Here is a 115,343-nt window from a genome sequence, read left to right on the forward strand (position 1 = left end):
CATCATTAAATGGGGCAAACCCTATAATTGCTTTTTTGTCAAGTACAATTTATACCAAATTAGATGAGCTTGCCCTGCGGCAGCAGGGGCGATGGGTTGTGCAAAACTAGGGGGTGCAGTCAACACCGATGAGAGCACCACTGCGATCGGCATCATGCTGAATTTGTTCATCTTATAGCCCTATAGTAATCACCCGAACCGAAATCCAACGGCGATCGCAACCTGAGTCCCTTTCCAGTTTTAAGGCATTTCGGCCAAAATCTACGGGTACAATCTAACGGGCGATCGCCCCTTAAATTAACCCCTTCAGCCCCAATTCTGGCACGGGTTGCGTCTCCCGAAAAAATCCATTATTTAATAATCAATTATTATAGCATGGCTAGTTTTTTTGTCAAGAGACATTAAAAAATTAATCCCCCCCTCAAACTCAACTGCACCCCGGAATCAGAACCCTACTGATGCCTGATACCGAATCCGCATTGGTCGATTCCCAAGCGGGTCCAAAAATGCCGTTAATTTTGAATATCAACCCACCTGAAAGGTAATCCCTAAAGCGGCCATTTGCTCCGTTTGAGAGATGCGAAAACGCGGGTCAAATGAAGCCGTAATATGGCGAGTTTGATTCAAGTCGAATTATAAATTTTCTACCGCAGAAACCGATTCCTTTTCCAACCCTAAAACTCCCTCCCGCGCCCCTCCCGCTGCTGCAATTTGTTATAACTGTTGTCCAAAAGTTTGCGAACATCAACCTAAAGCTCAATTGTGCCGGTTTAAGATTGGCATACCAGAGATCGACTCTGGATTATAAAAATCAGAAATTGAAAAAATACACAACTTTATTAATCCAGATATATCCTTAAAGGATTATTTATTCCAAATTGTTGCTTAAAACTTGAGAACCTGCTTTAAAATGCTATATTTTGATAGATACTCCCCAGACCATTATATTAAAAATAATAGACTTTTGCGGGTTAAAAGGTCTCGGCTTTATCAGTCATGCCTGACCCCAAAAAATTAGGGGTAAATCCGGATAACCGGATTTACCAAATTGAAGTTTGCTTATTGTTGGCGGAAATAGGCGGCTAATCAATCCTGCAGGGAATCTCGGCTAGGGGGATAGCTTTGAAATAAAAAAATAAAAATAAACCAACTTAAATCCCTGTTAAAATGGATGCTTCTTTAACAGGCATTGGGTTGATTATCAAGCCGAATTCATCATAATTTGAGGGGTATTTCTCGGGAGCATTTAGGTCAGACAAAGGCGGCGCAAGACTGAGACGGGAATTGCATAAAACGAGCGCTCACTGTAGGTATCTCCCTTAGGACCTTGCCGCTTTTGTTCTAAGATAAAACTGAGCAACCCGATGACTTCTCCCCATTGATTTAACAGGGGGGAACCACTAATTCCGCCCTGGAGGGGGATGCTCACTTCTAAGACGCGAGCGCTGCATACAGACTGGGGGCGAATCCGGTTGATTAATCCCACGTTACAGTACAGATTTTCTTCAAATTTCCCCTCGTAGACAGCGGGAAATCCTAGGGTTAAAACTCTTTCCCCTACTTCCACCAATTCAGAAAAACCCAATCGCAATGGGGTTAGGGAAACTGAAGTGGGTTTTAAGTGCAAAATGGCTACATCATCGGGTCCCCAATGGGGTAACTGAATCGAGGTAACTTGAAGCATTCCCTGTTGAGTCATCACCTGAATGGTGTGGGGTAAAACACATTCTCCGGTTGTTTCATTGACGACAACATGACGATTTGTTGCTATCCGACTGCCTCCGATGAAAAAGCCGCTGCCATTGCCGGTATGTCCCGGGGAATTTACCTGAATCCAGGCTACAGAAGCCGCATAAATCTGCACAGAATGGTTGAGATTGGTAAAGTCTGGGTTATGAATTCCTAGGGGTTGAGCTTGTGCTTGGAGTAAGGCATGGTAATCTTGCAGTTGTCGCGATCGCGCATAAATTTCTAGTCCCAATTCCACCTGATTAAGAGACAGGGGAGGCTCAATTTGTTTAAAATACCCCATCGCCTCAGAATAGCGGTGAAGACTGAGAAAATGTTGCGCCAATTCTTCCGCATTGCCATCGGGATTGACAGTTAAATTCTCGATCGCACTCAACCATTTGAGATAAGTTCCAACCACTTCCGTTAATTCCGTTACCGCCTCACGAGTTCGCTGAAGTAAATTCGACCCTTCTTGATACATCAGCTTAACGCGATCGCTAATTTGCGTCCCCTTCCAATCTAACGACTGATATCCCTGAATCCAACTTTCACCACTCCGTTTCAAGGTGTCCCAGCGGTCCTGTGCCAACCGCGTTTTCATCTCTAACTCAGGGCGATCGCGATATAGTTCTAACCACATCTGATTGTCTGTTTCCGTTAACCGATAGCGGTCCTGATGGCATTCATAAAATTGCAACCGTTCCTGCAAGCGCACCGTCAATGCCCCCATTTCCATCTTTTCAACGGTTCCAAATTGGGCTGTTAGATCTGCCGCAATTTTTTGGAGATGACCCAACTGTTCCTGATAGGTTTGAGACTCATAAAATTGCGTTTTGAGGGAGGCTTGTTGAGCCGGAGTCAACAAATGAGAATCAGCAATTGTAATGCCACATTGATTCCCCGTACCCAGATCCAACGCTGACACCTTCAGCAAGCAATTCGTATCAATATCAAAAGTCACGTCAATTTTTGGGACTCCCGCTTTTGCCGGGAAAATTCCTTCTAAGATAAATTCGCCGATTTTGAAATTCTCCTCGGGAATTGGCGATTCTCCTTGAAAAACCTGAATGTGAACCCGGCTTTGATTATCTTCAATGGTCGTATAATTATTACTTTTCTTCGTCGGAATCGTGGTATGTTTAGGAATCAGCACATCAAACTTAAACTCCGTGGGGGATACACAAGACTTAATCCCGAGACTGAAGGGAACCACATCCAGTAAAATTGTTTCCTGAAGCGCACCCAACAGAATTGCTGCTTGCAACACTGCACCCCGGGCTACAGCGGTTAACGGATCTAAATCCGCACTCGCTTCTTGTCCAAATACATCGCGAATACATTGCCGTACCGCAGGCATAACCGCCCCCCCACCAATCAGCAAAACCCGGTGGGGTTTATGGGTAATTTTTTGACAAGTTTGGCGAATTTTATTCAGCCAGGGGGCGGCAAGTTGTTCGAGTTCCTGGCGCGTTAGTTCTAAATCAATAGTTGTCCCCTTCATGAATTGGGGAAGCTGAATCGTCCAAGCCTTGCGGGTTGAAAGTTCAATTTTTAACTCTTCGCAAGCTTGACGAAGCCGGGTGGCTGCAAAGCGATCGCTGGCAATTTCATACCCCGTTTCTTGTTCAATTTTAGTCGCAAAATATTGGTACAAAATATCATCTAAATCCGCACTACCCAAAGAATTATCCCCTTGAATTTCTAAGACTTCAAAAACTTTATCCTCCACCTCAATGATAGAAAGGTCAAAAGTTCCCGCCCCTAAATCAGCAATTAAGAGAGTTTCATTTTTAGCAACCCGATGATTTTGCGCCAAACAAGCGGCAGTGGGTTCGTGAATTAGTCGCAAAACATTGATATCCGCCAGCATTCCCGCTATTTTAGTGGCTTGTTTTTGAGCATCATTAAAGTAAGCGGGAACCGTAATCACCACATTGCTTAAAGGAATCGCTAGGGGATAACGGTCCAGATAAGCCGTCACCCATTCTTCTGGTGGCACAGTTCCCATTGCCTGCGCCGCCAGTTTAGAAATCCGTTGGACAATCTTTTGCCGGAGGCGATCGCGGGCTAATTGCCGCGCACAATTAATAATTCGCGCCGAAATCTCTTCGGGACGGTACACCACTCCCCCCGCTTTAAATTTCGTCTCCGTTCCCATCTTCCGTTTTGCCTGGGTGACAATGGCGCGGGGTGATTTCCCCAGTAACTCAGGGATGGGAACCCCCACCAGTTCTCGCCCGATGGGGTCGATCGCAAATACTGAAGGAATTTGCCGTTTTCCCTGCCATTCCACCACTTCCACTTCGGCTGTGCGGTGGTTATACAAACACACAACACTGTTACTGGTGCCGAGATCTAACCCGATCGCATCAATATAGTCCCTTAACACCGCTTCCGTAGCGGCTTGCACCCATCGAGGCGCTTGTTGTTCAAACTTGCGCCGATCCAAAGCTTCAATCTGCGGCAGTTCCTTCGCTACCAAATTCAGCAGGCGATCGCTCACTAAGCCGCGATCGCCCAGTTCCTTGATCCGTCGGAATAACTGCGCTTTTTCTTCCGGCGATCGCTCGGGTTCATACGCTTTTGCCGCATACAGTTCCGCCAGTTCCTCTATCCGTCCCGCTTTTGTGAGTAATTCAATAAAGCGCTCATCAAAAACCACCTGGCGATCGCCCACCTGTTGCCGTCGCAGTTCAGCCGCCCGGTCAAATTCCTTCGCCTGTTCATACATCGCCATCGCGCGATCGGTTTCCCCTAACTGTTCATACAACAGTCCCGCCCTAAAGAAATCTCCCCCTTGTTCCAGCAGTTGTGCCTTTTTCTGGGGAACAAGCGCACTCGTCTCACGATCCGCCTCATCCAGGGCTGATACTGCTTGCCCGAACGCACCGGCTTTTTCAAATAACAAGGACGCGGTAAAATAATCTTGGGCTTGCTGCGCCTTCATTGCCGCTTCTTGATAATTTCCTGCCGCTTCTTCCAACCGACTCCAGGCTTTGTAAACTTCAGTCTCTCTCACTCCTTGTGCTTCGGTTAACTGCACCTCAAACCCAGCGCGAGCCGTTTTGAGGATTTCCCCCAGCAGATGCTGAGTGCGACTGGCTTCGGACTGGACTCGGGATGCTGGGGAATGGTTGCGCCATGCTGTTTCCAGGGCTTTCAGTAGTCGCACCGAGGGCAAAAAATCCTGGTGTTCCAAGTGCGATCGCACAGTGGTTTCCATCCTGTCGCGGATCTGAGCAATCCACTCCGGACGAATGCTAGGACGGAGTTGCACTGCCTCGGGTAAGTTCCCCAGTTGGTAATGACAATCACTCGCCCGTTCTAAGTCTCCCGCTTTTTGAAAATGCTCTAAAGCGGTTATATAATCCCCTTCGTCCCAGAAACAGGACCCCAATTTTTGATGGGCTTGGGCGATCGCCTCCGGAGATTGGATCCGCTCACACAAGCTCAAAAGCTGAAGTGCATTCTCTTTCCCTCCCAACCTCATTCGGTAGGCGATCGCACAACGATAATCTTTCAACTCTTCCGCTAAATTCGCCGCTTCTTCCCATCGCTCAATCAACCCATAAACCGGATGCACACGGGGCAGTTCCCGGGGAGTTAATTGCAAGAAAAAGGCTTTCCACGGTACATTTTCTTGAAAGGAATTAGAACCCAACAATTTGCTCAGAATCGCTTCTAGCTCTCCCGCATCCAAACGCCCTGCTTGCCGACGCTGCACCAACTTCCTCAGCAGTTCATTATCCTCACCTATGCGGGCGGTTTCCACACAAATAAACTGTTGAATTTCCTGGCGAAATGAGGGGTCTTGTACTCGCGCTGATAGTCGCCAAGCTGCATTTAATGCCTGTGCTGTTACTGGGTCTCGTTTCAACAGAATTCCCAGCGATCGCTTGGCCGAAAATGTCCCCGTTGCCGGTAATTCTCCTAGGCGCGGTTCAAATTCCTGAATCACTTGAATCAGGTGAGAGCCATTCCCGCTAGTATAGTGGCCCACTGCATCACATCTTGCTGCGCAGTCCAAAACTTGGGCATAGGTTTTCCAAATCTTTTCCCGGTCTGTATAACTGGGATTCTCCAAGGCTAATAATTGCTCTAAACTTTGGCAACTCCGTCGTAATTGTGGCAACGGATTGCCCACAGCTTTGAGTTTGTCCCACAAATGGGAAAAAAATCTGCGCAGCTTGTTGAAAAATGGCCCCAAGGGGTTGGGTAAATTTAATTTCATCTTAACTAAGCGCTGTACGTTGAGTTTAAGTCCAGATAAGCCGTCTTGAGGACGATAAAAAATCCCTTATTCTATAAGAATAAGGGATTGAGTCAGAAGATGGGGAATTAAGAACACACCCGGGTGAGAATAAATAGGCATCAGGATGGGAGGGTGAGTTAAACCGATGGTCGCCGGTTAGAAAATAACCCCAGTAATGGACCTAACACTGCCCCGATGATGAATCCGCCTGCGTGCGCCCAATAGGCAATCCCGCCACTTTCCATACCGATGTTAGTTTGTTGAGATAGGCCCGCTATACCGTACAATGCTTGCTGGACAAACCAAAAACCTAAAAAAAACACTGCTGGAATGCGGAAAGTAGTGAGGAAAAATCCCAAGGGGACTAAAGTGAGAATTTTGGCTTGAGGATAGCGGAGAATGTAAGCACCCATGACCCCGGCGATCGCCCCGGATGCACCCAATGAGGGAATGGCTGAATCCATCGAGAAAAACCACTGGGCTAATACCGCTATTGCTCCACAGGCTAAATAAAAGATGATGTATTTGATATGCCCTAAGCAGTCCTCGACGTTATTGCCAAAAATCCATAGAAATAACATATTCCCACCGAGGTGCAACCAGCCCCCATGTAGAAACTGAGAACTAAATAAGGTAATCCACTCCGGAACCGTACTAGGGGTAGGTTGTCCGGCAAAGGTGGCACTTAGTTGTTGGGGAACAACTGCCCAATTTTGCAGGAAACTATCTAACTGTCCCTGCTGTTGTAAAGAAAGTTCAGAGAAAAATACCAAAATATTAATGGCGATTAACCCATAAGTCACATAAGGGGTAATTTCCGTTGGCGTTTCATCATGTAAAGGAACCACAGATTTTATCTTGCTTTTTTCAAACGGTTTGGGACCAAGATAACAAATCCCAGGGCGATCGCCAAATAACCAACGGCAGAGATCGCCGCAAAAAACCCCTCTGGCAGGCAGAGGGGTTTGAGCTCAAAGGGCAGAAATTGCCGAAATCCGAAAGCCTAGGGTTTAAGGGACTTTCAGGGCGATCGCCTCATCCGGGAGGATGAGTCAAACAATCTACCAGCCTTTTCCAGCTTGTTCGAGAACGTAAGTAGCGACATCTTCAATTTGATCGTCACTCAGACGACCCCCAAAAGCGGGCATTGCATTCTTACCTTTCGAGACCTGAGTCTTGATCGCCTCTAAAGAATTCATGCCAAATTGATCGAGGGCATCTTGTTTCAGGGTTTTGTTGGCCATAATCACGTTATTGCCGCCCGCATGACAAGCAGCACAGTTGGCAGTAAAGATTTTGGCACCATTGGCGGCATCTCCAGCGAAGGCGGGAGGCACGAAGGCAACGGTCAGGACGGCGATCGCCAGCAAAACGATGGATAATAGTCGCTTCAAAGTAGTTCTCCTCTATTTAACTCAGAATTAGCAGTCAAAAAGTATTTTATCCCGGTTCGTTAACATCGAACGCGATATGCCGAAACGATTCCGTGATGTTTTTCGGAAATTCCCCAACCGAGGCGATCGCCGTACCCCCTAACCCTAGCCCCTCATTTCCTTTCCAAGCCGTATGAGCGCAGGAGAGTAAAAACCTTTACAGTAGAGGCAAAGTCGGCAATTTAGCTCCCCTCCGACATCCTCTTGGAGGGACTCCACCGGGAGGATCTCAACCCATCGGTATTGTGCACTCGTCCTTTACACTGAAGGGTTAGGGGGAGATTTAATAAAAAGATGTAGCTGTCATGTTTGTGTCTTCTCTTAGACAGGCGATCAACCCCCAACCCATCACCACCACGGCAGATACCACCGTAGAAGCCGTGATCGCCCTGATGAGTCGGGCCAGAACCAGTGGTGTCCTCGTCCTAGACTCTCCGCGAGGAAACGAGACTCAACGAGATCAGTTAATGGGGATTTTTACAGAACGAGATGTGGTCAGAATGATTGCCGCATCTCAACAATTTAAGGGCGTGGCCATCGGCGAGGTGATGACGAAAAATGTTCTCACCCTGACCGAATCCTTGACCGATGATCAAGATATCGTCACCGTCCTGACCCTCTTTCGCCAACATCGAATTCGCCATCTTCCCGTATTTGATGCCAACGGAACCCTCATGGGTATCCTCACTCAACAGAGTATCCGCACCGTCCTCAAACCCATCGATTTTATGCGTCTGCGGCGAGTCACCGAAGTGATGATCACTCGGGTGATTCATGCCCCAGTCTCTACCACGGTGCTCAATATTGCCAAACTCATGGCAATTTATAACGTCAGTTGTGTCGTAATCGCTCAATCTGATCACCAAGGTTTAACTCCCCTGGATTCAACTGGGGGAGTTTGGTCCGCAGATAGCTGTCAAATCAAACCCGTTCGGCCAGTGGGCATCATCACGGAACGGGATATGTTACAGTTCCGCAATCTTGAACTAGACCTAGAGCGCCTCCGAGCCGCGACGGTGATGAGTGCCCCCTTATTTCCGATCGCACCGGATGCCTCCTTGTGGGAAGCCCATCAGCAGATGCAGCGGCGGCGGGTTCATCGCTTAGTGGTCGTCGGGAATGAGGGGGAACTGGGGGGAATTATCACCCAGACCAGTTTGTTGCAAGCCTTAGACCCGATGGAAATGTATGCGGAGATTGAGGTTTTACAGGAATTATTGCAACAATCAGAATCGGAACGGGACGCCCTACTCAAGCAACTGATTGCCCGGAATAAATTACTCGAATCTCTGGCACTCACCGATGAATTGACCGGGTTACCCAACCGGCGGGCTATGGAACAGGCGCTGCCCCAAATGCTGCCCCATTCTGCGGCTCAGGAAAAGTCTGTCTATAGCGACTATATCTGCTTATTTGCCATTGATGTAGATTTTTTTAAACGGGTGAATGATACTTATGGTCATCCCACCGGAGATGGAGTGCTTAAAGAAATTGCGGCGCGGTTGCAAAGACAGGCCCGGGCGAATAGTTGGTTTTATCGCTATGGGGGGGAGGAATTTATTTGTTTAACGGTGGGGATTGGACCGGAAGCGGCCTGGGAATATGCCGAAGACTTGCGAGAGGCGATCGCTCAGGAACCGTTCACAAGTGGCGAGGGTGTAGAAATTCCCCTGACAATTAGCATTGGCGGGGCGATCGCCCCACTTTCAGGGATCACCCCCGAAGGGAACAAAATTGGACAAGACCCCCAGGCTTTACTGGAGTTTGCCGATCGCGCCTTATACGAAGCCAAACGAGAGGGCCGCAATCGGGTGCAGTTCTGTCCTTACTCGGAAATCCTCTGCAAATTCGACCCTAACCCTCTCGATGCCCGGTAATGACACTAGCCTTTAAACTCTTCCGTCCCCCATCCTGGCGCTTTCTGAGCCGCCCGCAGAATAAAGGCCGCCATGTTTTCCACCTGCTCCGTCGGCAGCCAAGTTTCCGGCACCTCTCGGCACCAGTAGATGTCCTCGGTGCCGTCGTAACTCATCGGGGAACGCATATAGGCGACCAACCCTTCGAGATTATCCCGGGGGGGTGTCGCGCCCCTGAGGTCCTCTAGGGACAAAGACACTGCCGGATAGGGCAAGGTCGCCCCGCCCACATGACAGTTCAGGCAATGTTGTTTAAATAACTCTTTGCCTTCATGCAAGCCCTCCGGGGAAAATAGGCGGGTTTCTTTTTGGTCATTTATCTCTATCGCAACGGGTTCGGTGACTTGCAAATAGCGGCGCAAATAGAGGTCAATCGAGTCGGCCTGTGCCGGTAATGTGAAATTCATAAAACCCAGGACGATGACGACGATCGCCACCACTGAGCGGATTAAAAATTTTTGCAACATTAGCACTTGAGTTGGGGTGCAGTTTGAGCGCGAATTATGGCTCTGGATTTCCACAGGTGATGAGTCGGGAATCCAGATGGGGGATAAGTACAACAGGGGTTAAAAACTCTCACTCCGCCCCACCAGCCACGGACAACGGTCTGTTTCAGGGTTGATGAGAGAGCGTTTTGGGGTTTGGAGAATCACGCTCTTGTCGATCGCCTCTCCTAGGGGAGAGGGAGTACCGATCGCTGATTTCCCAATCCCCAAAACGCCCGGTTGCACTTGAGTCAGTGTCCTTACAACATCCGTGAGGCCCGGTCGAGTCTGAATGCAGTCTGTAACCGATGGGGAGATTTAGCGGTAGACTTTATTGCCACCCCATTGTTTGCCTTGGATTTTAGGCTGAATGAGGATGTGTCCGGCGATCGCGAACAGATCGTCCTCGGTCAGATTTCTCATTTCGGCGAAAATATCCGCACTCTTAATGCTGGGGTGTAATTCGGAAATGTCCGTCTCCCCGTCATAGCTCGTCGGATTCTTCATGTAGTCAATTAACCCTTCAATCGTATCTCGTCGAGGAGTGGCCAAGGCCAAATCTTTTTGGCTCAAGCTCACGTTGAAGTCAGTTTTGGTCATCCCACCGGCATGGCATTTGGAGCAGGTATCGTTAAATACCCGTTTGCCTCGTTCAACTTGTTGCAAGCTCAACACGACGGTCTGGCCACTGTCGTTTAAGGGTACGGTGCGGATCCCGCGATCGAGTTCCACTGCCGTCGCATTCCCGACAAATATTTGAAAGGTGAAGAATACAGTGGCTACAGCCAGCCAGATGCATCTTTTCAGCATGGTTTTCCTCAAAAAAAAGCGGATATGGTATTGAACGCTAAACACAGCTCAGGCTGGGATTGGTTCGGTTGCTCACGGGTTCGGAACTCTTCCTTTGTCCATCGAATCCTTTTAAAATGCCCCGCCCGCGCTTCCGGTCACGACTTGACAAGTTAGCGCGTTTGTGCATGATTTAGGCTCAATGTCAAGGGTGTTTGTTCGCGATCGCCCGGTAAAATCCCGAACTCGCCTGGGGTCCCGTCATTTGCCGCTAATCTGGGTTCGAGATGCGATCGCACGGTTAAAGCTCGCTCAAGGACATTCCGATCCAGAATTCTCCTGGCGATCGTCGTTAATCTTACTCAAAATTGCCTTGGCATCCTCCAACGCCAGACGGGTTTGAGGACTTTTATAGGCAATCGCGAGCTCATCGCACCACCGCAGGACCTCCTCAATCGGGAGATTATAGTCTTGAGCAATTTCCGAAATCGACAAGTCAGCGAAACCCATAATTTTTGGCAGACAGGTCAAGATTAAGCCATTTTCAATATCATTATCATGCCAGTAAGTGGCACTTTCTAAAAATTGCATTTTTGCTTCAAGGATGGAGGATGCACTAATCTCTGGAACACCCACCACCACTCCGGGAATCCCTCGGGATTTTTTCACTTCTTCTATCCCTGAGTCTCCATACAATCTCTGATAAATTCCCTACAAATTAGGTATTTCTTACCTTTGACTTTTGCTAAATTTTATGCTTATCCCCTGAATAAGGCAACGGACTGGACTGCCAAAGTTTCACGAGAGTCTTAACCCTAGAACCCCGGGATAGTCTTGAAACAACCCTAAATGTAAGGTTGATTCGCCAATCAACCCTACAAGATTTAATAGACATCTTGCCCAATTTTAAAAAGCCCCCCTTAACAAGGGGGGTTGGGGGGAGCAATCCAGATTTTTGCAAGAGATTTAATGCGCCAACCGAGATCTATTCGATCGCCGTGGTACTCCAGTGCATCGCATCCGGTAACGGAATCCGATGAGACAACGGCGACTGGGGTTGATGCAGACAAATCAACTGGGCCAAAGTTTTCTTAATCTGAGTCCGGGGGACGATCGCATCCACAAACCCATGTAACAGCAGGTCCTCTGCCGACTGAAAATCCTCCGGCAGTTTCTCTCTGAGGGTTTGCTCAATCACCCGACGTCCGGCGAACCCAATAGTAGCTTTAGGTTCGGCAATAATAATATCCCCCAACATGGCAAACGATGCCGTCACGCCCCCGGTAGTGGGATGGGTCAAAATCGGAATATACAGCAACTTGTTCTCGCGATGCCGTTCTAAGGCGCCAGAAATTTTCGCCATTTGCATCAGCGACAGCATCCCTTCTTGCATCCGCGCCCCCCCAGAAGCACAGACAATAATTAGGGGTAATCGTTCTCGGGTGGCCCGTTCAATCAGGCGGGTGAGTTTTTCTCCCACCACGGACCCCATACTGCCCCCCATAAATTTGAATTCCATTACCCCCAGGGCCACGGGTAAGCCGTCCAGCTTGCCTAATCCGGTTTTCACCGCATCTAAACAGCCGGTTTTGTCTTGATATTCTCGAAGGCGATCGCTGTAGGATTTGCGATCGCGGAATTTCAGAGCATCCACCGCTTGCAGATTCTCATCTAAAGGCATCCAAGTCGTGCCATCAATGAGCTGGCTAATCCGTTCCAATCCATCGACCCTCAGATGATGCGCACATTCGAGACAAACCATCTGATTCCCTCTGAGGTCCTTGGTGTAGGTCAAAACCCCACATTCGGGACATTTCGTCCATAGCCCATCGGCTATCTCTCGCTCTTGCCGCTCTTGGCTCATGGGGCCTGACTTGCGGCGATTTGCAAACCAATCAAATAGAGACATGAAAACGCTTAATCCCTTCTGTTTGTTACCGATTCAACTTCACGGCCTTTGATCAAAGAAGCCCAAACCGAATGCGATCGCTTCCTCTGCTGACGTTTCTCCCCAAGCTCTGTTATTCAGAACTCGGACCCAGGCTCCTCTTCTTCTGGGGGACTGAGCAACAACAATGCCGTCCACCGATCTTCTGGACGCACTTGCAAGGCGGTTGGACTCCCGGTTCCCAAATATGAAAGAATTCCTAAATCAATAATCCGAGTGGGAATCTCATGGGCCTCTAGCACTTGTTGCATGAACTCAGCCTCCCAGCGATGGCTGGTGGTTTTCACTGTGATCCAGGTCACAATAAACTGATCTTAACTAAGATTGTTTCCAGTTTCATTCTGAGGTCAGGCCCCAGAACCCCAATTTTAACGCGATTTCGCTCTTCAATTTTCCTACAGATTGGTCGAACTGGCACTAAAAAATCCCCTCCCCTGCTTTCTGTGGATTAAATCAAGATCAACAAACTCAATTCTGACGCAGCGAAGGGAACCACAATGCCTACAATAGGATTGAAGAATCAGCCAATCGTCAAACTCTGTTAGCAATCTTAGACCGAAACCCCCATGCCCAGAACACAACGCAACGATAACTTCATCGATAAAACATTCACGGTGGTAGCGGACATCATTTTAAAGATCCTACCCACGAATCAACAAGCGAAGGAAGCCTTCGCCTACTACCGTGACGGAATGTCGGCTCAAGCCGATGGGGAATATGCTGAAGCTTTAGAAAACTATAACGAAGCCCTCACCCTGGAAGATGACCCCTACGATCGCAGTTATATTCTCTACAATATCGGCTTGATTCACACCAGCAATGGCGATCGGGACAAAGCTGTGGAATTTTACCATCAAGCTTTGGAACTCAATCCCCGGATGCCCCAAGCTCTCAATAATATCGCGGTGATTTTGCATTACCAAGGGGATCAAGCCAAGGAAGCGGGAGACACCGAGGGAGCCGAGGAGTTATACGATCGCGCGGCAGATTACTGGAAACAAGCCATCCGTCAGGCTCCCAATAACTACATTGAGGCCCAAAACTGGCTCAAAACCACTGGACGTTCCACAATGGATGTGTTTTTCTAGTCTCTGGGTTCTGTTAGCCTAAACTTTTTGCGGCGATCTCTCCGGTTTGATGCTGTTTTTCCCTCAAACAAAGGGCGATCGCCATCCACCCTCACCCTCTCCATTTACCCATGATTGACCGAGAACAAATTCGCAAAGTCGCCCATTTAGCTCGCCTCGAACTCACTGAAGCCGAAGAGGAACAATTTACCACCCAAGTGGGCAGCATTTTAGAGTATTTCGAGCAGTTGAGCGAACTGGATACGGAGAATATCAAACCCACCACCCGGGCGATCGATGTCAGTAACGTCACTCGTCCCGATGAACTCCAACCCTTTACTGACCTTCAATCCATTATGAACGCCGCCCCTGATGTAGAAGGGGACTTTTTTAAAGTGCCTAAGATTTTGTAGGGTAATTCATCCCATCTCCCTATGAAAACCCCTATTTTTAATAGCCTGCTCACGCGGGCTATTTTCTTGGAAACGATGCGCGGCACTCCTCTAAATATCTGGACTTCCTAAGACCCTCGAACCGCTATAATTCATATCTTCAACTCAGAACCTCCGCCCCATTTTAACCATGAGCACCTACCAATATTATGAATTCCAAGCCTTAGATCGTCCCTTGACTGAGAAAGAACAGGACTATATCCATACCCTATCCAGTCGCGTTCAACTCAACCGGACACAAGCCATATTTCTCTACAATTACGGTGACTTTCGCGGCCAACCGCAACAGCTTTTAGATAAATGTTTTGACATCATGCTTTATACGGCGAATTGGGGGAGTCGCCAACTGATGTTTCGCTTGCCGAAATCTTTGATTAATCCTGTTGACTTAGAACCCTATCAAGTCGCCGATAGTATTAAGATTTCCACAACTGAACAGTCAGTTATTATCGATATCAACGTTTTTGAGGAAGATTTGAATGGGTGGACTGACGGAGAAGGATTACTCCCCCGGATGTTATCCTTGCGCGATGATTTATTACAAGGGGATTACCGAATTTTGTACTTAGGGTGGTTAAAGGCTGCACACCTCTGTGAGGACTGTGACCCAGAAACTTGCATAGAACCACCAATCCCGGCTAATTTACACAACCTTTCAAACCCGTTAAAAGCATTTGTCGATTTTGTTGAACTCAATCAAGATTTAATTGAGGCAGCGGCTCAATTGAGTCCCCAATCTGAAACCCAATCGGACTCCATTCCCAAACTACAGCAAATAATTCCCCAGCTTTCTGAACAAGAACGCAACGACTTTTTAGCCCGCTTGCTACAAGGAGAACTGAATCTCAACCTGAAACTCACCCAGCGTTTGCGATCTTTCTCCAAAAAAACCACCCCTCAAACGGTGTCAGACTCACCACGTCGTTCTTTATCGGAACTGCTCACTATCGCTGTCGAATTAAACCAACTCCGGAAACAGAAAGAAAAACAGGCTGCCAAACAGGAAAAAGTTAAAAAGATTCAGGAACTAGCGCCTCGGGAATCTTACCTTTGGGAACAGGTTTTTCATGAAATTGGAACCAAGCACGTCAAAGGTTACGATCGCGCCATTGTTCATCTACTCAATTTACAGGACATCGCCGAATATCAAGACAAATTATCTGAGTTTCAAGCCCGAGTCCGCCAGATTCAGGAAGACTATAAAAACCTTCGCGGAGTGATGTCCCGATTGCAAGATGCGCATCTCTGGCAAGATTAAATCGAAACCCAGTTTGAGGGGAGTTTAGAGTTTTTAAATACCAACTTCGGCGCTTACTGTAACGGAAAAAACAGGTCCAAATAGGCGGATAAAATGGTCTCTCCCCACAAGGCGGCGATCGCTGCACCCAGTGCGAGAAAGGGTCCAAATGGCATGGGTTTACTGCGTTCCAGCCACCCCAAGGCGACTGCACCCCCGCCGATAAAGGCACCGGCAGCACAAGCAATAAAACCGCCTAAAAGCATCAATTTCCACCCTAGCCAAGCCCCCATCATTGCGGCGAGTTTGGCATCCCCGGCCCCCATTGCGGTTTTTCCAAAGGCGATCGAACCGAGAAAGGAAATGCTATCCAACAGCCAAATCCCGAGCACTGCACCGATTACCCCGACCATTAACTGATGAGGAATTCCTTGGACATCGGAGGCGATCGCCCACCCGGTGACTATCTGAAACCCTAATCCCGCCACCAATCCTGACTGGGTAAGCTTGTTCGGCAGGGTCATGGTATCCAAATCAATAATTGAAAGGGCCAATAACCAACTAAAAAAGACCCAATACCCCATCATTTGCAGCGGGTTTTCCCAGGTGAACAATGCCACCACCATGAAGATAAGGGCGGTTAAGGCTTCGATGATGGGATACCGGACGGAAATCGGACTTTTACAGTGAGCGCAGCGACCCCGCAAGCGCAACCAGCCGAAGACTGGCACGTTCTCAGTTTTACCCAGTTTATGCAGGCAATGGGGACAGCGTGAAGGGGGCCACAGCAAGGATAACCCCGCAGGAATCCGGTACGCTACCACGTTGATAAAGCTGCCGATGGAAGCACCCAGGGTTAAGGCGACTGCCACCGCTGCGATCGCAACAATCACATCTATATGGTTTGTCATTTGTCATTTGTCATTTGTCATTTGGGGTGTTTTTATTCAAGTTTTAGGGTTAGTTATTACTGATTAACAATAGGTAATCATCAGAATTTAATAAAAAGTCCGAACTTTATGGTGTCCGGTGATAATAATAGCTCATTCCTGCTAATAGAGTCCGGCTTCAAGCTGATCGAAGGGCACAAAACATTCGGTCAGCAATAAAGCAGGCTTTTTGGTAAAAATGAGCTGACCTCGATAAGTAAAGCGATCGATGGCTACCCCGAGAGGACGCTGAATCCCATCGGGATGAACGTCTTTGTACGCTCGATAAAGCAACCTTGCGGCTTTGAGCAAAGTCGGGTCAAGCAACTGCGGGGAGGCGATCGGGCTATCGTCTTGGAGTTGTGGTGCAGCGTACATGAGCGAGCAACCTTAATCGTAAAGTTTAAGTGGATACGGGAAAAACATTGGTGCTGGTCATGGTTTGATTGTAGTCTACCCACTCTTAAACTGTGGCGATCGGCCTCCCGAAAATATCTATCTAAAGAAGGAAAATCATCAACCCTTAATCCTTTGTCCCCCTTAATGGAGGGTTTCACCCCTCACTTAAACCCCCACCTTGCAGCAGAAAACTTGGCTAATCTGCTCATTTATTAATGGTGGCAGCAGAAAATAAACAACAAAGTGCCAACGTTTACCGGATTCATGGAGCGCCAGGATTTAAGGGATAATTTTTTTCAGGATTGCTGCAACCTGACCATATTTTTCTCCTACCAACCCATCTAATTCGTGGTGTTCTATGTCTTCGCCTGATCCGAGTTTACTGGTCCATTTCCCCGAATCTAATTGTCGGGCAGCATGAGTAGGTGTTCTATTTGAATCGGCATAGAGTGCTACTTTTTGAAAACCCACCTCTACGGAAGCCGTTTCACAAACCTCATATCCGAAAGATGCAAAAACCTGAATAAATGCTTCTAAACTTTCTTCTCGTTTCATAGGGGGCGGCCAATACTGTTGCCCCATTTCATCCGGCCACCACCATTTCGAGGTATCTTCTAACGCCCAAGCAATACAATTATAATCAATGGTATCCGAGCTGGTTAATCTATATCCACTCTCCAGTAAATTCGGGTAATCGGCTTCAATCCATCCCCTAACTTCTGCTCTCCAGGCTGAATTCCCAATCGGTTCATTCTCTACCATTTATAACCTTTTTGCTTCCCCCACTCCAGCCAATATCGGATCATCTCCTGAGTTTGACCTCGTTTTTCTGGGGGAACCGGATCTTCGCGACTAATTGCTTTTAATGCCCAGAACCATTGTCCGGACTTTCGTTCCAGTTCTCGGAGTAATAAAGGGATAACCGCTTTCCCCATGCCAATAATCTGCTGATAGGCAGGATGCATGGATGATTTATTGGTAGAAGAGATTCCCCGGGTTTCTCTACGCCATTGATAGGCCAATTCTAGGAAGGTCTTTTCTGATTCAGGAACAGTCGGATCTACATTTTGAACGGCGTAGTTGGCGCTATTTTCCCAAATGCCAGGTTTCTTGAACCCGTATCGCACAAATATTATCTCATTATCCAGGATTACATTAGCCGCTTTAGATAAGGGGTAAAGAAAAACCCCCGATTCCAACAATGTGGCTAATCGATGCTTAAATCTCTCTAATTGATTTAGATTAACATGAGTAAATTCCTCAGAATTTTGGAGAAATTCCCCCATAAAGTTAATGACTTCCTCCTGGGTAAACTCATATTTATTAGACAAATAATAGAGATAAATCAACAATTCTAGGATTTCGGAAATACGTTCTTGACTGATTGTGATAACTTGACTCGCTACCGTTTTCGTTAACTCTTCTAACTCCAAGGTAGGCTGTACAATTTTTAATGACTGCACCATATCTTCTATGGTTTTATTATCCAGTTCTATTAACTGGTTTAAAAATGGATAATATTGAAGCGGCATTTGGGGGATTTTCATGGTATTTGTATCTGGATAATGTTGTAAAACCTATTAATAAATTATGTTAAAATAACATAATTCAATCTCGGTGATAACTCATCCATAAAATAGCAGGCTGTAACCCAGTTTTACTGTTCTTTCTTTCTATAGCTCTTACAAACCGATCGCTTTCCATGTAGCCGCACTCCTTTCGGATTGGCAATGACCCGTTGCTCAATAGCAAAAATCTCCGGGAGTCTTGGACCCCGAGAAAAAAGGGTTTAAAAAAATTAATGGGCGATACTGGATTCGAACCAGTGACCCCTTCCGTGTGAAGGAAGTGCGCTACCACTGTGCTAATCGCCCGCACGATTTACTACAATAGCATGGCTTGCCCAAAATGCACAAGCCCTTTGCTAAAAAAAATTTTACCCGTCCCTAACCCTAATCCCCTTGGGGATATTCCTCCCATAATCCCGAGATTTGCCGCAAACTCTGGAAATCGCCATTCCCCAAAATCAGATGATCCAGGAGGGGAATTTGTAACAATTGTCCTGCTTGCAATAACTGGCGGGTGAGTTGAATATCTTCGGGACTGGGTTCTAAACTCCCCGAGGGGTGATTGTGGGAAATAATTGCCCGGGTGGCACCATGTCGCAAGACTTCTCGAAAAATCTCTCGCGGATGGGCGAGGGTCTCTGTTGCTGTACCAATGGTGAGCAGTTTGGTTCCAATCAGGCGATTTTTTACATCCAGCAGCAACAACGCAAATCGTTCTTGCGGTTGCCACATCAGTTCATGAGAGAGGGCCGCTGCTGCTGCCTCGGGACTATCGATTTCTTTGCGTTCGGGGGGCCTGGAATAAAAGGTGCGCTTGCCAAGTTCGATCGCCGCTAAAATTGTGGTGGCTTTTGCTGGTCCCACGCCGGGAATTTCCATTAGTTCCTGGGGGGACATCTCCCGCAAAACTTCCAGGGGGTCTCGCTGATTCTCTCCGAGTTTCTGTAAAATGTACTGCCCGAGTCCCACAGCGGACAATTTTCCGGGTCCTTGTCCCGTACCTAGAAGCATGGCAATCAGTTCGGCAGTTGCCAGACTTTTGGGACCATAAGCGATCAATCGCTCTCGGGGACGCTCATTGGTGGGGATATCTGCAATTCTGAGGCAATAGGTCATGGGCCAACCCAAAACTCATTCAGGAGCGAGTTTATCATAAGGCCGAGGTCTAAACCAAGCGATCGCCTCTAGGCTTGCATGAACTTCCATAACATCTAACAATGGGCGATACTGGATTCGAACCAGTGACATCCTGCTTGTAAGGCAGGCGCTCTACCACTGAGCTAAACGCCCTTTTTTCCCGACGGATCACATCATAACACAGTTTTTGGAAATTTCATGCCATCTGGTCGAACTCATGACGAAATTACTTTGTGGAGCTTACCGTTGGTGGCAGGAGGGACTTACGCGCAGACCCGCAGCAGCAGTCTGACGCTGATTGTTGCCGGTGGTTTTTTGTTTAGTGGACTGATGTTTGGCCCCGATTTGGATATCTATTCTCAGCAGTTTCAACGCTGGGGGTGGTTGCGGTGGATCTGGCTCCCTTATCAACAAAGTTTACATCATCGCTCGTTTTGGTCTCATGGGCCATTGGTGGGGACGGCGTTACGGATCCTGTATTTGGGGATTTGGATCGGGGCGATCGCCTTTGGAGTTGTCCTGGTGGGGGATTATCTGGGACTCTTGACTTGGAATGCGCCAATGGCATCAGCGGCGATCGCCCGTACCCTCAAACAGCACCCACTGGAAGCAGTCGCCCTCTTCATCGGATTAGAACTGGGGGCCATGAGTCATTCTCTCAGTGATTGGATTGGATCCGCTTACAAGCGATTCAAAAAATACGGATGGTCTGCTATTTTTAATCCGGGCACCAAACCCCGCACTCCAACCAAAAAACGCATCAAGCGTCACGCCTCCCGCAATACGCGCCCCCAAAAAGCCTCCACCAAGGGCAAATATTAAGTCTTATCCCGGTTTGAAATATAGTGGAGACGATGCCCACAAGAGATACTATCCATAACAGTGTTAAAAAAGCCCTCATCAAAGAAGGTTGGCAAATCACTGACGATCCTTATATCATTTCATACGGTGAGCGGTTTTTGTTTGTCGATCTAGCTGCTACGGAATCATCAATCAATGATGCGGTAGCCGGACAATTCATTGGTGCTGAACAGAAAAATAAGCGGATTGCTATTGAAATTAAAGCCTTCCGCAACCCCTCTGCGATCGCCGATTTAGAGCAAGCTATTGGTCAATATATTCTTTATCGGTTGTTACTCCAAGAGGTCGATCCAGACCGGCTGATTTATTTGGCGATTCCTGAGATAACTTACTTAGATATATTTAGGGAACCAATTGGTGATCTAGTGATCTCCAAACTTTCTATCAAATTAATTATTGTAGATATCCAAGAAGCAGAGGTAAAACAATGGATACCAGCCAGACCTATCGAGACATTGTAAAACAGGTGATTCTAGGTTACGCTCAATTAAAGCCCTCTCACGGAGACATCCGATTAGATCCAGTTTTTGATGAAACTAGAGACCGCTATGCGCTGATGCAAGTCGGGTGGGATAGAGGCCGTCGAGTAAGAGGTAATTTAATTTATGTGGTCTTACAAGATGGTTGTGTTTATATTGAATATGATGGAATGGAACGCAGTATTACCGAAGATTTAATGAATCAAGGTATTCCCCCAAATAAAATTGTTTTAGCTTTTTTGTCCGATACTGAAAAAGTGCTAGTTGTCTAAAATTTTTAATTTTTTGGTATAGAAGTCTACTGTAGTAACCCAGGTATCACCCTAAATGTCAAATCCTGAATTTGTCAACTCAATCCCTTCTCATTCTGCCGCCTTACCTGCCTTGGAAAAGTTAATCCAGGTGGTGGCACAGTTGCGATCGCCTGAAGGGGGATGTCCCTGGGATTTAGCCCAAACCCCCGAAAGTTTAATCCCCTACATTATTGAAGAAGCCTACGAAGTGGTCGATGCCATTAAAAGTGGGGATAAACAAGCCATTGCTGAAGAATTAGGCGATTTATTATTACAAGTCGTCTTGCAATCTCAAATTGCCAGTGAAGTCAACCAGTTTACTCTGACTGAAGTCGCCGATGGCATCGCGGAAAAGCTGATTCGCCGACATCCCCATGTCTTTGGAAATGTCGAGGTGAGTAGCATTGAGGAAGTCCGCACCAATTGGGAGCAAATCAAGGCAGAAGAGAAAGGGGAAACTGGAACGGAAGTTAAACCCCTGAGTGATAAACTTGGTCGATATGCTCGGACTTTGCCCCCTTTGATGGCGGGAATGAAGATTTCTGAAAAAGCCGCTGCTGTGGGATTTGAATGGGATAATATTGAGGGAGTCTGGGAGAAATTTGAGGAAGAATTAGGGGAATTCCGCTATGCGATCGCCCATGAAAATAAGGCGCGACAACAGGCGGAATTAGGGGATTTATTATTTGTTGTAATTAATCTTGCCCGATGGTATGATTTAGACCCCTCGGAGGGGTTATCAGAAACAAATCATCGATTTGTCCAGAGATTTTCTAAACTGGAAGCGGCTTGCGATCGACCTCTTTCTGAATATAGTATTGAAGAATTAGAAGAAGTTTGGCAACGCATTAAAGTGCTTTTGGCGAAACAAAAGCAGGGGTGAGGGAGATGGGGAGATAGGGGAGATGGGGGAGACCGCCATCGAGATGGGGGAGATAGGGGAGATGGGGGAGATAGGGGAGATGGGGGAGATAGGGGAGATAGGGGAGATAGGGGAGATAGGGGAGATAGGGGAGATAGGGGCAGCAGAATTTCCCCCATCCTCCCCATCCTCCCCATCCTCCCCATCCTCCCCATCCTCCCCAACTCCCCCATCCTCCCCATCCTCCCCATCTCCCCCAACTCCCCCAACTCCCATGCTAAAATCGGGCCTAGATATTTCAGGAAAAGTTGATGGTTAATATCACTGAGAATGCATCAGCAGAGATTGCAGCAGGTTTTCATGCCTTTTCTGACCCGTTGCGGATTTCCATTTTGGAGTTGCTGCGCGATCGCGAGTTGTGTGTCTGTGAACTGTGCGAAATTCTCAACGTGAGCCAGTCTAAGCTATCGTTTCACCTCAAAACCCTCAAGGAAGCGGCTTTAGTTCGTGCGCGCCAAGAAGGTCGCTGGATCTACTACAGTCTCAATATCCCTCAGTTTGCCTTCCTCGAACAGTACCTCGCTGAGTACCGCAGGTTTAGTCCCATTCTCCCGGCAAGGCCCTGTAATGGGGCATCCTGACTCTCTCCTTTACTAAAATTTAACCTATTTAATCAAATTTTATTGATATATTTATCCGAGTACCCCGTAATTGTTTTTAGGGGAAAGGGTTATGAACGCAACAGCACAGCGGGTTTTAAGCAGCGTGAAACGGTGGACAGCGATCACGGGATAGCCAGTTGTGAACCCTCCCCCTGACTTATATCAAGTTTTGTTGAAATAAATTGACTCATCAACTTTTATTGATGTAAGATTTAAAGCGATAGAGCTTGTAAGGAGGAGGGAAATTGTCGTGAATGAGGCAAACGAGCAGTTGAGACAACCTGTAAAAGCCGGTGGCAAACTGAGTGTTTTTGAGCGATACCTGACCCTGTGGGTCTTTCTGTGCATCATTGCAGGCATCGCCCTAGGCAAACTGTTTCCCGGAGTCGCCGTTGCTCTAGATGCTATGAGCATCTATCAGGTGTCCATTCCGATCGCCATCTGCCTGTTTTTCATGATGTATCCGATCATGGTGAAAATCGATTTCACCCAGGCAGCCAATGCAGTTAGAGCACCGAAACCTGTACTGTTGACCTTAGTTGTGAATTGGTTGATTAAACCCTTCACAATGGTTGTTTTTGCTCAATTTTTCTTGGGTTGGTTATTTCGGCCCTTAATTGTGGGTACGGAAATTATTAACAACGAAACAATTGATATCGCCAACTCTTACATTGCCGGAACCATTTTATTAGGAATTGCGCCTTGTACCGCAATGGTGCTGATGTGGGGATATCTTTCTTTTAGCAATCAAGGACATACCCTGGTGATGGTGGCAATCAACTCTCTAGCCATGTTATTTTTGTATGCGCCGCTCGGTAGATGGTTGCTGGCAGCCAATGATTTAACCGTTCCCTGGCAAACCATTGTTTTATCAGTGCTGATTTATGTGGGATTGCCTTTGGCGGCTGGGATGTACAGCCGATATTGGATTCTCAAAAATAAAGGTCGTCACTGGTTTGAACGGGAATTTTTGAAATATTTGACCCCAATTTCCATTACGGCATTGCTGATTACATTGGTGTTGCTATTTTCGTTTAAGGGAGACTTAATTGTTAACAATCCCCTCCATATTTTGTTGATTGCTGTTCCCCTGTTCATTCAGACAAATTTTATTTTCTTAATCAGTTACGTGGCGGGATTAAAACTGAATATGGCTTATGAAGATGCGGCTCCGGCGGCTTTAATCGGGGCGAGTAATCATTTTGAAGTAGCGATCGCCACGGCGGTGATGCTCTTTGGCTTAAATTCCGGTGCAGCACTGGCAACGGTAGTTGGGGTTTTAATCGAAGTGCCGGTGATGTTAATGCTAGTAGAGGTTTGTAAGAAGACGGCGAACTGGTTTCCCCGAGAACCCGAGAAGGCAACATTACGGGATCCCCGTTGTTTTCCGAGCTTCAAATAAACCCTATCGGGGAGAGTTTTACAGAAATTTGACCCCAAATTTTCCAAAGTTTAGGAGAAAAGAGTCAGGATGAAGAAAGTCATGTTTGTTTGTAAGCGCAATTCCTGCCGATCGCAAATGGCAGAAGGATTTGCCAGAACCCTGGGTGAGGGAAAAATTGAAGTCACCAGTTCCGGTTTAGAATCCAGTCGAGTCCATCCGACTGCGGTGGAGGTGATGGAAGAAATCGGGGTGGATATTAGTCATCAAACCTCGGATCCCTTAAGGGATTTTAAAGCAGAGGATTATAATGCGGTGATTTCCCTGTGTGGTTGTGGGGTGAATTTACCGGAAGCATGGGTATTGCGAGAAGTGTTTGAGGATTGGGAATTGGAAGACCCCGATGGGAAATCGTTGGAGACATTTCGGACTGTGCGGGATGAGATTAAAGCGCGGGTGAGCAAACTGATAGAAGCGATCGCTACTGAAGTTCCGGCATAAGGCGACGATCTGGGGAGAGTTGACTCAATGAATAGAGGCGATCGCCCAAGTGGAGAACAACAGAGCGATCGCTTTTCCTTACTCTAAAAACGACAAACGACAAATGACCAATGACAAATTTTGAGCCCCCTCCCCCGACAACGCCAGGGGACTGGCGGCGATTTTCTACGGAACCCGATTACGCTGGCCCCTCTGTTGCACTGATTTACCACATTTATTGTCAAATTCGCTACATTTTACCACTTCCAAACCCCCGTGGGCAGGGGAATGAGATAGAATTGCAAGGCATCCGGGCAAAACTTTAAGGCCGAGACTTTAACACCTATTAACCCAATCTTTACCCTAAAGCGGTATTCTGCAATCGTGATCCTCACCAAAATACCAAACCCTACCCATTCACATCATGCGTTTACCAAATCCCATTAAACCGGCTCAAATGGCCTTTTCCCTGTCAGTTATTGCACTAACCTTGGGGATCGGGGCTTGCCAGGGACCCACTGCCACCACCACTGCGCCGGAGGGCAATGCAGCCTCTCCCGAGGGCAATAATGCAGCCCCTGCAGGAACCGGCAAACTCGCCTTAACCCAAGCTGTCAACTTAACAGGTGCGGGAGCAACTTTTCCCGCGCCGATTTACCAGCGTTGGTTTCAGGAATTTAATCAGGCAAATTCTCAAGTTCGCACTAATTATCAATCCGTTGGCAGCGGTGCTGGCGTCCAGCAGTTTTCGTCAGGCACTGTAGATTTTGGGGCCAGCGACGTAGCCATGAAGGATGAAGAGATCCAAGCGATGAACCGAGAGGTTCTGATGCTACCGATGACCGCAGGTGGCATTGTCTTGGCTTATAATTTGCCTGGAGTGGAAACCGGGCTGAAGCTTCCTCGGGAGGTCTATGTGGATATTTTATTGGGGGAGATTACCCAATGGAATGACCCGCGCATCGCTCAAGCGAATCCGGGCGTGAACTTACCCGATCAAGCGATCGCCGTGGTTTATCGTTCCGATGGAAGTGGAACCACAGGAGTGTTTACCCAACATCTCTCGGCGATTAGTGAAAAGTGGAAAGAGCGCGTCGGTGAAGGGAAAACCGTAGAATGGCCGACGGGAATTGGCGGAAAAGGGAACGAAGGCGTTACCGCTTCGATTCAACAAACTGTAGGTGCGATCGGATATGTTGAGTATGGCTATGCCAAAAATAACAATATCACTATGGCCGCTTTAGAAAATAAATCCGGCAATTTTATTGCTCCAAGCAGCGAAGCCGCGAGTAAAACCCTAGCAGCAGTAGAACTCCCAGATAATCTGCGAGCCTTCATTTCCGACCCCGAGGGACCGGACTCTTATCCCATTGTTAGTTATACTTGGCTGCTGGCTTACAAAGAGTATTCTGATCCCCAAAAAGCTCAAGCCCTCGAAGCAGTGATTGAGTACGGATTGAATGAAGGACAACAGCTGGCCCCCGAGTTAGGGTACATTCCGCTCCCGGCGAATGTCAGACAGAAAGTGGCCCAGAAAGCGGATGTGATTAGCGCTGAGTATGACATTGAAGTAAGCGAATAGCCGTCCGGTTTTGGTATTCAAGGAGATAGCAAGCAGTCCACTCCGCTTGCTATCGTTCCAAACTTCTATTTTTCTATAATCGAAGGCGATAGAGTAAAGCGCTTAATTTATTTTAAGGAATGAGTAAACGAGCTGAAACTATGAATAGGGACGAGGAAAGAGCGATTCAACCTCGCCAACAACAAGAGCGCGTGATGGATAGTGGTTTTTTTTGGGTCACGCGCATTTTTGCATTTGCGATCGCGGGGATTTTGGTCTGGATAGCGATCCAAATGGCGAAGGACGCCCTGCCTGCGATGCAAGCCTTTGGCTTGAATTTTTTTACCTCCAGCTCCTGGAATCCCGTTCGGGATGAGTATGGAGTCTGGCCGATGATTTATGGGACCCTGGTCTCGTCAGCCCTGGGTTTACTGTTTGCAGTTCCCCTAGGAGTGGGGACTGCTATCTTTTTAAGTGAAAATTTTCTACCCAAATCAGTTCAGACAGTTCTGGTGTTTATGGTGGAGTTGTTAGCCGCCATTCCCAGCGTGGTGTATGGATTGTGGGGAATTTTTGTACTTATTCCCTTTCTGCGACCAATCGGGCTTTTTTTGCATAAGACCTTGGGCTTTTTACCCATTTTTTCCACCAGTCCAGTGGGCCCGGGGATGTTACCCGCCGGGATCATTTTAACGATTATGATTTTGCCGATTATTACGGCAATCTCTCGGGACTCGTTGGCGTCGCTGCCACCGGATTTGCGGCAGGCATCCCTAGGGTTAGGGGCGACCCGCTGGGAAACAATTATTCGAGTTTTAATTCCAGCGGCATTTTCGGGAATTGTGGGCGGGATTATGTTGGGATTGGGCCGTGCGATGGGAGAAACGATGGCCGTTACGATGATTATTGGGAATTCTAATGACCTAAAATTCTCTCTGCTGGCTCCTGGAAATACGATCGCCTCCCTGTTGGCAAATCAGTTTGCAGAAGCCTCGGGCTTGCAAATTTCTGCTTTGATGTATGCAGGTTTGGTTTTATTTCTGCTCACCTTAGTGGTGAATATTGGTGCCGAGTTAATTGTTCGGAAAGTCAAGAAGTTTTAGTCATTGGTCATTGGTCATTAGGATGGCTGAATAATCAAGACAAACCACAAAGGACAAATGACAAATGACAAATCACAGTTGTTTAGGGGTGCAATACCCAGTCTGATATGTCACAGCCTTTTTCGAGTCACAGCGACGATTTGTACAACGCTACCCCAGACGGGGAGCAGCTAATGCGGAACTATAAAAGTCCGCGATCGCTGTTTGTCTGGGTGATGACCCTGTTATCCGGTGCTTGTTTAGTGATCACCCTGATCCCGTTATTTGCGGTGATGGTTTATGTCACCATTAAAGGGTTTAACCGGCTAAATTTGGACTTGTTTACCCAACTTCCCCCTTCTGCGGGGATGGAAGGCGGCGGGATTGCCAATGCGATCGCCGGGACTCTGATTATGGTGGGGATCGCCGCTGCCATTAGCGTTCCCATCGGGGTGTTTGGGGCAGTTTACTTGTCGGAGTTTAGTTCCGTGGGTGTAGCCCGGTGGATTCGTTTTGCCACGAATGTCCTAAGTGGAGTTCCCTCGATTATTGTCGGAATTTTTGCCTACGGTATCATTGTATTAGCGACCAAACAGTTCTCGGCTTTTGCCGGGGGGGTGGCGCTCTCGGTGCTCATGCTACCGATTGTGGTGCGAACCACCGATGAAGCCCTGCAAATCGTTCCTCCTGATGTGCGATGGGCGTCGGTGGGGGTGGGAGCGTCCAACTATCAAACCGTCTTGAGGGTGGTGCTACCGGCAGCGTTACCTGCTATTATCACAGGACTAACGCTGGCGATCGCCCGGGCTGCTGGAGAAACGGCTCCCTTAATTTTCACGGCTCTATTTACCTTTTTCTGGCCCCAAGGTTTGTTTGAACCAGCCCCCTCTTTGGCGGTGTTGGTTTATAACTTTGCCTCCGTTCCTTATGCCAGTCAACAAGAACTGGCTTGGGCTGCCTCATTGATTTTAGTGTTGTTGGTTCTACTCACTAGCATTTTGGCTCGCTGGGCCACTCGGAAAAGCATTTATTAACGACAATGCTTTCTGTTCAAAATGCCACGGGGGAAATTTAAAGTTCTTAATGATCTAAAACCTCGGAAAACTGTATGATAAGATACAGCGCTCTGCTTGAGAGTAGGATTGTCGAAGTTTAAGTTTTTTCCAGTGTAGAACGATCAACCAAGCAGTTGTGACCGTTGCGATCGCACGGCCTTCTCAAAATTTTACTTCCGATCTGCTGCAACTCTGGTCAGAAGAGGTGAGCGGTTGGGGTTCGGTAGTTTGTCAACCCTAGGCTGTTGGCGCTCGATCGCATAAAAGTGGGAAACACAACTGCAGTGAAGTTGAAATATCTAGTAAAAGTCAAGGTGGATTTTTATGCCTTTCGATCGGCAAATAGCCAATCATCATTACCAAACTGAACCTCAAACAGAAGCAATTCTGCGGACGGAAAATCTTAACGTTTATTACGGAGAAACCCTCGCCCTCAAAGGGGTGAATCTGAATATCCCGAAAAAACAAATTACGGGATTTATTGGACCATCGGGATGTGGAAAAAGTACCTTACTCCGCTGCTTCAACCGTCTCAACGATTTGATTAGTGGATTCCGGATTCAGGGAAAATGTTCCTACTACAACCAAGACCTCTACGATAAAAGAATTGACCCGGTAGAGGTCCGTCGGCGCATTGGGATGGTATTCCAAAAGCCGAATCCTTTCCCAAAATCCATTTATGACAATATCGCTTATGGAGCGCGCGTCAATCGGTATAAAGGGAATCTCGATGAACTGGTTGAAACTTCATTGCGTCGCGCCGCTTTATGGGATGAAGTGAAAGATAAATTAAAGTCCAATGGTTTATCTTTATCCGGTGGTCAACAGCAACGGTTATGTATCGCCCGGGCGATCGCCATTAACCCAGAAATCGTCCTCATGGACGAACCCTGCGCCTCCCTCGACCCCATCTCAACCATGAAAGTCGAAGAGTTAATGCAGGAACTCAAAGAAAACTACACCATTGTGATTGTTACCCACAATATGCAGCAAGCCTCGCGGTCTTGCGATTATACCGCCTTTTTCAATGCCCAAGCCACCGAAGATGGGAAGCGCTTTGGCTATCTTGTTGAGTATGATAAAACGGAAAATATTTTCCAAAATCCCCGCCAAGAAGCGACTCTGGAGTATGTGAGCGGACGCTTCGGTTAACGGACCGAGTTCTTAATCGGTGAAGGGGGGTTTTAGACTGAATTCTTCAAGATTCCCCCACCCCAGGCGATCGCTGAGTTCAACCTCCTGGAAAGGCTCAAGTATCGAGGCTCGTACCGCTCCATCTCTCCTTGACCAATTCTTAAAGGGTCAGGAGTTTTTTATCGCTATTTTTCCCTGGCAAGGGAGGTGTGATAGAACCGGGTTTGATGTCTAACCCTGCATACAGACTCAGGATCGGTCCCAATGGGGGAAGAAAACCGACAAAGGGGCAGTCCGTGAACTGCCCCTACAAAATTACCGTTTATAGCGTTCCTGAACATGAATTTGAGGCGGTTCCGCTTTCCTCAAACACATATCTAAACATTCTACAACTTCCACCAAATTCATGTAAGCATCAGCCGCTTCAACTAAATTGTTGATATTCTCCTTGCTGGCATCGTCCATATCATCGCTCAAGGGCTTATGAATTAACCGGCGATCGAGGGGAAATTGTAAACGCGCATAGCGAGATTTATCTCCTATCACATAATCCGTGATATAGTGATAAACTTCACAAGGTGCATCGGTCATCACTTTAACCACGCGCCCGCCCCAAATCCATTGCAGAGTGCCCCAAGAGCGAGCTTGTTCCCAGGGAATTACCCGAGTTGCCGCACCTGTTCCAATGGAAATCACTTCCAAATCTTCTAAGCGATGACCGAGGCGGATGGCTTCAGCAACAGCGCAAGCGGTGGGATTATTCGCCGCTAAACCGCCATCAATGGCGGACATGACCTCACCATCGATGACTAATCGGTGTGCGGGAAAGAAGGTGGGAGCAGAAGCGGAACAGAGGCAAGCTTCCCAGACCGGAACGTTGGCAAATTTCTCTTTCCAGCTTTTAAAAATGATGGGCGATCGGCTGATGGTATCGTAGCTGGTAATTAACAGCTTGGCTGCCTTAATATCGCACAAGCGTTTATCGCCCAATAAATCTTTGAGCATTCGGGTCAGTCCCGCTTCGGAGAACTTGGGTGCTGAAGGGCCATGCTTTAAGAGTAAGGGCAGTCGCTTGAGGGTCCACCGGCTCTTGTAGGGAAAGACTTTTTTAGACTTTTTCCGGTACAGTTGGACAATATCCTTGCAGGGGATTCCCATCGCGATCGCTGCACCCACCATTGATCCCGTGGAAGTTCCTGCAATTAAATCAAAATGATCTCTTAAAGGCAACTGTAGTCGTTCTTCGATCCGTTGCAACATTCGCGCCGCTAATACACCACGAATTCCGCCACCATCGATGCTCAGTATCCGATAGGTCATCGTAACTACTCCTGATATTTGAATTGGGGATAAGGGGTAAAAGGGTTAAGAGATTTTACCCCGTCTCGGTGGGGTTTCCTATTCTCATTATCCTTGGCTGATTATTCTGTTCCTTGACCCTAATAGCTACTGTACTAACTCTGTAGAAGAAATCCGGAAGATTTCCGGATTCCGTGCTCTGAAGTTGGGGGCATTTTGGCAGTTCCCGACCCCTGCGCCCGATCGCCTCAAACTTGCGATCCCTAAGCTGGAACCCTTGCTATAGGGGCTTTTTTATGGTAAGACCAGACAGGGGTTATCCCCTTTGGGGGGCCATTTTTGGACCTATCCCTTCACAACATTATTTTTTAGTCATTTCTTGGGTCATTTTAGGAGTGTACTGTGGAATCCTTTCAACCTTGGTTATCGTATGTGGGAATTGGAGTCGGTGTAATCCTTGGGGGAATCGTCCTAATTTGGATTAGCGTTTCCCTAATTATTTTTGCCAAAACCAAAGGGTTACCCCAGGCGATCGGTGCCTTTTTTGCCCAAATTGCCCAAGGGGATATCAATGGGGCCTATCAGTCCACTAGCGATCGCTTTAAAAGCAAAACCTCTAAACAACAATTTGCTAAATTCATCAAAACCCACAAACTGAATCAGTATCAGCGCACTACGATGTCAATTCCCACGACGGAGGGGGATGTTCACTGTCTGGATGTCACCGTGATTTCTAAAACGGGTCGGGAAGTTCCTGTGCAAATGAAACTGGTTAAACGAGATAAAATTTGGACCGTTGATGATTTAACCTATCAATATAATAGCCCCAAAAAAGCTCCCGCTGCTGCCAAGAAATAATCGGATTCACTCCCGGGGATTGAGGGGATGAAACGGGGGAAACCCCATGAAAAATGGGAAAGCCGGTTTAGGGACTGTTCCCTCTAACCGGGCTTTCCCCTGATTAGACTAACGGGGCGATTTTCTCCCCCTCATTGAAATAAATTGCGATGGGTAAACGATTTAGCTTCGGGACCGGAATAGGTGGCCACGATTTGACCATTTCCGACTAATTGATATTTGTAAGTGACTAATCCTTCCAGTCCAACAGGACCTCGGGGGGGCATTTTTTGGGTACTAATTCCCACTTCGGCCCCGAATCCGTAGCGGAATCCATCCGCAAAGCGGGTGGAACAATTATGGAAGACTCCAGCCGAGGTAACTTGAGAGAGAAAGAGATCTGCAGCGGATTGTTCTTCGGTGACGATCGCATCAGTATGACCGGATCCATAGGTGTTGATATGTGCGATCGCCTCTTCTATGAAATGGACTACCTTAATCGACAGAATCAAGTCAGTATATTCGGTTTTCCAATCCTCCTCCGTTGCCGGTTCCCAATCCTGCAAATTCGTGGTATTTTTTAAGATATCTTGGCTTTTTTCATCCAACCGTAATTGCACCTGACGCCCTTGGAGTGCCGCAGCAACTTGGGGTAAAAATTCCGGGGCGACTGCCTCATGAACCAGCAATGTTTCGATCGCATTGCAAGCTGCCGGATACTGAGTTTTAGAATCAACGGCGATCGTTACTGCTTTTTCAATGTCCGCCAAGGCATCTACATACAAATGACAAATCCCCTCCGCATGACCCAGGACCGGAATGCGAGTATTGTCCTGGACAAACCGGACAAACTCATTCGATCCTCTCGGGACAATTAAATCTACAAAATCATCTAATTTTAATAACGCCAAGGTTTCCTCTCTCGTGGTTAACAACTGCACCACATCGGGGTCAACCTCCGTCTGGGCTAATCCTTTGCGAATTGCTTCAACAATAGCCGCGCAAGAATTATTTGCCTCTTTCCCTCCTTTCAAAATTACCCCATTGCCGGATTTAATCGCCAAGGCAGAAATTTGAATTGCCGCCTCAGGACGGGCTTCAAAAATTACGGCAACGACTCCTAATGGCGCAGAAACCCGCTTGAGAATTAAGCCCTCATCCAGTTCCCGATGAAGTTGAATTTCGCCAACTGGATCCGGAAGTTTACCCACATCGCGGACTCCAGCAATGGTTGCCTCTAGTTTGGTCCGGTCCATTTTTAGGCGGTTGTAAAGGGGTTTGGAAATGCCCTCGGCTTCGGCAAATTCACAATCTTCCGCATTTGCCCTGACAATGGACGAGGCAGCAGCTTGTAACGCTTGGGCAACTGCCTCGATCGCCTGATTTTTTGCCTCCGTGGAGAGTACCCCCAATTTCCGGGCAGCGATCGCCGTCGATTGAGCAATTGTAACTAGATTTTCCGAACCAATTTGCATGGATGTCATCGTGATTTTATCCCGTAGATTTTCTGGTTAAGACTCAAATTTTTCACGCCTACTCTAGACCAAAGAATCTTTCTAGGCGATCGGCACTTCCAAAAGAGGTGATGGATTAACCCCGGACACCTGACGCCTCCTCCCCTTGAATAGACCGGATTTAACTCAAGGGTGATGAAAGTTTGACTTTAACCAACGGCCTTAACTTTTTTCATGCTATAGCCAATTCTTTAACTTTTGTGGAGTTTTAGACCAAAACCCCGGACTTGTAGGTTATGACAGAAAGGATAGAAAACTGTCCCCAGGGGCTTGACTAAATCACCGGGTTTGGGGTATTTAGCGCCTTTTCATTGTGTACTCGTGACCTAGAGAGTAAATTATACGGCGGTTTTGTTGGGGATTTATTCCTCTATACTGCCCCGACGATTGGATTGTTTGCAGGGGCGATCGCCAGTGTGGCGTTCCCCCTACCGGGAGGAGAATTTAAGATGATTTCCTATACGTTAATAGGCTTGGGAATCGGCCTCTTGGTGAAAACCTTTGTCATGTTTCCTAACTTCGAGCAGGCCCCAGAAACTGATATTCTTACGTTAATGGGGGACCCCTACGCCAGTCCGTTGCGGGCTCAACCGGCTAAACTCAAAGGCGAACTAATTGGACGAGGAGATGCCGGATATGCCTTCGGGTCGGATTTGAAACTGCAAGACCCCAGTGGGTTGCTGTTTCTGCGTTATGCCTCCCGGTTTGGTCCGATTGGGAATGCGCTGTTTGGCATGAAGAAGGTGAACAGCCTAATCGGAATGCAGGTTCATTCCTTGGGGTGGTTCCGACGAGGAGTCGCCCCCTGGATGGATTTGATCCAGTTAGAAAGTCAGAATGAGACCAAGGTAAACAGTTATCATCGCTTCGGGTCCTTTGTCACGAGTGGCGTAATGATCATCGTCGGAATCGGTTTGCTGTTTATCGTTTAATCTGACTAGACTTGGGATTAGCAACGGTCTAAAGTTTGTAGAGACGCGACGTCGCGTCTCTATTTGTTTTAAGAGGTTTAGGATGTCATACGAACGGGAAAAACAAGTTGCCATTGATGCGGCGATCGCGGCTGCTAAACTCTGCCAAGAAGTGCGCCGGGAGATTCCGGTTGCGATGGAAAAAATTGATAAAAGCCCGGTAACGGTGGCAGATTATGGGTCTCAGGCGTTGATTTGTAAGGCATTAAATGCCGCATTTCCCGAAGATGCGATCGTGGGGGAAGAAGATGCGACGGATCTGCGCAGCAATGCCGAACAACTCCAGAAAGTGACCCATCATGTTCAGTCCCTGGTCCCGGATGCGACACCGGAACAGGTTGCGGATTGGATTGATTGTGGTAATGGGGACGTTGGGGGAAGATTTTGGACCCTAGACCCGATTGATGGGACTAAAGGATTTTTGAGACAGGATCAATATGCCGTGGCGATCGCCTTAATTGAAGACAACGAGGTGAAAGTCGGCGTCATGGCTTGTCCCGCCCTTAAGTTAGAATCGGGAGAAGAGGGGGCTTTGTTTGTCGCCGTCCGGGGAGAAGGGGCGACAATGCAGGCAATCTCGGGAGGAACTGTGCGATCGCTGCAAGTTGTTGCCGCTGATGATGTGGAAAATATGCGGTTTGTAGAAAGCGTAGAAGCCAGTCACGGCGACCAATCCAGGCAAAATGCCGTTGCCAAAGCCGTTGGGTTTACTGCTGAATCCCGGCGAATGGATTCCCAAGCAAAATATGGAATTGTCGCATCAGGACAAGCGGCATTATATATGCGCCTCCCCTCACCGAAAACGCCAGATTACCGCGAGAATATCTGGGACCATGCCGCCGGGGCGATCGTGGTTGAAGAAGCCGGAGGGCGTGTCACCGATATGCATGGCAATTCTTTACCCTTTGGCATGGGTAAAAAAATGGTCAACAACCAAGGCATTGTAGTCAGCAATGGGACCATTCACGACACAGTTCTAAAAGCCTTACAAGACTCATAAATTCTGTAAGTTTGTAGTAACGACTTCAGTTGTTACTACAAACTTTTCCCCAGAATATTCGCTTACACTGTCGCCCCTTGTTTCTGCGCCACAGCCCCGCGAATTCTTTCCAACACAAACGATTTATCTAAATACGAGAGTAAATTCCCCGCTTTCGGACCTCGGGATTTACCCATGAAGGTCAAATAAACCGCAGGAAAAGCATTCCCCGGGTTCATCTGCAAGCCTTTACTTGTCGAGAAAATAATCGTTTGTAAGGTTTCACCATCCCAACTGTCTGCCGCTTCTAAATTATTAGCTAACTCACCCAAATAAGTCACCTGTTCATCGGTCAAGTCTTGGACTTGTTCGGGAATTGCGTCAAAATAAAGCACCAGTTTTTCTTCTTCATCGGCGTAATCATTCAGCCATTTTTGGGCTGACTCAATCCGCTGATGGAGAACTTCCCAATCCGCATCTGTTAACGGTTGTTCGCAACGTTTTTGGATTTCTTCTTTAATATCCAAGTGAGGCACTTGCAGCAGGGAAATTAAGGTACTGAAATCAAAGGGTTGATAGGTTTTGACTTCATCGCCGAGTTGAGAATAAAACAGGGGTTGGAGTTCTTTGTCCTGTTTGGGGTCTTCGCCACTTTCCGGGTTAACCCCTTGATATTTCTCGATTAAGGTGTCGTAATCCCGGAATAATCGAGTGGTGGTTTCATAATTTGGGGCGAAATTAATCACCGATTTTGGTTGGGTTCGCAGCATCAAGAAACGCAGCAGTTCCGGTGGTAACAATTCGGCGATTTCTTTCGCTGCCGAACCCACTCCTTTGGAGGAACTCATTTTTGTGCCATTGACTAAAATAAACTCGTAGGGAGAATGGAATGGGGGTTGTTTCTGGAGGACTTTGCGACAAATTGCATTAGCAACATCCCGAGAACCGCCTTTTTGGGAATGGTCTTTTCCAGCGAGTTCGATGGTAACCCCAACGAGTTGCCATTTGGCAACCCATTCGACTTTCCAGGGTAGTTTCCCATTGCCATCAAAGGGGGAAATCCAGCCGGAATGTCCGCATCCGTTGACATAGTTGGTGGCGTTGGGTTCGCAGGTATAAAAGACTTCTTTGCTGTTGTAGTCGGTGACAACGGTGGTGGCAATTTTGCCGCAGTTTTCGCAGATAGTGTGGAAGGGATACCAGTTACTAGGGCGATCGGCTTTACTAACTTCTTTATAGGCTTCTCGAACCAGGTGGGAATTTTGTAAAAAGGTATCAATGTAGGGGTTGAGTTGTCCGGTTCGATACAAGTCTCGCAGGTAATAAATTTCCGGTTTAACCCCTAAGTAATCAAAGACTTCCAGGAATTCCCCCATGAAGTATTTAGCATAATCTGTCGCCTTGTCATCAGGAGAGGGGACGTTACACAGGGGGTATCCCAAATAGGGGGAAAATTTTTCGCGATCGAGATAGCTAGGAACGGTATCAAGGGCGTCATAATCATCAACGCCATACATAAATTTTACGGGCTTACCGGCGTGTTTCAAGGCGCGATAAATGACATCATGGATGATCACACCCCGCAAGGACCCCACATGAACTCGACCCGAAGGGGTTTTTGAATCATTAACGATTTGTTCGCCTTGTGCACTTTCCGCAATTTTGTCAGCCCAAAACATAGCTCAAATTACAATATGAAAACTTTCCTAGTTTAGCATGAATGTATCCGAGGAAAACAAAATTTTAGGGCTGGATGGTTGTATCCCTGTAACAGCAGGCGGTGATCCGGGATTTTTACTGGAGGGAAAGACGTTCGCTGACCCCTAGACTAAAAGCGGCGACTGACATATTCCTGAGTTGCCTGCTGTTTGGGATGGTGGAAAATCACTTCTGTTTTATCGTATTCGGATAAATAGCCTACTTTTTCTCCCGTTTCGGTGGTTTTAATATTAAAAAAAGCGGTCAAATCGGAAATTCTGGAGGCTTGCTGCATATTATGGGTGACCAAAATAATGGTATAATAATGCTTCAGTTCATACAGCAGTTCGTCAATGCGGGCAGTAGAAATTGGATCGAGGGCAGAACAGGGTTCATCCATCAAGATAATATCCGGTTTGAGGGCTAAGGTGCGGGCGATGCACAAGCGTTGTTGTTGCCCTCCAGATAAGTTTAATGCACTGCGATACAGGTTGTTTTTAACTTCATCCCATAGGAAGACTTGACGGAGGGAATACTCAACACATTCATCGATATCCCCTTGATACCCATTGACTCGCAAGCCGAGGGCGATGTTGTCATAGATTGATTTGGGAAAGGGATTGGGTTTTTGAAATACCATCCCCACTTGCCTGCGGATTTCTACGGAGTTTAGCTGAGAAATTTCGCGATCGCCCATATAGATTTGGCCGACTCTTTTAAACTGATTGCAGAGTTCGTTGAGGCGATTAAAGCATCGAATTAAGGTCGTTTTACCACAGCCAGAGGGTCCGATAATGGCGGTAATTTTATGAGGATAAATTTTTAAATTAATATTTTCCAGGATTTGGGCTTTATTAAAAAAAACTGACAAGTCAGAAGTTTGTAAAATCGCCCGTTGATGGAGAGGGGAATATTCTAAGTTCAAATTCATGGGGTTTAACTAAAATCAAGATAGATAAAAGATGGGCTTAATTTTTGCACTTTTCTCGAATAAAGACACCGCCAATATTGAGGATTAATAAAAGGCCAACTAAGACTAAAATAGCCGCAGCAGCATTGTTATGAAAGGCGGTTTGAGGCCGTAAAATCCAGTTAAAAATTTGAAAGGGTAGGGCGGTAAATCGGCTATAGATTCCCTCCCATGACAAGGGTGGTGCAAAGGAGACAAAGGATAATGCGCCCACAGCAATTAAAGGGGCAGTTTCACCGATCACCCGGGCTAAGGCTAAAAGTGCGCCGGTTAAGGTGGCGGGAAATGCTGCCGGTAACACAATATGCCACAACACCTGAGCACGAGTCATACCCATAGCATAACCTGCTTGGTGTAAACCGTCTGGAATACTCCGTAAAGCAGACCGGGTGGTGACAATAAACATGGGTAAAATAATCACCGTTAGGGTGAGGGCGGCAGAGAGTAAACTCGGCCCCCCGGTGACAGGGGCGAGGAGACGTACAAATAATTCTAGCCCTAATAACCCATAAAGAATTGAGGGGATGGCAGCGAGGTTAGCAATATTAATTTCTAAAAACCGATTAAGGGCAGTATTGGCACAATATTCTTCCAGGTAAATGGCTGTTCCGATTCCAATGGGCACTGCAAATAATCCGGTTAATCCTAATAGCCACAAGCTACCCATGAGGGCGGGGTAAATTCCTGCTTCTTGGGGGTTGCGCGAGGGAAAGCTGGTGATGAAGTGCCAGGTTAGATGAGGCAAACCCCGACGAGAGGCATCGAGGAGTAAAAGGGCGAGAATACCCAGGGCAATAGGGATGGCGATCGCACTCAAAAAACTAAAGCAACGGTCCAACGCCTGACGGCGAATCCAAGGTGTTTTAAACTCTGGATTTGACCGGGTTTGTCCTCCCCCAAATCTAAGGTTACTCCCCGGAAACTCTTCATCGTAGAGGGGGTAAAAACTAGATACTTCCTCGGAGGTTACGGTCGGAACGATCGCCTCAGTCATGGCAGTTTGATGCCGACGAACTAGCCAATAGCCAAAGCTATTCAATCCCAGGGTAATCAAAAATAACACCATCCCCACGGTAAAAATGGTTTGAAAGGCTAAGGAATTAAAGGCAACACTTCCCAAACTCACCTGAATAATAAAAGCCGTCATTGTGGCAACTGGAACCAAAGGATTGAGGGTGAGTTGAGGAGTTTGGCCCGCTGCGATCGCCGAAATCATGGTCTCTCCCAAGGCCCGAGAAGCGGCTAACATAAATGAGGCGATAATACCGGGAAAAGCCATTGGTAAAACAATTTGAGTCAGCACTTCTCCCTTGGTTAACCCTAGGGTATAACCGGCTTCTCTGAGGGAGTGGGGCACACTTTTAATCGCATCTTCACTCAGGGAAGAAATAATTGGAATAATCGCCACTCCAGTCACCAACCCTGCACTTAAAGCATTAAATCTTGCCAGTCCAGGAATCAACTGCTGCAAAATTGGAGTCACCACCAATAGGGCAAAATAGCCATAAACCACCGTGGGAATTCCCGATAAGGCTTCCAAAAGGGGTTTAACCGTTAACCGCAGGCGATCGCTGGCATATTCGGCTAAATAAATGGCAATTAATAACCCAATTGGGATGGCAAACAAACTCGCAATTCCCGTTACCATGAAGGTGGCACTGGCGAGAACGAAAATGCCAAAATTTTGACTGGGAAATAAAGGAGTCCACTGGGTATCGGTGAGAAAATTCCAGAGGGGAACCATTTGAAAAAATAGCAGCGTTTCATAGAAAAAACCCGCTGCGATCGCCACCGAAATCGAAATGGGAATCCCCGCTATTAGCACTAAAACGAGATGTAAACCCCGTTCTATCCAGGTGAGTCGGTGTAGATTTCGCTGCCATGACTCTCCCTCCGGGAGTCGCGGTTTTAAGGGATGAAACTCCATAAAATACCTGATACATTATCCGATTAAAATGCGATCGCCAGACTGCTGAGGACATCCCACAGGATTGACCCCCTATCGATTGGGGTTAATCCTAACTGAATTTTCTTTAATTTTCCACCTTCAGGGCATCATGCAGGTTGATTTCCACCGTTGAACCTGACTTAAAAACTGACCCTACTTTCCTCTGTTGATAGCGGTTCTTAACCACCTTAATCACCGATTCCGGCAAGGGAACATACCCCACTTCCGAGATTAAATATTGATGTGCTGGATTCAGATGAAATTCTACAAAGGCTTTCACATCCGGGCGATCGGCCTGGGATTTGTTAATATAGATAAATTCCGGACGGGAAAGGGGTTGATAGCTGTTATCAGCAATCGTGCTAGGAGTAGGGGCAATACAACCTTCACCAGAATCAATTTCCACTAATTTTAACTTATTTTTATTTTCCTGATAGTAAGAATAACCAAAAAAGCCCAGACCCTCAGCATCCGCAGCCACGCCTTGCACGATAATATTATCATCTTCACTAGCGGTATAATCCCCTCGACTTTGTTGTTCTTGCCCCACCAAAGCAGCGGTAAAATAGTCGTGAGTCCCGGAATCCGTCCCCGGACCAAACAACCGTAAGGGGCGATTGGGAAAGGTAGAGCGGATTTGGTTCCAGTTAACAATTTTTCCCTCAGCAGCGGGTTCCCAAATTCGCTTAAGTTCTTCTACACTCAGGCATTGAACAAAGTCATTGTTAGGATGAACAACCACAGAAATGCCATCGAGGGCAATCGGAATTTCTATGTATTCAATGCCATTTTCTTCGCACAATTCTCGTTCAGTTACATCAATGGCGCGAGAGGCATTAGAAATATCTATTTCTCCCTGACAAAATTTTTTAAACCCGCCCCCGGAACCTGAGATTCCAATGGTAACTTTAACCCCCGGATTGATTTTCATAAATTCTTCGGCCATTGCCTCGGAGATGGGGAAAACAGTGCTGGAACCATCCACACTCAAATTATTGATGTCACCTCGTCCCCCCCGGTTTTGGGCTGATGTTTCTGTCTCCCGACAAGCGGTTAGCCCAAGCAGAATCAGGAGGGTCAGCGCTGCCCATTTAGCCGGATATTTACCGGAGAATTGATGCCTCATAAGGTTCCGGTTTGAAGGATCTGTTTTGGGAGAAAAGCCTCGGTTTATGCTCATTTTTTTAAATTTTTCTCATCCCCTTCTATTCCCGGGCTGGATAGGCCCTAAAAAAAGGTTCGTTTAGTGACTTTTTTTTAATGAGTTTGATAGGTTTTAAAATTGTAATATAAATTAATTTCTTTGGTAATTTTTTAAGTTAAAATTGAGGAAACCTTGGGTAAAGAATAGGTAAAGAAGGTAGAATGAAGGGAAAAGAGTCATGACCCCAAGAAGGAGAGAGCAGCGGATTGTCCGGAGGGGAAAAAGGGGAGAAGTTTTGTTTTGAAAAACCTCAAGGTGGGCGATCGCACGTTGCCATCCTGCCTTCCCTGAGGTCGTTACAGGTGGCATTAAAAAAGTGCAACCCTTGAGTTGCACCGAAATTGGACGTCACCCCAGGGCGCAGTGAAGCGACGTCGGATTTAATCCCGCAGAACGTACCCGACCCCACGCACCGTCTGAATCAGTCGTTTTTCCCCCTGTGCTTCTAGCTTGAGACGGAGGTAACGAATGTAGACCTCAATAATGTTGGAATCTCCCATAAAATCATAACCCCAGACGTTTTCCAGAATTTGCTCACGCTTGACCACTTGTCGGGGATGGGAGATCAAATATTCCAGTAAGTCAAACTCTTTTGCCGTCAGTTCAATGGTGCGATCGCCTCGCCGCACTTCCCGGGTGCGCCGGTTCAAGCTTAAGTCCGCAAAAGGTAACAAATCCGGGTCTACTTCAATAGGACTTCGCAGATGCGCCTTCACGCGGGAAATCAAGTCCTCGGAACTAAAGGGTTTCACCAGATAATCATCTGCACCCGCATCCAATCCGGCGGCGCGATCGCTCACTTCATCCCGCGCCGTCAAGACAATCACCGGGACCATATTGCCACTGGTTCGCAAACGGCGGCAGACTTCCAAACCCGAGAGTCCCGGCAACATCCCATCCAGAAGGACCAGATCGGGACTCAACTCTTGGATAGCTCTCAATCCGGCGACCCCATCCCGAACCACAATCGCCTGATAGCCTTCATACTTGAGTTCTAGTTCAATAAATTGAGCGAGTTTGACTTCATCTTCAACCACAAGGATATTCGCCGTCATGGATTATCGCCTATTGGATTTTAGACTTTAAATTTTAGGGGGTTTTGAGGGGCTGTGTGTCCTCAAGGCGATCGCGGGTCGGATCGACCCCTTCCCTATTCCTCAATCCTGAGTGAACAATTGCGTATATTATAGACCCTAGTCTCATCTATTCAATTTGATTGATCAACAAGCCCGCAGGCGAAATCCGGGATGAGCTAAACTGCAATCACACCCACGCAGGGTAAGATAAAAATCAAGTCAATGTCACCAGACCATCGTCTCTAGGCCAGTCGTTTGATTAAAAAATCAAGTCTAGCCCGTGACACCTGTCAAATCAAGTAGGGGTTAATTAAGGATGAGTCCAGTGGTTAAAGTGGTCCAACCCGTTGGCCTTTTAGATCGGACTAAGGTGGGTCAATTTGAGCGAGAAATTAGCAATTATCTGGCGGAAGGAGCTGAAATTGTACTCATTGATTTTCAAGATGTCAGTTTCATGGACAGTTCCGGTTTAGGAGCAATTGTAGCAGCGATTAAAACCGTTCAAGCTGCCGGAGGAAAACTCTTTTTGTGTTCCATCAATACCCAAGTCAAAATGCTATTAGAATTGGCTGGATTGGATAAAATCATGAAAGTCTTTCCCAACCGAGAGGAATTTGAAAAACACGTCCTTTCTAAACCGGACTGAACCCAGAACCCCAAACCTCCGCGCAAGGCGATCGCCTCTCTCGTGGGTCCTAACCTTCAGGAGAGTCTTTCCCTCAAACCTAAGTGTTTTATAACCAGGCCAATTCAATCCAGAAAGAGCCATCTTGGGCCCCATCCAGGCATCAAAAAAGTATTGGACTATTTCTCCCTCACCACCCCTCTGTAAGCTCGTTCCTGGGCAGAGTGGGGTGGGGAGGGCCATTTACGGGGAAGGAAGAATTTGGGGAGAAGTCTCTTCCGGGATGTGCCAATTAGAGTCAGTCTCAAGGGGAGGGAACCGGACTTCGTTCCCTGAGCGATGGAGAATGCAAGCCCTAAGCGCCTACATATCAAACTTTACCTGCAACAAAGAGACATCATCATGAAAGGTATCTGCTTTAGAAACCTGACGCACTAACCCTAATACTTGCTCCAGATTAAACAAATTACTGTTGCGACATTGGGCTAGTAATTCGATAAAGTTATCCAGACTCCACATCGACCCATCGGGTTCGTTAATTTCATAAATCCCATCGCTAAAAATATAAAGCGAACTCCCCGCCTCAATCTCGCAGGAAGCATTTTCATATTTAATATTAGGAAACATTCCGATCGGGACCGAGGTTTCGGTTCTGAGCTTTTGCACTGTGGAGTCTTTGGAGAGCAAAATCGCCGGGGGATGTCCGGCACAGGAATAAACAAGCTGGCGCTGCACCTGATTATAGACGCCATACCAGATTGTAAAATACATATTCCGCTGACGCTCCATCTTAATCGCATGATTGAGGGCCGTCAGCACCTGATAGGGTTGATAAAAGTCAGTACCGGGAAGAAAACGAGCGCGCAATAAATTTAATACGGAAACCGAGAGCAGGGCCGCGCGAGACCCATGTCCCGAAACATCCAGCAGATAAATGGCTAAATTATCGTCATCAAGCCAATAATAATCAAAACAATCTCCCCCTAACTGTTGAGAGGGAATAAAGCGCGAATCGATGGGAACAGGTTCGCTCAAGGGTAGGGGGAGGAGCGATCGCACATATTCTGCCGCCTCCGCCAATTCTCCTTTCAGGGCCGCTTCTGCCCGTTTGCGTTCTGTAATATCAATGCCTACAAAAACCGCCGCTTGGTCCTCTAGCCACTTCTTGGCAATCACCAAATCGCTGCGGAATACCCCATTCACCTCAGAATCAATTTCAATCGAGGCTTCCCGGGATTGGGTGGCAAAGAAATCGCGCACAAATTGTCCGAAAACCGATTGCCGAAACCCAACTTCGCGCCCGATAAATTGAGCCAGGGGTAAGTTGTAAGTGGCGGCTAGATGGCGATTGACCCCTAAATAGTGAAAATCGGCGCTAATCAGAGAAACAGTACCGGGAACTGCATCCAAGACCGCTTGGAGTTGATCCCTCGCGAGTTGCACCGTGGCTTCGGCTTGCTTGTTGGGGGTGACATCTTGGACAAACCCTTCATAGCCAATGGTGCGACCTTTAATGTCGATTAAGGGTTGGATATTTTCAGAAACCCAGATGGTGGAACCATCACAGCGTTTGACTTCCACCTCATGAACGAGGTGACCCTGGGTTTCTAAAAGATGCAGGCATTCCTCCCATTCCTGGGGGTGGAGGTAGAGTTGGCGTGGATGTTCGATCCGAGAGAGGAATTGGGTGGGGGACTCATAGCCATACATTTTGGCGAGGGCGGAGTTGATTTGGCAGTAATGGCCCTCTAGAGTGAGCTGAAAGAGTCCCAGGGCGGTATTTTCAAAGAGTTGCTCGTATTTGAGGCGGGCTTGTTGTTCTCCGGTGACGTTGCGCAACAGCGCGATCGCATGGTCCGGTTGGTTGCGTTCCCAACCCGAGGAGAAGTTGGCTTCCACCCAGACGCGATCGCCAGTTTTGGTAAGTAAAATGAGGTTGATTCCGCTGAGGGATTCCCCCAGACGGAGTTTTTCTAGGATAGTTGAGGCGGGTTCAAATGAGCTGGCGTCGAGAATATCCCACCAATACATAGAAGGGATTTCTTCCAGAGAATAGCCCAGAGTTTTGAGCCAAACTGGGTTAACGTAAAGCAGCCGTTGGTCACTCAAGCGCAGGGTTTGGATGGCGTCATGAGTGTGGGTGAGAAAATCTAAGAGGTGGGGTTGATAGGGTGGAGGGGGTTGGATGAGGTGGCGTTCTAAGGTGGCGATCGCCTGAGTGGCTAAGGTTTGGAGGGTTTGCTTTTGGGTCGCGCTCAGGTGTTGCGGTACGCGATCCATAATGCATAAGGTGCCGATGGGGTAACCCTGGGAAGAGATCAGGGGAACACCGGCATAAAAGCAGAGGGGGCTTTGGGGAGCATCCGGGAGTAATTCGCCGGGTTTGTTTAGGGAGTTGAGAACCACCAGCCGTTTTTGTTGTAGGGGATAAACAGACCAGGCACAGGCGAGGTCCAGTTCATCCGGGGTGGCACCAATTTGGGATTTTATGGAACAGTTACCCGGGATGCCAAGGGCGATCGCCGCGATCGGCATTTGAAAAAGCTGGGGAATCAGGTCCGTGAGTTCCTGTAAAGCAGTTTGAGTTGCGGCATCAAGGGTTTGATACCGGCTTAGAGCTTCGAGGCTTTCAGGTTCATCATCGGGTCCGGGTACAATCATGGGGGTAATGCGATCGGCGGCTAAAGTTCGCAGGAAGTTCCGAACGCCTGTCTTGAGTGAAGAGAATAGCAGATGGGACGGGGAAATGAGTTTGCTCATCAACGGAAATTTTTTCGCATGATCAGACAGTTGCGATTGTCTCCGATTCGGGTGTATAGCAGCTCATTGGTTAATTGATGCATGAAGATTAAGCCTCGGCCTCCTTCATCCAATGGATTGCCATTCGGGTTTTCATAGCGGGACTTAAGCTTGGCTTCTAAATCGAAGGGGGGGCCGTAATCCCAGATTTTGATCTCCACATAGCTTGGAAAAACGGTGACTTCAATTTCGATCTCAGTTGTAGGCGGCAAGTCATGGTGAGCGTGACGCACTGCATTCGTGAAACCTTCGGCTAAGGCAGTTTGATACTGCCACCAGCGATCGCGCGGGAGTAGGGAGTAGATTTCATCTTCTAACCATTGCAACACTTGTGCTAAGGCATAGAGATCGCTTGTGACTTGCAGGCGTGATCGCTTCAGCGGTCGCTCCTCTTTGGCCTGTCGTTTTCCTAGCTGGGAAGCGAGTCCCTTCCACCAGCTGCCGAAATTTTGTAACACCATCTTCTATATGATGAAGAATGTTTACGTCTGGGCGGTGACTTCCATACCCAAGGGGTGAAAGTGGGATCAAAGGTTTATCAGTTCTGGCGGCGGCCAAAATGATTCGGTATGAAAGTAGAAGGCCCAGACGTCAAAAGATTCCTTCTTTCTTTATCCTACAGCTCCCTTTAACGACCTAGTAAGCACCACTATTTTTGTTAAACACGACCCCGATTGTTTTCAAAATCAGTTTTAGGTCATAAAGCAGGCTCCATTTTTTTTGGTATTCCAGATCTAAGCGAATTACATCCTCAAAGGTGCGAATAGACGATCGCCCATGCACTTGCCATTCTCCCGTCATCCCCGGTTTAACATCCAGACGTTGCCATTCCGGGACTTCATAGCGATCAACTTCATCCGGTAGGGGAGGCCGCGTTCCCACCAGACTCATCTCTCCTTTGAGGACGTTCCAAAACTGAGGCAACTCGTCTAAACTCGTTCGGCGCATAAACTGACCGATACGGGTCACCCGGAAGTCTTTTTCATTTTTAAAGAGCGGGCCTTCGACTTGATTTTCGATTTGGGATTTGATTGCTTCTGCATTTTCGCACATCGAGCGGAATTTCCAAATCCGAAATCTTTTTCCCATCCAACCACACCGGATTTGACTAAAGAAAATCGGTCCCGGACTATCTGTCTTGATGGCGATCGCCAGGGGAATAAAAGCGACTCCCGTAATTCCTAACCCCACCAATGCACCAACAATATCAATCAATCGCTTCACCGAGGAACGCATCGAGGGATGGGTGGTGGGCAGTTCTCCATTCTTGTCCCCTTTCCGGTTCACTTTTGAGGCGAGTTCCTCCTTGGTCCCCGTCATCGATCCCGAATTGCCCTCAAAGGTCAACGCTTGGTCTAAAGCCGTTAAGGACAGGACCGACATCACGGGGGATTGCACATTCCGCAAAATTAAATCAATGGAGGCCGTCTGCGTCGTCTTTAGCACTCGGACTAACGCACCGACTCCACTACTGTCTATAAACGTGGTCTTACTAAAATCCAGAATAATATGTTCCGGCGATGGGGTCCTTTCACAGAGTTCATGACAGGTTTGTTTAAAAAATACTGCCTCTATTACGCTTAAGCGGGGGGGTAGATGCACCACTGCTTGATCGTCACTCAATGAAACTTGAAAATCTGCTTCAGGAGTTTGGCTAACCATAGAAAATATAACCCTTCGTTGCAATCAGCTCAATTTTTTATTTTTTGACCAGATGTTTTGGTTTTGGGAATCCCTAGGTGTTCCAGTTAGGGGCTAGATGCCCGAATTGGGAGATTTAGTTCCCACCACTACTGGTTTTTTTTGCCCTAGGGATTTAATGGGATTCTCTACGATAGTCTGAATCGCAGCTTAATCTTTATTGTTAAAGTAGCAACATCTGGGGTGTGTTGGGTAGGCGATCGCCTCTAAATCAGTCTTTGGATATACCTCCACTGGTTTTTCCCTCTAGCTATAGAGGGGGAATTATCTTCATCCTCTCCCTCCGTCAACAACCAAATGGGACGATTTTCCCTGAACTTCCATCCCTTCCCCCTCCTTTCTTCTTTTAGACCGAAGGGGCTTCAGAAATCCGTTATCCTCGGAGTTTAATCCCGGATTTTATATTATCAATTTATAGCTGACTCCTTCCTGTGGATAGCTCCAGTTCATCCTAAGCCACTTTTGGTTACTTGAAAAATCTATTAATTTTACCATTTTCTTTGATAAACTCAAGGGCATTTTTCAGTAATTAATCCCCCCGGGAATCCTCTACAGTTCTTATTAATAAATTAACCCGACTGACTGGGGTCCTTAACTTTGGGCTGGCAGGGCCCCTTGATGCACCGGAAATTCAAGGGAATAACCCTGCGTTCTTTCTTTTCAAATTGGGTCCTTGAAATGGGTCTGTAGTTTTTACATAGCATAAATTCCCGGCGATATCAAGCCTAGGACGCCAGTACCGGATTCCATCCCAGGGACAAAAAACCGGGTTTTACAGGCCCGATTGGCGGCTGATGGCGATCGCTTGTCTCCAGGAACCCGGTTGCTGCACCCGCAGCCGTAGGGCCTCGGGTACAGTATGGGGAAGACAAAAATGAAAATTTCTCGATATAGCGATCGCCAGTCTGGGGTGCTGTTTCCCATCCAGAATGCCCTGCCCGATACTGGCACTACACCGCCCTTGCTGATGAAGTTGTTACACTCCCAATCCCAGGAGAGTCTCAACGGGACTTATTAATTTGAGAGGGGATACCGCCCCGACTCCTGGGTTCAGACTTCTGTTGAGTTGTAACCACCTCTGGGCAACAGCGGCATTCCAGTTCCGATTGTGATGTTCATCCCTAAAGATGAAATCCGCGATCGCCTCTTAGGCTGGAATTCTGGGGCAGAGGATTCTGGACCTAAACCCTTGAATCTCGAAGAATTACTAACCCGAATTAAAGCGGGTCTGTATCCCATTCATCCCCATGATCCGGATATTTTAGAATTTAAAACCCCTCTTTTTAAAAGGAAAACTTTAAATTAGGCCGAGGGACGTTGTTTCTGTTGCCACATCTGGCCCGGGTCCGGGGTTCTCGATGAATCATCCCTGCAAATAGCCAGAATTGCGATCGCAAATGTAGCGCATCCTTAGTTGTGCTAGGTCTGCAATTCCCCCTTTCCAAATTGACTAACCCCTCGATCCCCTATATTTCGCGGCGATCGTTCCCTAGAAATACAACGCTTTATCCCCCACTGGTTCCATAGGAATACTCCAAATGACGGAAGGAATTTCTAATATCCGCCCCAACCTCTTCCCCTGTATTCCTTAAGTTTTATCTACAGCTAGAGATATTTATGTCCATAGAGAGAATTTAATATTTCTACTCGACATTTCCTTATAGTTGGCGACAGAATAAGACAGGAAAACCTTAGATCGCCTTCGTGACAAGCCTCATTAAATTTAATTAAATCCCCTCCAAGAAAAATAGCAACATTTTTGCTAATTTAAAATTTTTCAATTTTTATCCCCAGGGGTGAGGGCTGATTTTTGCATGGCTTAAGGCGCTCAACCAATCTACTGTCGTCAATAAAAGTTAGATAAAAATATGAGTCCAAATATTATTTTTGGCCCCGACTTCGGTGAAGTCATTATAGGCTCCGAGGAACCTGATTACATTCTCAGCAATGACGGGAGTGATACCGTGCGGGGTATTCCAGCCGATGACCTGATTGATGGCGGTTCCGGGGAAGATTGGCTGTATGGAGACCAAGGCAATGACACCCTTTTAGGGAATGAAGACAACGACACCTTCTTTGGCGGTTTGGGCAGTGCGGTGCCAGTGGGACCCTTACTGGACCAAGACTTAGTTTTTGGAAACACCGGAAACGACTATCTCCACGGCAATGAAGGAAACGATACAGTTTACGGGGGAAAAAATGACGACCTGATCCACGGTGGCAAAGATAATGATTGGTTACATGGGGACCGGGCTAACGATACGGTGTTGGGGGACCTAGGCAACGATACAATCTATGGCGGCCCTGCGGATCCCGTCCGGGTCTTGTTGGATAAGAATGACTTGCTCTTAGGGGTCAGTGGTCAGAACTTAATGCAAGGGAATGTCGGCGATGACACCATCTTCGGCGGCATCGGAATGGATGTGATTTATGGCGGTCAAGGTAACGATCTGGTCATTGGCAATGTCACTTCTGACATCATCTTTGGTGACAAAGGCAATGACAGCATCTACGGCGGCACCGGCAACCCAGACATCAGCGACCCCCAGAGTCACGATTTCATCGTCGGGGGGGATGGAAACGACTATCTCCAAGGCAATGAAGGGAATGATACCCTCGTCGGCGTCAGTGGTTCCAATATCATGCGCGGCGGTCAAGGGGAGGACCTGATTTATGGCGCGGACTGCAATGACCTGATTTATGGGGATAAAGGGTCAGATACTGTAATTGGGGGAGGCGGTGCCGATATTTTTGCGCTCGGAGTTAACACCGGCAGTCCAATTTTGGCCCAAGCCGACCATATTCTGGATTTTGGGAATGGGTATGACCTGATTGGATTAGACCAAGGTCAAACCTTAGAGAATCTTAATATTTTCCAAGGGGAAGGAGAATATGCGCCCCATGCGATCATCCAAGATAGGACAACCGGGGAATATTTAGCGATCGTTCATAACACCGACGCCACGACCCTGACCCCGAATCGGTTCACAATGGAGGTGGTCCTTAACATTGGTTGCGATGGTGATGTTCCTCCCGTGGCAACTCTTGGTGATGGAGACTTGCGATCGCCAGAGATGCCAGCAGAAGTGACCGGGGATGAGGAACCACTGCCCCAAGAACTCCAAGACCAAATCGAAAGCGGAGCGCCAGGGATTATCTTTGGGCCTATATCCCAGAATCTGACCCCCACAGAGGAACCGCCCACGATTGTCTTTGAGCCACAGGCGAGCCCAGTACGAGTGCCTGTAATTCCTGCTCCGGAACCAGAACCCACACCGGAACCGGAACCCACACCGGACCCGGAACTCAATCAGCCCATCAGTTTGAAGCCCCTGGCGGACCAAACGGCTACAGCCAAAGAAGAATTTAGGTTCGTACTTCCCGAGGATACTTTTACGGATTCGGAAGCAGACCCGTTAACCGTCACGGCAACTTTGGCCGATGGTTCACCGTTACCGGAGTGGCTGAATTTTGACCCGCTAACGGGAGCCTTGAGTGGAACACCGCAGAACGAAGATGTGGGCAACTTGGAAATTGCTGTAACTGCGAATGATGGTCAGGGAAATACGGTAACCGATACCTTTGCACTTGGGGTGGATGAAGGCATTGGGGAGAATCAGCCCATCAGTTTGAAGCCCCTGGCAGACCAAACGGCTACAGCCAAAGAAGAATTTAGGTTTGTACTTCCCGAGGATACTTTTACGGATTCGGAAGCAGACCCGTTAACCGTCACGGCAACTTTGGCCGATGGTTCACCGTTACCGGAGTGGCTGAATTTTGACCCGCTAACGGGAGCCTTGAGTGGAACACCGCAGAACGAAGATGTGGGCAACTTGGAAATTGCTGTAACTGCGGATGATGGTCAGGGAAATACGGTAACCGATACCTTTGCACTTGGGGTGGATGAAGGCATTGGGGAGAATCAGCCCATCAGTTTGAAGCCCCTGGCCGACCAAACGGCTACAGCCAAAGAAGAATTTAGGTTTGTACTTCCCGAGGATACTTTTACGGATTCGGAAGCAGACCCGTTAACCGTCACGGCAACTTTGGCCGATGGTTCACCGTTACCGGAGTGGCTGAATTTTGACCCGCTAACGGGAGCCTTGAGTGGAACACCGCAGAACGAAGATGTGGGCAACTTGGAAATTGCTGTAACTGCGAATGATGGTCAGGGAAATATGGTAACCGATACCTTTGCACTTGGGGTGGATGAAGGCATTGGGGAGAACATTCCGCCAGAGGTCAACCTGAATCCGGAGGAGCCCGGGGTGGATACGAGGGTGACCTTTGATCCGGCAGCGGAGGGAGTGACGATCGCCGAAAATGGTCTGGTGACTGACCCGGATCCCGACAATAACATCCTCACTGGTGGCACCATTCGGCTCGCTAACCCGATCGACGGGGAGGCAGAAGAACTCATCGTCGATACAGAAGGGACAAATATTACGGCAACTGTTGAAAACGGGGTGGTGACCCTCACCGGGGACGATGATGTAGAAAATTACAAGCGAGTGCTACAACGGGTCCGCTACAACAACACGGCCCCCAACCCCGACCTCACCCCTCGGGATATCGAAATCGTAGTTAGTGATGGGATGGACGAGAGTCCTCCGGCAGTGGCAACCGTAGAGTTTCCGCCTCCAGCTACTTTGGAATTAACCAAAACTGTGAGCACTCCAGAGGCGAGGATTGGAGAAGAACTTAGCTATAGCGTCACCTTAACGAATCAAGGTGGGATGCCCGCTACAGGAATTACGGTGACTGAATCGTTACCGAACTGGCTGAGAGATATTACCTTCACGCCGACGGAAGGGAACAGTTATGACCCCACTGCTAATGTTTGGACCATTCCTCGGTTAGAAGGGGGAGAAACTACGACCCTGAATATCTCGGGTATCCTCTCCCGTTGGGGAACGATTCCCAATCGCGCCCAAGTCACCGCATTTGACCAAGGGGAACCCGACGGACAGGTCGCATTAGCAGAGGCGATTTCGCCCCTTCCTGGTCCAGATATTAGCTTAAGCAAGATGACGTTAGGCAACGGGGGATTGGTCATCTACGGGGAGAACGCCGGTGATTTGAGCGGCAGAAATGTCTCTTCTGCTGGGGATATCAACAGCGATGGCTTTAATGACATTTTAGTTGGGACGCGCTTTGGCTCTCGCCCTGACGACACAGCAACTGGCGCGGGTCGAGCTTATGTTCTCTTCGGTGGTCCTGACATCGGCCCGCAAATCGACTTACGGGACCTGGACGGCAGCAACGGCTTTGCAATTTACGGTGTTGACAAAGACGACGCGATCGGACGAGCAGTCAGCAATGCCGGGGATCTCAACGGTGACGGCTTTGACGATATTATGGTGGCCTCGCGCTTTGCCGATGGGCCTAATAATGACAGGCCGGAGGCGGGAGAAACTTATATCATTTTTGGCGGTAATCAGTTTGATGGCCCCATCGATCTCGCTACTCTGGACGGTAGCAATGGGTTTACTATTTATGGTCGCGAAGCAGGTGACCAGAGTGGCCGGGATGTCCATGCGGGTGATGTGAATGGCGATGGTGTGGATGACCTGCTGATTGGGGCGTTCAGTGCCGATGGGCCTAATAATGAAAGGCCAAATGCGGGAGAAACTTATGTCATTTTTGGTGGACCTGAGACCTTTGACGCCCAAATGGACCTTGCCAACTTGGAGCTAAATGGGACGAATGGGTTTACAGTTTTCGGCAGTCAGGCGGGTGAGCGCAGTGGCCGATCGCCCCGCAGTGCTGGAGATATCAACGGCGATGGTTATAATGACCTGCTGATTGGCGCTCCTGAAGCTGATGAGGATGAGGGTGAGGCCGCTGGCTCAACTTATCTAGTCTACGGGGGTCCCACCTTTGACGCCTCGATTGACCTGGCGGAAATAAATGGCACGAATGGTGTACGCATCTCCGGTGTCAAGGCCGGTGACTTGAGCGGCAGAGCACTGAGCAACGCCGGAGATGTCAACGGCGATGGCTTGGATGACATGATTATTGGCGCTCAAGGAGCCAATAATGAAGCGGGGGAGAGTTATGTGATTTTTGGCTCTCCTAACTTACCGGATACGATTGAACTCGAAGATTTGAATGGAACCAATGGGTTTACTATCTCGGGTATCAATGCCGGTGACTTGAGTGGCCGATCGGTCTCTAATGCCGGAGATATCAACGGCGATGGCTATGATGACCTAATTATTAACGCTTCCCAAGCTCCGGGTTTGGAAAATGAACCGGAAGCTGGACAAAGTTATGTTCTGTTTGGAGGAACTACCTTTAGTCCATCTCTCAATTTGGGCCAGCTAGATGGCATCAATGGGTTTACTCTCTACGGGATTGAGGCTAACAATCGGACTGGGCGATCGGTCAGCGCTGGCGATGTCAATGGCGACGGGTTCGATGATGTGCTTGTGGGTGCTCCGGAAGCTGATAGTCCCAACGGGACCCGGGAAAATGCTGGGGAAACTTATGTCATGTATGGTGGCGATTTCACGGGTGCTGTCACTCAGCATGGGGGACTGGGTAACGATTTGCTGACTGGAACTGCGGGAGCAGATGTGATCATCGCCGGACAAGGGGACGATACCCTCATTGGTGCTGGGGGTGCTGACGTGATCTCTGGCAGTGATGGAAACCATCTGATCACGATTGCTGCCAGTGACTTCCGTCGCCTGGAGGGTGGCAGTGGAGAGGATACTCTACGTCTGGATGGGGATAATTTCGCTTTCGATTTGACGACGATTCCCGATAATCGGATTAATGACATTGAAATGATTGATCTCAATGGTGGCAACAATAGCTTGATCCTGGATCAGCTTAAGGTTCTCCATGTTTCGGACCGGCGCAATCGTGTGATTGTGACAGGGGAAGAGACTAACAGGGTGACTGCATCGGGTAATTGGGTTTCTGGGGGTACTGAGGTGATCGGTAACGATACTTACAATGTTTATACCTCGGGCCAAGCCCAGTTGTTGGTGGAGGAGGCGATCGCTCAAAATGGCATTACTCTGATAGGGTGACGATCGCAGTTTGAGTTTTAAGGGTGGGGGGGTTCCTTTAAAGACGGAACCCCCCTATTTGCTGATGTTTCATGTTAAGTGACTTAAAAAAACAGACCTCCGGGCGATCGCGTATCCATTCGCCACCTTTCCTCCCCGTTTCGAGGGCGATCGCCATTGCGACTCGGAGTTGATTTGGGTTGAATAAAGCAATTTTAATCGTTCTTACGGGGTGATTTGATTGGGTGTAGGGGGATTCGCTGTGGGTTCCTCTCCCCTAGGGAAAGAAGCCACCATGAGTCCAAACAGTACCCCGACAATCAGCAGGACAAATCCCCCAATCATTTGGGCTTGTCTGACCACTTTTCGTCCCGTAGGAGTTTCTGGAAAATTGGCCTCTTCGTGAGAGATGGCTTCCTCTGCCACCTGGCGATCGCGGGGGGTTGGGTTTCTAGGTCGATTATTCATAAAACGCTGTCCCTCTATTTTATCTGAGAATTTACTCTCAGTTTCTCTAGTTGAACCCCCCCTGTCATCTATCCCCAGAGGAATTTAAAAACCAGATGATCTCACATTTAATCTAATTAAATCTCATTTTAATGTCCTAAAAATAGTAACAATTTTCAGCTATTCCTCTCCTCAATTTTGATAGAATCTATTAAACTAATTTGGCAAAACTACCTGTTAATCCACCACTTTTTCCTCTAGGGCTTGGCGAGCGATTCGCGTTACATAGAGCGTAACTGCCACGGTGGCGAGTAACCCTAAGATGCGAATAACCCATTGAAGAGTTGCATTAGTCGGTTGATTTTCTGTGCCAATTCTAGCTAAATCCCCCGCTAAAGAGCCAATATAAACATACATTACTGTTCCTGGAATCATGCCAATTGAACCAAAGGCATAGTCTTTCAAAGAAACTCCAGTAATTCCAAAGGCATAATTCAAGAGATTAAAGGGAAAAATTGGGGAAAGACGTGTCAGCAGGACGATTTTTAACCCTTCTCTGGCAACCGCTTTATCAATCGCCCCAAATTTTTGATTGCCTTCAATCTTTTGGCTGATCCACCCTCTTGCCAGATAGCGCCCGACTAAAAAGGCTGTGATCGCCCCCAAAGTTGCCCCAATTAAAACATACACCGAACCGAGTACCACCCCAAACACAACCCCTGCACCTAACGTCAAAATCGACCCCGGTAGAAAGGCAACGGTTGCCGCAATATAAATGCCGATAAACGCAATCCCGCCCACCACCCCCAAACCTTCAATCCAGGCTAACGTATTCAGGAACAGTTCTTGCAGGTTGAATCCGGCTGAATTTCCACCTTTTTCCGCTAGGGCAGGAGTGGTAACTAAAAAATAAATGACTGCACTGATTCCCACGCAAGATATCCTCTTAATTCATCTCAACTGATAATATCCGATTTGGGGGCATTTTCTTTTGTTTTAGCAGCATCCGCCGCCACTGTAATACCAAGTAGATTGAGTAATGATCAGGAGATTGGAGGAAAATTTGCCTCCTAAATTGGCGGCAGTTTTGTCACAGACTGCCACTGGAACTCCTCTTTGCAGTAAATGTCCTGCCTCATCATCTAACATCGCCTCTTGTCCAGCATAAATGGCTGTTTTGCCGGTGAAGACACAAGCGCCATCATCAGGAATTGGCACTTTGAAGGAGACAGAATCTAAACTTTCTAAGAGGAGGGGTTCATCGAGATTATAATTCTGGGTATCCAACAGCCGGTAAGGACGACGGGCGCGAATTTCAATTTGACCAAACCCGACGCTAATCAAGTGCTGAATGTAGTCTTCGTAAGAGAGTGCGCCGGATAAACAGAGGGCGCGTAACCGTTCATCCTGTTGGAGATGAGGGGGAATGGGACGGGTGGCGATCGGGTCACTCATAATCAATCGTCCCCCGGGTTTTAATACTCGATATGCTTCCGATAATGCCTTTTGCAAATCCTCGGGTTCAAAGATATTAAATAAACAGTTTTGTGCCACCACATCCACGGAAGCATCTGGCATCGGCAAGGCAAAAGCATCGCCGTCCAAAATTTGCACAAACTCCGGCTTAAACCACTCATTTTCCTCTGCTGCAAGCTGTAAATTTCGCGTCGCCGCTTGCCGCATTTCAGACACCGGATCTACGGCAATCACGCCTCCCGATTTCCGACAGAAATAAGCAAATTGTAGGGCTTCAATTCCACCGCCGACGCCAATATAAAGGACTGTTGGTTCTCCAAATAACTCAGTGGGATGAACCGTTGAACCACAGCCGTAGTTCATTTGCTGCATGATTTTGGGAATTTTTAAGCCCGGTAATTGTAGCGGTGGACTGCTGACACAGCAGAGTCCCTCTTGAGGGGTTTCGGCAGCTTCTGCGTAGAATTGGGCAGTTGTTTCTAAATAGCTCATAAATTAGGTCGAAGTGAATGAATAAAAAACTCAGCAATTAATTCAAGAATAGCCGATTGCCGGAGATAGTTCAACTGAATTTGGTTAACAGCTTCAGTAAGGATTGCGTGCGAGGGGTGAGTAAGGTGCGGCGATAGGCATCAGCGGCTTTTTTAATTGCTTCTGCCTGAGTGGGATAGGGATGAATCACGCCGGATAAGGCACTGAGTCCCTGTTTAGTGGCGATCGCCAAGGTGATTTCACTAATCATTTCCCCCGCATGACGCGCCACTATGGTTGCGCCTAAAATCTGGTCAGAACCCCGTTTATGTAGGATTTTGACAAACCCTTCTGTTTCTCCATCTGCCAAAGCGCGATCGACATCGCTTAAGGGAATCGTAATCGTATTCGTTTCAATTCCCCGCTCTTTCGCCTCCCGCTCATACAAGCCCGCATGAGCAATTTCTGGGTCAGTATAAGTCACCCAAGGCATTACTAAATCAGTCAGTTTGCTTCGTCCTAACCCAAAGGGAGAAAACAAGGTATTTTTAATTACAATTCGCGCTGCCGCATCCGCTGCATGAGTAAATTTCCAATTCATGCAAATGTCACCAGCAGCATAAATGCGCGGATTGGTGGTTTGCAAATAGTCATCGACAACCACACCGCGACGGGCATCATAGTTAACCCCAACAGCTTCTAAATTCAAGCCATCAACATTTGGAGTCCGTCCAGCCCCCACTAGAATTTCATCGACAACAACGGTGTTGATTACATCATTTTGACGGTAATGGATGACTTTACCGGCATCCATTATTTCCACTTTTTCCAAAATGCAATCTAGGACCAAATTCACCTTGTCCTGTAATAATTGTTTTTGGACTATTTCTGCCGCATCAGCATCTTCGCGATCGAGGAGATGTCCATGCTTATGAAATAAAGTTACTTGACTACCCAGGCGTTGAAATGCCTGGGCGAGTTCACACCCGATGGGACCTCCTCCAATTACTGCTAATCGTGGGGGACATTCGGTGAGGGAAAAGACGGTTTCATTGGTTAAATATCCAGCTTCTGCTGATCCGGGAATCTCAGGACGAGTGGCGCGAGCACCCGTGGCAATCACAGCTTTTTTGAACCGGAGGAGGGTTTTTCCGTGAACGGCGATCGCCCCACTATCCACAAACTCCGCCGGTCCTAAAAACACATCAATCCCCAAATTCCGAAACCGTTCCGCAGAATCATGAGGGCTAATTTCCGCCCGAATTCGCCGCATCCGCTGCATTACTGCCGCAAAATCAACCTCAATAGCATCCGGTGACTGAATGCCAAACTGCCTCGCCTCCCGCATCTGCGCCACCACCCGCGAGGAGCGAATCAGACATTTGGAAGGGACACAACCGACATTCAGGCAATCTCCCCCCATCAAACTTTTTTCAATCAGCGCAACTTTTAATCCCAACCCTAACCCCGCCGCACCTGCCGCCACTACCAAACCAGCAGTTCCCGCGCCAATCACCACTAAATCATACCTCGCAGCAGGGGCAGGATTGACCCAATCAAGGGGATGAACATGAGACATCAAGGATTGATTATACTCATCCAAGGGTTGGAGAGCCGGTTCTTGTTGAATTGAAGGTGTCATGGTTATTGGGATTCCCAAATGAGTAAGAGTTCCATGATGTACGATTCTTCCTCGGCTTGGCAAACAACATCGGGTTTAACCCCCCCAGATTTGGGCCAAAACCAGGGGTTTGGGTTGAAATATCTACCTCCTTTCGCTTACTCTAGCCTCAAGAACGGGTCGATAAATGAGAAAGAGGTTAAAGTTTTCCTAAAACAAGCCTCAAATCCTATAAAAAATGACCCTTTGTAATTCTTGCACTTTTTTGGGTACGATTGTAAATTGACAATTAATTTCACTCTTTAGATATTGTTATCCCTCCCTCCCCGAGAAATCAGCTTGAAGTAATCTCTTGCTTTGAGTCGGAAGTTAACCGGATTGATTTTGGGGTCATATCAGCCATTTAAGTTGAAGGTTTTTAAACAATGAGTAAATTTTTGAAAAAAATGGGTAGCATCTTATTTAATCCCCGGTTTGCACCAACTGCGCTAAAAGTTGCTTTGTTTGTGGGGACAATTCTCTTCCTGATTAATCACGGCAAGGCTTTTTTTAATGGACAAATGGACCCCGATCGGTGGATTTCTGCGGGATTATCCTACTGTGTCCCCTATATGGTCAATATTCATGGTCAATTCATCAGTAATACCCGAAAAAGGCCGTAAATCTAGTCGGAGAATTAATCGGTTTCAGGGCTTCCCCTTTACTGGGAATCAATAGTTTTGGGGGGTGAGACAGATGAAGTTTAAGATGAATATTGGATCCGGACCTGGCAGGCGATCGGACAGCACTTGATGGGATGTTCTCCACTTACGGGAAGCACTTTTGTAAGAGTTGCAGCCGGTAGAGACTGGGGTAGTCAATTAATGACTCCCCCAGATTCTGGTCAAGCCAGTCCTTTTATTTGACGATGGCCATTTTGCGGTTGTTGATGGGGGAAATTTCCAAAACCCCGAAAATTTCTACTTGATTCCGGATGCCTTACGCCTCTCAATAGTGTAATAATCAAAGACCAATCAATCCAACCCGCCATCACAATCAGGAGCTATTCATGGTTCAAACGGTCATTACTCCATTTTCTCATAAAATCGGTTCCCCCTTAACTAAAAAGGAAATTACCGTTTTACAAATTAATCTAGGAAAACGCTGTAACCAAGCCTGTATTCACTGTCATGTAGAAGCAGGACCAAATCGCACCGAAGAACTTTCCTCGGAAGTCTGTAACCAACTGATTGAATTGATTCATCGCTTTGATTCCATTCAAACGGTAGATATCACTGGCGGCGCACCGGAAATGAACTATGGATTTAAACCTTTAGTAGAAGCATCCCGCGCTGCTGGTAAACAGGTAATTGTTCGTTCCAACTTAACAATTTTTTTTGAACCCGGTTTTGCCGAATTACCGGCCTATTTTGCTGAACATCAATTACAAGTCGTGGCATCTCTCCCTTGTTATTTATCAAATAATGTTGACAAAATGCGCGGCAATGGCGTCTATGACCGCTCCATTCAGGGGATAAAGTTACTAAATGATTTAGGATATGCCTCGGATCCTCAATTAATTTTAAATTTGGTCTATAATCCATCCCTCCCAACCTCTCGCGACCAATTTTATTTACCCCCGCCTCAAAAAAAATTAGAAGCGGATTATAAAACCTACTTGGCTGAACATTACGACATTAGGTTTAACCAGTTGTTGACTCTGACCAATTTACCGATTGGGCGCACCAAGTTATATCTACAACGCCAACAACTCCATCAACCTTACTTACAGTTCCTAGAGGATAATTTCAATCCCGAAACGGTTTCCCATCTGATGTGTCGCAATGAACTGTCTATCGACTATTTAGGCAATATTTATGACTGCGATTTTAACCAAATGGAAGGCATCCCGGCCAAAACTGCGGACGGCGAAACACTCACAGTAGCAAAAGTATTATCCGTAGGTAATTTAGATTTACTCACCGAGGTACAAACCGCTGCCTTTTGTTATGGGTGCACCGCTGGATCGGGCTCAAGTTGTGGTGGCGCTTTACTGTAAGCTGCGCGAGTTGATGGAGGGGGCGATCGCGCGCGCATAGGACTTACGCATTACTTGTCTATCGGTAGGAGAGATTCGCTTGGATACCCGTATATTTAGAGTTTCTTATCCAAATCTGCGTAAGTTCAGGCTCAGGAAACTCCCCTCCCTCAAAACAAACGCCCAAAAACCGGGTTTCTGACTTCAATCTGAGCTGCTCCCTCAGAGGAATGTTAAGAAATCCTGTTTTTGAGCTGGAATTCCCAAGTGTCAAAACCTGATTTTTTGCAACATCCAATACGCTATTAAGTTTTCCAAAAATTTCTGGGATTCCTCAGCCTATCCAAATTAGTATAAACCTAATTATTATTCCGGTTGGTATCTATTTTTACTTTTTTTGATAAAGTAGATAAACTAAATAAAATATGTCCGATATTTTTTTATAAAAAAATATACGGATAGTGATATAAATCTCGGTAAAGCTAAGTACAAAATTACTCAATTTTATCCGGACCCAAGTGCAGGAAGTCTGCCATTTGGAGGATTTCATCCAGACCAAAAGAGATTAAGAATTAGAAAGGGGACTGGCTGCGATCGCCTTTAATCCCCACGGATCAATGATCCGCGCCACCCCCAATTTAACCCGGTATCAATGAGCGAGATCGGCAGAAAATGACCTAAGAAATTAGCGGAGGAACCGAATCATGTACGAGCAAACCCTTGCCAACCGACGACAGACCTCTCAAGGCTTCAAAGCGGCCCTAGAACGCCCCAATCCAGGATGGAGCACTAAAAAGGAGCACGAATCGATCGCTCGCCAGCGTACACTCACAGAGGCGATCGCCCTGTATCACTCCACCGATCGCCCTATCACTCGGTTTTTAGCCACAGTTTTACAGGAAATGGAAAAGGTCCACGGCAACCCTACCGCCCTCTACCCCACCTTAGCAAGGCATCCCGAACTCCTCACCGATCGCTTTGCTGAACGTCTCTCTCGGGTTGTCATTGGTATTTTGCCGACTCTCAGCCAAAAACGAACCCTTGAGTTTGCTACAATCCTCGTAAATCTAGGCGGCCTAATTTGGGACTACTCCCAAGGGAAAAAAGCCGAGTTTATAGAAATTGCGATCGCCTGTTGTGAAACGGCCCTCCCCATGTTTCCCTGCGATCGCCTCGAATCACAACCCTGGGGAGCCACCCAGGACAATCTCGCGTTGGCCTATAGTGAGCGCTTACAGGGCGATCGCATCAATAATCTCGCCCGGTCCTTTTCTCATTATCAACAGGCTTCCCAAGTCTTTATCCGTCACCCCTTTCCCCAACAGTGGCGACCCCTGCTTTCCCGACCCTAACACCCTAATACCAAATCCGGTTGTAAAAACTCGATTTTCTGAATTAGCCCGCGCAGGCGGGCTTCGTCCGTATAGCCCCAGGCTTCAGCCTGCGGGTTTCTTAGCCCGCGCAGGCGGGCTTCGTCCGTATAGCCCCAGGCTTCAGCCTGCGGGTTTTCTTATTCCTGATACGATCGCCCCCAACAAACACAAAAAAAGCGAGAACCTACTTCTCGCTTTTTGTTTCAGACATAGCCGATGATTTGCCATCCTCCATATCCCAAAACGGTTAATTTGTCAACTACACTGGCATCGTTGTCGATGCCGCCAGTTCCTCTAACCGTTCCTGCTGATCCTGACTGATGCAAGATTGAATCACTTCCTCGATATCCCCTTCCAGGGTACTCATCAGAGTAAAATTTTGACCTAGGCGGTGATCCGTAACCCGGTTATCCTTGTAATTGTAGGTGCGAATCTTTTCCGATCGCGCACCCGTTCCTACCTGCGATCGCCGCATGGAAGTCACCGCTTCCTGTTGTTCCGCCAACTTCAAATCGTACAACTTCGCCCGCAGAATCTGCATCGCCCGTTCCCGGTTTTGAAGCTGCGATCGCTCCTCCGTACAGAAAATCCGGATCCCCGTCGGCTTATGGAACAAATCCACCGCCGTCTCCACCTTGTTAACGTTTTGACCCCCAGCGCCACCCGATCGCGCCGTAGTCAACTCAATATCCTTCGGATCGATGTGGACCTCCACCTCATCCACCTCGGGCATTATCGCCACCGTTGCTGTAGAAGTATGAACCCGACCTCCCGCTTCAGTAAGCGGCACTCGCTGAACCCGATGCACTCCCGCTTCAAACTTGAGCTTGCTATAAACTTGCTCTCCCTGAATTTCCAGGATTGCCTCTTTAAATCCACCCATATCCGCCGTGGACTCGCTCAACATCTTCACGCGCCAGCCTTGAGTTTCAGCATAGCGCGAGTACATCCGCACCAAATCCCCCGCCCAAATACTGGCTTCATCTCCCCCAGTTCCCGCCCGAATTTCTAGCATGATGTTTTTCTCATCATTCGGGTCCCGAGGCAGCAGCAAGATCTTCAGCCGGTTTTCAAGCTGTCTTAATTGCTGATCCAGTTCCGCTACTTCCTGGGCTGCCATCTGTTGCAATTCCACATCGCTACTGGCTTCCTTTAGGACCTGCCTTGCGCCAATTAACTCCGCTTCCGTATTTTTCCAATTTTCATAAGTATTCACCACTTCCTCCAAGGAGGAACGGGCTCTCGCCACTTTTTGAAACTCGTTCGGGTCTCTGGCGATATCGGGGTCCGCCATCCGTCGAGTCAATTCGTGAAAAGTTTGTTCAACAGATTTTAATTTATCGAGTAGATAAGTTTCGGCCATAGAGCAGTCCTCAGTCTAGAAAGTAGGGAGCGCGTGGATCTCTAGCGGTTAGCTGATTAAACCATAGCAAATCAGCAAAACATCAATTTGCTACTCCTCACAGCTAACAGCTAAAATACCCGGGCTACTTTTTAGTATTTTGACCGCTTTCTCCACTGGTCGAGGTCATCCCGTACTTCCGACGGAAGCGTTCAATCCGTCCTTCGGTATCGATCACCTTTTGGGTGCCGGTATAGTAAGGATGATTTCCGGACCAGACATCTACATGAATTTCCGGCTTAGTCGAGCCCACAGTCATAACAACTTCACCATTGCAAATGACTTTAGCTTCTGGATACCATTGTGGATGAATTCCTGGTTTTGGCATGGTTTTGTTCTCCTTGAACCCGTCGCTTGTTCTGTTTTATTTTAGCCTTTTGTGTCCTTTGTCATTTGTCCTTTGTCATTTGTCCTTTGGGAAAGACCCACAGCCAATGACCAACGACCCATGACACTTAACCCATGACCAACGACCCTTGACAGTTGACCAATGACCATTGACCAATGACCATTGACCAACGACCAATGACCTTACCGTTTGGAGTATTGAGGGGCCTTCCGAGCTTTGCGGAGACCGTATTTTTTCCGTTCTTTCGCACGAGGGTCCCGGGTGAGAAAGCCTTCCACTTTGAGAGGATGGCGATTTTCAGGATCAAGTTCGCACAGGGCACGAGCCACGCCCAAACGAATCGATTCGGATTGTCCCGTTAACCCACCGCCCCGGACATTCACCAGGACGTCATATTCATTTTCTAGTCCGAGGGTTTCCAGGGGGGCTTTAGTTGCACTCAGATACCCGGCGTTGTACTGCAAATAGATTTCTGCGGATTTGCCATTAATGGTCACAGTGCCGTTACCCGGAACCAGGCGCACCCGGGCGACGGAAGATTTCCGACGGCCTGTACCCCAATACATGACGCGGCCACTTTGTTGGATTCCTTGCATTAAGAATTACCTCCTGGAATAGTGTTGATGGTCAAAGTTTCAGGTTTTTGAGCGGCGTGAGGATGTTCACTCCCGGCATACACATTCAACTTGGTGAACAACTGTCGCCCTAAGCTATTTTTGGGGAGCATTCCCTTCACCGCTTGCTCGATAATTCTCTCCGGCAAGCGATTTTGTAGTTTGGCAAAGGTCTCGGTTTTCATGCCGCCCGGTCTACCGGAATGACGCCGGTAGAGTTTTTGGGTGCGTTTTTTGCCGGTGACTTCAATTTTGTCAGCGTTGACCACAATCACGAAATCACCTGTATCCATGTGAGGAGTATAGGTGGGTTTATTTTTACCGCGCAGGATGCGGGCAATTTCCACAGCCAACCGGCCCAGACGCTGGTTGGCGGCATCGATGACATACCACTTTTGCTCGATGGAGCCTTGTGGCGGAACGTAGCTTTTGTTCATGGTTAGTTCGTAGTTATCAGTTATCAATGAGCTGGGCTACTGGGTGGCAAGGGAGGCGGCGGCATCAATTACGCCCCTTGCTTCGCCGGACTTTGGACCGAATATTTAATGAAGGCTATAGGGAAGCTTCATAAAGGAGGGACTCAGGGCAAACTCTGGCATCGTATCCCACCAAATTTCAGGGGGAAAGGGAGACTCAGGATAGGCCACTCGTAATAAGCATAGACCCTGGGCGGGTGCTGCATACTTAACTTCGGAGCGACGCTCATTCACCCACAGGTCTTTAAAGGATGAAGGGTCTCGCTCCGATGTCCCGACTTCTACCAGCAAGCCAACCAGTAGCCGCATCATCCCATAGAGGAATCCATTGGCTTGCACTTCGATCTGAACGAATGGCCCGTGGCGATCGCATTTGGCTTCCTGTACCTCTACCCAGGAATGCTGGCGCTGCGACCCAGCCCGGTGAAAGGCTGCCAAATGATGATGACCCACCAAAGGGTTCAGGGCTTCTTGAATCAAGGATTCATCCAGGGGTGCATAATAATAATGCCAAGAAAAGGGGCGCACGAACAGGTTCGGTTGCTTGTGGGTATAGAGGATGTATCGATAACGACGGGAAACCGCCGAAAATCGCGCGTGCCACTGGGAGTCTACCGCCGCCGATGCCAGGACCAAAATATCGTTGGGGAGACGACTATTGAGGACCCCCGCCCATCTTTCCGGTGGAATCGGACTGCTGGCTTCAAAATGAGCCACTTGAGCGGCTGCATGAACCCCGGTATCCGTTCTTCCGGCAGCAATCACCCGAGTGGGCTGGTTGAGGACCCCGCCCAGTACGGTTTCGATCTCCTCCTGCACCGTCCTTTGGTTCGGTTGCCGTTGCCACCCATGAAAATGAGTGCCCAGGTATTGAATGACCAGGGCAATTCTTTGGGTCAGCATCGTAGGAGTGGAGGATTTATGGGAAACATGAGGGTTTAGCGCGAAGATCTTAGAGTTAAAAAAACTAAAACCAGGGCGTCTAAAAATCCTAAAATTTGCTTACACTAGCTCGATAATTGCCATGTCCGCATTGTCTCCCCGGCGGGAAACGGTTCTCATGATTCGAGTGTAACCGCCTTGGCGATTTCCATATCTCTCTTGAGCTTTTTCAAACAAGGCGTGAACGAGCTGTTTATCATAGACATAACCCATCGCTTGACGACGAGCGGGTAAGGACCCATCTTTGGCTAGGGTGATCATCCGTTCCGCTTCGGAGCGAACGGCTTTAGCTCGAACTTTAGTGGTCGTGATGCGACCATGACGAAGTAACTCTGTAGTCAGCGCTCTTAGTAAAGCTTTACGCTGATCGGCAGGTTTACCTAATTGGGGAACGCGACAACGGTGGCGCATAATGAAGTATCAACGATGTAGGTTGAACGATAAAGGATGAACTATAAATTATAAGCGCTTGACTGACTTTAGGGAAGTAAAAAGTGTGAAGTGTAAAGGATGAAGTCAGAGGGTTTCAGACTTTACACTTAACACTTGACACTTTGCCGCTTAAGTGCTGGTTTTAGCTGACTTTTCTTGGGGCAAGGTAATCCCTAAGCGCTTTTGCAATGCTTCGATGACTTCTTCTGCCGACTTTTGACCGAAGTTTTTGATTTCTAAAAGATCTTCTTGACTGTAGTCGAGTAGATCCGCGACTGAGTTAATTTGCGCCCGTTTGAGACAGTTATAAGCTCGCACGGAAAGTTGCAATTCTTCAATCGGAATTTGACTGGTCGGGTCGGCTTCAGTCGGCGATTCTTCGAGCATTGACTCGATCGTGATATCTTTGAGTGGAGAAAACAGATCCACTAGGATGCTGGCCGATTGACTCAGTGCCTCTTGGGGCGAAATTGAGCCATTCGTCCAGATTTCCATAATCAATCGGTCTTTCTCCAAAGATCCACCTACCCGTGCATCTTCAACGCTGTAGTTGACCTTGCGAACGGGCATGAATACAGCGTCTATCAAGAGAAAGTCTAAAGCCGTATTTTCATCTCGACTCCGGTCTACTGCTCGATATCCTTTGCCTTTTTCCACCCGAAATTCCATTTCTAAGGTGGAACCCTCGGCAACGGTTGCTATATACTGGTTGGGATCAATCGACTCGACCTCTGAGGGTAAATCAAACCGACCTGCCGTTACCGTTGCCGGACCTTGAACCATTAAGCGTCCAATTTGCGGTTGCGGTGAGTAGCTTTTGAGGACAACTTCTTTCATGTTCAGTAAAATTTCCAGAACATCTTCTCGGACGCCCTCAATTGTGGCAAACTCATGATTGACCCCAGCAATTCGGACGGCGCTTACGGCTGTCCCTTCCAAGTTAGAAAGTAGCACTCTGCGTAGGGCATTCCCTACTGTTGTGCCTTGACCCCGTTCTAACGGTTCCAGTAAGAATTTTCCATACTGGGACTGGTCTCTTTCAGTGTTTGACTCTACACACTCAATCTGAAACTGCGCCACGGAGTGACCTCCCTTCTCCTCGATCCATCGAAGGCCAGTTTAGCCTCCCTCGTTTAATGCTGACTCGCTCCTCATTGACTGAGGATTTAACCATCGCTCGGAGTGATAAATCAGGAGTTATTAGTTTTAAATCCCTCATCTCCTCTCAATCCTGATGCCCGAATCTTTTTTGTCTGACTTCGTTTTTTCCAAGGCTGCTATAGGCCAATGTTTAAACTCTACGGCGCTTGGGTGGACGGCAGCCATTGTGCGGAATTGGGGTGACGTCCCGAATCAAGGTGATTTCTAGGCCCGCACCTTGGAGGGCGCGAATGGCAGTTTCTCGGCCTGAACCGGGACCACTGACCATCACCTCAATTTGACGCATTCCCTGCTCGACTGCACGGCGTGCTGCATTCTCTGCGGCTGTTTGAGCGGCAAAGGGAGTTCCTTTTTTCGCGCCTTTAAAGCCACTAGAACCACTGGTTGCCCAGGAAATTACTTCTCCGCTCGGATCGGTAATTGTGACGATGGTGTTATTAAAGGTGGACTGAATGTAACCCACTCCATTAGGCACATTCCTTTTTTGCTTCCGCGAGCCAGTTTTTTTGGTTGTTTGTCGCGCCATATCGATCGCAATAGTGAAGGTTTAAATGATTGAGAGTTAGTAAGAAGTTCGGCTTCATCAAGCCGAACCTGATTCTCGATTGAATCGTTCTTACTTCTTGGAAGGGGCTTTTTTCTTGCCTGCCACGGTGCGCCTTCCACCTCGTCGGGTTCGGGCATTGGTCCGAGTTCTCTGTCCGCGTACGGGGAGTCCCATGCGATGACGGCGACCCCGATAGGTGCCGATGTCCATCAGACGCTTGATGTTCATGGACTCTAAGCGTCTTAGATCCCCCTCGACTTCGTAATTCTTTTCTAAGTCTTCCCGGAGGGTGGTGACTTCGGCGTCGGTTAAATCTTTGACCCGGGTATCTGGATTGACCCCGGTGCGTTCCAAAATTTGTTGGGCTCGCGTTGGCCCAATCCCATAAATGTATTGCAGACCTATTTCAACTCGCTTATCGCGAGGTAGATCTACTCCGGCAATTCGTGCCACGCTCGTTTTCTCCCTCTACTGGTTAGTATGTTTCTACAACGGTAAGCTATTCTAAATGCCAGAATTTAGGGCATTTGAATTCCTGGGAAGGGTTTTGATCTAACCCTGACGTTGTTTGTGCTTTGGATTGGAACAAATGACCATGACTCGACCGCGACGACGAATGACGCGGCACTTCTCGCAAATTTTCTTGACGGATGCTCGGACTTTCATTTCTATTTGAGCAGCGCTACAAACTTCATATTATATCAATTTTTGTCAGAAATGACAAAAAGAGGACCGACTTGTTTTTATCAGGATTTTTAGGGATAAGCTAGAAAGAATCCTTACTTCTTACGAAGACGGTAGGTGATGCGACCTTTGGTTAAGTCGTAGGGGGTCAGTTCTACTTTGACGCGATCGCCCGGAAGAATTTTGATGTAATTCCGGCGAATTTTTCCCGAGATGTGGGCGAGTACGTTAAACCCATTGTCTAGGTCTACCCGAAACATCGCATTAGGTAGGGATTCAGTCACCGTCCCTTCCATCTCGATTAGATCTTGTTTAGCCAAGTTGTTTTTACCTCAATGCTAGAAATACAGTCAACAGCGCTCGGGCGATCCTATCGAGAGCAGATGGCGATCGCACTCAAGAAAGATTTTTCACGAATAGCTGACAGAGCAGCCCGTGACATATCTTAGCAAAAATAGCGCCAGATCGACCCAGGCACGGGGGAAGTTACACCAGTTACTGCTACCGGAAACAGCAGCGATCGTAACTGGGTAACTCCGGTATTTGAAACCCGTCTCCCGGTGGCATTTTTTTTCAACTGGTGACTACTTTTTTCAGAATGGCCGCAACTGCCTCAATAGACGAATTGCCATTGATAGCAATCAGCCGACCGCGCTCTCGATAATAGTCAATCACCGGAATCGTTTGGGTGTGATACACCCCTAAACGACGGGCGATCGTCTCATCACCATCATCGCTGCGTCCTCGACCATGTAACCGATCAATCAATTGTTTGTCCGGGACTTCCAAACTAATGGCTGACTTACACTCTTGCTGAATATCATCGAGAAGATGATCTAAAAACTCAGCTTGAGGCACATTCCGGGGAAATCCATCCAGAATCCATCCGGTTTTAGTGGCATCCGGTTGAGTCAGGCGATCGCGAATCAGATCTAAAAGCAGCGAATCCGGGACCAACTCCCCTCGCTCCATATACGCTTTAGCCTGATTGCCCAGATCAGTCTGTTGCTCAACTGCGGCCCTCAAGATATCCCCCGTTGAAATATGGGGAATATGATGAGATTGGGAGAGGATCTGAGCTTGAGTTCCCTTCCCCGCTCCAGGAGGACCCAAAAAGATTAGTCTTGTCACTATTGCTTCACCATTCCTTCATAGCGCTGGGAGATCACATAGGTTTGAATTTGTTTGGCCGTATCGATCGCCACCCCCACCAAAATCAGCAGAGAAGTTGCTCCAAACCCCTGGAAAGTCCGTACCTGTGTGGCACTTTCCACAGCAGTTGGCAGGATCGCCACCATCCCCAGAAAAATGGCTCCCAAAAACGTTAATCGGTTGAGTACCCGCTCCACATATTCCGTCGTAGCCCGTCCTGGACGAATCCCGGGAATACTGGCCCCCATTTTTTTCAAATTCTGAGCCATGTCTACGGGATTAACAATTAATGAAGCGTAGAAATAGCTAAAAAACAGAATTAACGTCAAATAAAACGCCACATAAACCAACGGAGCTGGACCATTCGGAGCCAAATAAGACGAAATGGTAATCATCACGTCATTTTTGGTAAATTGAGCCACAGAAGCCGGTAAAATTAACACCGCCGATGCAAAAATGATCGGCATCACTCCCCCTTGATTTAACCGCAAAGGAAGATAGCTACTTTTTTCCCGATAAAGCTTCCGTCCGACCTGACGACGAGCCGAAATAATCGGAATTCGTCGCGTCCCTTCTTGGACAAAAACAATCCCAACAATGGTGATTAAAAAGACCAAAGTCAGAATCAAAACCGGACCCACAATCGCTTGGTCTTCCCGCGCCAGGGCCAGAGTTTGACCCAAAGAATTCGGCAGAACCGCCACAATATTGACAAAAATCAATAAGGAAGCACCATTGCCCACCCCGCGTTCGGTAATCAGCTCAGATACCCACATCACAAACATTGAACCCGTAGTCAATGCCACGGCAGTCTGGACGTAAAATAAAACCCCTGGATTCGGATCTTGGGCAAAAGCCCCAACCCATAGAGCAATGCCGGTACTTTGCAGCACTGCCCATCCCAAGGCAACATACCGAGTAATCTGAGAGATTTTGCGCCGACCTGCTTCCCCTTCATTTTTTTGTAAATCTTCTAACGAAGGGAGAGCAGAGGTCAGTAATTGCATAATAATGGAGGCATTAATATAAGGCAGGATCCCTAGGGCAAAAATCCCTAAAGCTCGCAAGCCACCCCCAGAAAACAGGTCTAAAAAACCAATCAGTGGACTGCCATCAATATTGGCTTGAAATCTGGCCAGATCGATACCGGGAACTGGAATCCAAATGCCTAAGCGCACCAAAACTAACATACCAATGGTGAGGAGCAGCCGACCTCGTAGGCCCGCTGCTCTAGCCATCTGCATGAAAGTCTCCTGAGCGGTTGGTGCTTTATCTCGACTAACAACCATTAAGGAGTACCTCTACTGTTCATTGCAGCGCTCCGTGTCCTTGTCTAGGATTAATGCCCTTGCGGTCATCTCATCCTAGGATTTGGCATCACTGGTTTCACAAGTTCCACCGGCAGCTTCAATCTTGGCTTTAGCCCCTGCGGTAAAGGCAGCAGCTTTCACATTCAAGGGAACATTAAGTTCCCCATCTCCCAAGATTTTCAGCGGCCCATCATTGGTGGTGATAATGCCCGCTTCCATCAGGGACGCTAAGGTCACTTCACTGTTAGCGGCCAATGATGCCAACTTACTTACGTTAATCGTAGTGTATTCTTTACGATTGACGAGGGGAAAGTGCTTGAGCTTAGGTAAGCGGCGATACAGGGGCTGTTGTCCCCCTTCAAACCCAGGACGGGTGCTACCCCCGGCTCTAGCTTTTTGACCTCTCATCCCTTTACCGGCGCTGGCACCTTGACCGGCAGATATACCGCGAGCCAAGCGCCGTTTCCGTTTTTTAGAGCCCGCTTTGGGTCCTATTTCATGTATTCTCATTTTTCTCCCTGTGTCTGTAACTTGACTCGGTTCAGGCTGATGGCGATGGATTAGGCGTAGAGCTTGTCAACGGCAATGCCACGCTCGTCAGCGACTTCCGACAAGGTTCGCAGACTGACTAGGGCATCGATCGCAGCTCTAGCATTGTTCAGGGGGTTGTTAGACCCCAACTGTTTGGCGAGAATATTGCGAACTCCGGCTAATTCTAGGACGGTCCGCACGGCACCCCCGGCAATTACCCCGGTCCCCGGTGCGGCGGGACGCATCATCACTTTGGCTCCGGTGGCACTGCCATCGACGCGGTGGGGAATGGAGTTGGCTTTGGTCAGAGGTACTTCGATCAGGTGCTTTTTGCCATCGGCGACGCCTTTTTTGACGGCGCTGATCACGTCACTGGCTTTACCCACACCGACTCCGACTTGACCGCGCTCGTTACCCACGACGACGATCGCCCGGAAGCTGAGTTTTTTACCGCCTTTGACGACTTTGGTAACCCGGCGAATCTGAACGACCCGCTCTTGCCAATCTGTTTCTTTTTCCCGAGTGCGGGCGTTTTTTTTACGACGTTCTGCCATAGTTTTTTGTCAGGAATGATTGTTGCTATTCGTTCGGTATTGGTGCGTTTGCGGTCGCTCGGTCTTGATCGCTCTTGAGGACGAGATTATCCCGTGCGACTGGCAACGCGCAACTGCCGAAACTTAGGCGACTTTAGAACTTTTTAGAACTCTAAACCCGCTTCACGGGCCGCTTCTGCTAGGGCTTTTACCCGACCGTGGTACAGGTTACCGCCGCGATCAAAGACGACTTTTTGAATGCCTTTTTCCCGGGCGCGATCGGCAATCAGTTTGCCGACTTTGGCCGAGGCATCACAAGTGGCTCCTGTCTCTAATTCAGCTTTTAATGCCGGATCGAGGGTGGATGCTGCCGCGAGGGTTTGGTGTTGGGTATCGTCAATCACTTGAGCATAAATATGCTGGTGAGAGCGAAATACAGATAACCGAGGACGTTCTGGGGTGCCGACGACCCGACGTCGCACGCGCCGATGTCGGCGTTCAATAGATTCACTGCGAGTCAGCTTCATAGTTTATTTCTTACCTGTCTTCCCTGCCTTGCGTCTGACTTGTTCGCCTGCATAGCGAATTCCCTTACCTTTATAGGGTTCGGGGGGACGGACGTCCCTAATTTTGGCGGCGGTATTGCCGACGATTTCTTTGTTGATGCCGCTAACAATCACGTTGGTGTTGTTTTCTACGGCGACAGAGATACCTTCGGGGGGGTTAATTTCAACGGGGTTGCTATAACCGACGTTGAGAATTAGGTTGCGCCCTTGGACTTGAGCCCGATAGCCCACCCCTTGAATTTCCAGTCGTTTTTGAAATCCTTCAGAGACCCCTTGAACCATGTTGGCGACCAAGGTGCGGCACAATCCATGACGTTGACGGGCGGCCCGAGACTCGTCCCGACGGGTGATTTGGATGGTTTCGCCTTCTTGTTCAACGATGACTTCGGCGGGTAGCTCTCGGGAAAGTTCGCCTTTTGGCCCCTTAACGGAGACCTTTTGCCCATCAATGGATATAACGACTTTGGCCGGTATATTAATGGGTCGCTTACCAATACGAGACATAGTTTTCCTCTTTCTTTACTTGTCGAGATTTAAGCCGTAAGGTCAGAATTGAAGGGGGCAGGGTGCTGCTTCCCCTTGCAGTCAGGACCGATTCACGGAAAAAATCTCAAACTACCAGACATAGCAAAGCACTTCACCGCCTACACCTTGACGACGGGCGTCGCGGTCGGTCATGATGCCCGAGGAGGTGGAAATGATGGCAATTCCAATGCCGCCTAAGACGCGAGGTAATTCTTTCCGATTGGAATAGACTCGCAACCCGGGTTTACTGACCCGTTTTAAGGCTTTGATAATAGGTTGACGATTTTTGCCTTTGTATTTCAAGGCGATCGCCAGTTTTTTATCGACCCCTTCGCCTACTTCTTCAAATTCAGCAATAAAGCCTTCTTCTTGAAGAACTTTGGCAATGGAACGGGTCATGTTTGTGGATAGAACTTCTGTTTTTTGGTGCCGTGCTAGGCTTGCATTGCGGATGCGTGTTAGCATGTCTGCAATCGTGTCGTTAGCCGCCATTTTTCGCTCCTTATTCCCCTGTTAATTATCCTTCTTTGAAGGGCATTCCCATTTCTTTGAGTAAGGCGCGGCCCTCTTCATCCGTTGTTGCCGTTGTGATGATGGATATGTCCATACCCCGAATTTGGTCAATCCGGTCGTACTCTACTTCTGGAAAAATTAATTGTTCTCTGACGCCCAAGGTGTAATTGCCTCGTCCGTCAAAGCTTTTGGGACTAATGCCGCGAAAGTCCCGAATCCGAGGTAGTGCTAGACTGATGAGGCGATCGAGGAAAGAATACATCCGATCGCCCCGGAGGGTGACCATCATTCCCACAGGCATTCCTTGACGAATTTTAAAGCCTGCGATCGCCTTTTTCGCCCGTGTCACCACGGGTTTTTGTCCCGCAATTGTAGCGATTTCTGCCAAAGATGATTCTAGCGCTTTCGCATTGCTAGATGCTTCCCCTAAGCCTCGGTTAATGGTGATTTTCACCACCTTTGGCACCTGATGGATATTTTTGTACTTAAACTGTTCCATCAGTTTGGGGACGATGGTTTCTTGATACCGCGTTTTGAGTTGAGTGGTCATGAGTTTTACATCCTTAATCCCTGGTCTTTGTCAGGGAGTCCTTATTTTTGAAGATATAGAGCGGTGGGGTAGGGCAAGAATCCCTTACCCTTCGTCCCTTGCCTAATCAATAATTTCCCCGGTTTTTTTGAGCATTCGCACCTTCCGTCCATCTTCGGTGAAGGTGTAACAAATCCGGCTTGCCACTTTTTCCTTGGAAGAATAAAGCATGACATTTGAGCTATGAATCGGAGATTCAAACGTCTCAATCCGACCGGATTCTCCTTCTTGCTGAGGTTTAACGTGCTTTGTTTTCACGTTAACGCCTTTCACAATCACTTGGCTCTTAGTCGGAAAGGTTTTCATAATTTCTCCAACCTTTCCTTTTTCTTTCCCAGCAATAATCTGCACCGTATCGCCGGTTTTGACGTGCATTTTATAGCGGGTCAGCGCAGTGTTCCGTTGTTTTTTAGCCATTTACAGCACCTCCGGCGCTAAGGATACGATTTTGGTGTAATTTTTATCGCGCAATTCGCGAGCAACGGGGCCAAAAACGCGGGTTCCCTTGGGGTTACCATCGGGGTTAACAATTACGGCGGCATTGTCATCAAAGCGAATGCTCATCCCACTCTCGCGACGTAATCCTTTGCGGGTGCGAACCACTACAGCACGCACGACATCAGATTTTTTAATCGGCATATTGGGAATAGCATCCTTGACGACGGCGATAATCACGTCACCAACGCCTGCATAGCGGCGGTTGCCCCCGAGGACACGAATGCACATTAACCGTTTAGCACCGCTATTATCTGCAACGTTGAGATACGACTCTTGTTGAATCACCTTCAGTCTCCCTAGTTCTTAGATTTCGGCGGCACTATTGATAATCTCAATCACTTGCCAGTGCTTTGTGCGACTGAGGGGGCGAGTTTCCTGGATGCGGACGCGATCGCCCTCTTGGCATTTATTTTCCTCATCATGCGCTTTGTAGCGCTTAGTTTTGACGACAATTTTGCCGTACTTAGGATGAGGGCTTCTATTTTCGATCGCCACAACGACGGTTTTATCCATCTTGTTGCTGACCACTACACCAACTCTTTCTTTAACTGCCATGTCACTTACTCCTATTCGGCGGCGGATTCGGCATTAGCCCGTTTGCGTGCGCCTTCCAGTGTAAGCAACTGAGCCAGTTGATGTCTCTTGTGCTTGAACAGGTGGGTTTTTTCCAACCGGCGCGTGGCTTTTTGCAGTCTGAGCGTAAATAATTCCCGCTTCAGGCTCAAAATCTGCTCGTTGACTTCCTCATCGCTCAAGTTAGCGATGTCTGCCATTTTGGGAAAAGCCATTCTCTTACTCCCCTTCTCGCGAAATGAACTTGGTTTTGATGGGCAACTTGTAATCCGCTAACCGCATGGCTTCACGAGCAGTTGCTTCAGGCACGCCACCAATCTCAAACATAATGCGACCGGGTTTAACAACAGCCACCCAAAATTCGGGAGACCCCTTACCAGAACCCATCCGGGTTTCTGCCGGACGCATGGTCACGGGTTTGTCTGGGAAGATGCGAATCCAGATCTTGCCACCCCGACGGATATACCGGGTCATGGCTCGACGGCTGGCTTCAATTTGGCGGGAGGTAATCCAACAAGGTTCTAACGCTTGTAGGGCGAATTCACCGAAGTTAATTTCATTACCCCGAGTCGCCAGTCCTCGCATCCGCCCGCGCTGTTGCTTGCGAAATTTCGTTCTTCTAGGACTTAACATGATGTGGTAATCGGTAATGGTTCATTGAGCGCGTCAGGGAGGCGATTGTCATTTGTCATTTGTCATTTGTCATTTGTCATTTGTTATTGATGACCAGGGACCAGTGACCAAGGACCAGTGACCCGTGACCAGTGACCAGTGACCAACGCGGGCGAGTGAGCCCGGAGTAGCGCTGGTTTCAGCGTTCGCTCCCTACCAAAAGCTGAATCTCTTACCCTTCATTGGAGCGGTCTTCAAATTGCTGACGGCGTTTTTTCCCGCCTCGGGGCCGAGGACCTGCACTCGCTGCTGCCGCAACCTCCAGTTCTTGCCCGGGAATGATTTCTCCCTTGAAAGTCCACACTTTGACGCCGAGAATCCCATAAATGGTACTGGCGGTGCGGTAGGAGTAATCAATATCGGCGCGTAAGGTATGCAGGGGTACTCTGCCTTCGCGAGTCCACTCGGTCCGAGCAATTTCTGCCCCGTTGAGGCGTCCGCTGACTTGGACTTTGATGCCTTCAACTCCAGCTTTTTGAGCGCGCTGAATGGCTTGCCGGACGACGCGACGGAAGGAAACCCGGCGTTCGAGTTGGCTGGCGATGTATTCCGCAATCAAGGTTGCATCAGCATCCACTCGGGCCACTTCCACAACATTGATGCGAATTTGGCGGTTGCTGCCAAGCATTTCTTGCAGTCCGGTCCGTAAGGACTCGATACCACTGCCACCGCGACCCACAACTACGCCCGGGCGGGCGGTGCGAACTTCCAGGTCGATCTGGTCGGCTTTGCGCTCGACCCGAACGTCGGAGATGCCCGCGTTGTTCAGGGTGCTGTGGACATATTCGCGAATTTTGTAGTCTTCTTGTAAAAGTTCGGGGTAGCGATTGCTATCCGCGAACCACCGGGAGCGGTGTTCTTTGGTCACACCAAGCCGGAAACCCGTTGGGTGTATTTTCTGTCCCACGTTCTGTGCGTCCTCTACAAAAACTAACCAGTATCTCGTAAACCGTAAAGTCAAGACTTAGGCTGACTTAGCACGTTTACGTTTGCTGTTCTATTCGTCGTCAAGCTCGGGAGCGACGGCAACGGTGATGTGACAGGTCGGCTTGCGGATCATGTAAGCCCGTCCCTGCGCCCGAGGCCGGAATCGCTTGAGAACCGGGCCACCATCGGCATAAGCTTGAGAAACCCATAAGGTGGCTGGATCGAGTCCGCTGTTATGCTCTGCATTGGCTGCTGCCGATCGCAGAACTTTGCGAATCGGTTCGCAAGCACGATAGGGCATAAATTCGAGGATGATCAGCGCTTCGCGATAGGAGCGACCTCGAATTTGGTCCAGGACTCGCCGTACTTTGTACGGAGACATCCGAATATAACGCGCGATCGCTTTGACTTCTGTTGAGGTATCGATAGCCATAGTTTTCTCCGTTGTCCAAAGTCCTTTGTCGTTTGTCGGTTGTCCTTTGTTGTTATTAAAGAACGTTTGACATCAGACTCCGAACTGGCGCGTGCCGCTCTACTTTTTATCGCCGTTGACTTTTTTTATCGCCTTTGGCGTGTCCCCGGAAGGTCCGAGTCGGGGCAAATTCCCCTAATTTATGTCCGATCATCTGTTCGTTGATATAGACCGGCACGTGCTGGCGTCCGTTATGGACGGCGATCGTGTGACCGAGCATATCAGGAATGATGGTCGAAGCTCGTGACCAAGTTTTAATGACCTGTTTGTCGCCTTTAGCATTCAATGCTTCGATTTTACTCAGCAAATGATCGGCTACAAAAGGTCCTTTTTTCAGTGAACGACTCATAAGTCAGTGATAATTTCTCAAAAATGAACCCAGAAGAATTAAAGAATAAAGTGTTAATTCGTTTATTCTCAACTCTTTTGTCTTGATGATTAAGACTGCCGACCGCCCTTGCCGCGCTTGGAGGTTTTCCGACGCTTGCGGACGATTAAGGCGTTACTTAATTTTTTCTTCTTGCGGGTCTTCCCACCTAAAGCAGGTTTACCCCAAGGTGAAACAGGCCCACTTCTACCAATTGGTGCTCGTCCTTCACCCCCCCCATGTGGGTGGTCTACGGGGTTCATGACGCTGCCTCTAACTTCGGGACGACGACCGGACCAACGTTTGCGGCCAGCTTTACCGAGGCTGATGTTTCTAACATCGATGTTGCCGACTTGTCCGATGGTGGCGTAGCACTCTTTCCGGAACATCCGAACTTCACCCGAGGGTAATTTCAGGGTGACGAAATCCCCTTCTTTGGCTTGCACCTGAGCGCCTGAACCGGCTGAACGCACGATTTGACCGCCGCGACCCGGTGTCATTTCTACGTTGTGAACGAGGGTACCCAAGGGCATCTTTTCCAAGGGGAGGGCGTTGCCAATTTCGATGGGTGAGTCGGGTCCGGAGACGATATGAGTGCCAACTTGTAATCCTACGGGATGTAGGATGTAGCGCTTTTCACCATCCTGATAGAAGAGGAGGGCGATCCGCGCGTTGCGGTTGGGGTCATATTCGATTTCAGCTACTTTGGCGGGAATATTATGCTTATCCCGACGAAAGTCGATTTGTCGATACAGGCGTTTGTGTCCGCCCCCACGATGACGGCAGGTAATTACCCCGCGATTGTTCCGTCCTTTTTTCCGGTGCTTTGACTTGGTTAGGGATTTTTCGGGAGTGTCGCGGGTGATTTCGTCAAACTCGGAGACACTATACTGGCGTGTGCCGGGAGTGTAGGGCCGATAAGTACGGATACCCATAATTTAAACTTTTGGTAACACTGCTTGATTTGCCATTGAATCCCAGATGCTCTCAGCGGAGGTCAAGTGGAGGGGGTGGCGGTACCGCCCACTCCTAGATAAGGCATCCGTTACACTTCTGGGAAGAAAATGTTTTGCAGGGAATCACCCTCGGCTAAGGTCACGATCGCTCTCTTGTAATGAGGCTTATACCCGACAAACTTGCCCACTCTACGCTTTTTGGGGGGTCTGTGCATGGTATTGACGCTGACTACCTTGACCTCAAATAGGTGTTCGATCGCCGCTTTGATTTGGGGTTTGGTGGATTTGGCATCCACATCAAAGACGTATTTGTTCTGCTCCATCAGCAGGGTCGCTTTCTCGGTGACGATTGGCGTGCGCACCAAGTCGGCCAGCTTTCTGAGATTATCTTCAGCCACCGTAGACCTCCTGAACTTTGGCTAGTGCTGCTGCTGTGGTTACGATTTTGTCAGCCGCAAGCAGGTCGTACACATTTAACTGAGTGACGGCAATCAGTTTGATGGTCTCTACGTTGCGTGCTGATAAATAGACGTTGTTGTCTCGTTGGTCAACGATTAACAATACCTTCGAGTCTGGCTCGACACCCCACCGGGCGATCGCACTGAGGAGATCTTTGGTCTTCGGACGGGGCAGTTTATCGGCAAATTCCTCCACAACGATCAGGTCTTCGCTGCGGCTGATGAGCGCGGTTCTCAGGGCGAGTTGGCGCTCTTTGCGGTTCATTTTTACGTCATAGTCTCTGGGTTTGGGTCCAAAGATGACGCCGCCGCCTCTCCATAAGGGCGATCGGATTGAACCGGCACGCGCTCGGCCTGTTCCTTTTTGTCTCCAGGGCTTTCTACCCCCGCCTCTGACTTCCGCCCGGGTTTTGGTCGATGCCGTTCCCTGACGCCCCCGGTTCAGTTGCCGAGTTACCGCTCTATGAAGGATATGCGAGGCGTTCTCTTCAGCCGCTACTCGCAAATCGATCGTCGCTTCGGAAACCTGTTCGCCTTCCCAGTTTCTGACTACACAATTAACCATATCTCTCTATTCCCGTTTTCTATGCTTTATGAATGGGGAATTCATTCTTTTCTTACCGGGCTGCTATTTACCCGGGCCTACATACTTGGCGGGCTTAATATTAAGCAGTGCACCAGGTTTTCCCGGAAGCGCTCCTTTAATCAGCAGCAGGTTCTTTTCCGCATCCACTCGCACAATTTGCAATTGGCGAGTTGTGACTTGGCTTCCGCCTAAACGACCGGCCATACGCTTCCCTGGATACACACGCCCCGGAGTGGTCCCTGCACCTGTAGAACCGGGTGCTCTATGGTTTTTTGAACCGTGGGACATGGGTCCGCGTTTAAAGTTATGCCGTTTTTGATATCCGGCAAACCCCCGACCGATGCTAAGTCCGGTCACATCGACAATCTGGTTAGCACTGAATCCTTCTACGGTCATTTGCTGTCCCAGTTCAAAGCTGCTGACATCATCGATGCGATATTCGCGCAGGTGTCGCAGCGGGGGCGCTGATGATTTGACGAGGTGTCCCAGTTCGGGCTTATTGATGGCCTTGGTGGTGGTTTCGCCATATCCGACCTGAATGGCGGTGTAGCCATCGGTCTGTTTCGATTTGATCTGTGTTACGGTGCATGGCCCAGCTTGGACGACGGTGACGGGAATTGCTCTCCCTTCTTCGTCAAATACTTGGGTCATGCCGAGTTTTGTGCCCAGAATACCGACAGCCACGGGTTTATGGTCTCCCCTTACTTAAGCACTACAAGTTTCTCGGATCCTGATGAGTTCAACTAAGAGCTCGGATCCGAATCGGGTTTCGACGCCAAACCAGTCCAAAGGTTGCCTCCAACAGCACAGCAGGAGACGGTCGGGCTTTTTTGTCATTTGTCCTTTGTCATTTGTCCTTTGTCATTGAAGACCCAGGACCAGTGACCAAGGACCAACGACTTAGGAAGCCTTTAACTACCTTGGGGCTAGTTTGATGAGTTGGTCCGTTAGGGTGAGCGGTTGCTCGTTTGTGTTGCCTTTGACCGCACAGACTTAAGCAATGGTTTACTCAGTATCTCTGCGAGGCACTCGATCGCTCTAGCGGGTCAAACATCGTTTCGGAGTGCGGACTGGCTAGGGGCGATCGCAACTAAATTTAGCTTTTCTCAACTTTCCGCTAAGGAGCAGTTGTCACTCTGTTGGTCTGGACTAACCACTATAGCGCAAAATCGGCTTTTGGGCCGCACTGGGTTTCCAATTTGAGAGCTTTGGCTTAAATTTAGCGACAATTTAATACTATAGCCGATGTTAAATACCTTGTCTAGTCCGAATCCAATAAAAATCCCATAAAATTTTTATTTTTTTTTGAGGATCCCTGACCGAGGGGCTGAGGTCTCTTGTAAGGGACCTATGACAGTCACACCCCTCACTGAATCTAATTCTAATCCCTAGGAGGGATTAAACTATACTTGGCAAAGGCTGATTGCGGTAGAAAGAGAAAGTAGAGAAAGTGCGGCCCGGATATCACCTACCCATCGGAAGGTGCGGGGTTTGATGGGTGCATGAGCCTCGATACTCTAGCAACGGCTCAACAATCAGTATTAGGAGTGAATCATTATGGCACTGATTATCACGGGCAAAAAATTCATTCGGGATCTGGAACAAAACGGGTCCTTAGCGCTATATGTGCCTTTGGAAGGGGGATTTGAGGGTCGCTATCAACGGCGAGTTAGAGCAGCCGGTTATGTAACGGTGACTCTATCAGCCCGAGGTTTAGGAGATTTAGGGGCCTATTTGACTGGTGTGCATGGGGTTCGTCCACCGCACTTGGGCAAAAAAAACATCCGAACTTATTTTATTCCGCCCATCGTGACGTCGCAATTAGAGCAGTTACCCCCTAAATCTAAGGGATTGGTGCTGTGGTTGATTGATGGGACGGTTCTTTCTAATCAGGAACTGTCCTATTTGACGGAGTTGCCGAAGATCGAACCCCGGGTGAAAGTGGCGGTGGAAGTGGGTGGCGATCGCACCGTAACCTGGAATCCTCTCAAGGATCTGTTGGTTCCCGCTCGCGCCAGCTAAGATCAGGAATCATTGTCTTAATATAGACGCGAGCGCTCGCGTCTTTTTTTAATCCCAAGCTATGTCACGGTTGTCAGGGCTTTGAGTTAAGCTATCAACAGGAGGGGAGTGCGGCGATCGCCGCACTCCCACTGATTACGTTTTTTGCACAGACTTAGGCCTATTCTGATGCTAGATAACCGCGACTATACACTGATTATTGACAAAAGTGGCAGTATGTCCACCCCGGACCAACGCGGGGGACGAACCCGATGGCAAGAAGCAAAAGAGTCTACCCTAGCATTAGCCCGAAAATGCGAAGAGTTAGACCCCGATGGCATCACCCTGTACGTTTTTTCAGGCCGGTTTAAGCGCTACGACAATGTAACAGCAGATAAAGTTGAGCAGATTTTCCAGGAAAATGAGCCAGCGGGCCGAACCGACTTAGCTGGGGTTTTACAAGATGCGCTGAATAATTACTTTAAACGAAAATCTTCGGGTCAAAACCAAGTGAATGGGGAAACCATTTTAGCCATCACTGATGGCGAACCGGACGATCGCAAAGCAGTGATGAAAGTGATCATTGAAGCCTCGCGCCAAATTGATAAAGATGAAGAACTGGCGATTTCTTTCATTCAAATTGGTAACGATCGCACCGCCACCCAGTTCCTCAAAGCCCTGGATAATGATTTAATGAATGCCGGAGCTAAGTTTGATATCGTCGATACTTTAACGATTGATGACATGGAAGACATGACTTTGACCGAAGTTTTGATGAATGCCATCATCGATTAATTGACCAGCAGCTTATCCTCCAAAAAGGCAGGGCTGCGATCGCCTGACTTTGAACCTGACTTAGAAAACGTGATGGGCTAGGGGAAGAGGCCTTTGATGATGGGGCGGTTTTCTCAACTGTTAAGACCTCAGACCAAATTATCTAACGTGAGATACAACCATCACGTTTATTTCATCAGATCCACTTTAATTCATTCACCAGACAAATATCATGGTAGAAAACCGCGATTATACTCTAATTATCGATAAAAGTGGCAGTATGTCCATCCCCGATCAACCGGGGGGGAAAACCCGATGGCAAATGGCTCAGGAGTCTACCCTGGCCTTAGCCCGAAAATGTGAAGAATTTGACCCGGATGGGATTACCATTTATTTGTTTTCTGGACGATTTCAACGCTACGATAACGTCACATCAGCCAAAGTTGATCAGATTTATCAAGAAAATGAGCCGATGGGACAGACCAACTTAGCATCAGTCCTCCAAGATGCGGTAAATCAGTATTTTCAGCGCAAATCTTCCGGCCAAACTAAACCCAATGGAGAAACCATTCTTGTCGTAACCGATGGCGAACCAGACGATCGCAGAGCGGTGATGGAAGTGATTATTAAAGCTACCCGCCAGATGGAGCGGGATGAAGAATTAGCCATTTCCCTGATTCAAGTGGGGAACGATTCCAAAGCAATGCGCTTTTTAAAGGCATTAGATGATGATTTGCAAGGGGTTGGAGCCAAATTTGACATCGTAGATACCATTACAATGGATGATATGGAGGAAACGCCTTTGAAAGAGGTTCTGTTACGGGCAGTCCGAGATTAAGCTACGAGCATTTCATTTTCTTCTTGCTCGGGCAAGAATTTTACCCTTTTTTAGCTGAGAACAACCACAGAATTATGTCAGATAACCGAGATTACACGTTGATTATCGATAAAAGCGGTAGTATGATGACTAGCGATGGCGGCGGGAGCCAAACCCGCTGGTCCTTGGCAGAAGAGTCTACCTTTGCTTTGGCGGCGAAATGTGAACAGTTAGATCCGGATGGGATTACCGTCTATCTGTTTTCCGGTCGCTTTCAACGCTATGAAAACGTAACTGCAGCCAAAGTTGCCCAAATTTTCCAAGAAAACGACCCTTCGGGTAGAACCGATTTAGCATCAGTTTTAAAAGATGCAGTGGAGCATTATTTTAAAAAGAAAGGGTCAGGTGAGGTGAAATCTGGTGAAACGATTTTGGTGATTACCGATGGAGAACCGGACGATCGCAAGGCAGTAATGCGGGTGATTGTGGAGGCAACTCGTCAGATGGAACGGGATGAAGAGTTAGCTATTTCTATGATTCAGGTGGGAAGTGATTCCCAAGCCACTCGGTTTTTAAAAGCCTTGGATGATGAGTTGGGAGGGGTTGGGGCAAAGTTTGATATCGTCGATACGATTACGATTGATGATATGGAAGATTACACCCTGTCGGAGGTGCTACTGAAGGCGATCGGGGATTAGATTTGACCTCTAACCTTCCGGGTTTTTCATAAAATTTCTGCTATTTAGCACTTAATCTTAGCGAAAAACCCGGCTTGTTGTCCCTTGGATTTAATCCGGGACTGATGAAAAGATGGAATGTTGTATTAAAAAAATAAACGGGAGTCGTCTTAAGTTGTTAAATTAGGAGAGTTTAAGAGGGAGTAAAAATATGGATTCCATTGAAAAGTTATTAGGGGAAATCAAGGCAGAAACTCAAAACTCGGGGCCAAAATTCCCGGAGCAAATGGAGGCCAACCGGACACACAAAGCGGCCAATTCGCTATCAGCTAATCCGCCCCAGTTGATGTATAATTTAGATAGTTTGTTAGAGAAAGTTGAGTCCGAGGCGAAGGAACACAAAGTGCAGCCTTTCGTGAATGTTCAGCCCATTGAGTTGGAGGTAACTTCCAAAGGATTGGGGGGACATTTAGATCAGTTATTCGGGGATCTCAAGCAGGAGTTTGAGGCGCAAGAACAGGCGGAACAACTCAAACGAGAACAAGAACGCCAAGAAGAGGCGAAAAAGCTGGAACGTCTCAAGCAGAAACAGCGTGAAGAGTTAGCCAAACGAGCACAGGAGTGGTTGAAGAAGTTAGATCCCTATTCTGATGAAGGGTTTTGGTTTGGACAATTTGCGGAACATTACTCGTCGAAGTTGGAGGCAGCGATCGCCTATTTGGAGGCAACCCCATCGGAGAAACGAGGAGAGGGATAGAGGCATTTTCCCCGGGACTGGAGGGAATTCCTACACTACATATAGAGCCAAAACAGGGGTATTTCCCTAAATCTGGAAAGGAAGGCCAGTCGCCCTCAACCTGGATTGGCAAACGGAACAGGGTGAAGCCATTCCTGCCAAGTATTCCCCTAGAAATAAATTGGTGCAAGCACTCCCAATATGTAAGCGCTCGCATTAGCATAGAGGTGTGAGCAACTTGAAAGACCCGTTAACATCCTTATCTGAAGGCCATTGGTTTAAGCTCATCTGCGGTGCGAGTTTTCAGCATTTGCAGTTTGTGCGAAATATTACCTTGGCCTATTGCCTAGCTGGTGCGGACTGTATTGATGTGGCAGCCGATCCAGCGGTGATTGCTGCTGCCGTGGAAGCGATCGAAAAGGGTGTCAGCCTCGGGCAAGCGGCTCAAAAACGAGGCAGTCGCCATCATTTCCCTAACAGGGGAGTACCTCGGCCATTGCTCATGGTCAGTTTAAATGATGGGGAAGACCCGCATTTTAGAAAAGCAGAATTTAATCCAGAAAAGTGTCCTCCGGATTGTCCTCGACCTTGCGAAAGTATTTGTCCAGCGCAGGCGATCGCCTTTCCCCAGTTAGCCTTAAACATTCAACCCAAACCCGGTGATTTATCCTTTAAGACCACTCAAAATTCACCGCAGTTTCAACAGTCTGCTGGGGTCATAGAAGAGCGCTGCTATGGATGCGGGCGGTGTCTACCCGTTTGTCCCATCGGACAAATTGTTACCCGTTCGTATGTCTCGACACCGACAGCGATCGCCCCATCGGTGTTATCTAAAGGCGTCAACGCTGTAGAAATTCATACGCAAGTGGGTCGAATCGAGGATTTTAAACGCCTGTGGAGTGCAGTCGCCCCCTCAGTCAACCAGCTTAAGGTCGTTGCCATTAGCTGTCCCGATGGGGAAAACCTAATTGATTATCTTTGGACCATTTATCACGCCATCTCTCCGGTCCCCTGTGCGCTGATCTGGCAAACGGACGGACGTCCGATGAGTGGAGATATCGGCATCGGCACCACTCGCGCCGCCATCAAATTAGGCCAAAAAGTTTTAGCTGCGGGTTTACCGGGATTTGTCCAACTCGCCGGGGGAACCAATCAGCATACGGTTTCCAAACTCAAATCAATGGGATTGTTGCGGCAGGGTCGAGTCAACCGAATTGACAATCAGGCCGACTCCTATCTTTCTGGAGTCGCCTACGGCAGCTATGCTCGCGTCCTCTTATCCCCCATTTTAGAACGGCTCGAACAACAGCAGGGAGAGTCTTTCTTTGGGAGTTACGCCCTAGAAGACTGCCCGGATTTACTGTGGCAAGCCGTAAGTTTAGCTGATTCCCTTGTTTCTGAACTCAAATTTGGCTTACAATTACAGAATAATACAAATAATACACTGCCATGATAGACCACCCTTAATTGATTTCCAACGTTTGACTCCTCCATTTTCTGTTTTTACTTTTTTGTCCTGCTCAGTTATCGACGCCAGAATGTATGGTTAATTCTCAGGGAAATCAACCGATTGACAACCCGATCCAACCTCAATCGGAGAGTGGAGTGGAAAACGTCGATCTCGGAAGAACGCAGATTACTGATGACCTCAGCCAATTGCTGGAAATTCTGCCCGAAACCATTCGCCAACACTTAAAAACGCACTCATCCCTGAGTAGCTTAATTGAAGTGGTGATGGATTTGGGACGGCTTCCCGAAGCGCGTTTTCCCAATAAAGCCGAATATATCAGCGATATCCCCGTTTCTCGTTCTGACCTCAAATATGCGATCGAGCGAGTCGGTCACTTTAGCGGAGATAATCGCGCCGGTATCGAACAAACTCTGCACCGCATCAGCGCCATTCGCAATCGGACGGGGGAAATCATCGGCTTAACTTGCCGGGTGGGGCGGTCTGTCTTCGGCACCATTCACATGATCCGCGATTTAGTTGAAAGCGGACAATCCATTTTAATGTTAGGCCGTCCGGGGGTGGGGAAAACCACGGCATTGCGCGAAATTGCGCGGGTGTTGGCGGATGAACTCCACAAACGGGTGGTGATTATCGATACTTCCAACGAAATCGCTGGGGATGGGGATATTCCTCATCCGGCGATCGGACGGGCGCGACGGATGCAAGTGGCGGCACCAGAATTTCAACATAAGGTGATGATTGAGGCGGTGGAAAACCATATGCCGGAAGTGATTGTCATCGATGAAATCGGTACCGAACTGGAAGCATTAGCGGCACGCACGATCGCCGAACGCGGGGTGCAGTTGGTGGGAACCGCCCACGGTAATCAGATTGAGAACTTGATTAAAAACCCCACCCTGTGTGATTTGGTGGGGGGGATTCAGTCCGTGACTCTGGGTGATGAAGAGGCGCGGCGTCGGGGGTCCCAGAAAACGGTGTTGGAACGCAAAGCACCCCCGACTTTTGAAATTGCGGTGGAAATGAGCGAACGCAAGCGCTGGGTGGTGCATGAACGGGTGTCCGAAACGGTAGATAGTTTACTGCGCGGACGCCAACCGGATCTCCAAGTGCGGACGGCGAGCGAAAGCGGGAAAGTAACGATTACTAAAGAGTTACAGCCCCAAAATCCCACAACAACGACAACGAAGACGACAGCAGCAGTGCGTCCTTTTGGGAGTGCCGGATTGCGCGCCAGTGGGAAGATGCAGCCGTTACCCGTGCAAACGTTGCCGGAGTTGGGACGCCGCCCCAAGGCGGTGCCCGAGGAAAAGTCTTTTGAGCAGATGCTCAATGAGTCGTTGTATCCCAGCGATCGCTTTGCTTCTGCGGCAGATTATGGGTTTGAGGAAATCTCGCCCTTGGCGGGTCCGAATGGGGAAGATTTGCCGTTGCACGTCTATCCTTATGGGGTGAGTCGTCATCAGTTGGATCAGGTGATTCGCACTCTGGCCCTGCCGGTGGTGGTGACGAAGGATATTGATAGTGCTGATGTGGTGTTGGCGGTGCGATCGCACGTTAAAAACCATTCTAAGTTGCGGCAAATGTCCAAAAACCGCCAGGTCCCCATTTTCACGATTAATTCCAGTAGTGTTCCGAAAATTGCTCATTCCTTACGCCGGATGTTGCATTTGGAGGAAGGCGGTACGCCGGAAGTCTCCGATGTGTCTCTGTTTGCCCACAGTGGGAGCGATGATGAAATCGAGGCCCTGGAAGAGGCACGTCTAGCGGTGGAACAGATTGTGATTCCCAAGGGACAGCCGGTGGAACTGTTACCCCGTGGGGGTCAAGTCCGCAAGATGCAGCACGAGTTAGTGGAACATTATCGGTTAAAGTCTTGCAGTTTTGGCGATGAACCGAATCGCCGTCTGCGGATTTATCCAGCATAACGGGTTGTTATGACTCATTAAAAAACGCCTCTCCTGTTCTAGGAAAGGCGTTTTTTTGGTTTCATACCAAATCCGGTTTTTAAAGGGTTTTTACCCCAGAGAAAAGGATGGAGGATTAGCCGATAGTGTTAAAGAGTAAGGCCCAGATAATCCCACTGACCCCGATCGCCAGGAGTAGGTTTGTGAAAAATCGACCTGCTTCGGTATTGAATCCCAAGGCTTTATCTTCTTGTCCTGCGGTGAAAAACAAGGACCAGGCTTGGTTGGCGTTAATCTCTTCGGATTGTTCGTTAAAGCTGGGGCGGAAGACGACGGGACCCATGAGGTACTTGCCGGGGAAGTTAAAGTCGGTTTTCATGAATTTTCTCCAGTTGTTTCTTCGTCTTATGTAAATAAATGTAACAAAATGTAAAGAGTTATTGCAAGGGGGTTGACAAAAAATTCGGTGGTAATAACCGAACAGGGAGAGGGGTGTTGTCTGGAAAGCTTGGGGTTTGGGGGCGATCGCCAGGGGATGTGCTTTTCTTGTGGGGGTTTTGGGACCACCAAAAAGGCCCCTTATATTACAGTTCGCAACAATGAATGACTCTTCCTGATGAAATGGCTTTAATAGAGACAGAACCTAAAGCCAGTTGTACCCCCAGGTAACTCATGACGACTTGCTCAATTAATTTGCAACAGTGCGAACAAAATTTACTCAGTTGGAAGTCTGCGGTGAATCATACGGCGATCGTGATGGAAACCGACGATCGCGGACGAATTACTCAGGTGAACGATAAATTTATAGAAATCTCCGGATATAGTCGCCAGGAAAGTCTTGATCGCACCCCGGCACTTTTGAATTCGGGATTTCATCCGCCGGAATTTTTTACCCAACTGTGGGAGGCGATCGCTCACGGTCAAGTGTGGCACGGTGAAATCAAAAACAAACGCAAAGATGGCTCAGTTTATTGGGTAGATACAACCATTACTCCAATTCTGAATGCCGAGGGAATTCCCTACAAATATATTGCCCTTCAATTTGACATCACATCCCACAAGGAAACCGAGGAAAAACTGACCTTTGCTCAACGAAGGTTCCAGCAATTAGCCGCTAACTTACCCGGAGTGATTTATCAATTCCTGATGCGTGCAGATGGAGAGGTATTTTTTCCTTACATGAGTCCGGGATGTCGGGATTTTTTTGAAATTGATCCGGAGTCAATTGAAAATAATGCCCAAGTATTAGTTAACCTGATTCATCCCGATGATTTACCCAGGTTTTCCCGTTCCGTCGCCCGTTCTGCTGATGCTTTAGAACCCTGGCACTGGGAGGGACGATTTATTACCCCCTCGGGTAAAGTAGTTTGGATTGAGGGTCATTCTCGACCGGAGAGACAAGAAAATGGGGATATTTTATGGGATGGATTGCTGATTGAAATTACTGAGCGTAAACTAGCAAAAGAAGCCCTCAGACAGTCCGAACAAAGACTGGGATTACATTTCCAACAAACCCCTCTAGCGGTGATTGAATGGGATTGGAATTTTGAAGTTATAGACTGGAATCCAGCGGCGGAAAAGATGTTTGGGTATTCCAAAGAGGAAGCCTTGAAGCATCATGCCGTAGAACTGATTGTTCCCGAGAGTGCCAGGGAGCAAGTTGACCAGGTATTTCAGGCGTTATTGCAACAAACTGGGGGGACGCGCAGCACTAATGAGAATTGTACTAAATCGGGGGAAATTATTGTCTGTGAATGGTATAATACACCGCTAATTGACCCGGATGGGACGGCAATTGGAGTGGCATCTTTGGTGCAGGATATTACGGAGCGTCAGCAATATCAAGATGCGCTAAAAGCAGCGAATGAAGCGTTAGAACATCGGGTGGAGGAGCGCACGGGACAGTTACAGGAGGCGATCGCCAAGTTGCAAGGGGAAATGGCGTCGCGGGAATTGGCGGAGGAGAAATATCGCAGCATTTTTGAAAATGCGATTATGGGGATTTTTCAGACGACTCAGGAGGGGAAATATATCAGTGCAAATCCAGCTTTGGCCCGGATTTATGGATATGAGTCACCCCAGGAACTGATGCAGGAACTGCGAAATGGGGATGATCAACTCTATGTGGAGAAAAATCGTCGCAATGAGTTTATTGAGGCGATCGCCCACAATGGGAAAATTTCCGATTTTGAGTCTCAGGTTTACTGCAAAAATGGCCGCATTATTTGGATTGCCGAGAATGCACGGGCGGTCCGGGATGAGACGGGAATGTTACTTTATTATGAGGGAACGGTAGAAGAGATTACGAAGCGCAAACAGACTGAGGTAGCATTGCGGCGATCGGAGGAACGGTTACAGGAAAAAGCGTTGCGGGAAGCGTTGCTGAATCAACTCACGGAACAGATTCGACAATCCTTGGATTTAGAGACGATTTTGGCAACAACTGTAGAGGAAATTCGGGAGTTGTTGCAAATTGAACTCTGTTATTTTAGTTGGTATCGACCGAGTGGAATGCCTCGGGATGGAGTGCGATCGCCGCTGCAACAGCATGAGTGCGCGGTCCTGAATTGGGAAACGGTGAAAGAAGCGCGATCGCCTGGGGTGGTGAGTCCTTTGGGATTCTATTCCGTGAGTAAATCTTGGTCCGATCAGTGTTTGCAATTGCAACCGATTCGCATTGATACAGTGGAATCCTATCCCGATGGGACGGTTGTAGAGATTTTTCGCAGATGGGGGTTTAAATCGGTGCTCTCCCTGCCGTTACAGACGCATTCGGGTCAAGTGGGGGTTTTAAGTTGCGTTCATTGTAGTGGGGAACGGGCTTGGAATGAGAGCGAAGTCTTGTTAATGCACGCAATTAGCGATCGCCTCACCATTGCGATCGACCAAGCGCAACTCTACGCTCAATCTCGCGCCGCAGCACAGCAAGCGCGGGACCAAGCGCAACGTCTCGAACAAGCATTATATCAGCTCCAAGAAACCCAAACTCAACTGATTCAAACAGAAAAAATGTCCAGTTTAGGCCAAATGGTGGCCGGAATTGCCCATGAAATTAATAACCCAGTTACCTTCATTCATGGGAACGCCATTCACGCTTATCACTATTTTAAAGAACTTCTACCCCTCATAGAACTCTATCAGCACTACTATCCAGAACCCGTGCCTGAAATTGGCGAGTTGCTGGAAGAACTGGATTTAGCCTTTATTTTAGATGATTTGCCTAAAGCCCTCCATTCCATGAAGATGGGAACCGAACGAATTCGCCAAATTGTTTTATCTTTGCGGAATTTTTCCCGGTTAGATGAATCCCAGAAAAAGCCGGTAGACATTCATGAAGGCATTGACAATACATTGCTCATATTGCAACACCGCCTGCCTCAGATTCAGGTGGTGAAAGAATACGGCGAATTACCGTTAATTGAGTGTTATCCGGGCCAATTAAACCAAGTGTTTATGAACATTCTCGCGAATGCGATCGATGCGGTGGAAGAAGGCAAAAGTCTAGCTGGAAAAAGGGGAAATGAGAAATTGCCCACCCTCAATTCAATGCTCCAAAATCACGCCCCTACCATTAGCATTCACACCGCACTCACCGAGGACAATTTTGTTCTAATTCGGATTAAAGACAATGGGCCGGGACTAAATGAAACGGTAAAAAATCGCTTATTTGACCCGTTTTTTACCACCAAGCCCGTAGGAAAAGGTACTGGCTTAGGATTGTCGATTAGCTATCAAATTATTGTGGAAAAACATCGGGGTATTTTAGAGTGTCAGTCTCAACCGGGATGTGGGACCGAGTTTTTGGTGAAGATTCCTATAAAAACGTCTACTAAATAAGTCGGGACTAAAGGCTACACTCTCGTTGAGTCACTTCATGGCGATAGCGAAACATATCCCGCAGACGTGCATCTACAAACCACCCCACCATTAAATCAGGAATCCACCCCCCAGGTATGGCATAGTCGATCGCATCAATTAAGCGAGTTTTACCATTTTCCGCGATAAATTCATGGCGATGAATCCAGCGGTCCATCGGTCCTTCTACTTGTTCATCAATAAATAATTGATAGGGTTCACAGGTTGTATGCCGCGCCAACCAAGGAACCGGAATCGGCCCTAAAAAAATTTTAAATTCTGAAAGAGCACCCACTTCTAAACCCCCTTCCCGACGGACAATTTGCACAGGTTGCCAGGGGGGAGTTAAAAGTTGTAAAATATCCGGTCTTTCGTGAAAGTTCCACACTACTTCTACCGGAGCATTAATCAGACTAGAATACTTAAAATGTAGCATAAATTACGAGTGTTTATTTATTTAGCTTTCCGGTTCGCTGCTGATTTCCACATCCAGGGTGTCTTCATCAACTTGCAGGGATAAAATATTGGGCTGGCAGCAAATTTGACAATCTTCCACATAAGACTGATAACTTCCTGCACTCAAATCCACAAAAATGACATTATCTTCCCCGCAATAAGCACAATAATATTCGGCTGTGGTCTGCATAAACGGTGAGGGGAATAAAAATTATGAATCATTTAATTTTAACATGAATTTTTGATTAAGTCCCGATAGAGATGCACCCAAAACTTTGCCCGGAATAGAATATTTAGTCTCTGTAAACCGAGTCTTCTTGCAGGAGAGTATTACCGCGATAAATACTCAAACTCAGGCCGTTGACGATATAAGTATATTCGCCATTAACGGCAACATATCCCGTCCCTTCTTCGACTTCCACGGGAAGGGTGATGGAACTCCCGCTGCCTTTTTCGACGCCGTAGTAATAGAGGCCGTCTGCTTCACAAATATACACCCAAAAATTATCAGTTTCATAGAAATTGACCAAGGGAGTACCTCCTGCGCCATCGGGACAATAGCGTCCTTGAGCAATTTCCACAGGCATCTGCTGAGGCAATTCAGCGGTTGCTGGGAGGGGAGTTGGGTTGATTCGGGCAGTGGCGGTGGGGGTGTAACAGAACAATGCACCGGCGATCGCCAGTGAAAGTTTCCAGGCGGTTTGATGAATCTTCATAAATTTTAAAAAAGATGACGCTTGGATTTAGTTAACTTCGGACTCCTTGGTTCTAACCGCTTTTTTTTTTAATCAGCGGATTATTTAACAAAAATTAAGGTTTGACCGGGCTAACTCCTAGGGGCCATTAGGATTGGGGAAGGGGGAAAATAACTCGTTGCCTCAGCGAGATGTTTCTGTAAAGTAGTGACAGGTAAGGGTCCTAAAATATGAGTCCAGGGTAAAGTTTGGGTGGATTCCCAATTCTCGTGAACGTAAAAGTCTAAATCTGGCAATGTTCCCCGTAGTTCTTTGAAGGCGCGACGGTAGCTGCCGAGGGTTTCGCCATAATGTCGGACTAATTCTAATAGAGAAGATAAGCGGCGATCGCCTCGGGAAATTAAGGCTTGAATCACGGACCAATTATAACTTTCTGGCCGAAACTCTATACCCGATTTTCCTAAATCTTTCTGTAACTTTTTTAACCGTTTTTCCGCTTGCGGATTCACCCCAAACCACTGAAACGGGGTATGCGCTTTCGGGACAAAGGTGCTACAGCCAAAGGTTAGGCGTAAACCGGGGGCGGCTTTTTTCAAAAATTGCAACAGTTGCACCGTTGCCTCCAAATCCTCCAGTTCTTCCCCGGGAACTCCAGACATTCCGTACAGTTTTAATCCGGTTAATCCCCCCGCTTTGGCATTCACTGCCGCTTGGGTAATTTCCTGATTTTCCAGTTTCTTATTCACAATTTTTCGCACCCGTTCCGAACCGCTTTCGATGGCAATAGTCAAGGATTTTGTCCCTCGATTTGCCAGGGTTTGGGCTAATTCGGGGGTGACCGTATTGGTGCGGACTGAGGCAATACTCAGACGCACATCCTCAAATTGCGGTTGATTTAGGTAATCTAATAATTGATTAAATTCGGGATGCTGAGTGACAGAAGCACCTAACAATCCAAGCCGCCGCGTCACCTGTAAACCGCGTTCGATCGCCGGAATTAAGGAGGTTTCTAAACTGGCTGTTCTAAAGGGTAAAGTCAGATAACTCGCTAAACAAAACCGACACATTTCTGGGCAACTTCTGACCACTTCTACCATAAAAATATCAGGCCAAGCGGCTTTTTCGGTAACTACGGATGAGGTGGATAAAACATTGCCGCGATAGGTTTGTTTGGCGACGGTTTCGGGAATTTCTGAATCAATGGGGTGAATTGAGGCGATCGCCCCTTCGGGACTGTGATAGGTGACTTCATACAAACTCGGGACATACACCCCGGGAATTTGCGCCAGATGCCGCAATTGCTGTAGTCGACCTGCCTTGCGGACTTGCTGATACCCCTCCACAAACTCACCCAGCAGATTTTCCCCATCCCCGAGTAAAATCACATCAAAAAAGTCTGCAAAGGGTTCAGGATTCGCCGTCAAAACCGGACCCCCGCCAAAAATTAACGGGTGTGATTCTTGGCGACTGGATGCCCGAATCGGAATCTCCAAAGACTCTAATAATCCCAAAATATTCACATAATCCAATTCCCAAGATACGGAAAATCCCAACAATTCGGGCTCTGAGGGTAAGGGTTCATGTAGATCCGTAAACAACCGGGAAACTTGCAAATCTCCGCGTGTTGCCAGGGTCGCCCAAACGATTTGATACCCTAAGCTGGTAATCCCAACATTGTACTCATTAGGAAAGGCATAAATAACGGGAATCGCATCAGCATTCGCAGTCGCCGGGGTAAATAGCAGATGTTCAGAATCAAAAATAGAAGGAGTCACAAGCAAGGGGTTCAATGAGGATAATTTGAAAGCCCACGAGGGGTTTAAACCCCCGTCGGTTGATTAAGAGTCAGCTATTTATATTTTAGTTTAAGACCTAAAATAATGGAGGCCAGAATAAAGGTAATAGAATTTGCCAAAATTATCGCCATATCTTGCTTAAATAGCCCATAAATCAGCCAAAGTAAAATTCCGCTACAGAACATTAAAAAAGTCTTTAATGAGACATCTTTGGTCGATTTAGATTTCCAGGTATGGAGCACTTGAGGGACAAAAGCCAACGTTGTTAACGTTCCGGCGAGCAATCCTATAATTGTAATTATCTGTTCCTTCATAAATCCTGTATTCGGCCAACAACTGCCTATAAAATTTGGGACAAAAATTGACGGGTTCGTTCTTCTTGGGGATTTTGAAAAAAGTCCGTGGGGGTGGCGACTTCGATGACTGTTCCAGCATCCATAAACACTACGCGATCGGCCACTTCTCGGGCAAATCCGACTTCATGGGTTACCACCACCATTGTCATCCCAGAGGTGGCCAAATTCCGCATGACTTCTAGGACTTCCCGGACCATTTCCGGGTCTAAAGCGGAGGTAGGTTCATCAAAAAGCATGATTTTGGGTTGCATTGCCAAAGCGCGGGCGATCGCCACTCGTTGCTGCTGTCCTCCGGATAACTGCCCAGGATATTTCCGTGCTTGTTCCAGGATTCCCACCCGTTCCAATAGCTGCATCCCCACTTCCTCTGCCTTAACCTTAGACCATCGGCGCACCCATTTGGGGGCTAAGGTCACATTTTGCAAGACACTCAGGTGAGGGAATAGATTAAACTGTTGAAAAACCATCCCCACTTCCCGGCGAATACTATCAATATTCTTCAAGTCATTGGAGAGTTCAATGCCATCAATTTCAATCCGTCCTTTTTGATAGTCTTCTAGGGCATTAAAGGTCCGAATAAAAGTCGATTTGCCGGAACCCGATGGACCCATAATGACCACAACTTCTCCCGGGTCAACGGTCAGACTCACCCCGCGCAGGGCGTGATAATGTCCATACCATTTCTGGACATTTTCCGCAATAATAATGGGTCGTTTATCTGGGGTCATTGTTCATTTATTCCCGGCATTTTAACTATCTCGAATTGTGGCAGCAGTTCCTAAAGTTGCTGCGGCATTTTTCATGCGTTTGATATCATCTAAAGACCACAATCTCGTATCCTCGCAGTGATGAGCTACGAGCAATCCCCACAATCCGAGGGGGGAAAGAATGGGAACCACTAAATTTGCTTGAACTTGGAGGGTTCGCAGAAACTCCCGATGACACTCGTTAATAGGTTCAATTTCAATATTAGAAATTGCCCGGACTCGTCCTTGCAAATATAAAGCGGCATATTCCTCTCCAAAACATTGGTCCGGTCCACTTTGTCCAATGATAGAAAATTGAGGACCGCTTACTGACTCAAAGGTAACTTGTCCTTTCCAAGGGGAATAAAAATAATATAATAAAATTCGATTAACATGAAGTACCTCTCTTAATTCCGAGGTTGTTTGTTGAATTAATAAATCCTGGTTTAGGGTTTTAGCTAAACGGTCAGCAACCTTTCGCAAGCTTGAATCAGTCATAAATTAAAATTTGGGTGTTTAAATGAATGAAAGAAAGGGTTTATCTAAAAATTTGCCTATTTTTTTATCATAGGGAAAATTAGCGGGTTTGAGGAGGCGATCGCCTTTAAGATTTCCCCCGGGCTAATTTTTGCTCTAACCGGCGACTGGCGAGGGACATTCCATAACAGAAAATCCAGTAAATTAAGCCAACAAAAATGTAAACCTCAGCATAGTCCCCGATAAATTCAGGTTGAGCCAGAATCGATCGCGCCATCCCTGTTAATTCTACTAAACCCACCAGCGCCAGTAAAGAGGTGTCTTTAAATAATCCAATAAACTGCCCCACAATGGCGGGAATCACAGCGCGTAATGCTTGGGGTAATACAATTAGTAAGATAACCCAAGGGGTTGCCAATCCCAATGCTTTCGCTGCTTCAATTTGTCCGCGAGGGACCGATTGTAAACCTCCTCGGACATTTTCTGCCATGTAAGCGGCACTAAACAGACTCAACCCGGCGATCGCCCGCATGACGCGATCGAGACGCATCTCCACGGGCAAAAACAACGGTAACATCACCTGTGCCATAAACAAAATCCCAATTAATGGTAATCCCCGGACAATTTCAATATAGAGAATGCACAACCAGCGCAACATCGGGAGAGAACTTTGCCGTCCTAATGCTAACAAAACTCCGGCGGGAAATGACAAGACAATGCTAACAATTGCTGTCACCAGGGTGAGTAATAATCCATTCCATAACTGAGTCTGAACCTGTCGCAGTCCAAATCCCCCGCCAATGAACCAGAGAATCACGGGAAATGCTAAAATCCAGGCTACAGGAATCCATTGAACCCACCGGGAACGCCAGCGAATCGCCCAGAAAGAAAAGGCAGCAGCGCCCGCGATTACCCCGGTTGCTATGCCGACGCGCCAATAGAGTTGGGGGGGATATCTTCCGATTAAAAATAACCGCCAGTTTACTTTAATTACTTGCCAATCTGCCTGGGCGACTGCCCAATGCAACAATCCACCCCCTAGCTGATAAATCAAGCCCAGACAAATCACCGTCAAAATGCTATTGTACCAAGTATTAAACAGGTTTTTTCGGACCCATCCCCCGGGAGAAAGTTTGGGCGTAACAGGTGGTAGTTCGGCTTTACTATCCATACATTCGTCACCCTTGATAACAGATTTAAGCAGTTATAGCAATTTTCATATTCATGAAGTACATCTATATCGATCCCCCCTAGCCCCCCTTAAAAATGGGGGAACCTAGAAGTCACCTTTTTTCTGGAAGTCCCCCTTTTTAAGGGGGATTTAGGGGGATCCTTAATGTATTTCATTGCCAAGAGAAAGTATCATTATTAATTAAGGCTAATTCTACCGTTCTTTCAATTGTACTTTTTTGTTATAAAAATTAAGAACCAGGGAAATTACTAAACTAATCGTTAAATAGGTTACCATCAGCAAAATCATCACTTCCACTGCCCGTCCCGTTTGATTAAAGGTGGTGGAGGCGACAAAATAAATATCTGGATAGCCGATCGCGATCGCTAAACTGGTATTTTTCGCTAAATTCAGATATTGACTCGTCAGGGAGGGAATCATCGTTCGCAACGCTTGGGGAAAAATCACCAAGCGCAACATTAAACTCGGGTTCAAACCCAGGGATTTTGCCGCTTCCCACTGTCCTTTGGGTACTGATTGAATCCCAGCGCGCACAATTTCTGCAATAAATGCTGCCGTATAAAGACTCAATCCTAGCACCAAGGCAGATAATTCTGGAGACAGTTGTAATCCGCCCACAATTTGCCCATTCTCCAGCACTTCGGGTAGCGTCCAAGGCAGGGGAAGGGCAACAACTTGCTGACTTAAATAAATCCTTCCCGGTAATTTTATGGCATCTTGGAGTCCAGGCAAACTTAAGAAAACGGCAGAATACCAGAAAAATAATTGCAGCAATAAAGGCGTATTGCGGAGAATTTCTACATACAGTAATGAAAGTTTTCTTAACAGCCAATTATCCCACAATCGCCCGACTCCAACGGTAACCCCCACTACCGTTGCTAGGATAATTCCCACCGCCATCACGCGTAAGGAGTTGAGTAATCCTACTAATAGAGCTCTCGCGTAGGTAGAACTTCTATCGTAGGGGATCAGGGTTTCACCAATATCAAAAGCTGCTTGAGATTCTAAAAAGTTAAATCCCAGAGTCATGCCTTGTTGCTGTAAATTTCGCTGCAAGTTTTGCCAAAGGGTTAAACCCAATATCGCAATCAAGACAACAGCGACAGCTTGGATGGCAATAAACCAAAATCGGCGATCGCGCCACAATCTTTTCATGTACGGTTTCCCTCAACTCCCGCCAAGACTTTAACCAAACCGACTGCGATCGTGCGGTTCATCCCAATTAATCATCGGTCCTTTCGGAACAATTCCCGTGGGATTAACTTTCGGATGACTCCGATAATAATGCTGCTTAATATGGTCAAAATTGCAGGTAGGTTTTATCCCCGGATGTTGATACAACTCCTTGAGATAATTCCACAAATTAGGATAATCTACAATTCGCCGGATATTACATTTGAAATGCACATAATAAACCGGGTCAAACCGCACCAGGGTGGTAAACATACAAATATCAGCTTCTGTCAGGCGATCGCCACATAAATAGCGCTGTTTTCCCAGAACCTGTTCCCAGTGTTCCAAGGCATCAAATAAATCAGTAACCCCTTCCTCATACGCTGCCTGAGTTGTAGCAAATCCTGCTCGATACACCCCATTATTAATGGGTTGATAAATCTCATCAATAGTTTTATCAATCAACCCTTGTAAATCCCCTGGATATAAATCAATAGAATTTTCGGCAATTCCCTCAAATTCCGTATCCAACATTCGGATAATTTCCCGAGATTCATTATTGACAATTTGACAGGTTTTTGTATCCCACAAAACCGGCACTGTCACGCGTCCACTGTAATTTGCATCTGCTTTAAGATACAGTTGCCATAAATAATCGCAGTGATTTGCCGTATCCGGAATCATCCCCGGATACTCGGCAAATTCCCAACTATTTTTGTCAATCACCGGGGAAACTACTGAAAGACTAATCGCCGATTCTAAGCCTTTCAAGGACCGCATAATCAGCGTCCGATGGGCCCAAGGACAAGCTAAAGACACATACAGATGATAACGTCCCGCCACTGCCGGATATCCACTCGCTCCATCCGTAGTAATCCGATTCCGGAAGGTGGTAGAAGGGCGAATAAATCGACCGCCACTATCTTCTTGCTCCCGTTCAGTTACCCATTTCCCATCAATTAATAGACCCAATCCCATCTTTTTTTTTCCTAATTGTTAACAAATTTTATAGCCTTTCTCTGGTGGGTGAAGTACATTCACCGATCCCCCTAAATCCCCCTAAAAAAGGGGGACTTGGAAGGTCCCCCTGTTAAAGAAACGTTTATTCCTCTGGCTCCCCCCTTGTTAAGGGGGGCAGGGGGGATCTCTGGGGGCTAGGGGCGAGCCAATAGACATACTTCATGAATGGGAAAATTGCTATAGCTCAATAATGGACTATTTTTAGCGAAAGGGAGGTGAATACATTAACCCGCCATCAGTCCATAATCGATTTAATCCCCGATCAAGATTGAGAGGTGTTTCCGGCCCTAAATTGCGATTGTAAATTTCTCCATAGTTTCCCACATGACGAATCACGCGCAGGGCAAAATCATTGGTCAATCCTAATTCTTGGCCTAAATTACCTTGGGTTCCCAAAAACCGGGTAATTTCGGGATTGGTACTATTAACCATCTCTCCGACATTTTTTGAGGTAATCCCCAGTTCTTCGGCATAGATGGTGGTATAAATAATCCAATTTACCAAATCGGACCAGTTCGGGTCTCCGGGTCCCACTGCGGGGGCGAGGGGTTCTTTAGAAATAGTTTCTTCTAAAATTAAATGTTGTTCAGGGTCAGGAAAGCGCGATCGCCGCGACACTAATTGAGAGCGATCGGACGTCACCGCTTGACACCGACCCTGAAGATAAGTCGCATAGGCGACATTAATATCATCAAACACCACAACTTGATACTTGATGCCGAGACTTGCCATGCGATCGGCGATATTTTGTTCGTTAGTCGTCCCGGTTTGGGTGCAAATTGCTTTATCCTTCAGTCCGGCGAGGTTGGTAATTCCGCTATTTTTCTGAACCATAATCCCCTGTCCGTCATAGAAGACGACGGGAGCAAATGCCATCCCCACGGCCCCCGTATCCCGGCTGAGGGTCCAGGTGGTGTTACGACTGAGGATATCAACTTCCCCACTTTTAACTGCGGTAAAGCGTTCTTTGGCGTTGAGATTGCGGAATTCAACCGCATTGGGGTCGTCAAAAATAGCCGCTGCGATCGCCCGACAGATATCCACATCGAGTCCCGCATAGTTGCCGGTGGCATCGACAAAACTAAATCCCGGTAACTCGCCACTCACTCCACAGACAATCTGACCCTGATTTTGGATTTGAGCCAACTTCTGCGAGCCCGTGGCAACATTGGCACTGGGTTGACCCGAGGTCCCCCCACAAGCAGTCGCGGCGATCGCCAAACATAGACTCACCAGTTTCAATAATTCCTTTTTACCCATCTCTAATAATTTCTTATATTGAATTGGCCGGTGGCAGCGCGATTATCCTGATAAAAGGCTGTGCTTTATCTTACACGACTCAGGAAAACCTGCGGGTTCGACCGCTGAAAATACCTACTGCTGTGGCGATCGCAGCAGGTATTTCATCAAAAGTTTCAACCGTTGAGTGAGTGCTTACATTGCGCTCGTCTGCGCCAACAAAGCGCCAGACAAACCGGACGGCGATCGTTCATCCATTGCGGGAAATAGAGATTAGGGCCAAGGGAACCCTGATACTCAGCAAGCGATTATCCCATATCCGTGGCAATTCGTTCGCTGGCGATATCGCGAATCAGAGAGAGTCGCGATCGCAGATAAGTATTCAACACATTCACTTGATCCGGATCCAGGGGTTGCTCTTGTCTGAACTGCTTGAGCAACCACTGCACCAAGCTGGCATCATCTAGGCTTAACAAAACGTTAACCTGGGTTTTTTCTATCAAGGACCAAATTTGACGTAGCATTAAGGGATTCATCTTTCCTCCTGCCAACAAAAACCAATCTCTTGTCGGGGATTGGCTAAATGTGGATTTACTTCACGGCTACCGGGAAAACGACTCTCGCCGTCTTCCAGTAACCTTAATAATTCCTTTATATTTACACCATACCCTATTTATCCGGGATTGGATCGACACAACATAAGATGCAACAATAGTTACCAAAACCTTACAATTCGTTTGTTACAAACTTTACCTTTTCAGCCCTTTTGCAGTCGTGAAGCCGTGATTTTTCAGCGAATAAGGCTGTTTTCGGTAGTTGAGACTACATATTAAGTTTTTTGAAGATAGGCGATCAAATTTATCGGGGGTCCGATGGCTAACCAGTAGGAAATTAGTAATTAAATCTCGTCCAGATCGAAAATAGGAGTTTCCTTGAGCCTTTTACCTTCCCACCCCTTATCCTACAAGGGGCAAGGGGAAGATGGAGTAGAGCAATCCTAAATAGGAGGGAAAATGGATCCAAGGTTGAAACCATGCTTAGTTTGTTACATCAGATGTAAACTGCTAGATGAGGATCAAATTAGGCTTTCCAACCTGGATTGGGTTTAGTAAACTGTGATCCCAGCAAGAGGAGGGGGTAGGAAAGGCTATAAATAAAACACGGGGATCGCAGGGACCTCAAGAAAGGGGCGCTCAAGGACGATTGTATGGTTGATTGAGTCTACTAATAACGTAACATACTTCCGATTGAGGGACCCTAGGCCTACCCCCCAACCCGTTTAATCAGCCAAATGCTGATCTTTCTAGCGATCCTGAAGCTCCGCAACTAATTAAATATAGGCAATTTACAACCTGAGAACCCAGGAAGCCTGTTTTCTTGGGGGGTCCTATTTTACTGATGCCCCTGTTATCGAATTAACCGTTCAAGAAGATATCGATAGCGGTGTGGAAGTAACCCTGATGACATTTATGATGATTCAGAGTGTCCCCAGTGTGTGGCAAGGCGGATAATTCTAGCAGGGTAGGCCAAAGCAGGATTACGATGTTTTATAGTTTTTCAAAAAATAGTGGTCTGGCGGAAACAGGATAGTCTTATGCCTGATCTCGATTCCAGCCATAAGAAGGTAATATAGATTTATGGAGTAAGTACATTTTAAAATGAAGCTACCTGATTACCAACGTGTAATTTATAAGCGCACTCCCTTGCTAGATGTGGTAGGGCAGTTACGCTTCCCTACGCTTCTGAAAATTAATAATCAAGAGCCGTTTGAGTTTCAAGAGAGAATTCGTTTGGATTACCCGATTTTTCAACGATCTCATTCTCTAAATCTTCCGCCTGATCTGGCGGCATTAGTGCCACAACTTAGCACCTTTTCAGCCCAAGACCCCACTTATAATTTTCAGTCTGAAGATTCAAAATGGCAAATTTCTTTAAATAAAGACAGTTTAACCTTATCCACATTTCAATATAAGAGGTATGAAGAATTTAAAGAAAAAATGAACCGAATTGTTAATATTTTTGAGGAATTATATAAACCCTCTTTTTACTTAAGATTAGGATTAAGATATCGGGACTTAATCCTGCGCTCTAAGTTAAAAATAGAAGATAGACCGTGGTCTGCATTAATTAGCAAAGATATTGCTTCAGAGCTACATAGCGAACTTTCTGGCTCAATTATTACTTTAGTAAAAAATTTAGAAATTGAACTAGAACAAGGTCGCGTTAACTTTAATCATGGTTTAGTGGTATCCCAAGATTCTTCAAGAGGTAATCTTCAAGAAAAGGGTTATTTGTTTGATGCTGATTTTTTTGTAGAAGGTAAGATAAACAAGGGGGATATTTGGAATGTCTGTGACAACTTCAACCGAACTGGGGGCAAACTATTCCGATGGAGCATTACAGATGAACTCCACAACGCAATGGAACCTCAACCGCTCACTCATGATTAATCTGGATACTTTTACTAGGACAAAGCAGAATACAATTTTCCCCATCAGAACATCTTACCAAGATAGTGGAGATCTGACGCTTCCTCCAGCACAGAGAGACAGGAGCGTTTCTATATTATCGCCATCTAATTTATCTCTCAGAATAGAGCTGAGTTATGAGTCAGATCAGAAAACACTCAGTTTTTTAAAATGCCTGTTGATTTTAACTAAACTTTCTCCAGAAGCATTAGAAGAAGCCCGTGAACAACTAGAATCTATTCATCAAGACAGTGAAGAAAGCTATTTCTATCAAGAGTTTGAATCTCAGAAAATAGTAAATTCTTTTCTATCTGTAGCCAAGTCTATGCCAAGTGAAGACACTGAATATGCTTCTATCTACACCGATGAAGAGTTGGACAGTTTTTAACTAGAATATTCAAATGTTTGTTGAGCAAATTGATGCCACTGAATTGCGCCAGGGTGATATTATTCGAGGTTTATTCTACCCCGAGTTAAACTGTTCCGACTTACATCTCATTGGGACCCCCGACCTAAATTCACCTAATCTTACACTCAATACTGAAGTTCAAGCAAATTTATTAGCCTTGACTGATAATAAACCCAAAGAAGGTTTAACAGTATTGACCGCACAGATGAAAGTATATTACGGTAATTTCATTCTAATAACCCAGTGTTGTGATATTGCCAAGCGAGAAAAAGGAAAACCTAATTTATCAGCGTTTGTTATTTCTCCTCTTCTAGAAGTTCCTTATCCCATCCGTCAAAACCCAGCCAAACTCAGTCAACTTCAAGCTAATAATCAAGGCACTTATATTAATTTCTTCTACATTCCCAGTCATCAACATTTGTCACAGGATTATGTAGTTGACTTTAATAGAGTTGTTGCTTTGCCACGTTCCCAGTACGACTTCGTACTTTCCAAAAAGGTACTACAAATGACTGATCAACAGCGGGTTAAGTTTAAACTCAAACTAGGGTCTCATTTTTCCAGACCTACTCAAGAAGAACTGGACGCCCAAATTTATCCATAACAATGGAGAATAGCGGATTCGAACCGCTGACCTCTGCGGTGCGATCGCAGCGCTCTACCAACTGAGCTAATTCCCCGGTCATTCGTGGAACCATCATAACATGAACCCAGGGAGAAAGGGAAGAGGCAATCCCAGATAAATTTTTTTGGGGTTCACAATGGCTCAAACCCTCCTAACAGTAAGAGTTCCCTTACCCTGGTACAGGTTGAGACAAACAGCGCTGAAAAAACTCTTTGAGGCGATCGAGTTCCACATCGCGCAGATAATCCACCGTCCAGTCTGCCTGCCGCTGGAGCATATGAAACGGGTAAGTATTGGCAATGCCAACCACCTGAATTCCAGCACGTTGAGCCGCCTGAATCCCAGCGGGAGTATCTTCGATCGCCAAACAATCTCGTGGGGTCAGGTTGAGGTCCGGATATTGCTGATTCAACCGTTCCACCGCCAGCAGATAACCATCAGGTTCCGGTTTACTGACGGTGATGTCATCTCCCGCCACGATCGCCGAGAAATATTGGGCCAGATTTGCCCGATTTAACACCAGTTCCACCTCGGAGCGCAAAGCACCCGAGACCACCGCTAATTTTAACTGAGCGCCGCGCAGTTTATAAATCAGGTCTTCCACCCCCATAAAAATGGGCAGCTTATCCAGGGTAGCGAGTCGTTCTTGATAGGCGATCGCCTTGCGAGCAACCAAAGCAGCGATCGCCTCATCCGTCAGGAACCGTCCCCGAGTCGCAAATAACTCCGCAATACAGGCGCGATCGCTGCGTCCTAAACAGATTTGCCAGAACTCCCCCTTTTTCGGGCGCAAGTTCTCCGCCAGCAGCAACTCATTGATTAACTCCTCGTGAATCGACTCATCATTAATAATGACCCCATTGAAATCAAATAAAATCGCCTTTAAACTCATGGTCCCTCTCTCCTTAGTAGCTGGGAGCCACAACCCATGACTCCTCTTGTTCAGTCCACCTCGATGACGCTGCCGGAGATTGAGGCAAAGGTTTGATCCCGCTGGTTACCTGATTAAGTAACCAAACTTCAGTCGTCTGCACCGCACCAAATCCTGCCGCACCCATCCAGGCATCCACACTGCCACCGGCGTACTCCTGAATATAAGGTTCTTCAAAAATTTGGGTAAGCCACTCTGTCTGGCGTAGGGTTTTTTGATTCCCATCAAGAATTAGAAACTGTCCCCCAGGTTGCAGCAGTCGGAAGCTTTCTTGTGCGATCGCCTGAGCGATTTGTGTTGGGGTCTCGTGGAATAATAACGAAGCCGTCACTAGATCGAAAGAATTAGGGGCAAATCCCGTCTGTTCCGCAGGGCCATGCACCCACTGAATCTCTAAACCCGCTTGTTTAGCCTTGTATTGGGCCATCACCAGCATATAGGGGGATAAATCCAAACCGATCACTTCCGCATCGGGAAAGGCTTGCTTGAGGCGGATCGTCGTCGAACCCGTGCCACAACCCAGGTCCAGGATGCGGCGCGGATGGGTACGAATGGCATCGATTAACCCTTGGCGGATCCAACCTTCATGGGGAGGAAGGGCATACTGGGTAATCGGGTCATAACTCACTGCTGCACCCGAATTCAGGTAACCGCCTTCAATACCGTGAAAATTTTGAGTGATGTAATAGTCGGGGTAATCCAAATCGGGCCGTTTGAGGCGAGCACTCTCCGTTTCCCAGTCAATGCTGCGACTCAACTGCTGCATCGCCTTTTCATCGACGAACAGCCAGACAACGGGTGCTAAAAACTGCTCAAAAATTGTGTCTTTACGAACGGTCATGGTTTTGCCTCAAGATTGGGAGGGAGTGGGGTTTTCAGGAGCGATCGCCGACTCCAGGATGAGTTAAGAATCGTTAAAAAAATTATCAAAAGTTTAAACAGTATTTTACACAGTATAGAGATAAGGGATTGGAAAGGCAAAGCACCCAGGGCAATCCTGGGGACCAGGGCGATCGCGCAAGCCCCAAGCCAAATCATTACCCTGGCATCAGTGGGATGGGATATGATGCGATGGCAAACGCATACAGCCCAACACCAGCCGAACACAGAAGCTCATGGCTCAAAACTTTAGTCTTTCTATAAAAATTTTTTATGGGGTGGTTGGTATTTTAACCACTCTGGCGATCGATGCCAGCCTCTCCCAACCCCTGCAAGCGCAAGATACCGATTTAGAAACCCTGTGTCGGTTGTTTCCTCTTAATTCTCGCTGTCAACAAGTCCCGGGAGGGACCCCAGTCCCACCGGTCCCCGCACCCCTTCCCCCTACTCAACCTGTCCCCCCTACTCAACCCGTCCCCCCTGCATCTCGTCCCGTACCCCCGTCTCAACCCGACCCCCTGCCACCGCGTACCCTGCGATTGATGGAAGAACGGAGTGGGATTGCCGTCTCGGGTAATGCGGGAACGCTGGGGATTGGCGCTCAGGTTACGGGTCGGATTTTTCCCAATTTAAACGCGAGAATAGGATTTAATGGCTTATCCTTCAACCGCGAGTTTACAGAAACCGACATTACTTACGATACCGATGTAGATTTGCGGACAATCCCGGCTTTTGTCGATTATTTTCCCAACGAAGACTCGGGATTTCGGATCACCGGGGGTTTAGTTTATAACGGGAATCAGGCATCAGGAGTCGCTCAGGCTTCCGGCGATGACGCTAACGCTTCCTATCAGATTGGTAATACTACCTTTGCGGTGGCTCAAGTAGGTACGTTAGAAGCAGAAGTTGATTTTCCCGACTTTGCACCCTATATTGGGCTGGGCTGGGGTAATCCCGTCGCCTTCGGAAAGCGATGGGGATTTTTTATGGACCTTGGGGTGATGTTTCAGCGATCGCCCGATGTGACCTTAAATGCCCTCGGTGCCGCCTCTAATCCCGTGCTGGCCAGTGAACTTGAACGAGAGCGGGAAGACCTAGAGGATGCCTTAGGTCGTTTCCGATTTTATCCGGTTTTACAAGTAGGCGTGACTTATCAGTTTTAACGCAGGGTAACTGCTTAAAAGAAGATTCATGGGAGTTCAACGCGATCGCCTTCCCCGGCTTTGGCTCACATTAAACCCCCCAAGGCGATCGCCTTGACCACCCAAAAGTGAGCGAACGCATATCGGGTATAATTTTGTCAACTTAAAGACTCAAAAAATAGAAGTTTTGGGCTACAATCGTCAAGCTAATCCCTCACGGGAAATTCCCCGGTTGCTTCTGTTGAGAATGAGTCAGAAAAACCGGGGAAAACCGAGAAAAATCGGGGAAAATCTGAGGGAACCCAGTTGAGCGAACAATCCAGGCGGCAGAACGGGGGAATTTAGTTTGTGGGCGATCGCCCGTTTAATCACCCAAGCCCGTCTGATTCTGCCGGTTTCTCACCGTAAACTAACTTAAAAGAGGCCGACTATCAGCCTCGGTTATTCAGACCTCAACAGCGATGGGATCAGGGGTGAAAGATTGTTCCTCAAAAAAACAATCCATCCCCATCCCTAAATTAAAGGACCAATTTAAACCAGCTCACCCGAAGTAGGGGTTGAATCATAACGCCGTTAACACTCAAACGCATTCGGGAGAGCCCGGGAGAATCCTGGAAACAGATTAATTCCCCAAAATAAACCCGAAACATCAATTCCCCAGGGATATCCCTGATTTAAAATTTAGACTTGCCAGCAAGAAATAGGAGTGAACAGGATGACCAGTTTCAGCACCTTTGCGGAACCCTCAATGCTCGACTTAGCACGGGCGGGAAATTTTCGGGCGATCGCCTACCTGATCAACTCATACCTGGCCCCCCAAGGCATTTATGCCCGGGTCGAACCCGTCCAAAAAGGATGCCTGCCGATCCGCCTGGAAATCAATGGGGTAAGCCATCAACCCGATATCTACCAGCAACTGCGTTCGGGTCTAAATAAATTTATCTGTTACCAAATCTGGCGGCTCAACTCGGAAGTCATTGATGGCGTTCGCATCATCGCCACAGGTGCTAACCCCATCGGAAATTCTGACTTATTGTGGCAGCAGTCCATCCGGATTGTCACCCCAGCCAACCAGCAACGCAGAAATCAGTATTTACAGAAGCTGCTCGATGGAGTCTCCCGAGCCACTGCTTGGATCAACTATAAAGTTTTTAGATTATTTTTAGTGGCGGGGGTCTCCGTCAGTGCCTTTATCATGGGCAGTGCGATCGGCTACTTGCAATTGCGCGACCAATCCGCACCCACCGCCATTGTTTCCCCCCAAACTGCCTCCACTACGGTCAATGGAGAGCCGGAACGGCCCAAAATGGTCCAAGCAGCCTTAGAAACCGTTCCCGTCATTGAACATACCAATGTTGTGAACCCGAATGACCCAACGGTGACCTTGATGATGAGTGGAGATGTCACCCTCGGGCATGGGTTTGAAGACCTCATCGGGAGTGATTATACCTGGGCCTTTGACCAAATGCCGGAATACCGCGAGGCAGATATAGCAATGGTCAACCTCGAAGGCACCTTGACCACCGCCGACACAAAACTGGAAAAAACCTTTAATTTTAAAGCCGAACCCGACGCCGTGAATGTGCTCACCGCTGGGGGCGTGGATCTCGTCAACCTGGCCAATAATCACGCGATGGACTACCAGGGTCCCGGACTCCAGGAGACCCTGAAAACCTTAGAAAAAGCGGGTATTCATGGCGTCGGAGCCGGAATGGAAATGACCGAAGCCCGACGTCCTAAAATTATTGATGTTAAAGGTCAGCGAATTGCTTACTTTGGGTACTATACGGCGGATTATCATGCCGCAGCCGCAGGGGTACCGGGGACTAATCACGGCATGGAAAAGCGGATTGCCGAGGATATCCAGGCCGTCCGGGATGAAGTAGACTGGATTGTGGTGAATTTTCACTGGGGTGTAGAACTGGCCAATTATCCGGAAATTTGGCAGAGCGAATTGGCCTATTTTACGATTGACCAAGGTGCGGATGTGATCGTAGGTCATCATCCTCATGTGTTGCAGGGGGCAGAGATTTATAAGGGACGGCCTATTGCTTACTCGCTGGGGAATTTTATTTTTGGAGGGAATGCTCGCAGCGATTACGATACCGCTGTTCTGAAGGTGTCCTTGCGAGAGGAACAAATGAAGGTGGAATTTTTACCCGTTGAGGTCCGGAAGTATCAGCCCAAAGTGGTCACAGGGGAAAGGGGCGATCGCATCCTAGAACACATCGACCTGATCTCTGGGGTTTTTAAGGAACCGATGACTTCCCCCATGATTCTGGATGCTCGTCAATCTAAAGTGGTGACCTCGGGAAATACGGTGTTTGAGTCCCAAAAGCCACCTGAGATTAAGTCTAATCCCACACCTCAAGAAGAGTTACCCGGTGAGCAAGATGAGGCATTTAATGCATCCCCCTTTACAAATGAGTTGGGGGAACCTCTTTCTTTTGGAGAAGCTGATAAATTGAGCGAGGCTGAACCTGTTTCCCCACCTCCATCAAATGGAACCTCTCGGATGGTGGGGATGGCCCTGGCTGCGGCAGCGGTAGGGGGTGCCATAGGAGTAGCCGGTCGGAACAAGAAAATTAAACTGCCCCAGTTCCCTAAGAGCCAGCTTTCCAGCTAGTGCAAAGGCGATCGCCCCAGGGGGACTAGGGTAGTCGGGGAGGGTTCGGAATCAACCCCGTGAAAAGTTCCCCTTGACTATCCGATCGCCGTCCGTTACAACCGTAAAGACTGAGATAATTGCCGCCCCCGATCATTCGACTCAAGGACAAAGGATAAACAGTGTTTGCGATCGCCGTGAAAGAAGAACAATACAAGACCTACATCCTCTCCGACCAACCCGCTCAATCCCGGGTCGAAGTCGTTCCAGAACGGGGTGGCATCATCACCAGTTGGCAAGTTCAAGGTCACGACCTCCTCTATCTGGATGCCGAACGCTTTGCCAATCCGGATTTAAGTGTCCGTGGCGGCATCCCCATCTTGTTTCCCATCTGTGGCAACTTGCCGAATAACACCTACTGCTATCAAGGCAAAGAGTACCAGCTCAAACAACATGGGTTTGCTCGGGATTTACCTTGGGAAGTAACCGAGGGGATGACCAAGGACCAGGCCAGTATTACCCTGATTCTCAACAGTAGCGATCGCACTCGTGCCGTTTATCCGTTTGATTTTGAACTGGCCTTTACTTACAAGCTCAAGGGCAATAGCCTGGAAATCGACCAACGCTACACCAACACCGGCGATCGGCCCATGCCCTTTTCTACCGGGCTCCATCCGTACTTTTGGGCCCCGGATAAGTCCAAACTTCAATTTAAAATTCCCGCAGTTCAATACCGCGACCAAAAAACTCAGATTCAATATCCCTTCACCGGCAGCTTTGACCTCAATGTAGACGAAATCGATGCCGCTTTTACCAAAATTACCGGACTCGCTGCCACGGCGATCGACCACAGTCGCCGCTTGCAAGTCCGGTTACTCTTTAAGGCCAGTTATTCCAATGTCGTCTTTTGGACCCTCAAAGGCCAAGACTTTTACTGTCTCGAACCCTGGACCGCCCCCCGAAACGCCCTCAACACCGGCCTACACCTGATGAATCTGCAACCCGGAGACAAGTGGGAAACCCAAGTTCGCCTCACCGTAGATTTTTTTTAAAAAACCCCTTGCTTTTTCTAAATAGGCTGTGCTAATGTAGCTAAGGTGCTGAAAAAGAAAGCACGCGGGTCGCTAACTCAACGGTAGAGTATTCGGCTTTTAACCGACTAGTTCCGGGTTCGAATCCCGGGCGACCCATAAATTTGTGATTTGTTGTTGGTCCTTTGTCATTGGTCCTTTGTGGTTGGTCCTTTGTCCTTTTTCATCAATGACCAAGGACAAATCACCACTGACCAATGACCACTGACCAATGACCAACGACAAAATTTCTAATTCTGAGATAAAAACGTTATAAAGTTCTCATTTTTAGATATAATTCCTAAAAATCTGAAATTTGTCTTAAACTTGTTGTAACAATTTCAGCTTGTCCATACCCCATCGCTGAAAAAAAAAGTAATTAGGAGGACCATCTATGGCGCTTGTACCTATGCGGTTAATGCTGGATCATGCAGCAGAGAACGAGTACGGCATTCCGGCCTACAACGTCAACAACATGGAGCAGATCCAAGCAATCATGCAGGCTGCTAACGAAACCAACAGCCCCGTGATTCTGCAAGCTTCTCGTGGTGCACGCAAATATGCTGGGGAAAACTTCCTCCGCCACTTGATCCTAGCCGCAGTGGAAACCTACCCCCACATCCCCATTGCCATGCACCAAGATCATGGCAACGCACCTTCCACCTGCTACTCTGCCATGAAACAAGGGTTCACCAGCGTCATGATGGATGGCTCCTTGGAAGCAGATGCCAAAACCCCAGCCAGCTATGAGTACAACGTGGAAGTCACCCGCGAAGTCGTGAAAGTGGCTCACTCCATCGGCGTCAGCGTCGAAGGCGAACTCGGTTGCTTGGGTTCTTTGGAAACCGGCATGGGTGAAGCAGAAGATGGGCACGGGTTTGAAGGCAAACTCTCTCATGATCAACTGCTGACAGATCCTGATCAAGCCGTTGACTTCGTTGAGCAAACCCAAGTGGATGCTTTGGCAGTGGCGATCGGGACCAGCCACGGTGCCTACAAATTCACCCGGAAACCCACTGGGGAAATCTTAGCAATCAGCCGGATCGAAGAAATTCACCGCCGCTTGCCGAACACCCACCTGGTCATGCACGGTTCTTCCTCCGTACCCCAAGACTTGATCGAACTGATCAACAAATACGGCGGAACCATCCCCGAAACCTACGGCGTGCCCATCGAAGAAATCCAAAAAGGAATCAAGTGCGGTGTTCGTAAAGTGAACATCGACACCGATAACCGTTTGGCAATCACTGCGGCAGTCCGTGAAGCCCTGGCCCAAAATACCAAGGAATTTGACCCCCGTCACTTCCTGAAACCCTCCATCCAATATATGCAAAAAGTCTGTGCCGAACGCTATGAAGCCTTTGGTACAGCCGGTAACGCCTCCAAGATCAAGCAAGTCAACCTCGATGACTTCGCCGCCAAGTACGCCAAAGGCGAACTCAGCGCCACCATCAAAAAGGCCGTCACCGCCTAAATTGTAAAAATTGGCCCAGGTAAGAGCAAGCCATTGTAACTCTTATCTGCCATTTTTATCAATAAAAAAAGGGTAGTGCATTGCACTACCCTTTTTTTTGCATTCCAAGTTCGTAGTAACGACTTCAGTCGTTATCCCTCTTTTGTTCGTAGTAACGACTTCAGTCGTTCTCTTGTCTTTGTTCGTAGTAACGACTTCAATCGTTCCGGAATCGTTCATCAAATTACCCTCTAAAAAAGGTGGTTTCTTCCATCAACTGACCAACAAAGGTTTCTAACTCTTCTATAGAGTAGTTATAAAGCCGGTTCTCATAGAGGTAATTATTAAATTGTCCAGAAACCTGAAAAAAAGATAAACCGGGCTTTAATCGTTGTAGCTCTTTTTTTTGTTTTTTATATTCAGACTTCGACAAATTTTCTTGACGCCTGCGAAGATTTAATTTTAAAAATTGATACTCATATTTTGCCTCGGCTTGTATCAAAAAATTTGAATCATCACATAGGGATTCACAAAACTTGTATCTCATTAAAAATATTTCATCAGTTTCATCGGGAGAGTTATGAATAAATTCAGGCAAGATTTTCAAAACCGCCCATCGGGTGAGGTACTGCGGACTGGCTATCATACTCTGAATGACATCCCCAGGATGATCTACCCCTAGCAAAAATAACTCTCCCACCAGTCTCGGTAACAAAATCGGGTCTTGATCCCGGAATTGATGGAAAGCCCGGAGTAAAATCGGGATGCTATCGTAACTGCATATCTTTCCGAGGGTATAAATGACTTGTTGGCGGATGAAATGATTATCTGAGAGGACAAGACGTTCTAACTCGGGAACGATCGCCCCCTTGGAGTGACTTTCCCAAGCCTCTTGGCAAATCTGATTTTGAGAACCCAATAGGACAGCATCTGTAATAAACAGGCAAGTTGCAGCAATGGTTTCTAACTCTTCACTGTGAAGAAGCTGAATTAAAGTCTCGTCTGCCCCCAGTGAGCTTACAATTTCAGCGATATAATCTGAGTCGTTTAAATAGCTCAGATAGTTAAGAATGTTAGTTTTTACCATTTTTCAAACGACAGAAGGAGGAAGAAGAGGGGATGGAGGGATTGTAGCGTTCTTTTCCATCCTAATCCTGCCCTCTCGACTGGGGTCAAGGGCGTGGTAGAGCGGTTTCCCCAGTTAGGAAGTACGAGCATCTTGCTCGCTATTAAAGAAAGTGAGCAAGATGCTCGCACTCCTCTCCTCTCAATATCTGTCTCTTATGAGTCCGAGAGCCGCTATAGACCGATCGCAAGCTAAACTAATCTAAAATAATCCCCTCTCTCCAGTCATCATCATGTCCCGTCGCCATTTTTTCCGACTCTTTCTTGCTGCGACTCTCGCATTCCTCGCCTGGTTCAACTGGGTCCCTGCCGCTTATTCTATGGGGGGTAAACTACCGGCGATCGCGAGGAAAACTCCTGTAAAACAAGGCCCTATCTCTATTCATTTCGTTAGCGAATGATGTCCACCTACTGACTTGTTTTTTGGGGCACTGCCTGTTTAAAATACACCCAAGGGTCAAAATCATTCAGTCCTTCTATGGCCAAGGGCTGCTTTCTAGGTGCGATCGGCCCATCTGCTTACAAATGGAGCCAAAATTATCCAAAAGGTCTGATGCCATAATTTGTTGAGTTTTATTGCATTCTTGAGGGGTTTAACTGTGTATTGCAGGGTGTTTTATGATAAAATTTAAAATCTTCGCTCGGTTTAAATTTTATCAGTTACAATCGGATTATAAAATTAATTCTAAAAATCAAGATTCACCCCAATTTTTAGAGGATCTCCCCTAAAATTATATTAGTGGGGTCCGCTTTTCCGAGATTCAATTAGTGTCGAATAAATTCTCTTGATTTGGCAAAATATTTCTGGGTTTCAATTTAGGGTAAACCCTTTAAAGATAGCCTAATGGGAAGAAAAATTAGGAAATAGGTTGGGTTAATAAACCCCAAAAGTTGAACTTTTATGTGTTGGTAAATAGGAGGAATCCAAATGAATCCATATCCTTTGAGCAGTGGCCGGAAACCTTTCAGTTTTAAACATAGTATTCGCCCTCTGGTTCGTCCTCTATTAGTCTTTCTATTTTTGATGACCTGCTATCATACATTCATGGTGAATGGAGTGGTGCCATCTAGCGAAGGACTCAATATTCAACAATCTAATATTATTAAGGTAGAAAACTATGTTTACAATAATTTACCTTATGAAATAATTTTAACAGGCAGTTCAAGGACTGCAAAAATTGAAGCCGATTATTTTGGGCAGGCTCAGGTTGCTAATATTGGAATCCGAGGGGGGGCGTCTCAAACGGGTTTGGAGTTAGTCAATCGCAATCATAATAAGCCCCCAATTATGCTTGTAGAGGTGAACGGAACGATTGCCCAGGGAGTTAACCAGGAATTAGTAGAGGCAGCGTATCATCCGCTTTTTTACGGGATTCGCCGCTATCTTCCTATGTTTAAACAAGAATACCAGCCCGTTGCAGTTGCCATAGAAATCCTCAAAAATTGGCAGGGAATCAGTGCAGAAAAACTAGAACAGCAAAGAGTGAATGAATTATTGAAAAATCCGCAAATGAGAGAAAATACCTTAAGGCCAGCCATTGAAGAGCGGCGAGAGAAATTTACGGTCAAGCAAATCAATAAATTAACCGAAGAATCCCAAATTTTGAAAAATAAAATTGCTGAAATTGAAAACCAAGGGGTGCGAGTTATCCTCTTCGATGTACCCGGTGATCAGCTCATAGATCAAACCCCCCAAAGGCTCGAAGAAAAAAAGCTGATGAAGCAGCTATTTCCTGCTGAAAATTACGAATGGTTACCCGAACATCCTCCTAAAGAGTGGATTACTACAGATGGAATTCATTTGGCTCGGTCTGAAGCTAGAGAATATGCAAGTTTTATTATGAATTACCTAGGTGATTTTTAAAGCCTTAACATTCTATCCCTCTTGAAGTCAAACCCGGTTTAAAGCCTGATCCCTCGTTGCCTCAAACGACGCCCCATAGTTAATTTGCCCTCAAGTGATAGAAGAGGGATATATGCGAAGAAACCGGGTTATCTTCCCCTGACTGTACCGGCCTCCTAGAGCCGATCGCAAGCTAAACTACTCTAAAATAATCCTCTTTCTCGATTCATCATCATGTCCCGTCGCCATTTTTACCGACTCTTTCTCGCTGCTACTCTCGCCTTCCTCGCCTGGTTCAACTGGGTCCCTGCCGCTTATTCTATGGGGGGTAAACT

The 115,343-nt window shown here is 47.6% G+C and carries 119 protein-coding genes and 4 tRNA genes (1 of these 123 running past the window's edge); 43 read left to right on the top strand and 80 right to left on the bottom strand.

Features of this window, described 5'->3' with window-relative positions; all coding sequences use genetic code 11:
* Window positions 1-21: 21 nt before the first annotated feature.
* From NG792_RS11285 to petJ, 4 genes are all read right to left on the bottom strand, one after another.
* A complete protein-coding gene (locus tag NG792_RS11285) occupies window positions 22-171 on the bottom strand; it encodes a hypothetical protein (protein WP_261235505.1) in 150 nt (49 codons plus the stop codon).
* 1,075 nt (window positions 172-1,246) lie between these two features.
* Entirely contained in the window at window positions 1,247-5,962 is a 4,716-nt protein-coding gene (locus NG792_RS11290) for an Hsp70 family protein (protein WP_261235506.1), read from the bottom strand.
* A gap of 158 nt (window positions 5,963-6,120) precedes the next feature.
* The gene (locus NG792_RS11295; RefSeq protein WP_261198280.1) at window positions 6,121-6,831 is read right to left on the bottom strand and encodes a rhomboid family intramembrane serine protease; all 711 of its coding nucleotides are present in this window, start codon (window positions 6,829-6,831) and stop codon (window positions 6,121-6,123) included.
* A gap of 213 nt (window positions 6,832-7,044) precedes the next feature.
* Entirely contained in the window at window positions 7,045-7,377 is a 333-nt protein-coding gene (petJ, locus tag NG792_RS11300; protein ID WP_261198281.1) for a cytochrome c6 PetJ, read from the bottom strand.
* A gap of 344 nt (window positions 7,378-7,721) precedes the next feature.
* Between petJ and NG792_RS11305 the strand changes: the two genes are divergently transcribed.
* Window positions 7,722-9,293 carry a diguanylate cyclase gene (locus tag NG792_RS11305; protein ID WP_261198282.1) on the top strand — a complete coding sequence of 524 codons (1,572 nt, stop codon included), beginning with the start codon at window positions 7,722-7,724 and terminating at the stop codon, window positions 9,291-9,293.
* 5 nt (window positions 9,294-9,298) lie between these two features.
* Here NG792_RS11305 and psbV2 read toward each other — a convergent pair whose 3' ends face one another.
* The 7 genes from psbV2 to NG792_RS11340 all read right to left on the bottom strand — a co-directional run bounded on the left by psbV2 (window position 9,299) and on the right by NG792_RS11340 (window position 12,856).
* On the bottom strand, window positions 9,299-9,799 hold the full coding sequence (gene psbV2 / locus NG792_RS11310; protein WP_261198283.1) for a photosystem II cytochrome PsbV2: 501 nt from the start codon (window positions 9,797-9,799) through the stop codon (window positions 9,299-9,301).
* A gap of 99 nt (window positions 9,800-9,898) precedes the next feature.
* Entirely contained in the window at window positions 9,899-10,063 is a 165-nt protein-coding gene (locus tag NG792_RS11315; protein WP_261198284.1) for a hypothetical protein, read from the bottom strand.
* Window positions 10,064-10,135: 72 nt separating this feature from the next.
* Window positions 10,136-10,627, bottom strand: a complete 492-nt coding sequence (psbV, locus tag NG792_RS11320; protein ID WP_261235507.1) for a photosystem II cytochrome c-550 — start codon at window positions 10,625-10,627, stop codon at window positions 10,136-10,138.
* A 152-nt stretch (window positions 10,628-10,779) separates the two neighbouring features.
* Window positions 10,780-10,905 (bottom strand): hypothetical protein, encoded by a 126-nt coding sequence (locus NG792_RS11325; protein WP_261235508.1) that lies wholly within the window; start codon window positions 10,903-10,905, stop codon window positions 10,780-10,782.
* A gap of 13 nt (window positions 10,906-10,918) precedes the next feature.
* Window positions 10,919-11,275: a hypothetical protein gene (locus NG792_RS28945; protein WP_317618835.1), complete on the bottom strand. Its 357-nt coding sequence runs from the start codon at window positions 11,273-11,275 to the stop codon at window positions 10,919-10,921.
* Window positions 11,276-11,591: 316 nt separating this feature from the next.
* Window positions 11,592-12,515, bottom strand: coding sequence for an acetyl-CoA carboxylase, carboxyltransferase subunit beta (accD, locus tag NG792_RS11335; protein ID WP_261198286.1), 924 nt, complete (start codon window positions 12,513-12,515; stop codon window positions 11,592-11,594).
* A 116-nt stretch (window positions 12,516-12,631) separates the two neighbouring features.
* Window positions 12,632-12,856, bottom strand: coding sequence for a DUF2007 domain-containing protein (locus NG792_RS11340; protein WP_261198287.1), 225 nt, complete (start codon window positions 12,854-12,856; stop codon window positions 12,632-12,634).
* A 264-nt stretch (window positions 12,857-13,120) separates the two neighbouring features.
* Here NG792_RS11340 and NG792_RS11345 point away from each other — a divergent pair, with 264 nt between their 5' ends.
* The 3 genes from NG792_RS11345 to NG792_RS11355 all read left to right on the top strand — a co-directional run bounded on the left by NG792_RS11345 (window position 13,121) and on the right by NG792_RS11355 (window position 15,331).
* Window positions 13,121-13,642, top strand: a complete 522-nt coding sequence (locus tag NG792_RS11345) for a photosystem I assembly protein Ycf3 (protein WP_261198289.1) — start codon at window positions 13,121-13,123, stop codon at window positions 13,640-13,642.
* Window positions 13,643-13,752: 110 nt separating this feature from the next.
* Complete coding sequence (gene gatC, locus NG792_RS11350) at window positions 13,753-14,034, top strand: Asp-tRNA(Asn)/Glu-tRNA(Gln) amidotransferase subunit GatC (protein WP_261198290.1); 282 nt, start codon at window positions 13,753-13,755, stop codon at window positions 14,032-14,034.
* A 169-nt stretch (window positions 14,035-14,203) separates the two neighbouring features.
* A complete protein-coding gene (locus tag NG792_RS11355) occupies window positions 14,204-15,331 on the top strand; it encodes a hypothetical protein (RefSeq protein WP_261235509.1) in 1,128 nt (375 codons plus the stop codon).
* Between the two features lie 53 nt (window positions 15,332-15,384).
* Here NG792_RS11355 and NG792_RS11360 read toward each other — a convergent pair whose 3' ends face one another.
* The 7 genes from NG792_RS11360 to NG792_RS11390 all read right to left on the bottom strand — a co-directional run bounded on the left by NG792_RS11360 (window position 15,385) and on the right by NG792_RS11390 (window position 19,496).
* Window positions 15,385-16,209, bottom strand: a complete 825-nt coding sequence (locus NG792_RS11360; RefSeq protein WP_435387575.1) for a prepilin peptidase — start codon at window positions 16,207-16,209, stop codon at window positions 15,385-15,387.
* Window positions 16,210-16,362: 153 nt separating this feature from the next.
* Window positions 16,363-16,617, bottom strand: coding sequence for a hypothetical protein (locus NG792_RS11365; RefSeq protein ID WP_261235511.1), 255 nt, complete (start codon window positions 16,615-16,617; stop codon window positions 16,363-16,365).
* Window positions 16,618-16,917: 300 nt separating this feature from the next.
* On the bottom strand, window positions 16,918-17,400 hold the full coding sequence (locus NG792_RS11370; RefSeq protein ID WP_261198295.1) for a DUF7689 domain-containing protein: 483 nt from the start codon (window positions 17,398-17,400) through the stop codon (window positions 16,918-16,920).
* Window positions 17,394-18,185 carry a hypothetical protein gene (locus tag NG792_RS11375; protein WP_261235512.1) on the bottom strand — a complete coding sequence of 264 codons (792 nt, stop codon included), beginning with the start codon at window positions 18,183-18,185 and terminating at the stop codon, window positions 17,394-17,396. Before NG792_RS11375 ends, NG792_RS11370 begins: the two co-directional genes overlap by 7 nt.
* Before the next feature lie 255 nt (window positions 18,186-18,440).
* A tRNA-Val gene (locus tag NG792_RS11380) sits at window positions 18,441-18,512 on the bottom strand.
* Between the two features lie 78 nt (window positions 18,513-18,590).
* Window positions 18,591-19,322 (bottom strand): RadC family protein, encoded by a 732-nt coding sequence (radC, locus tag NG792_RS11385; RefSeq protein ID WP_261235513.1) that lies wholly within the window; start codon window positions 19,320-19,322, stop codon window positions 18,591-18,593.
* 102 nt (window positions 19,323-19,424) lie between these two features.
* A tRNA-Val gene (locus NG792_RS11390) sits at window positions 19,425-19,496 on the bottom strand.
* A 45-nt stretch (window positions 19,497-19,541) separates the two neighbouring features.
* Between NG792_RS11390 and NG792_RS11395 the strand changes: the two genes are divergently transcribed.
* The 11 genes from NG792_RS11395 to pstB all read left to right on the top strand — a co-directional run bounded on the left by NG792_RS11395 (window position 19,542) and on the right by pstB (window position 29,211).
* Window positions 19,542-20,165, top strand: a complete 624-nt coding sequence (locus NG792_RS11395; protein ID WP_261235514.1) for a metal-binding protein — start codon at window positions 19,542-19,544, stop codon at window positions 20,163-20,165.
* Window positions 20,166-20,197: 32 nt separating this feature from the next.
* On the top strand, window positions 20,198-20,665 hold the full coding sequence (locus NG792_RS11400) for a XisH family protein (RefSeq protein WP_261235515.1): 468 nt from the start codon (window positions 20,198-20,200) through the stop codon (window positions 20,663-20,665).
* Complete coding sequence (locus tag NG792_RS11405; protein ID WP_261235516.1) at window positions 20,632-20,955, top strand: XisI protein; 324 nt, start codon at window positions 20,632-20,634, stop codon at window positions 20,953-20,955. The genes NG792_RS11400 and NG792_RS11405 overlap by 34 nt, the downstream gene beginning before the upstream one ends.
* 55 nt (window positions 20,956-21,010) lie before the next feature.
* Window positions 21,011-21,859 (top strand): nucleoside triphosphate pyrophosphohydrolase, encoded by an 849-nt coding sequence (mazG, locus tag NG792_RS11410; protein WP_261198302.1) that lies wholly within the window; start codon window positions 21,011-21,013, stop codon window positions 21,857-21,859.
* Window positions 21,860-22,149: 290 nt separating this feature from the next.
* Window positions 22,150-22,479, top strand: coding sequence for an ArsR/SmtB family transcription factor (locus NG792_RS11415; protein WP_261201900.1), 330 nt, complete (start codon window positions 22,150-22,152; stop codon window positions 22,477-22,479).
* A gap of 271 nt (window positions 22,480-22,750) precedes the next feature.
* Window positions 22,751-23,902 carry an ACR3 family arsenite efflux transporter gene (gene arsB / locus NG792_RS11420; protein ID WP_261201901.1) on the top strand — a complete coding sequence of 384 codons (1,152 nt, stop codon included), beginning with the start codon at window positions 22,751-22,753 and terminating at the stop codon, window positions 23,900-23,902.
* A gap of 69 nt (window positions 23,903-23,971) precedes the next feature.
* Window positions 23,972-24,382 carry an arsenate reductase, glutathione/glutaredoxin type gene (gene arsC / locus NG792_RS11425; protein ID WP_261201902.1) on the top strand — a complete coding sequence of 137 codons (411 nt, stop codon included), beginning with the start codon at window positions 23,972-23,974 and terminating at the stop codon, window positions 24,380-24,382.
* A gap of 403 nt (window positions 24,383-24,785) precedes the next feature.
* Window positions 24,786-25,943, top strand: coding sequence for a phosphate ABC transporter substrate-binding protein PstS (gene pstS, locus NG792_RS11430; protein ID WP_261235517.1), 1,158 nt, complete (start codon window positions 24,786-24,788; stop codon window positions 25,941-25,943).
* 140 nt (window positions 25,944-26,083) lie between these two features.
* Window positions 26,084-27,025, top strand: a complete 942-nt coding sequence (gene pstC / locus NG792_RS11435; RefSeq protein ID WP_261201904.1) for a phosphate ABC transporter permease subunit PstC — start codon at window positions 26,084-26,086, stop codon at window positions 27,023-27,025.
* 173 nt (window positions 27,026-27,198) lie between these two features.
* Window positions 27,199-28,038: a phosphate ABC transporter permease PstA gene (pstA, locus tag NG792_RS11440; RefSeq protein ID WP_261201909.1), complete on the top strand. Its 840-nt coding sequence runs from the start codon at window positions 27,199-27,201 to the stop codon at window positions 28,036-28,038.
* 345 nt (window positions 28,039-28,383) lie between these two features.
* Window positions 28,384-29,211, top strand: a complete 828-nt coding sequence (pstB, locus tag NG792_RS11445; RefSeq protein WP_261201905.1) for a phosphate ABC transporter ATP-binding protein PstB — start codon at window positions 28,384-28,386, stop codon at window positions 29,209-29,211.
* Between the two features lie 297 nt (window positions 29,212-29,508).
* On the opposite strand, the gene NG792_RS11450 is transcribed toward pstB, so the two are convergent.
* Entirely contained in the window at window positions 29,509-30,513 is a 1,005-nt protein-coding gene (locus NG792_RS11450) for a CBASS cGAMP-activated phospholipase (RefSeq protein WP_261201906.1), read from the bottom strand.
* 381 nt (window positions 30,514-30,894) lie between these two features.
* On the opposite strand from NG792_RS11450, the gene NG792_RS11455 reads away from it, so the two are divergent.
* Window positions 30,895-31,350 carry a DUF4864 domain-containing protein gene (locus NG792_RS11455; RefSeq protein ID WP_261201907.1) on the top strand — a complete coding sequence of 152 codons (456 nt, stop codon included), beginning with the start codon at window positions 30,895-30,897 and terminating at the stop codon, window positions 31,348-31,350.
* Between the two features lie 131 nt (window positions 31,351-31,481).
* Here the strand turns inward: NG792_RS11455 and NG792_RS11460 are convergent, their stop codons facing one another.
* The gene (locus tag NG792_RS11460) at window positions 31,482-32,813 is read right to left on the bottom strand and encodes a glutamate-5-semialdehyde dehydrogenase (protein WP_261201908.1); all 1,332 of its coding nucleotides are present in this window, start codon (window positions 32,811-32,813) and stop codon (window positions 31,482-31,484) included.
* Between the two features lie 341 nt (window positions 32,814-33,154).
* Between NG792_RS11460 and NG792_RS11465 the strand changes: the two genes are divergently transcribed.
* Window positions 33,155-33,775, top strand: coding sequence for a hypothetical protein (locus tag NG792_RS11465; RefSeq protein WP_261235518.1), 621 nt, complete (start codon window positions 33,155-33,157; stop codon window positions 33,773-33,775).
* A gap of 82 nt (window positions 33,776-33,857) precedes the next feature.
* On the top strand, window positions 33,858-34,814 hold the full coding sequence (locus NG792_RS11470) for a 3'(2'),5'-bisphosphate nucleotidase (RefSeq protein ID WP_261200388.1): 957 nt from the start codon (window positions 33,858-33,860) through the stop codon (window positions 34,812-34,814).
* A 62-nt stretch (window positions 34,815-34,876) separates the two neighbouring features.
* On the opposite strand, the gene lysS is transcribed toward NG792_RS11470, so the two are convergent.
* The 5 genes from lysS to NG792_RS11495 all read right to left on the bottom strand — a co-directional run bounded on the left by lysS (window position 34,877) and on the right by NG792_RS11495 (window position 41,668).
* Window positions 34,877-36,472 (bottom strand): lysine--tRNA ligase, encoded by a 1,596-nt coding sequence (gene lysS / locus NG792_RS11475; protein WP_261200389.1) that lies wholly within the window; start codon window positions 36,470-36,472, stop codon window positions 34,877-34,879.
* Between the two features lie 149 nt (window positions 36,473-36,621).
* On the bottom strand, window positions 36,622-37,422 hold the full coding sequence (locus tag NG792_RS11480) for a phosphate ABC transporter ATP-binding protein (protein WP_261200390.1): 801 nt from the start codon (window positions 37,420-37,422) through the stop codon (window positions 36,622-36,624).
* A 37-nt stretch (window positions 37,423-37,459) separates the two neighbouring features.
* The gene (pstA, locus tag NG792_RS11485) at window positions 37,460-39,388 is read right to left on the bottom strand and encodes a phosphate ABC transporter permease PstA (RefSeq protein WP_261200391.1); all 1,929 of its coding nucleotides are present in this window, start codon (window positions 39,386-39,388) and stop codon (window positions 37,460-37,462) included.
* A 106-nt stretch (window positions 39,389-39,494) separates the two neighbouring features.
* Window positions 39,495-40,535 (bottom strand): PstS family phosphate ABC transporter substrate-binding protein, encoded by a 1,041-nt coding sequence (locus NG792_RS11490; RefSeq protein ID WP_261235519.1) that lies wholly within the window; start codon window positions 40,533-40,535, stop codon window positions 39,495-39,497.
* Window positions 40,536-40,993: 458 nt separating this feature from the next.
* On the bottom strand, window positions 40,994-41,668 hold the full coding sequence (locus NG792_RS11495; RefSeq protein WP_261235520.1) for a response regulator transcription factor: 675 nt from the start codon (window positions 41,666-41,668) through the stop codon (window positions 40,994-40,996).
* A 337-nt stretch (window positions 41,669-42,005) separates the two neighbouring features.
* On the opposite strand from NG792_RS11495, the gene NG792_RS11500 reads away from it, so the two are divergent.
* Window positions 42,006-42,335 carry an STAS domain-containing protein gene (locus NG792_RS11500; RefSeq protein ID WP_207089392.1) on the top strand — a complete coding sequence of 110 codons (330 nt, stop codon included), beginning with the start codon at window positions 42,006-42,008 and terminating at the stop codon, window positions 42,333-42,335.
* Between the two features lie 342 nt (window positions 42,336-42,677).
* On the opposite strand, the gene NG792_RS11505 is transcribed toward NG792_RS11500, so the two are convergent.
* From NG792_RS11505 to NG792_RS11515, 3 genes are all read right to left on the bottom strand, one after another.
* Entirely contained in the window at window positions 42,678-45,074 is a 2,397-nt protein-coding gene (locus NG792_RS11505) for a SpoIIE family protein phosphatase (protein ID WP_261235521.1), read from the bottom strand.
* Entirely contained in the window at window positions 45,074-45,574 is a 501-nt protein-coding gene (locus NG792_RS11510; RefSeq protein ID WP_261200395.1) for an ATP-binding protein, read from the bottom strand. Before NG792_RS11510 ends, NG792_RS11505 begins: the two co-directional genes overlap by 1 nt.
* Window positions 45,575-45,749: 175 nt before the next feature.
* Window positions 45,750-46,775: a sugar transferase gene (locus NG792_RS11515; RefSeq protein ID WP_261235522.1), complete on the bottom strand. Its 1,026-nt coding sequence runs from the start codon at window positions 46,773-46,775 to the stop codon at window positions 45,750-45,752.
* Between the two features lie 913 nt (window positions 46,776-47,688).
* Between NG792_RS11515 and NG792_RS11520 the strand changes: the two genes are divergently transcribed.
* From NG792_RS11520 to NG792_RS11530, 3 genes are all read left to right on the top strand, one after another.
* Window positions 47,689-47,832: a hypothetical protein gene (locus tag NG792_RS11520; protein ID WP_261235523.1), complete on the top strand. Its 144-nt coding sequence runs from the start codon at window positions 47,689-47,691 to the stop codon at window positions 47,830-47,832.
* 93 nt (window positions 47,833-47,925) lie between these two features.
* Window positions 47,926-48,120: a response regulator gene (locus NG792_RS11525; RefSeq protein WP_261235524.1), complete on the top strand. Its 195-nt coding sequence runs from the start codon at window positions 47,926-47,928 to the stop codon at window positions 48,118-48,120.
* A gap of 562 nt (window positions 48,121-48,682) precedes the next feature.
* Complete coding sequence (locus NG792_RS11530; RefSeq protein ID WP_261235525.1) at window positions 48,683-53,854, top strand: putative Ig domain-containing protein; 5,172 nt, start codon at window positions 48,683-48,685, stop codon at window positions 53,852-53,854.
* Window positions 53,855-54,058: 204 nt separating this feature from the next.
* Here NG792_RS11530 and NG792_RS11535 read toward each other — a convergent pair whose 3' ends face one another.
* The 4 genes from NG792_RS11535 to NG792_RS11550 form a co-directional block, all read right to left on the bottom strand.
* On the bottom strand, window positions 54,059-54,301 hold the full coding sequence (locus NG792_RS11535) for a hypothetical protein (protein ID WP_261200400.1): 243 nt from the start codon (window positions 54,299-54,301) through the stop codon (window positions 54,059-54,061).
* A gap of 216 nt (window positions 54,302-54,517) precedes the next feature.
* Window positions 54,518-55,132 (bottom strand): TVP38/TMEM64 family protein, encoded by a 615-nt coding sequence (locus NG792_RS11540; protein ID WP_263012744.1) that lies wholly within the window; start codon window positions 55,130-55,132, stop codon window positions 54,518-54,520.
* A 144-nt stretch (window positions 55,133-55,276) separates the two neighbouring features.
* Window positions 55,277-56,248 (bottom strand): arsenosugar biosynthesis arsenite methyltransferase ArsM, encoded by a 972-nt coding sequence (gene arsM, locus NG792_RS11545; RefSeq protein ID WP_261235527.1) that lies wholly within the window; start codon window positions 56,246-56,248, stop codon window positions 55,277-55,279.
* 70 nt (window positions 56,249-56,318) lie between these two features.
* On the bottom strand, window positions 56,319-57,869 hold the full coding sequence (locus NG792_RS11550; RefSeq protein ID WP_261235528.1) for a mercuric reductase: 1,551 nt from the start codon (window positions 57,867-57,869) through the stop codon (window positions 56,319-56,321).
* A 404-nt stretch (window positions 57,870-58,273) separates the two neighbouring features.
* On the opposite strand from NG792_RS11550, the gene nrtS reads away from it, so the two are divergent.
* The 3 genes from nrtS (at window position 58,274) to NG792_RS11565 (ending at window position 61,217) form a co-directional block, all read left to right on the top strand.
* Entirely contained in the window at window positions 58,274-58,510 is a 237-nt protein-coding gene (gene nrtS / locus NG792_RS11555) for a nitrate/nitrite transporter NrtS (protein ID WP_317619502.1), read from the top strand.
* Window positions 58,511-58,896: 386 nt separating this feature from the next.
* Entirely contained in the window at window positions 58,897-59,886 is a 990-nt protein-coding gene (gene arsS, locus NG792_RS11560; protein ID WP_261235529.1) for an arsenosugar biosynthesis radical SAM (seleno)protein ArsS, read from the top strand.
* A 683-nt stretch (window positions 59,887-60,569) separates the two neighbouring features.
* The gene (locus NG792_RS11565) at window positions 60,570-61,217 is read left to right on the top strand and encodes a hypothetical protein (RefSeq protein ID WP_261235530.1); all 648 of its coding nucleotides are present in this window, start codon (window positions 60,570-60,572) and stop codon (window positions 61,215-61,217) included.
* 280 nt (window positions 61,218-61,497) lie between these two features.
* On the opposite strand, the gene prfA is transcribed toward NG792_RS11565, so the two are convergent.
* The 31 genes from prfA to rplC all read right to left on the bottom strand — a co-directional run bounded on the left by prfA (window position 61,498) and on the right by rplC (window position 79,757).
* Complete coding sequence (prfA, locus tag NG792_RS11570; RefSeq protein WP_261200405.1) at window positions 61,498-62,601, bottom strand: peptide chain release factor 1; 1,104 nt, start codon at window positions 62,599-62,601, stop codon at window positions 61,498-61,500.
* Between the two features lie 124 nt (window positions 62,602-62,725).
* Window positions 62,726-62,968, bottom strand: coding sequence for a 50S ribosomal protein L31 (gene rpmE, locus NG792_RS11575; RefSeq protein ID WP_261200406.1), 243 nt, complete (start codon window positions 62,966-62,968; stop codon window positions 62,726-62,728).
* Window positions 62,969-63,171: 203 nt separating this feature from the next.
* A complete protein-coding gene (gene rpsI / locus NG792_RS11580; RefSeq protein WP_261200407.1) occupies window positions 63,172-63,585 on the bottom strand; it encodes a 30S ribosomal protein S9 in 414 nt (137 codons plus the stop codon).
* Entirely contained in the window at window positions 63,585-64,040 is a 456-nt protein-coding gene (rplM, locus tag NG792_RS11585) for a 50S ribosomal protein L13 (protein WP_261200408.1), read from the bottom strand. Before rplM ends, rpsI begins: the two co-directional genes overlap by 1 nt.
* A 105-nt stretch (window positions 64,041-64,145) precedes the next feature.
* Entirely contained in the window at window positions 64,146-64,982 is an 837-nt protein-coding gene (truA, locus tag NG792_RS11590) for a tRNA pseudouridine(38-40) synthase TruA (protein ID WP_261235531.1), read from the bottom strand.
* Between the two features lie 99 nt (window positions 64,983-65,081).
* Window positions 65,082-65,432: a 50S ribosomal protein L17 gene (rplQ, locus tag NG792_RS11595; RefSeq protein WP_261200410.1), complete on the bottom strand. Its 351-nt coding sequence runs from the start codon at window positions 65,430-65,432 to the stop codon at window positions 65,082-65,084.
* 150 nt (window positions 65,433-65,582) lie between these two features.
* Window positions 65,583-66,533 carry a DNA-directed RNA polymerase subunit alpha gene (locus NG792_RS11600; protein WP_261235532.1) on the bottom strand — a complete coding sequence of 317 codons (951 nt, stop codon included), beginning with the start codon at window positions 66,531-66,533 and terminating at the stop codon, window positions 65,583-65,585.
* Window positions 66,534-66,744: 211 nt separating this feature from the next.
* Window positions 66,745-67,140, bottom strand: a complete 396-nt coding sequence (gene rpsK, locus NG792_RS11605) for a 30S ribosomal protein S11 (protein ID WP_015148991.1) — start codon at window positions 67,138-67,140, stop codon at window positions 66,745-66,747.
* A gap of 90 nt (window positions 67,141-67,230) precedes the next feature.
* On the bottom strand, window positions 67,231-67,614 hold the full coding sequence (rpsM, locus tag NG792_RS11610; protein WP_261200412.1) for a 30S ribosomal protein S13: 384 nt from the start codon (window positions 67,612-67,614) through the stop codon (window positions 67,231-67,233).
* 99 nt (window positions 67,615-67,713) lie between these two features.
* Window positions 67,714-67,827, bottom strand: a complete 114-nt coding sequence (rpmJ, locus tag NG792_RS11615; RefSeq protein WP_006618079.1) for a 50S ribosomal protein L36 — start codon at window positions 67,825-67,827, stop codon at window positions 67,714-67,716.
* 113 nt (window positions 67,828-67,940) lie between these two features.
* Entirely contained in the window at window positions 67,941-68,165 is a 225-nt protein-coding gene (gene infA / locus NG792_RS11620) for a translation initiation factor IF-1 (RefSeq protein WP_008191178.1), read from the bottom strand.
* Window positions 68,166-68,418: 253 nt separating this feature from the next.
* Window positions 68,419-68,976 carry an adenylate kinase gene (locus NG792_RS11625; RefSeq protein WP_261235533.1) on the bottom strand — a complete coding sequence of 186 codons (558 nt, stop codon included), beginning with the start codon at window positions 68,974-68,976 and terminating at the stop codon, window positions 68,419-68,421.
* A complete protein-coding gene (gene secY, locus NG792_RS11630; protein ID WP_261200414.1) occupies window positions 68,976-70,286 on the bottom strand; it encodes a preprotein translocase subunit SecY in 1,311 nt (436 codons plus the stop codon). The genes NG792_RS11625 and secY overlap by 1 nt, the downstream gene beginning before the upstream one ends.
* Window positions 70,287-70,361: 75 nt before the next feature.
* Window positions 70,362-70,817: a 50S ribosomal protein L15 gene (gene rplO, locus NG792_RS11635; protein ID WP_261200415.1), complete on the bottom strand. Its 456-nt coding sequence runs from the start codon at window positions 70,815-70,817 to the stop codon at window positions 70,362-70,364.
* Between the two features lie 50 nt (window positions 70,818-70,867).
* Window positions 70,868-71,392 carry a 30S ribosomal protein S5 gene (gene rpsE / locus NG792_RS11640; protein ID WP_261200416.1) on the bottom strand — a complete coding sequence of 175 codons (525 nt, stop codon included), beginning with the start codon at window positions 71,390-71,392 and terminating at the stop codon, window positions 70,868-70,870.
* Between the two features lie 143 nt (window positions 71,393-71,535).
* Complete coding sequence (gene rplR / locus NG792_RS11645; protein WP_261200417.1) at window positions 71,536-71,898, bottom strand: 50S ribosomal protein L18; 363 nt, start codon at window positions 71,896-71,898, stop codon at window positions 71,536-71,538.
* Between the two features lie 3 nt (window positions 71,899-71,901).
* Entirely contained in the window at window positions 71,902-72,441 is a 540-nt protein-coding gene (gene rplF, locus NG792_RS11650; RefSeq protein WP_261200418.1) for a 50S ribosomal protein L6, read from the bottom strand.
* Window positions 72,442-72,552: 111 nt separating this feature from the next.
* The gene (gene rpsH / locus NG792_RS11655; protein WP_015148983.1) at window positions 72,553-72,954 is read right to left on the bottom strand and encodes a 30S ribosomal protein S8; all 402 of its coding nucleotides are present in this window, start codon (window positions 72,952-72,954) and stop codon (window positions 72,553-72,555) included.
* 25 nt (window positions 72,955-72,979) lie between these two features.
* The gene (gene rplE, locus NG792_RS11660) at window positions 72,980-73,525 is read right to left on the bottom strand and encodes a 50S ribosomal protein L5 (protein WP_261200419.1); all 546 of its coding nucleotides are present in this window, start codon (window positions 73,523-73,525) and stop codon (window positions 72,980-72,982) included.
* 102 nt (window positions 73,526-73,627) lie between these two features.
* On the bottom strand, window positions 73,628-73,981 hold the full coding sequence (rplX, locus tag NG792_RS11665; RefSeq protein WP_261235534.1) for a 50S ribosomal protein L24: 354 nt from the start codon (window positions 73,979-73,981) through the stop codon (window positions 73,628-73,630).
* Window positions 73,982-74,347, bottom strand: a complete 366-nt coding sequence (rplN, locus tag NG792_RS11670) for a 50S ribosomal protein L14 (RefSeq protein WP_261200421.1) — start codon at window positions 74,345-74,347, stop codon at window positions 73,982-73,984.
* A gap of 18 nt (window positions 74,348-74,365) precedes the next feature.
* Window positions 74,366-74,617, bottom strand: a complete 252-nt coding sequence (rpsQ, locus tag NG792_RS11675) for a 30S ribosomal protein S17 (protein ID WP_261200422.1) — start codon at window positions 74,615-74,617, stop codon at window positions 74,366-74,368.
* An 11-nt stretch (window positions 74,618-74,628) separates the two neighbouring features.
* Window positions 74,629-74,850 (bottom strand): 50S ribosomal protein L29, encoded by a 222-nt coding sequence (gene rpmC / locus NG792_RS11680; RefSeq protein ID WP_261235535.1) that lies wholly within the window; start codon window positions 74,848-74,850, stop codon window positions 74,629-74,631.
* 4 nt (window positions 74,851-74,854) lie between these two features.
* The gene (gene rplP, locus NG792_RS11685; RefSeq protein WP_261200424.1) at window positions 74,855-75,268 is read right to left on the bottom strand and encodes a 50S ribosomal protein L16; all 414 of its coding nucleotides are present in this window, start codon (window positions 75,266-75,268) and stop codon (window positions 74,855-74,857) included.
* A 211-nt stretch (window positions 75,269-75,479) separates the two neighbouring features.
* On the bottom strand, window positions 75,480-76,214 hold the full coding sequence (gene rpsC, locus NG792_RS11690; protein ID WP_261200425.1) for a 30S ribosomal protein S3: 735 nt from the start codon (window positions 76,212-76,214) through the stop codon (window positions 75,480-75,482).
* A gap of 90 nt (window positions 76,215-76,304) precedes the next feature.
* Window positions 76,305-76,667: a 50S ribosomal protein L22 gene (rplV, locus tag NG792_RS11695; protein ID WP_261200426.1), complete on the bottom strand. Its 363-nt coding sequence runs from the start codon at window positions 76,665-76,667 to the stop codon at window positions 76,305-76,307.
* Window positions 76,668-76,773: 106 nt separating this feature from the next.
* Window positions 76,774-77,055, bottom strand: a complete 282-nt coding sequence (rpsS, locus tag NG792_RS11700) for a 30S ribosomal protein S19 (RefSeq protein ID WP_261200427.1) — start codon at window positions 77,053-77,055, stop codon at window positions 76,774-76,776.
* Between the two features lie 89 nt (window positions 77,056-77,144).
* Window positions 77,145-78,008: a 50S ribosomal protein L2 gene (gene rplB, locus NG792_RS11705; protein ID WP_261200428.1), complete on the bottom strand. Its 864-nt coding sequence runs from the start codon at window positions 78,006-78,008 to the stop codon at window positions 77,145-77,147.
* A 110-nt stretch (window positions 78,009-78,118) separates the two neighbouring features.
* Entirely contained in the window at window positions 78,119-78,427 is a 309-nt protein-coding gene (locus NG792_RS11710) for a 50S ribosomal protein L23 (protein ID WP_015148972.1), read from the bottom strand.
* Window positions 78,420-79,052, bottom strand: coding sequence for a 50S ribosomal protein L4 (gene rplD / locus NG792_RS11715; RefSeq protein ID WP_261200429.1), 633 nt, complete (start codon window positions 79,050-79,052; stop codon window positions 78,420-78,422). The genes NG792_RS11710 and rplD overlap by 8 nt, the downstream gene beginning before the upstream one ends.
* A 63-nt stretch (window positions 79,053-79,115) precedes the next feature.
* The gene (gene rplC, locus NG792_RS11720; RefSeq protein ID WP_261200430.1) at window positions 79,116-79,757 is read right to left on the bottom strand and encodes a 50S ribosomal protein L3; all 642 of its coding nucleotides are present in this window, start codon (window positions 79,755-79,757) and stop codon (window positions 79,116-79,118) included.
* A gap of 873 nt (window positions 79,758-80,630) precedes the next feature.
* On the opposite strand from rplC, the gene NG792_RS11725 reads away from it, so the two are divergent.
* The 7 genes from NG792_RS11725 to NG792_RS11755 all read left to right on the top strand — a co-directional run bounded on the left by NG792_RS11725 (window position 80,631) and on the right by NG792_RS11755 (window position 87,474).
* Complete coding sequence (locus NG792_RS11725) at window positions 80,631-81,095, top strand: NAD(P)H-quinone oxidoreductase subunit N (RefSeq protein WP_261200431.1); 465 nt, start codon at window positions 80,631-80,633, stop codon at window positions 81,093-81,095.
* 168 nt (window positions 81,096-81,263) lie between these two features.
* Complete coding sequence (locus tag NG792_RS11730; RefSeq protein ID WP_261200432.1) at window positions 81,264-81,869, top strand: vWA domain-containing protein; 606 nt, start codon at window positions 81,264-81,266, stop codon at window positions 81,867-81,869.
* Between the two features lie 211 nt (window positions 81,870-82,080).
* Window positions 82,081-82,686 (top strand): vWA domain-containing protein, encoded by a 606-nt coding sequence (locus NG792_RS11735; protein WP_261200433.1) that lies wholly within the window; start codon window positions 82,081-82,083, stop codon window positions 82,684-82,686.
* A 74-nt stretch (window positions 82,687-82,760) separates the two neighbouring features.
* A complete protein-coding gene (locus NG792_RS11740; protein ID WP_261235536.1) occupies window positions 82,761-83,363 on the top strand; it encodes a vWA domain-containing protein in 603 nt (200 codons plus the stop codon).
* Window positions 83,364-83,553: 190 nt separating this feature from the next.
* Window positions 83,554-84,099 carry a salt stress protein, Slr1339 family gene (locus NG792_RS11745; RefSeq protein ID WP_261200435.1) on the top strand — a complete coding sequence of 182 codons (546 nt, stop codon included), beginning with the start codon at window positions 83,554-83,556 and terminating at the stop codon, window positions 84,097-84,099.
* Between the two features lie 208 nt (window positions 84,100-84,307).
* Window positions 84,308-85,531, top strand: coding sequence for a circadian clock protein LdpA (gene ldpA / locus NG792_RS11750; RefSeq protein WP_261200436.1), 1,224 nt, complete (start codon window positions 84,308-84,310; stop codon window positions 85,529-85,531).
* Between the two features lie 89 nt (window positions 85,532-85,620).
* A complete protein-coding gene (locus tag NG792_RS11755; RefSeq protein ID WP_261200437.1) occupies window positions 85,621-87,474 on the top strand; it encodes a R3H domain-containing nucleic acid-binding protein in 1,854 nt (617 codons plus the stop codon).
* A gap of 115 nt (window positions 87,475-87,589) precedes the next feature.
* Here the strand turns inward: NG792_RS11755 and NG792_RS11760 are convergent, their stop codons facing one another.
* Window positions 87,590-87,832, bottom strand: coding sequence for a hypothetical protein (locus tag NG792_RS11760; RefSeq protein ID WP_261200438.1), 243 nt, complete (start codon window positions 87,830-87,832; stop codon window positions 87,590-87,592).
* Window positions 87,833-88,125: 293 nt separating this feature from the next.
* On the opposite strand from NG792_RS11760, the gene NG792_RS11765 reads away from it, so the two are divergent.
* Window positions 88,126-91,290 carry a PAS domain S-box protein gene (locus NG792_RS11765; RefSeq protein ID WP_261235537.1) on the top strand — a complete coding sequence of 1,055 codons (3,165 nt, stop codon included), beginning with the start codon at window positions 88,126-88,128 and terminating at the stop codon, window positions 91,288-91,290.
* A 7-nt stretch (window positions 91,291-91,297) separates the two neighbouring features.
* Here the strand turns inward: NG792_RS11765 and NG792_RS11770 are convergent, their stop codons facing one another.
* From NG792_RS11770 to NG792_RS11825, 12 genes are all read right to left on the bottom strand, one after another.
* Window positions 91,298-91,744 carry an SRPBCC family protein gene (locus NG792_RS11770; RefSeq protein WP_261235538.1) on the bottom strand — a complete coding sequence of 149 codons (447 nt, stop codon included), beginning with the start codon at window positions 91,742-91,744 and terminating at the stop codon, window positions 91,298-91,300.
* Window positions 91,745-91,765: 21 nt separating this feature from the next.
* The gene (locus NG792_RS11775; RefSeq protein WP_261200441.1) at window positions 91,766-91,954 is read right to left on the bottom strand and encodes a CPXCG motif-containing cysteine-rich protein; all 189 of its coding nucleotides are present in this window, start codon (window positions 91,952-91,954) and stop codon (window positions 91,766-91,768) included.
* A 103-nt stretch (window positions 91,955-92,057) separates the two neighbouring features.
* Window positions 92,058-92,480 carry a hypothetical protein gene (locus tag NG792_RS11780; RefSeq protein WP_261200442.1) on the bottom strand — a complete coding sequence of 141 codons (423 nt, stop codon included), beginning with the start codon at window positions 92,478-92,480 and terminating at the stop codon, window positions 92,058-92,060.
* A gap of 110 nt (window positions 92,481-92,590) precedes the next feature.
* On the bottom strand, window positions 92,591-94,234 hold the full coding sequence (locus NG792_RS11785) for a B12-binding domain-containing radical SAM protein (RefSeq protein ID WP_261200443.1): 1,644 nt from the start codon (window positions 94,232-94,234) through the stop codon (window positions 92,591-92,593).
* Window positions 94,235-94,308: 74 nt separating this feature from the next.
* Window positions 94,309-94,569 (bottom strand): SemiSWEET transporter, encoded by a 261-nt coding sequence (locus NG792_RS11790; RefSeq protein ID WP_261200444.1) that lies wholly within the window; start codon window positions 94,567-94,569, stop codon window positions 94,309-94,311.
* Window positions 94,570-94,595: 26 nt separating this feature from the next.
* Window positions 94,596-95,339, bottom strand: a complete 744-nt coding sequence (locus NG792_RS11795) for an amino acid ABC transporter ATP-binding protein (RefSeq protein ID WP_261235539.1) — start codon at window positions 95,337-95,339, stop codon at window positions 94,596-94,598.
* Window positions 95,340-95,360: 21 nt separating this feature from the next.
* Window positions 95,361-95,855, bottom strand: coding sequence for a GAF domain-containing protein (locus NG792_RS11800; RefSeq protein ID WP_261200446.1), 495 nt, complete (start codon window positions 95,853-95,855; stop codon window positions 95,361-95,363).
* A gap of 106 nt (window positions 95,856-95,961) precedes the next feature.
* Window positions 95,962-97,005, bottom strand: coding sequence for an amino acid ABC transporter permease (locus NG792_RS11805; RefSeq protein ID WP_261235540.1), 1,044 nt, complete (start codon window positions 97,003-97,005; stop codon window positions 95,962-95,964).
* Between the two features lie 213 nt (window positions 97,006-97,218).
* Window positions 97,219-98,181, bottom strand: coding sequence for an amino acid ABC transporter permease (locus tag NG792_RS11810; RefSeq protein ID WP_261235541.1), 963 nt, complete (start codon window positions 98,179-98,181; stop codon window positions 97,219-97,221).
* A 30-nt stretch (window positions 98,182-98,211) separates the two neighbouring features.
* Window positions 98,212-99,177, bottom strand: a complete 966-nt coding sequence (locus NG792_RS11815) for a glutathione S-transferase family protein (RefSeq protein ID WP_317619503.1) — start codon at window positions 99,175-99,177, stop codon at window positions 98,212-98,214.
* A gap of 243 nt (window positions 99,178-99,420) precedes the next feature.
* Window positions 99,421-100,479, bottom strand: a complete 1,059-nt coding sequence (locus tag NG792_RS11820) for an amino acid ABC transporter substrate-binding protein (protein WP_261235542.1) — start codon at window positions 100,477-100,479, stop codon at window positions 99,421-99,423.
* A gap of 287 nt (window positions 100,480-100,766) precedes the next feature.
* The gene (locus tag NG792_RS11825; RefSeq protein ID WP_435387574.1) at window positions 100,767-100,982 is read right to left on the bottom strand and encodes a hypothetical protein; all 216 of its coding nucleotides are present in this window, start codon (window positions 100,980-100,982) and stop codon (window positions 100,767-100,769) included.
* Between the two features lie 1,134 nt (window positions 100,983-102,116).
* Between NG792_RS11825 and NG792_RS11830 the strand changes: the two genes are divergently transcribed.
* From NG792_RS11830 to NG792_RS11840, 3 genes are read left to right on the top strand one after another with little or no spacing between them, the layout of a single operon-like run.
* Window positions 102,117-102,908 (top strand): TIGR04255 family protein, encoded by a 792-nt coding sequence (locus NG792_RS11830; RefSeq protein ID WP_261235543.1) that lies wholly within the window; start codon window positions 102,117-102,119, stop codon window positions 102,906-102,908.
* Window positions 102,901-103,314 carry a hypothetical protein gene (locus NG792_RS11835; RefSeq protein WP_261235544.1) on the top strand — a complete coding sequence of 138 codons (414 nt, stop codon included), beginning with the start codon at window positions 102,901-102,903 and terminating at the stop codon, window positions 103,312-103,314. Before NG792_RS11830 ends, NG792_RS11835 begins: the two co-directional genes overlap by 8 nt.
* Before the next feature lie 13 nt (window positions 103,315-103,327).
* Window positions 103,328-103,939, top strand: a complete 612-nt coding sequence (locus NG792_RS11840) for a hypothetical protein (RefSeq protein ID WP_261235545.1) — start codon at window positions 103,328-103,330, stop codon at window positions 103,937-103,939.
* Between the two features lie 3 nt (window positions 103,940-103,942).
* Here NG792_RS11840 and NG792_RS11845 read toward each other — a convergent pair.
* From NG792_RS11845 to NG792_RS11855, 3 genes are all read right to left on the bottom strand, one after another.
* A tRNA-Ala gene (locus NG792_RS11845) sits at window positions 103,943-104,015 on the bottom strand.
* Between the two features lie 114 nt (window positions 104,016-104,129).
* Window positions 104,130-104,852, bottom strand: a complete 723-nt coding sequence (locus NG792_RS11850; RefSeq protein ID WP_261200451.1) for an HAD family hydrolase — start codon at window positions 104,850-104,852, stop codon at window positions 104,130-104,132.
* 13 nt (window positions 104,853-104,865) lie between these two features.
* Complete coding sequence (locus NG792_RS11855) at window positions 104,866-105,732, bottom strand: class I SAM-dependent methyltransferase (protein ID WP_261235546.1); 867 nt, start codon at window positions 105,730-105,732, stop codon at window positions 104,866-104,868.
* Window positions 105,733-106,006: 274 nt separating this feature from the next.
* Between NG792_RS11855 and NG792_RS11860 the strand changes: the two genes are divergently transcribed.
* From NG792_RS11860 to fba, 5 genes are all read left to right on the top strand, one after another.
* Window positions 106,007-106,933, top strand: a complete 927-nt coding sequence (locus NG792_RS11860) for a hypothetical protein (RefSeq protein WP_261200453.1) — start codon at window positions 106,007-106,009, stop codon at window positions 106,931-106,933.
* 694 nt (window positions 106,934-107,627) lie between these two features.
* A complete protein-coding gene (locus tag NG792_RS11865) occupies window positions 107,628-109,538 on the top strand; it encodes a CapA family protein (protein WP_261235547.1) in 1,911 nt (636 codons plus the stop codon).
* A 161-nt stretch (window positions 109,539-109,699) separates the two neighbouring features.
* Window positions 109,700-110,569 carry an aldose epimerase family protein gene (locus NG792_RS11870; protein ID WP_261235548.1) on the top strand — a complete coding sequence of 290 codons (870 nt, stop codon included), beginning with the start codon at window positions 109,700-109,702 and terminating at the stop codon, window positions 110,567-110,569.
* 66 nt (window positions 110,570-110,635) lie between these two features.
* Window positions 110,636-110,707, top strand: a tRNA-Lys gene (locus tag NG792_RS11875).
* 274 nt (window positions 110,708-110,981) lie between these two features.
* Window positions 110,982-112,061, top strand: coding sequence for a class II fructose-bisphosphate aldolase (fba, locus tag NG792_RS11880; RefSeq protein ID WP_261235549.1), 1,080 nt, complete (start codon window positions 110,982-110,984; stop codon window positions 112,059-112,061).
* 223 nt (window positions 112,062-112,284) lie between these two features.
* Here the strand turns inward: fba and NG792_RS11885 are convergent, their stop codons facing one another.
* Window positions 112,285-113,127 (bottom strand): HEAT repeat domain-containing protein, encoded by an 843-nt coding sequence (locus tag NG792_RS11885; protein WP_261235550.1) that lies wholly within the window; start codon window positions 113,125-113,127, stop codon window positions 112,285-112,287.
* A 966-nt stretch (window positions 113,128-114,093) separates the two neighbouring features.
* Here NG792_RS11885 and NG792_RS11890 point away from each other — a divergent pair.
* On the top strand, window positions 114,094-115,029 hold the full coding sequence (locus NG792_RS11890; RefSeq protein ID WP_261235551.1) for a hypothetical protein: 936 nt from the start codon (window positions 114,094-114,096) through the stop codon (window positions 115,027-115,029).
* Between the two features lie 213 nt (window positions 115,030-115,242).
* On the top strand, window positions 115,243-115,343 hold the 5' portion of the coding sequence (locus tag NG792_RS11895; protein WP_263012743.1) for a peroxiredoxin. The gene runs 451 nt beyond the window's last position; the window shows 101 of its 552 coding nt (coding positions 1-101); the start codon lies at window positions 115,243-115,245; its stop codon lies beyond the right edge, outside the window.

It is taken from the genome of Laspinema olomoucense D3b (genome assembly GCF_025370785.1).
Taxonomy (GTDB): domain Bacteria; phylum Cyanobacteriota; class Cyanobacteriia; order Cyanobacteriales; family Laspinemataceae; genus Laspinema; species Laspinema olomoucense.

Bases quoted from the DNA above. Each gene is read 5' to 3' on its own strand.
- pstS (WP_261235517.1), top strand. From the start codon at position 24,786: ATGCGTTTACCAAATCCCATTAAACCGGCTCAAATGGCCTTTTCCCTG.
- NG792_RS11305 (WP_261198282.1), top strand. From the start codon at position 7,722: ATGTTTGTGTCTTCTCTTAGACAGGCGATCAACCCCCAACCCATCACC.
- NG792_RS11795 (WP_261235539.1), bottom strand. From the start codon at position 95,339: ATGACCCCAGATAAACGACCCATTATTATTGCGGAAAATGTCCAGAAA.
- NG792_RS11565 (WP_261235530.1), top strand. From the start codon at position 60,570: ATGTACGAGCAAACCCTTGCCAACCGACGACAGACCTCTCAAGGCTTC.
- NG792_RS11365 (WP_261235511.1), bottom strand. From the start codon at position 16,617: ATGTACGCTGCACCACAACTCCAAGACGATAGCCCGATCGCCTCCCCG.
- NG792_RS11550 (WP_261235528.1), bottom strand. From the start codon at position 57,869: ATGACACCTTCAATTCAACAAGAACCGGCTCTCCAACCCTTGGATGAG.
- pstA (WP_261201909.1), top strand. From the start codon at position 27,199: ATGCGGAACTATAAAAGTCCGCGATCGCTGTTTGTCTGGGTGATGACC.
- NG792_RS11480 (WP_261200390.1), bottom strand. From the start codon at position 37,422: ATGAATTTGAACTTAGAATATTCCCCTCTCCATCAACGGGCGATTTTA.
- rplE (WP_261200419.1), bottom strand. From the start codon at position 73,525: ATGACCACTCAACTCAAAACGCGGTATCAAGAAACCATCGTCCCCAAA.
- NG792_RS11830 (WP_261235543.1), top strand. From the start codon at position 102,117: ATGAAGCTACCTGATTACCAACGTGTAATTTATAAGCGCACTCCCTTG.
- arsM (WP_261235527.1), bottom strand. From the start codon at position 56,248: ATGAGCTATTTAGAAACAACTGCCCAATTCTACGCAGAAGCTGCCGAA.
- pstC (WP_261201904.1), top strand. From the start codon at position 26,084: ATGAATAGGGACGAGGAAAGAGCGATTCAACCTCGCCAACAACAAGAG.
- NG792_RS11520 (WP_261235523.1), top strand. From the start codon at position 47,689: ATGAAAATTTCTCGATATAGCGATCGCCAGTCTGGGGTGCTGTTTCCC.
- NG792_RS11450 (WP_261201906.1), bottom strand. From the start codon at position 30,513: ATGACCTATCGGATACTGAGCATCGATGGTGGCGGAATTCGTGGTGTA.
- NG792_RS11815 (WP_317619503.1), bottom strand. From the start codon at position 99,177: ATGGGATTGGGTCTATTAATTGATGGGAAATGGGTAACTGAACGGGAG.
- NG792_RS11500 (WP_207089392.1), top strand. From the start codon at position 42,006: ATGAGTCCAGTGGTTAAAGTGGTCCAACCCGTTGGCCTTTTAGATCGG.
- rplX (WP_261235534.1), bottom strand. From the start codon at position 73,981: ATGGCTAAAAAACAACGGAACACTGCGCTGACCCGCTATAAAATGCAC.
- NG792_RS11840 (WP_261235545.1), top strand. From the start codon at position 103,328: ATGTTTGTTGAGCAAATTGATGCCACTGAATTGCGCCAGGGTGATATT.
- rplP (WP_261200424.1), bottom strand. From the start codon at position 75,268: ATGTTAAGTCCTAGAAGAACGAAATTTCGCAAGCAACAGCGCGGGCGG.
- NG792_RS11505 (WP_261235521.1), bottom strand. From the start codon at position 45,074: ATGAGCAAACTCATTTCCCCGTCCCATCTGCTATTCTCTTCACTCAAG.
- NG792_RS11885 (WP_261235550.1), bottom strand. From the start codon at position 113,127: ATGGTAAAAACTAACATTCTTAACTATCTGAGCTATTTAAACGACTCA.
- rplB (WP_261200428.1), bottom strand. From the start codon at position 78,008: ATGGGTATCCGTACTTATCGGCCCTACACTCCCGGCACACGCCAGTAT.
- NG792_RS11810 (WP_261235541.1), bottom strand. From the start codon at position 98,181: ATGAAAAGATTGTGGCGCGATCGCCGATTTTGGTTTATTGCCATCCAA.
- NG792_RS11530 (WP_261235525.1), top strand. From the start codon at position 48,683: ATGAGTCCAAATATTATTTTTGGCCCCGACTTCGGTGAAGTCATTATA.
- NG792_RS11355 (WP_261235509.1), top strand. From the start codon at position 14,204: ATGAGCACCTACCAATATTATGAATTCCAAGCCTTAGATCGTCCCTTG.
- NG792_RS11865 (WP_261235547.1), top strand. From the start codon at position 107,628: ATGACCAGTTTCAGCACCTTTGCGGAACCCTCAATGCTCGACTTAGCA.
- rpsE (WP_261200416.1), bottom strand. From the start codon at position 71,392: ATGGCAGAACGTCGTAAAAAAAACGCCCGCACTCGGGAAAAAGAAACA.
- NG792_RS11890 (WP_261235551.1), top strand. From the start codon at position 114,094: ATGAATCCATATCCTTTGAGCAGTGGCCGGAAACCTTTCAGTTTTAAA.
- rplD (WP_261200429.1), bottom strand. From the start codon at position 79,052: ATGGTTAATTGTGTAGTCAGAAACTGGGAAGGCGAACAGGTTTCCGAA.
- NG792_RS11730 (WP_261200432.1), top strand. From the start codon at position 81,264: ATGCTAGATAACCGCGACTATACACTGATTATTGACAAAAGTGGCAGT.
- pstB (WP_261201905.1), top strand. From the start codon at position 28,384: ATGCCTTTCGATCGGCAAATAGCCAATCATCATTACCAAACTGAACCT.
- NG792_RS11775 (WP_261200441.1), bottom strand. From the start codon at position 91,954: ATGCAGACCACAGCCGAATATTATTGTGCTTATTGCGGGGAAGATAAT.
- NG792_RS11745 (WP_261200435.1), top strand. From the start codon at position 83,554: ATGGATTCCATTGAAAAGTTATTAGGGGAAATCAAGGCAGAAACTCAA.
- rpsS (WP_261200427.1), bottom strand. From the start codon at position 77,055: ATGAGTCGTTCACTGAAAAAAGGACCTTTTGTAGCCGATCATTTGCTG.
- NG792_RS11415 (WP_261201900.1), top strand. From the start codon at position 22,150: ATGGTTAATATCACTGAGAATGCATCAGCAGAGATTGCAGCAGGTTTT.
- NG792_RS11760 (WP_261200438.1), bottom strand. From the start codon at position 87,832: ATGAAAACCGACTTTAACTTCCCCGGCAAGTACCTCATGGGTCCCGTC.
- radC (WP_261235513.1), bottom strand. From the start codon at position 19,322: ATGACCTATTGCCTCAGAATTGCAGATATCCCCACCAATGAGCGTCCC.
- psbV2 (WP_261198283.1), bottom strand. From the start codon at position 9,799: ATGTTGCAAAAATTTTTAATCCGCTCAGTGGTGGCGATCGTCGTCATC.
- NG792_RS11825 (WP_435387574.1), bottom strand. From the start codon at position 100,982: ATGCTACGTCAAATTTGGTCCTTGATAGAAAAAACCCAGGTTAACGTT.
- NG792_RS11835 (WP_261235544.1), top strand. From the start codon at position 102,901: ATGATTAATCTGGATACTTTTACTAGGACAAAGCAGAATACAATTTTC.
- NG792_RS11290 (WP_261235506.1), bottom strand. From the start codon at position 5,962: ATGAAATTAAATTTACCCAACCCCTTGGGGCCATTTTTCAACAAGCTG.
- NG792_RS11375 (WP_261235512.1), bottom strand. From the start codon at position 18,185: ATGAAAATCCCCCAAATGCCGCTTCAATATTATCCATTTTTAAACCAG.
- NG792_RS11345 (WP_261198289.1), top strand. From the start codon at position 13,121: ATGCCCAGAACACAACGCAACGATAACTTCATCGATAAAACATTCACG.
- rpsH (WP_015148983.1), bottom strand. From the start codon at position 72,954: ATGGCGGCTAACGACACGATTGCAGACATGCTAACACGCATCCGCAAT.
- mazG (WP_261198302.1), top strand. From the start codon at position 21,011: ATGTCAAATCCTGAATTTGTCAACTCAATCCCTTCTCATTCTGCCGCC.
- NG792_RS11370 (WP_261198295.1), bottom strand. From the start codon at position 17,400: ATGGTAGAGAATGAACCGATTGGGAATTCAGCCTGGAGAGCAGAAGTT.
- arsC (WP_261201902.1), top strand. From the start codon at position 23,972: ATGAAGAAAGTCATGTTTGTTTGTAAGCGCAATTCCTGCCGATCGCAA.
- rpmJ (WP_006618079.1), bottom strand. From the start codon at position 67,827: ATGAAAGTCCGAGCATCCGTCAAGAAAATTTGCGAGAAGTGCCGCGTC.
- NG792_RS11805 (WP_261235540.1), bottom strand. From the start codon at position 97,005: ATGGATAGTAAAGCCGAACTACCACCTGTTACGCCCAAACTTTCTCCC.
- fba (WP_261235549.1), top strand. From the start codon at position 110,982: ATGGCGCTTGTACCTATGCGGTTAATGCTGGATCATGCAGCAGAGAAC.
- rpsQ (WP_261200422.1), bottom strand. From the start codon at position 74,617: ATGGCAGTTAAAGAAAGAGTTGGTGTAGTGGTCAGCAACAAGATGGAT.
- rpsK (WP_015148991.1), bottom strand. From the start codon at position 67,140: ATGGCGCGACAAACAACCAAAAAAACTGGCTCGCGGAAGCAAAAAAGG.
- NG792_RS11395 (WP_261235514.1), top strand. From the start codon at position 19,542: ATGCCATCTGGTCGAACTCATGACGAAATTACTTTGTGGAGCTTACCG.
- NG792_RS11755 (WP_261200437.1), top strand. From the start codon at position 85,621: ATGGTTAATTCTCAGGGAAATCAACCGATTGACAACCCGATCCAACCT.
- rplM (WP_261200408.1), bottom strand. From the start codon at position 64,040: ATGAACAAAAGCTACGTTCCGCCACAAGGCTCCATCGAGCAAAAGTGG.
- NG792_RS11765 (WP_261235537.1), top strand. From the start codon at position 88,126: ATGACGACTTGCTCAATTAATTTGCAACAGTGCGAACAAAATTTACTC.
- NG792_RS11525 (WP_261235524.1), top strand. From the start codon at position 47,926: ATGTTCATCCCTAAAGATGAAATCCGCGATCGCCTCTTAGGCTGGAAT.
- rplO (WP_261200415.1), bottom strand. From the start codon at position 70,817: ATGAGAATACATGAAATAGGACCCAAAGCGGGCTCTAAAAAACGGAAA.
- NG792_RS11780 (WP_261200442.1), bottom strand. From the start codon at position 92,480: ATGAAGATTCATCAAACCGCCTGGAAACTTTCACTGGCGATCGCCGGT.
- NG792_RS11535 (WP_261200400.1), bottom strand. From the start codon at position 54,301: ATGAATAATCGACCTAGAAACCCAACCCCCCGCGATCGCCAGGTGGCA.
- NG792_RS11460 (WP_261201908.1), bottom strand. From the start codon at position 32,813: ATGACATCCATGCAAATTGGTTCGGAAAATCTAGTTACAATTGCTCAA.
- NG792_RS11850 (WP_261200451.1), bottom strand. From the start codon at position 104,852: ATGAGTTTAAAGGCGATTTTATTTGATTTCAATGGGGTCATTATTAAT.
- truA (WP_261235531.1), bottom strand. From the start codon at position 64,982: ATGCTGACCCAAAGAATTGCCCTGGTCATTCAATACCTGGGCACTCAT.
- NG792_RS11800 (WP_261200446.1), bottom strand. From the start codon at position 95,855: ATGACTGATTCAAGCTTGCGAAAGGTTGCTGACCGTTTAGCTAAAACC.
- nrtS (WP_317619502.1), top strand. From the start codon at position 58,274: ATGAGTAAATTTTTGAAAAAAATGGGTAGCATCTTATTTAATCCCCGG.
- NG792_RS11860 (WP_261200453.1), top strand. From the start codon at position 106,007: ATGGCTCAAAACTTTAGTCTTTCTATAAAAATTTTTTATGGGGTGGTT.
- NG792_RS11725 (WP_261200431.1), top strand. From the start codon at position 80,631: ATGGCACTGATTATCACGGGCAAAAAATTCATTCGGGATCTGGAACAA.
- NG792_RS11405 (WP_261235516.1), top strand. From the start codon at position 20,632: ATGGATACCAGCCAGACCTATCGAGACATTGTAAAACAGGTGATTCTA.
- NG792_RS11855 (WP_261235546.1), bottom strand. From the start codon at position 105,732: ATGACCGTTCGTAAAGACACAATTTTTGAGCAGTTTTTAGCACCCGTT.
- NG792_RS11515 (WP_261235522.1), bottom strand. From the start codon at position 46,775: ATGGTTAGCCAAACTCCTGAAGCAGATTTTCAAGTTTCATTGAGTGAC.
- rplQ (WP_261200410.1), bottom strand. From the start codon at position 65,432: ATGCGCCACCGTTGTCGCGTTCCCCAATTAGGTAAACCTGCCGATCAG.
- NG792_RS11770 (WP_261235538.1), bottom strand. From the start codon at position 91,744: ATGCTACATTTTAAGTATTCTAGTCTGATTAATGCTCCGGTAGAAGTA.
- rpmC (WP_261235535.1), bottom strand. From the start codon at position 74,850: ATGGCTTTTCCCAAAATGGCAGACATCGCTAACTTGAGCGATGAGGAA.
- secY (WP_261200414.1), bottom strand. From the start codon at position 70,286: ATGGTTGTTAGTCGAGATAAAGCACCAACCGCTCAGGAGACTTTCATG.
- NG792_RS11735 (WP_261200433.1), top strand. From the start codon at position 82,081: ATGGTAGAAAACCGCGATTATACTCTAATTATCGATAAAAGTGGCAGT.
- NG792_RS11400 (WP_261235515.1), top strand. From the start codon at position 20,198: ATGCCCACAAGAGATACTATCCATAACAGTGTTAAAAAAGCCCTCATC.
- NG792_RS11470 (WP_261200388.1), top strand. From the start codon at position 33,858: ATGTCATACGAACGGGAAAAACAAGTTGCCATTGATGCGGCGATCGCG.
- NG792_RS11490 (WP_261235519.1), bottom strand. From the start codon at position 40,535: ATGAGGCATCAATTCTCCGGTAAATATCCGGCTAAATGGGCAGCGCTG.
- NG792_RS11495 (WP_261235520.1), bottom strand. From the start codon at position 41,668: ATGACGGCGAATATCCTTGTGGTTGAAGATGAAGTCAAACTCGCTCAA.
- NG792_RS11820 (WP_261235542.1), bottom strand. From the start codon at position 100,479: ATGGGTAAAAAGGAATTATTGAAACTGGTGAGTCTATGTTTGGCGATC.
- rpsI (WP_261200407.1), bottom strand. From the start codon at position 63,585: ATGCAAGGAATCCAACAAAGTGGCCGCGTCATGTATTGGGGTACAGGC.
- NG792_RS11285 (WP_261235505.1), bottom strand. From the start codon at position 171: ATGAACAAATTCAGCATGATGCCGATCGCAGTGGTGCTCTCATCGGTG.
- rpmE (WP_261200406.1), bottom strand. From the start codon at position 62,968: ATGCCAAAACCAGGAATTCATCCACAATGGTATCCAGAAGCTAAAGTC.
- pstA (WP_261200391.1), bottom strand. From the start codon at position 39,388: ATGGAGTTTCATCCCTTAAAACCGCGACTCCCGGAGGGAGAGTCATGG.
- NG792_RS11740 (WP_261235536.1), top strand. From the start codon at position 82,761: ATGTCAGATAACCGAGATTACACGTTGATTATCGATAAAAGCGGTAGT.
- prfA (WP_261200405.1), bottom strand. From the start codon at position 62,601: ATGGCCGAAACTTATCTACTCGATAAATTAAAATCTGTTGAACAAACT.
- rplV (WP_261200426.1), bottom strand. From the start codon at position 76,667: ATGGCTATCGATACCTCAACAGAAGTCAAAGCGATCGCGCGTTATATT.
- NG792_RS11510 (WP_261200395.1), bottom strand. From the start codon at position 45,574: ATGGTGTTACAAAATTTCGGCAGCTGGTGGAAGGGACTCGCTTCCCAG.
- rplR (WP_261200417.1), bottom strand. From the start codon at position 71,898: ATGAAGCTGACTCGCAGTGAATCTATTGAACGCCGACATCGGCGCGTG.
- accD (WP_261198286.1), bottom strand. From the start codon at position 12,515: ATGTCTCTATTTGATTGGTTTGCAAATCGCCGCAAGTCAGGCCCCATG.
- psbV (WP_261235507.1), bottom strand. From the start codon at position 10,627: ATGCTGAAAAGATGCATCTGGCTGGCTGTAGCCACTGTATTCTTCACC.
- NG792_RS11790 (WP_261200444.1), bottom strand. From the start codon at position 94,569: ATGAAGGAACAGATAATTACAATTATAGGATTGCTCGCCGGAACGTTA.
- gatC (WP_261198290.1), top strand. From the start codon at position 13,753: ATGATTGACCGAGAACAAATTCGCAAAGTCGCCCATTTAGCTCGCCTC.
- lysS (WP_261200389.1), bottom strand. From the start codon at position 36,472: ATGTTTTGGGCTGACAAAATTGCGGAAAGTGCACAAGGCGAACAAATC.
- arsS (WP_261235529.1), top strand. From the start codon at position 58,897: ATGGTTCAAACGGTCATTACTCCATTTTCTCATAAAATCGGTTCCCCC.
- rplF (WP_261200418.1), bottom strand. From the start codon at position 72,441: ATGTCTCGTATTGGTAAGCGACCCATTAATATACCGGCCAAAGTCGTT.